General features: G+C 54.8%; 114 protein-coding genes, 2 tRNA genes, 1 other RNA gene and 1 other annotated feature (2 of these 118 running past the window's edge). Of the genes, 51 read left to right on the top strand and 66 right to left on the bottom strand.

The window, feature by feature from the left end:
• Positions 1-269, top strand: the end of a protein-coding gene (gene cfa, locus QMG44_RS05735) for a cyclopropane fatty acyl phospholipid synthase (RefSeq protein WP_281853004.1). The gene continues 880 nt to the left of window position 1, outside the view; the window shows 269 of its 1149 coding nt (coding positions 881-1149); its start codon lies beyond the left edge, outside the window; it ends in the stop codon at positions 267-269.
• Between the two features lie 28 nt (positions 270-297).
• Here the strand turns inward: cfa and QMG44_RS05730 are convergent, their stop codons facing one another.
• A complete protein-coding gene (locus QMG44_RS05730) occupies positions 298-939 on the bottom strand; it encodes a riboflavin synthase (RefSeq protein ID WP_020884345.1) in 642 nt (213 codons plus the stop codon).
• A gap of 225 nt (positions 940-1164) precedes the next feature.
• Here QMG44_RS05730 and mdtK point away from each other — a divergent pair, with 225 nt between their 5' ends.
• The 4 genes from mdtK (at position 1165) to QMG44_RS05710 (ending at position 4564) form a co-directional block, all read left to right on the top strand.
• Positions 1165-2538, top strand: a complete 1374-nt coding sequence (gene mdtK / locus QMG44_RS05725; protein WP_014169764.1) for an MdtK family multidrug efflux MATE transporter — start codon at positions 1165-1167, stop codon at positions 2536-2538.
• A gap of 153 nt (positions 2539-2691) precedes the next feature.
• Positions 2692-2768 (top strand) — tRNA-Val (locus QMG44_RS05720).
• Between the two features lie 4 nt (positions 2769-2772).
• Positions 2773-2849, top strand: a tRNA-Val gene (locus QMG44_RS05715).
• A gap of 119 nt (positions 2850-2968) precedes the next feature.
• Entirely contained in the window at positions 2969-4564 is a 1596-nt protein-coding gene (locus QMG44_RS05710) for an FAD-NAD(P)-binding protein (RefSeq protein WP_281853003.1), read from the top strand.
• Positions 4565-4592: 28 nt separating this feature from the next.
• Here QMG44_RS05710 and QMG44_RS05705 read toward each other — a convergent pair whose 3' ends face one another.
• Both QMG44_RS05705 and QMG44_RS05700 read right to left on the bottom strand, forming a co-directional pair.
• On the bottom strand, positions 4593-5228 hold the full coding sequence (locus tag QMG44_RS05705; protein WP_014169762.1) for a carbonic anhydrase: 636 nt from the start codon (positions 5226-5228) through the stop codon (positions 4593-4595).
• A 72-nt stretch (positions 5229-5300) separates the two neighbouring features.
• Positions 5301-6083: an MBL fold metallo-hydrolase gene (locus QMG44_RS05700; RefSeq protein WP_044857174.1), complete on the bottom strand. Its 783-nt coding sequence runs from the start codon at positions 6081-6083 to the stop codon at positions 5301-5303.
• A gap of 125 nt (positions 6084-6208) precedes the next feature.
• Here QMG44_RS05700 and QMG44_RS05695 point away from each other — a divergent pair, with 125 nt between their 5' ends.
• Positions 6209-6349 carry a hypothetical protein gene (locus tag QMG44_RS05695; RefSeq protein ID WP_020884349.1) on the top strand — a complete coding sequence of 47 codons (141 nt, stop codon included), beginning with the start codon at positions 6209-6211 and terminating at the stop codon, positions 6347-6349.
• A gap of 35 nt (positions 6350-6384) precedes the next feature.
• Here the strand turns inward: QMG44_RS05695 and QMG44_RS05690 are convergent, their stop codons facing one another.
• The 4 genes from QMG44_RS05690 to QMG44_RS05675 all read right to left on the bottom strand — a co-directional run bounded on the left by QMG44_RS05690 (position 6385) and on the right by QMG44_RS05675 (position 9158).
• Positions 6385-6864, bottom strand: a complete 480-nt coding sequence (locus tag QMG44_RS05690) for a heme-binding protein (protein ID WP_086532632.1) — start codon at positions 6862-6864, stop codon at positions 6385-6387.
• A gap of 89 nt (positions 6865-6953) precedes the next feature.
• Positions 6954-7565, bottom strand: a complete 612-nt coding sequence (locus QMG44_RS05685) for a response regulator transcription factor (RefSeq protein WP_086532633.1) — start codon at positions 7563-7565, stop codon at positions 6954-6956.
• Complete coding sequence (locus tag QMG44_RS05680; protein WP_086532634.1) at positions 7558-8883, bottom strand: sensor histidine kinase; 1326 nt, start codon at positions 8881-8883, stop codon at positions 7558-7560. The genes QMG44_RS05685 and QMG44_RS05680 overlap by 8 nt, the downstream gene beginning before the upstream one ends.
• Before the next feature lie 107 nt (positions 8884-8990).
• On the bottom strand, positions 8991-9158 hold the full coding sequence (locus QMG44_RS05675; protein ID WP_014169756.1) for a hypothetical protein: 168 nt from the start codon (positions 9156-9158) through the stop codon (positions 8991-8993).
• Positions 9159-9402: 244 nt separating this feature from the next.
• Between QMG44_RS05675 and QMG44_RS05670 the strand changes: the two genes are divergently transcribed.
• From QMG44_RS05670 to QMG44_RS05655, 4 genes are read left to right on the top strand one after another with little or no spacing between them, the layout of a single operon-like run.
• A complete protein-coding gene (locus QMG44_RS05670; RefSeq protein WP_020884352.1) occupies positions 9403-10233 on the top strand; it encodes an ABC transporter substrate-binding protein in 831 nt (276 codons plus the stop codon).
• Position 10234: 1 nt separating this feature from the next.
• Positions 10235-11050, top strand: a complete 816-nt coding sequence (locus QMG44_RS05665) for an amino acid ABC transporter ATP-binding protein (protein ID WP_014169754.1) — start codon at positions 10235-10237, stop codon at positions 11048-11050.
• Positions 11050-11796 (top strand): amino acid ABC transporter permease, encoded by a 747-nt coding sequence (locus QMG44_RS05660; RefSeq protein WP_086532635.1) that lies wholly within the window; start codon positions 11050-11052, stop codon positions 11794-11796. The genes QMG44_RS05665 and QMG44_RS05660 overlap by 1 nt, the downstream gene beginning before the upstream one ends.
• The gene (locus QMG44_RS05655) at positions 11780-12466 is read left to right on the top strand and encodes an amino acid ABC transporter permease (RefSeq protein ID WP_014169752.1); all 687 of its coding nucleotides are present in this window, start codon (positions 11780-11782) and stop codon (positions 12464-12466) included. Before QMG44_RS05660 ends, QMG44_RS05655 begins: the two co-directional genes overlap by 17 nt.
• Here the strand turns inward: QMG44_RS05655 and fumD are convergent.
• From fumD to QMG44_RS05635, 4 genes are all read right to left on the bottom strand, one after another.
• On the bottom strand, positions 12447-12656 hold the full coding sequence (gene fumD, locus QMG44_RS05650; RefSeq protein WP_014831602.1) for a fumarate hydratase FumD: 210 nt from the start codon (positions 12654-12656) through the stop codon (positions 12447-12449). The two genes, QMG44_RS05655 and fumD, sit on opposite strands and share 20 nt — an antisense overlap.
• Positions 12657-12764: 108 nt before the next feature.
• Positions 12765-13577, bottom strand: a complete 813-nt coding sequence (locus QMG44_RS05645; RefSeq protein WP_014169750.1) for a MetQ/NlpA family ABC transporter substrate-binding protein — start codon at positions 13575-13577, stop codon at positions 12765-12767.
• Positions 13578-13605: 28 nt separating this feature from the next.
• Positions 13606-14274, bottom strand: coding sequence for a methionine ABC transporter permease (locus QMG44_RS05640; RefSeq protein ID WP_025204366.1), 669 nt, complete (start codon positions 14272-14274; stop codon positions 13606-13608).
• A complete protein-coding gene (locus QMG44_RS05635; RefSeq protein ID WP_020884357.1) occupies positions 14267-15289 on the bottom strand; it encodes a methionine ABC transporter ATP-binding protein in 1023 nt (340 codons plus the stop codon). Before QMG44_RS05635 ends, QMG44_RS05640 begins: the two co-directional genes overlap by 8 nt.
• A 399-nt stretch (positions 15290-15688) precedes the next feature.
• Here QMG44_RS05635 and QMG44_RS05630 point away from each other — a divergent pair, with 399 nt between their 5' ends.
• From QMG44_RS05630 to lpp, 4 genes are all read left to right on the top strand, one after another.
• Complete coding sequence (locus QMG44_RS05630) at positions 15689-17059, top strand: cystathionine beta-synthase (protein WP_063214534.1); 1371 nt, start codon at positions 15689-15691, stop codon at positions 17057-17059.
• Positions 17060-17070: 11 nt separating this feature from the next.
• Entirely contained in the window at positions 17071-18216 is a 1146-nt protein-coding gene (locus QMG44_RS05625) for a PLP-dependent aspartate aminotransferase family protein (protein WP_063214535.1), read from the top strand.
• A gap of 377 nt (positions 18217-18593) precedes the next feature.
• Positions 18594-20006, top strand: coding sequence for a pyruvate kinase PykF (gene pykF, locus QMG44_RS05620; RefSeq protein ID WP_014169744.1), 1413 nt, complete (start codon positions 18594-18596; stop codon positions 20004-20006).
• A 310-nt stretch (positions 20007-20316) separates the two neighbouring features.
• The gene (lpp, locus tag QMG44_RS05615) at positions 20317-20553 is read left to right on the top strand and encodes a murein lipoprotein Lpp (protein ID WP_001082307.1); all 237 of its coding nucleotides are present in this window, start codon (positions 20317-20319) and stop codon (positions 20551-20553) included.
• 60 nt (positions 20554-20613) lie between these two features.
• On the opposite strand, the gene QMG44_RS05610 is transcribed toward lpp, so the two are convergent.
• From QMG44_RS05610 to QMG44_RS05570, 9 genes are all read right to left on the bottom strand, one after another.
• Positions 20614-21627 carry a L,D-transpeptidase family protein gene (locus tag QMG44_RS05610; protein WP_086532636.1) on the bottom strand — a complete coding sequence of 338 codons (1014 nt, stop codon included), beginning with the start codon at positions 21625-21627 and terminating at the stop codon, positions 20614-20616.
• A gap of 97 nt (positions 21628-21724) precedes the next feature.
• Complete coding sequence (gene sufE / locus QMG44_RS05605; RefSeq protein WP_025204370.1) at positions 21725-22141, bottom strand: cysteine desulfuration protein SufE; 417 nt, start codon at positions 22139-22141, stop codon at positions 21725-21727.
• Positions 22142-22155: 14 nt separating this feature from the next.
• A complete protein-coding gene (gene sufS / locus QMG44_RS05600; RefSeq protein WP_073396626.1) occupies positions 22156-23376 on the bottom strand; it encodes a cysteine desulfurase SufS in 1221 nt (406 codons plus the stop codon).
• Positions 23373-24644: a Fe-S cluster assembly protein SufD gene (sufD, locus tag QMG44_RS05595; protein WP_063925053.1), complete on the bottom strand. Its 1272-nt coding sequence runs from the start codon at positions 24642-24644 to the stop codon at positions 23373-23375. The genes sufS and sufD overlap by 4 nt, the downstream gene beginning before the upstream one ends.
• Entirely contained in the window at positions 24619-25365 is a 747-nt protein-coding gene (gene sufC, locus QMG44_RS05590) for a Fe-S cluster assembly ATPase SufC (RefSeq protein WP_020884365.1), read from the bottom strand. The genes sufD and sufC overlap by 26 nt, the downstream gene beginning before the upstream one ends.
• 9 nt (positions 25366-25374) lie before the next feature.
• Entirely contained in the window at positions 25375-26865 is a 1491-nt protein-coding gene (gene sufB / locus QMG44_RS05585; RefSeq protein WP_020884366.1) for a Fe-S cluster assembly protein SufB, read from the bottom strand.
• Between the two features lie 8 nt (positions 26866-26873).
• Positions 26874-27242, bottom strand: coding sequence for a Fe-S cluster assembly scaffold SufA (gene sufA, locus QMG44_RS05580; RefSeq protein WP_008500631.1), 369 nt, complete (start codon positions 27240-27242; stop codon positions 26874-26876).
• Between the two features lie 313 nt (positions 27243-27555).
• Positions 27556-28284 (bottom strand): MerR family transcriptional regulator, encoded by a 729-nt coding sequence (locus tag QMG44_RS05575; protein ID WP_020884367.1) that lies wholly within the window; start codon positions 28282-28284, stop codon positions 27556-27558.
• A gap of 188 nt (positions 28285-28472) precedes the next feature.
• Positions 28473-29693, bottom strand: coding sequence for a diguanylate phosphodiesterase (locus QMG44_RS05570; RefSeq protein ID WP_025204373.1), 1221 nt, complete (start codon positions 29691-29693; stop codon positions 28473-28475).
• A gap of 341 nt (positions 29694-30034) precedes the next feature.
• Here QMG44_RS05570 and ycgZ point away from each other — a divergent pair, with 341 nt between their 5' ends.
• The 4 genes from ycgZ (at position 30035) to fdhF (ending at position 33250) form a co-directional block, all read left to right on the top strand.
• Positions 30035-30274, top strand: coding sequence for a regulatory protein YcgZ (gene ycgZ, locus QMG44_RS05565; RefSeq protein WP_020884368.1), 240 nt, complete (start codon positions 30035-30037; stop codon positions 30272-30274).
• Positions 30275-30278: 4 nt separating this feature from the next.
• The gene (locus QMG44_RS05560; RefSeq protein ID WP_020884369.1) at positions 30279-30599 is read left to right on the top strand and encodes a hypothetical protein; all 321 of its coding nucleotides are present in this window, start codon (positions 30279-30281) and stop codon (positions 30597-30599) included.
• 29 nt (positions 30600-30628) lie between these two features.
• On the top strand, positions 30629-30907 hold the full coding sequence (locus QMG44_RS05555) for a biofilm development regulator YmgB/AriR family protein (RefSeq protein ID WP_014169732.1): 279 nt from the start codon (positions 30629-30631) through the stop codon (positions 30905-30907).
• Positions 30908-31099: 192 nt separating this feature from the next.
• A complete protein-coding gene (gene fdhF, locus QMG44_RS05550; RefSeq protein WP_086532637.1) occupies positions 31100-33250 on the top strand; it encodes a formate dehydrogenase subunit alpha in 2151 nt (716 codons plus the stop codon).
• Positions 33251-33287: 37 nt separating this feature from the next.
• Here fdhF and fliB read toward each other — a convergent pair whose 3' ends face one another.
• The 7 genes from fliB to QMG44_RS05515 form a co-directional block, all read right to left on the bottom strand.
• The gene (fliB, locus tag QMG44_RS05545; RefSeq protein WP_047357325.1) at positions 33288-34505 is read right to left on the bottom strand and encodes a flagellin lysine-N-methylase; all 1218 of its coding nucleotides are present in this window, start codon (positions 34503-34505) and stop codon (positions 33288-33290) included.
• Positions 34506-34615: 110 nt separating this feature from the next.
• Positions 34616-35278 (bottom strand): LuxR C-terminal-related transcriptional regulator, encoded by a 663-nt coding sequence (locus tag QMG44_RS05540; RefSeq protein WP_059305560.1) that lies wholly within the window; start codon positions 35276-35278, stop codon positions 34616-34618.
• A gap of 47 nt (positions 35279-35325) precedes the next feature.
• A complete protein-coding gene (locus QMG44_RS05535; RefSeq protein WP_086532638.1) occupies positions 35326-35841 on the bottom strand; it encodes a fimbrial protein in 516 nt (171 codons plus the stop codon).
• 8 nt (positions 35842-35849) lie between these two features.
• Positions 35850-36797 (bottom strand): fimbrial protein, encoded by a 948-nt coding sequence (locus QMG44_RS05530; RefSeq protein WP_020884374.1) that lies wholly within the window; start codon positions 36795-36797, stop codon positions 35850-35852.
• Positions 36798-36799: 2 nt separating this feature from the next.
• Positions 36800-39325, bottom strand: a complete 2526-nt coding sequence (locus QMG44_RS05525) for a fimbria/pilus outer membrane usher protein (RefSeq protein WP_086532639.1) — start codon at positions 39323-39325, stop codon at positions 36800-36802.
• A 44-nt stretch (positions 39326-39369) separates the two neighbouring features.
• Positions 39370-40047 carry a molecular chaperone gene (locus QMG44_RS05520; RefSeq protein WP_020884376.1) on the bottom strand — a complete coding sequence of 226 codons (678 nt, stop codon included), beginning with the start codon at positions 40045-40047 and terminating at the stop codon, positions 39370-39372.
• A 54-nt stretch (positions 40048-40101) separates the two neighbouring features.
• Positions 40102-40632, bottom strand: a complete 531-nt coding sequence (locus QMG44_RS05515) for a fimbrial protein (RefSeq protein ID WP_020884377.1) — start codon at positions 40630-40632, stop codon at positions 40102-40104.
• A gap of 453 nt (positions 40633-41085) precedes the next feature.
• On the opposite strand from QMG44_RS05515, the gene QMG44_RS05510 reads away from it, so the two are divergent.
• Together QMG44_RS05510 and QMG44_RS05505 are read left to right on the top strand one after the other, a co-directional pair.
• The gene (locus tag QMG44_RS05510) at positions 41086-41745 is read left to right on the top strand and encodes a winged helix-turn-helix transcriptional regulator (RefSeq protein WP_025204381.1); all 660 of its coding nucleotides are present in this window, start codon (positions 41086-41088) and stop codon (positions 41743-41745) included.
• Between the two features lie 67 nt (positions 41746-41812).
• Positions 41813-42442, top strand: coding sequence for a winged helix-turn-helix transcriptional regulator (locus QMG44_RS05505; protein WP_086532640.1), 630 nt, complete (start codon positions 41813-41815; stop codon positions 42440-42442).
• Between the two features lie 50 nt (positions 42443-42492).
• On the opposite strand, the gene QMG44_RS05500 is transcribed toward QMG44_RS05505, so the two are convergent.
• The 3 genes from QMG44_RS05500 to QMG44_RS05490 all read right to left on the bottom strand — a co-directional run bounded on the left by QMG44_RS05500 (position 42493) and on the right by QMG44_RS05490 (position 46236).
• Positions 42493-42687 carry a YdiH family protein gene (locus QMG44_RS05500; RefSeq protein WP_003857766.1) on the bottom strand — a complete coding sequence of 65 codons (195 nt, stop codon included), beginning with the start codon at positions 42685-42687 and terminating at the stop codon, positions 42493-42495.
• 85 nt (positions 42688-42772) lie between these two features.
• Positions 42773-43183: a 1,4-dihydroxy-2-naphthoyl-CoA hydrolase gene (gene menI / locus QMG44_RS05495; RefSeq protein WP_020884381.1), complete on the bottom strand. Its 411-nt coding sequence runs from the start codon at positions 43181-43183 to the stop codon at positions 42773-42775.
• The gene (locus QMG44_RS05490; RefSeq protein ID WP_032677991.1) at positions 43180-46236 is read right to left on the bottom strand and encodes an FAD-binding and (Fe-S)-binding domain-containing protein; all 3057 of its coding nucleotides are present in this window, start codon (positions 46234-46236) and stop codon (positions 43180-43182) included. Before QMG44_RS05490 ends, menI begins: the two co-directional genes overlap by 4 nt.
• Before the next feature lie 197 nt (positions 46237-46433).
• Between QMG44_RS05490 and ydiK the strand changes: the two genes are divergently transcribed.
• Both ydiK and rprA read left to right on the top strand, forming a co-directional pair.
• Positions 46434-47549 carry an AI-2E family transporter YdiK gene (ydiK, locus tag QMG44_RS05485; protein WP_020884383.1) on the top strand — a complete coding sequence of 372 codons (1116 nt, stop codon included), beginning with the start codon at positions 46434-46436 and terminating at the stop codon, positions 47547-47549.
• Between the two features lie 208 nt (positions 47550-47757).
• An RNA gene (gene rprA, locus QMG44_RS05480) (antisense sRNA RprA) lies at positions 47758-47865 on the top strand.
• 5 nt (positions 47866-47870) lie between these two features.
• Here the strand turns inward: rprA and QMG44_RS05475 are convergent.
• The 3 genes from QMG44_RS05475 to ppsA all read right to left on the bottom strand — a co-directional run bounded on the left by QMG44_RS05475 (position 47871) and on the right by ppsA (position 54261).
• Complete coding sequence (locus QMG44_RS05475) at positions 47871-50246, bottom strand: glycoside hydrolase family 3 N-terminal domain-containing protein (protein WP_086532641.1); 2376 nt, start codon at positions 50244-50246, stop codon at positions 47871-47873.
• A gap of 3 nt (positions 50247-50249) precedes the next feature.
• Positions 50250-51650 (bottom strand): MFS transporter, encoded by a 1401-nt coding sequence (locus tag QMG44_RS05470; protein ID WP_086532642.1) that lies wholly within the window; start codon positions 51648-51650, stop codon positions 50250-50252.
• A gap of 232 nt (positions 51651-51882) precedes the next feature.
• Complete coding sequence (gene ppsA, locus QMG44_RS05465) at positions 51883-54261, bottom strand: phosphoenolpyruvate synthase (RefSeq protein WP_086532643.1); 2379 nt, start codon at positions 54259-54261, stop codon at positions 51883-51885.
• A gap of 335 nt (positions 54262-54596) precedes the next feature.
• On the opposite strand from ppsA, the gene ppsR reads away from it, so the two are divergent.
• From ppsR to QMG44_RS05425, 8 genes are all read left to right on the top strand, one after another.
• On the top strand, positions 54597-55430 hold the full coding sequence (gene ppsR, locus QMG44_RS05460; RefSeq protein ID WP_020884387.1) for a posphoenolpyruvate synthetase regulatory kinase/phosphorylase PpsR: 834 nt from the start codon (positions 54597-54599) through the stop codon (positions 55428-55430).
• A 152-nt stretch (positions 55431-55582) separates the two neighbouring features.
• On the top strand, positions 55583-56629 hold the full coding sequence (gene aroH, locus QMG44_RS05455) for a 3-deoxy-7-phosphoheptulonate synthase AroH (RefSeq protein WP_025204385.1): 1047 nt from the start codon (positions 55583-55585) through the stop codon (positions 56627-56629).
• 164 nt (positions 56630-56793) lie between these two features.
• Positions 56794-56982, top strand: coding sequence for a hemin uptake protein HemP (gene hemP / locus QMG44_RS05450; protein WP_041162553.1), 189 nt, complete (start codon positions 56794-56796; stop codon positions 56980-56982).
• Between the two features lie 76 nt (positions 56983-57058).
• On the top strand, positions 57059-59044 hold the full coding sequence (locus QMG44_RS05445) for a TonB-dependent hemoglobin/transferrin/lactoferrin family receptor (RefSeq protein ID WP_086532644.1): 1986 nt from the start codon (positions 57059-57061) through the stop codon (positions 59042-59044).
• A gap of 47 nt (positions 59045-59091) precedes the next feature.
• The gene (locus QMG44_RS05440; RefSeq protein WP_059305555.1) at positions 59092-60120 is read left to right on the top strand and encodes a hemin-degrading factor; all 1029 of its coding nucleotides are present in this window, start codon (positions 59092-59094) and stop codon (positions 60118-60120) included.
• Positions 60117-60938 (top strand): hemin ABC transporter substrate-binding protein, encoded by an 822-nt coding sequence (locus QMG44_RS05435; RefSeq protein WP_086532645.1) that lies wholly within the window; start codon positions 60117-60119, stop codon positions 60936-60938. Before QMG44_RS05440 ends, QMG44_RS05435 begins: the two co-directional genes overlap by 4 nt.
• Positions 60938-61930: an iron ABC transporter permease gene (locus tag QMG44_RS05430; protein WP_086532646.1), complete on the top strand. Its 993-nt coding sequence runs from the start codon at positions 60938-60940 to the stop codon at positions 61928-61930. The genes QMG44_RS05435 and QMG44_RS05430 overlap by 1 nt, the downstream gene beginning before the upstream one ends.
• On the top strand, positions 61923-62702 hold the full coding sequence (locus QMG44_RS05425) for a heme ABC transporter ATP-binding protein (protein WP_020884394.1): 780 nt from the start codon (positions 61923-61925) through the stop codon (positions 62700-62702). Before QMG44_RS05430 ends, QMG44_RS05425 begins: the two co-directional genes overlap by 8 nt.
• Here the strand turns inward: QMG44_RS05425 and QMG44_RS05420 are convergent.
• On the bottom strand, positions 62669-63592 hold the full coding sequence (locus QMG44_RS05420) for a LysR family transcriptional regulator (protein WP_020884395.1): 924 nt from the start codon (positions 63590-63592) through the stop codon (positions 62669-62671). The two genes, QMG44_RS05425 and QMG44_RS05420, sit on opposite strands and share 34 nt — an antisense overlap.
• 140 nt (positions 63593-63732) lie before the next feature.
• On the opposite strand from QMG44_RS05420, the gene QMG44_RS05415 reads away from it, so the two are divergent.
• From QMG44_RS05415 to QMG44_RS05395, 5 genes are read left to right on the top strand one after another with little or no spacing between them, the layout of a single operon-like run.
• Positions 63733-64440 (top strand): CoA transferase subunit A, encoded by a 708-nt coding sequence (locus tag QMG44_RS05415; protein WP_032677981.1) that lies wholly within the window; start codon positions 63733-63735, stop codon positions 64438-64440.
• A 2-nt stretch (positions 64441-64442) separates the two neighbouring features.
• The gene (locus QMG44_RS05410) at positions 64443-65099 is read left to right on the top strand and encodes a CoA transferase subunit B (protein WP_079231138.1); all 657 of its coding nucleotides are present in this window, start codon (positions 64443-64445) and stop codon (positions 65097-65099) included.
• A gap of 9 nt (positions 65100-65108) precedes the next feature.
• Positions 65109-66290, top strand: a complete 1182-nt coding sequence (locus QMG44_RS05405) for an acetyl-CoA C-acetyltransferase (protein ID WP_086532647.1) — start codon at positions 65109-65111, stop codon at positions 66288-66290.
• Between the two features lie 53 nt (positions 66291-66343).
• A complete protein-coding gene (locus QMG44_RS05400; protein ID WP_207622571.1) occupies positions 66344-67738 on the top strand; it encodes a GntP family permease in 1395 nt (464 codons plus the stop codon).
• A gap of 10 nt (positions 67739-67748) precedes the next feature.
• Positions 67749-68519: a 3-hydroxybutyrate dehydrogenase gene (locus QMG44_RS05395; protein ID WP_086532649.1), complete on the top strand. Its 771-nt coding sequence runs from the start codon at positions 67749-67751 to the stop codon at positions 68517-68519.
• Positions 68520-68578: 59 nt separating this feature from the next.
• Here the strand turns inward: QMG44_RS05395 and selO are convergent, their stop codons facing one another.
• From selO to thrS, 14 genes are all read right to left on the bottom strand, one after another.
• The gene (gene selO / locus QMG44_RS05390) at positions 68579-70021 is read right to left on the bottom strand and encodes a protein adenylyltransferase SelO (RefSeq protein WP_086532650.1); all 1443 of its coding nucleotides are present in this window, start codon (positions 70019-70021) and stop codon (positions 68579-68581) included.
• Positions 70022-70085: 64 nt separating this feature from the next.
• Positions 70086-70796, bottom strand: a complete 711-nt coding sequence (locus QMG44_RS05385; protein ID WP_020884402.1) for an EAL domain-containing protein — start codon at positions 70794-70796, stop codon at positions 70086-70088.
• A 294-nt stretch (positions 70797-71090) separates the two neighbouring features.
• Complete coding sequence (locus QMG44_RS05380; RefSeq protein ID WP_020884403.1) at positions 71091-71555, bottom strand: NlpC/P60 family protein; 465 nt, start codon at positions 71553-71555, stop codon at positions 71091-71093.
• 74 nt (positions 71556-71629) lie between these two features.
• Positions 71630-72385 (bottom strand): vitamin B12 ABC transporter ATP-binding protein BtuD, encoded by a 756-nt coding sequence (gene btuD, locus QMG44_RS05375; protein WP_020884404.1) that lies wholly within the window; start codon positions 72383-72385, stop codon positions 71630-71632.
• Positions 72385-72936: a glutathione peroxidase gene (locus tag QMG44_RS05370; RefSeq protein ID WP_086532651.1), complete on the bottom strand. Its 552-nt coding sequence runs from the start codon at positions 72934-72936 to the stop codon at positions 72385-72387. The genes btuD and QMG44_RS05370 overlap by 1 nt, the downstream gene beginning before the upstream one ends.
• 33 nt (positions 72937-72969) lie before the next feature.
• On the bottom strand, positions 72970-73950 hold the full coding sequence (gene btuC, locus QMG44_RS05365; protein ID WP_025204397.1) for a vitamin B12 ABC transporter permease BtuC: 981 nt from the start codon (positions 73948-73950) through the stop codon (positions 72970-72972).
• A gap of 103 nt (positions 73951-74053) precedes the next feature.
• Positions 74054-74353: an integration host factor subunit alpha gene (gene ihfA, locus QMG44_RS05360; protein WP_003857805.1), complete on the bottom strand. Its 300-nt coding sequence runs from the start codon at positions 74351-74353 to the stop codon at positions 74054-74056.
• Positions 74354-74357: 4 nt separating this feature from the next.
• Positions 74358-76745, bottom strand: coding sequence for a phenylalanine--tRNA ligase subunit beta (gene pheT, locus QMG44_RS05355; protein ID WP_086532652.1), 2388 nt, complete (start codon positions 76743-76745; stop codon positions 74358-74360).
• A 15-nt stretch (positions 76746-76760) separates the two neighbouring features.
• Positions 76761-77744 (bottom strand): phenylalanine--tRNA ligase subunit alpha, encoded by a 984-nt coding sequence (pheS, locus tag QMG44_RS05350; protein ID WP_020884406.1) that lies wholly within the window; start codon positions 77742-77744, stop codon positions 76761-76763.
• A gap of 62 nt (positions 77745-77806) precedes the next feature.
• Positions 77807-77931: a sequence feature (Phe leader region), on the bottom strand.
• On the bottom strand, positions 77882-77926 hold the full coding sequence (gene pheM, locus QMG44_RS05345) for a pheST operon leader peptide PheM (RefSeq protein ID WP_001386830.1): 45 nt from the start codon (positions 77924-77926) through the stop codon (positions 77882-77884). It overlaps the preceding feature by 45 nt.
• 118 nt (positions 77932-78049) lie before the next feature.
• Positions 78050-78406, bottom strand: coding sequence for a 50S ribosomal protein L20 (gene rplT / locus QMG44_RS05340; RefSeq protein ID WP_000124850.1), 357 nt, complete (start codon positions 78404-78406; stop codon positions 78050-78052).
• Positions 78407-78456: 50 nt separating this feature from the next.
• Entirely contained in the window at positions 78457-78654 is a 198-nt protein-coding gene (gene rpmI, locus QMG44_RS05335; protein WP_003030583.1) for a 50S ribosomal protein L35, read from the bottom strand.
• Positions 78655-78751: 97 nt separating this feature from the next.
• Positions 78752-79294, bottom strand: a complete 543-nt coding sequence (gene infC, locus QMG44_RS05330) for a translation initiation factor IF-3 (RefSeq protein ID WP_023616141.1) — start codon at positions 79292-79294, stop codon at positions 78752-78754.
• Between the two features lie 3 nt (positions 79295-79297).
• Positions 79298-81226, bottom strand: a complete 1929-nt coding sequence (gene thrS / locus QMG44_RS05325; protein ID WP_014169692.1) for a threonine--tRNA ligase — start codon at positions 81224-81226, stop codon at positions 79298-79300.
• A gap of 143 nt (positions 81227-81369) precedes the next feature.
• Between thrS and yncL the strand changes: the two genes are divergently transcribed.
• Together yncL and yniD are read left to right on the top strand one after the other, a co-directional pair.
• Positions 81370-81642: a stress response membrane protein YncL gene (gene yncL / locus QMG44_RS24255; protein ID WP_071605471.1), complete on the top strand. Its 273-nt coding sequence runs from the start codon at positions 81370-81372 to the stop codon at positions 81640-81642.
• 99 nt (positions 81643-81741) lie between these two features.
• Complete coding sequence (yniD, locus tag QMG44_RS05315; protein ID WP_008500658.1) at positions 81742-81849, top strand: small membrane protein YniD; 108 nt, start codon at positions 81742-81744, stop codon at positions 81847-81849.
• Between the two features lie 198 nt (positions 81850-82047).
• On the opposite strand, the gene QMG44_RS05310 is transcribed toward yniD, so the two are convergent.
• Positions 82048-82281 carry a hypothetical protein gene (locus QMG44_RS05310; protein ID WP_020884407.1) on the bottom strand — a complete coding sequence of 78 codons (234 nt, stop codon included), beginning with the start codon at positions 82279-82281 and terminating at the stop codon, positions 82048-82050.
• Between the two features lie 272 nt (positions 82282-82553).
• Positions 82554-83312 carry a YdiY family protein gene (locus tag QMG44_RS05305; RefSeq protein WP_025204400.1) on the bottom strand — a complete coding sequence of 253 codons (759 nt, stop codon included), beginning with the start codon at positions 83310-83312 and terminating at the stop codon, positions 82554-82556.
• A gap of 295 nt (positions 83313-83607) precedes the next feature.
• On the opposite strand from QMG44_RS05305, the gene pfkB reads away from it, so the two are divergent.
• The 3 genes from pfkB to QMG44_RS05290 all read left to right on the top strand — a co-directional run bounded on the left by pfkB (position 83608) and on the right by QMG44_RS05290 (position 85902).
• Positions 83608-84540, top strand: coding sequence for a 6-phosphofructokinase II (gene pfkB, locus QMG44_RS05300; RefSeq protein WP_032681207.1), 933 nt, complete (start codon positions 83608-83610; stop codon positions 84538-84540).
• 105 nt (positions 84541-84645) lie between these two features.
• On the top strand, positions 84646-84936 hold the full coding sequence (gene ghoS / locus QMG44_RS05295; protein ID WP_050736661.1) for a type V toxin-antitoxin system endoribonuclease antitoxin GhoS: 291 nt from the start codon (positions 84646-84648) through the stop codon (positions 84934-84936).
• A 105-nt stretch (positions 84937-85041) separates the two neighbouring features.
• Complete coding sequence (locus QMG44_RS05290; RefSeq protein WP_014169687.1) at positions 85042-85902, top strand: fructosamine kinase family protein; 861 nt, start codon at positions 85042-85044, stop codon at positions 85900-85902.
• A 36-nt stretch (positions 85903-85938) separates the two neighbouring features.
• Here QMG44_RS05290 and QMG44_RS05285 read toward each other — a convergent pair whose 3' ends face one another.
• Positions 85939-86475 (bottom strand): YniB family protein, encoded by a 537-nt coding sequence (locus QMG44_RS05285; protein ID WP_014169686.1) that lies wholly within the window; start codon positions 86473-86475, stop codon positions 85939-85941.
• Positions 86476-86623: 148 nt separating this feature from the next.
• On the opposite strand from QMG44_RS05285, the gene hxpB reads away from it, so the two are divergent.
• From hxpB to QMG44_RS05265, 4 genes are all read left to right on the top strand, one after another.
• Positions 86624-87295, top strand: a complete 672-nt coding sequence (gene hxpB, locus QMG44_RS05280) for a hexitol phosphatase HxpB (RefSeq protein WP_086532653.1) — start codon at positions 86624-86626, stop codon at positions 87293-87295.
• 129 nt (positions 87296-87424) lie between these two features.
• Positions 87425-88186: a 2-dehydro-3-deoxy-D-gluconate 5-dehydrogenase KduD gene (gene kduD, locus QMG44_RS05275; protein WP_014169683.1), complete on the top strand. Its 762-nt coding sequence runs from the start codon at positions 87425-87427 to the stop codon at positions 88184-88186.
• A 93-nt stretch (positions 88187-88279) separates the two neighbouring features.
• Positions 88280-88870, top strand: a complete 591-nt coding sequence (locus QMG44_RS05270; protein ID WP_032681210.1) for a metal-dependent hydrolase — start codon at positions 88280-88282, stop codon at positions 88868-88870.
• A gap of 127 nt (positions 88871-88997) precedes the next feature.
• A complete protein-coding gene (locus QMG44_RS05265) occupies positions 88998-90389 on the top strand; it encodes an L-cystine transporter (RefSeq protein WP_086532654.1) in 1392 nt (463 codons plus the stop codon).
• Between the two features lie 48 nt (positions 90390-90437).
• Here the strand turns inward: QMG44_RS05265 and cedA are convergent, their stop codons facing one another.
• On the bottom strand, positions 90438-90692 hold the full coding sequence (gene cedA, locus QMG44_RS05260; RefSeq protein ID WP_071605472.1) for a cell division activator CedA: 255 nt from the start codon (positions 90690-90692) through the stop codon (positions 90438-90440).
• Between the two features lie 187 nt (positions 90693-90879).
• On the opposite strand from cedA, the gene katE reads away from it, so the two are divergent.
• Entirely contained in the window at positions 90880-93129 is a 2250-nt protein-coding gene (gene katE / locus QMG44_RS05255) for a catalase HPII (RefSeq protein ID WP_086532655.1), read from the top strand.
• Positions 93130-93216: 87 nt separating this feature from the next.
• On the opposite strand, the gene chbG is transcribed toward katE, so the two are convergent.
• The 7 genes from chbG to osmE all read right to left on the bottom strand — a co-directional run bounded on the left by chbG (position 93217) and on the right by osmE (position 99077).
• Complete coding sequence (gene chbG, locus QMG44_RS05250) at positions 93217-93975, bottom strand: chitin disaccharide deacetylase (protein ID WP_086532656.1); 759 nt, start codon at positions 93973-93975, stop codon at positions 93217-93219.
• Positions 93976-93986: 11 nt separating this feature from the next.
• A complete protein-coding gene (locus QMG44_RS05245; protein WP_025204406.1) occupies positions 93987-95342 on the bottom strand; it encodes a 6-phospho-beta-glucosidase in 1356 nt (451 codons plus the stop codon).
• 110 nt (positions 95343-95452) lie between these two features.
• Positions 95453-96292 (bottom strand): transcriptional regulator ChbR, encoded by an 840-nt coding sequence (gene chbR / locus QMG44_RS05240; RefSeq protein WP_014169676.1) that lies wholly within the window; start codon positions 96290-96292, stop codon positions 95453-95455.
• Between the two features lie 8 nt (positions 96293-96300).
• A complete protein-coding gene (gene chbA / locus QMG44_RS05235; RefSeq protein WP_047744488.1) occupies positions 96301-96648 on the bottom strand; it encodes a PTS N,N'-diacetylchitobiose transporter subunit IIA in 348 nt (115 codons plus the stop codon).
• 47 nt (positions 96649-96695) lie between these two features.
• Positions 96696-98054 (bottom strand): PTS N,N'-diacetylchitobiose transporter subunit IIC, encoded by a 1359-nt coding sequence (gene chbC / locus QMG44_RS05230; RefSeq protein WP_014169674.1) that lies wholly within the window; start codon positions 98052-98054, stop codon positions 96696-96698.
• Between the two features lie 79 nt (positions 98055-98133).
• The gene (chbB, locus tag QMG44_RS05225; protein ID WP_008500676.1) at positions 98134-98451 is read right to left on the bottom strand and encodes a PTS N,N'-diacetylchitobiose transporter subunit IIB; all 318 of its coding nucleotides are present in this window, start codon (positions 98449-98451) and stop codon (positions 98134-98136) included.
• 281 nt (positions 98452-98732) lie between these two features.
• Entirely contained in the window at positions 98733-99077 is a 345-nt protein-coding gene (gene osmE / locus QMG44_RS05220) for an osmotically-inducible lipoprotein OsmE (protein ID WP_014169673.1), read from the bottom strand.
• A 232-nt stretch (positions 99078-99309) separates the two neighbouring features.
• On the opposite strand from osmE, the gene nadE reads away from it, so the two are divergent.
• Positions 99310-100137, top strand: coding sequence for an ammonia-dependent NAD(+) synthetase (nadE, locus tag QMG44_RS05215; RefSeq protein ID WP_020884418.1), 828 nt, complete (start codon positions 99310-99312; stop codon positions 100135-100137).
• A 123-nt stretch (positions 100138-100260) separates the two neighbouring features.
• On the top strand, positions 100261-101139 hold the full coding sequence (cho, locus tag QMG44_RS05210; protein WP_014169671.1) for an excinuclease Cho: 879 nt from the start codon (positions 100261-100263) through the stop codon (positions 101137-101139).
• Here cho and ves read toward each other — a convergent pair.
• The 7 genes from ves to QMG44_RS05175 all read right to left on the bottom strand — a co-directional run bounded on the left by ves (position 101117) and on the right by QMG44_RS05175 (position 108831).
• A complete protein-coding gene (gene ves, locus QMG44_RS05205; RefSeq protein ID WP_020884419.1) occupies positions 101117-101674 on the bottom strand; it encodes an environmental stress-induced protein Ves in 558 nt (185 codons plus the stop codon). The two genes, cho and ves, sit on opposite strands and share 23 nt — an antisense overlap.
• A 297-nt stretch (positions 101675-101971) precedes the next feature.
• Positions 101972-102469: an ATP-independent periplasmic protein-refolding chaperone Spy gene (gene spy / locus QMG44_RS05200; protein ID WP_020884420.1), complete on the bottom strand. Its 498-nt coding sequence runs from the start codon at positions 102467-102469 to the stop codon at positions 101972-101974.
• Positions 102470-102807: 338 nt separating this feature from the next.
• Positions 102808-103773 (bottom strand): succinylglutamate desuccinylase, encoded by a 966-nt coding sequence (gene astE / locus QMG44_RS05195; RefSeq protein WP_086532657.1) that lies wholly within the window; start codon positions 103771-103773, stop codon positions 102808-102810.
• A gap of 10 nt (positions 103774-103783) precedes the next feature.
• The gene (astB, locus tag QMG44_RS05190; protein ID WP_281853002.1) at positions 103784-105109 is read right to left on the bottom strand and encodes an N-succinylarginine dihydrolase; all 1326 of its coding nucleotides are present in this window, start codon (positions 105107-105109) and stop codon (positions 103784-103786) included.
• Positions 105096-106583 carry a succinylglutamate-semialdehyde dehydrogenase gene (astD, locus tag QMG44_RS05185; RefSeq protein ID WP_281853001.1) on the bottom strand — a complete coding sequence of 496 codons (1488 nt, stop codon included), beginning with the start codon at positions 106581-106583 and terminating at the stop codon, positions 105096-105098. The genes astB and astD overlap by 14 nt, the downstream gene beginning before the upstream one ends.
• Positions 106580-107614, bottom strand: a complete 1035-nt coding sequence (astA, locus tag QMG44_RS05180; RefSeq protein ID WP_014169664.1) for an arginine N-succinyltransferase — start codon at positions 107612-107614, stop codon at positions 106580-106582. Before astA ends, astD begins: the two co-directional genes overlap by 4 nt.
• A complete protein-coding gene (locus QMG44_RS05175) occupies positions 107611-108831 on the bottom strand; it encodes an aspartate aminotransferase family protein (protein WP_014169663.1) in 1221 nt (406 codons plus the stop codon). The genes astA and QMG44_RS05175 overlap by 4 nt, the downstream gene beginning before the upstream one ends.
• A gap of 433 nt (positions 108832-109264) precedes the next feature.
• Here QMG44_RS05175 and xthA point away from each other — a divergent pair, with 433 nt between their 5' ends.
• The 4 genes in view from xthA to QMG44_RS05155 are tightly spaced (at most 15 nt apart) and all read left to right on the top strand, a layout consistent with a single transcriptional unit that may run on beyond the window.
• Positions 109265-110071 carry an exodeoxyribonuclease III gene (xthA, locus tag QMG44_RS05170; RefSeq protein ID WP_020884424.1) on the top strand — a complete coding sequence of 269 codons (807 nt, stop codon included), beginning with the start codon at positions 109265-109267 and terminating at the stop codon, positions 110069-110071.
• Positions 110072-110077: 6 nt separating this feature from the next.
• Positions 110078-110761 (top strand): TVP38/TMEM64 family protein, encoded by a 684-nt coding sequence (locus QMG44_RS05165; protein WP_025204411.1) that lies wholly within the window; start codon positions 110078-110080, stop codon positions 110759-110761.
• A gap of 15 nt (positions 110762-110776) precedes the next feature.
• Positions 110777-111937: an ABC transporter substrate-binding protein gene (locus tag QMG44_RS05160; RefSeq protein WP_404997236.1), complete on the top strand. Its 1161-nt coding sequence runs from the start codon at positions 110777-110779 to the stop codon at positions 111935-111937.
• Positions 111910-112735, top strand: the 5' portion of a protein-coding gene (locus QMG44_RS05155) for a thiamine ABC transporter permease (RefSeq protein WP_086532659.1). It continues 704 nt past the right edge of the window; 826 of the gene's 1530 nt are visible here — the first part of the coding sequence; the start codon lies at positions 111910-111912; its stop codon lies off the right edge, out of view. The genes QMG44_RS05160 and QMG44_RS05155 overlap by 28 nt, the downstream gene beginning before the upstream one ends.

The raw sequence follows: 112735 nt of genomic DNA, 5'->3' as shown, positions 1-112735 counted from the left end.
TTCGCCAGATTGCTAACGCCAGTGAACCTCATTTCATTATGGAAGACTGGCATAACTTTGGCGCGGATTATGACACCACGTTGATGGCATGGCATTCACGTTTCCAGGAAGCCTGGCCAGAAATTGCGGACAACTATTCTGAACGGTTTAAACGGATGTTCAGCTATTATCTCAATGCCTGCGCAGGCGCCTTTCGCGCGCGTGATATTCAACTTTGGCAGGTTGTTTTCAGCCGAGGGATAGAACACGGTTTGCGGGTCGCACGCTAAAAAAAACCCCGGATTTCCGGGGTTCATTTTATTCTTCTTCTGCGGTCTTTATTATTGCGGCTTCTTTTGCCGCCAACAGCCGCTCAACGGTATCCACAACCGCCTGAGTCTGCGGATCGATTTCGATATTAACCCGATGCCCCAGTTTTTTCGCTCCCAGGGTTGTACGCTGGAGAGTTTCAGGAATTAAATGCACGCAGAAACGGGTCGGCGTCACTTCCCCAACCGTCAGGCTAATCCCATCAATACCAATAAATCCTTTATACAGGATGTATTTCATTAATGAAGGATCCTGCACTTTAAACCAGATTTGACGGTTATTTTCCGAGGTGACAATCTTCGCCACTTCCGCGGTGGTCATAATATGGCCTGACATCAGATGGCCGCCAATCTCATCGCTAAACCTGGCCGCACGCTCTACGTTTACGGTATCCCCCACCACCAGCTCGCCCAGGTTGGTGATGCGCAGCGTCTCTTTCATTAAATCAAAGCTAATCTGGTTACCGTTAATTTCGGTTACCGTCAGGCAACAGCCGTTATGTGCAATTGAGGCGCCAGTTTCAATGCCATCAAGCATATATTCCGGAAGCTCAACCACATGAGTTCGGAAATTAGGTTTTTCATCAATGGACACCACTTTGGCGGTGCCCTGCACAATACCAGTAAACATGCTTACAACTCCTGTTTTTTCCGGACGGTGGTGACACCGTTTAATCCCACCACAATAACAGTTGGAAAAACAGGTTGCCAGCGGAGCGCATTTTGTGGCGATTTTTTCACTAGATAAATAGCTAAACCCCGCTACAATAGCTGGCACCCCCCTGCATTTTCTTCTTGCTGCCAGTTACGGCGGCCTTTTTAGTCTCTCAAATAACTAGAATATAAAGGTGTTCACGTGCAGAAGTACATGAATGAAGCGCGCCAGTTATTGGCACTGGCTATACCAGTGATCATCGCGCAAGTGGCCCAGACCGCAATGGGATTTGTGGATACGGTAATGGCGGGTGGCTACAGCGCCACCGATATGGCCGCCGTGGCAATAGGCACCTCGATCTGGCTTCCGGCCATCCTGTTTGGCCACGGCCTGCTGCTCGCCCTCACCCCGGTTATCGCTCAGCTAAATGGCTCAGGGCGACGTGAACGTATTGCCCATCAGGTTCGACAGGGGTTCTGGCTGGCAGGGTTTGTCTCCGTGCTGATAATGGTTGTGCTGTGGAATGCCGGTCATATCATCCGCGCCATGCATAATATTGACCCGGCTCTGGCTGACAAAGCCGTCGGCTACCTGCGGGCCCTGCTGTGGGGTGCGCCTGGCTATCTGTTCTTCCAGGTCGCGCGTAACCAGTGTGAAGGTCTGGCGAAAACCAAGCCCGGAATGGTGATGGGCTTTATCGGCTTGCTGGTGAATATTCCGGTGAACTACATCTTCATCTATGGTCACTTCGGTATGCCGGAGCTCGGCGGCGTCGGCTGCGGCGTGGCGACGGCTGCCGTCTATTGGGTGATGTTCTTCAGTATGATCTCTTATGTGAAACGTGCCCGTTCAATGCGCGATATCCGCAATGAACGTTCGTTCAGCACGCCGGACTGGAACATCATGACGCGTCTGGTGCAGTTAGGCCTGCCGATTGCACTGGCGCTGTTCTTTGAAGTGACGCTGTTTGCCGTGGTCGCCCTGCTGGTTTCTCCGCTCGGCATTGTGAACGTAGCCGGTCACCAGATTGCGCTGAACTTCAGTTCCCTGATGTTCGTATTGCCGATGTCGCTGGCCGCAGCGGTGACCATTCGCGTGGGCTTTCGTCTGGGGCAAGGTTCGACGCTGGATGCGCAAACGGCGGCCCGCACGGGGCTTGGCGTCGGTGTCTGTATGGCCATCTGTACGGCACTGTTTACCATCACGCTGCGTGAGCAAATTGCCCTGCTTTACAACGACAACCCGGAAGTGGTGGCCCTGGCCTCCCATCTGATGTTGCTTGCCGCGGTGTACCAGATCTCCGACTCCATACAGGTGATTGGCAGCGGCGTACTGCGTGGGTATAAAGATACGCGTTCGATCTTCTTTATCACCTTCATCGCTTACTGGGTGCTGGGTCTGCCGTGTGGTTATATCCTGGCGCTTACCGATCTGGTGGTTGACCGCATGGGGCCGGCAGGATTCTGGATGGGCTTTATCATCGGCTTAACCTCTGCGGCAATTATGATGATGCTGCGCATGCGCTTCCTGCAACGCCAGTCATCCTCGGTGATATTGCAACGCGCTGCACGTTAAATACGCAGTAGCCGCCAGCTGGCGGCTACTTTCTCTTCACTTTGCGCGGTAATAAAGCAATCGCGTGAAATCAGAGAGAAAAATGCATTTTCCCTCTTGCCTCAACGATGCTGTGCCGCTAATATTCGTCCCCGTTGTCACCGACAACACGTTGCGTTCATAGCTCAGTTGGTTAGAGCACCACCTTGACATGGTGGGGGTCGTTGGTTCGAGTCCAATTGAACGCACCATTCTGCGTCCGTAGCTCAGTTGGTTAGAGCACCACCTTGACATGGTGGGGGTCGGTGGTTCGAGTCCACTCGGACGCACCATTTCAGTCCTGAAATGGTGCAAATCCTCTTCTTAACGCCTGATTTTTCTTAATACCCCCATTTCATCATTATTCTCCTGCTACGCTTTTCTTATGGAAAAAAAAACAGGAAGACTGTCGATGAAGAAAATCGCCATTATCGGCTCCGGCCCTACAGGGATTTACACCTTTTATTCTCTTCTTAAGAACGCGTCGCCGCTCTCTGTCTCCGTTTTTGAACAGGCAGACGAAGCTGGCGTGGGAATGCCCTACAACGACGACGATAACTCTCGCCTGATGCTGGCCAACATTGCCAGCATTGAAATCCCGCCCCTTTTTATGACCTACCTCGACTGGCTTAAGCGCCAGAGTGAAGCCCATCTGGCGCGCTTTAAGGTTGATAAAGCCGCCTTACATGACAGACAGTTTTTGCCCCGTATTCTGCTGGGCGAGTATTTTCGCGACAGTTTCCAGACGATAGTCCAGGAAGCTAAGAGGCGGGGATTTCAGGTTGAGATCCACACGTCTGCCACCGTCACCGATGTTGCCCCGTCCTCCTCCGGCGTGACGCTTTCGGTCAATGACTCGCCGTTTCCGGAACGATTCGATCTCGCCGTGATCGCCACCGGGCATGTCTGGCCAGAAGAAGAGGAAGCCACGCGCGCGTATTTCCCAAGCCCGTGGTCAGGGTTGATGGATGCCCGCATCCGCCCCTGCCGCGTCGGTATTATGGGAACATCCTTAAGCGGGCTGGACGCGGCGATGGCCGTGGTCATGCAGCACGGTGAGTTTCGCGACGGCACATTCCTCCTCGATAAAGGAAGTGAAGCGTTAAAAATTGTACTCATGTCCAGGACCGGGATTCTGCCAGAGGCCGATTTTTACTGCCCTATTCCGTACGAACCGCTGTCGGTATTAACCGAATCGGTACTCGAAGCCGAAATCGCCAAAGGATCAGACGGTCTGCTTGACCGCATTTTCGCCCTGATGGTGAAAGAGCTTGAACTCGCCGACCCGGCCTGGTGTGAGAAAATATCGCTGCGCATGCAGACGGCGGACAGCCTTCGCGAAGCGTGGTTTGAGGATCGAAAACAGCACGGTCCGTTTACCTGGGCTGAAGAGAACCTGAATGAGGTCGAGCGGAACAAACGTGACCGGCGCACGGTGGCCTGGCGCTACACCGTGCTTCGGCTGCATGAAGTGGTTCAGGAGATGGTTCCTCATCTTACCGAGGAGGACGCTGAACGCTTTAAAAACGGGCTGGCGCGCGTCTTTATCGACAACTATGCCGCCATTCCCCCTCAGTCGATTCGCAGGCTTCTCGCGCTTCGTGAGGCCGGCATCATTAGTGTTGTGGCGCTGGGTGATGATTACACGCTGGATATTGGCAGCGCGCAGACGGTGATCGCCACTAAAGAGACGACCTACCGTTTCGACGTCTTTATTGATGCCCGCGGGCAAAAGCCGCTTAAAACAAAAGATCTGCCCTTCCCTACGCTGCGCAAGCAGCTACAGGCGACGGGCGATGAGATCCCGGATATTGGCGAGGATTACACGTTAAAAGTGCCGGAAATGCTTCGCGGACGCATTGCATTTGGCGCAATCCCGTGGCTGATGCACGATTACCCTTTTGTTCAGGGACTGGCGGAATGTGCAGAGATAGCAGAGGCGATGGCAAAAGCCGCAGAGAAAACCGCATCGGGTTCAAGAAGGAAATTACCGTACAGTGATGACTGACAGGGCATCCGTGCCCTGCAACGCGGGATTACTCGAAGTAAACCTGCGGGTTATCGGATAAAGAGACAAAGGTTTTCGTCTCTTTATCCAGTGCAAGAATTTTGCCGCTTTCAATGTCATACACCCAGCCGTGAAGACGGATGGCGTTGTTGCGCAGGCCCACCGCCACTGACGGGTGAGTCTTAATGTTGCTCAGCTGCGCAAACACGTTTTCCTGCACCATCGCATTCACTTTATCGATTGGCTTATCCCAGGTTTTCTTCTCAACCACCGCTTTTGCCGCATCGGAATAGCGTAACCAGTGAGAAACCGCCGGCATAGGTTCGAGGTCCGCATTGTCGGCAATGGCTTTCATCGCCCCACAGTTGGAGTGGCCGCAGATAACAATATCGGTCACGCCCAGCGCAACAACCGCGTATTCAATCGTTGCGGAGACACCGCCTGGCTCAGGGCCGAACGGTGGCACGATGTTGCCAGCATTACGAATGACAAAGAGTTGTCCTGGCTCTTGCTGAGTGACCAGTTCTGGGACCAGACGGCTGTCAGAGCATGAGATGAACAGCGCTTTGGGATTCTGGCTGGACGCTAAACTGCGGAAGAGCTCTTTACGTTGCGGGAAAATCTCTTTTTGAAAGCTGAGAAAACCTTCAATGATATGTTGCATAGCAATTTCTCTTTTATCTGTTTTAGTTTAGGTATGATCGGGATCACACAAGTAAAGTTTACCCACCGGACTTTACTTCAGACAAGCAATATATTTCTGGCCCGACCGCTGCACAATCTCATCTGCATTCGCCAGGATATTTTGCCCTTCAAAAGCGCCGTACAGGCGAGCGAATTTTTTCCCCACCAGCCGCCCGGTCACGTCTTCGACGCTGCGGGCGGGCAACGGCAGCATATTCGGATAGCTCCACATAAACGAGACAGCATCTTTGCCCGGCGTGACCTGTAGAATATCGCCTGCCAGTAAGACACCATCACCCTCCTGCCAGTGCAGCACCGTTCCGCCAGCGAAATGTCCTCCGAGGCGTAATAACGTTACCGCGGGGAAAATATCCAGCGTATCGCCCTGCCAGAAGTGGAGCATCGGGCTGTCGCGCATAACCCACTCGCGATCGTTCGCGTGCAGGTAAACCGGCGCATCGAAAGCCCCGGCCCACTCCTGCATCGTGGTGTAGTAGTGAGGATGTGAAATTGCGATCGCGCTGATGCCGCCGAGCGCCGTGATGATGGTTCTGGTTGCCGGGTCGAGATTCGCAATGCAATCCCAAAGGATATTGCCGTGGGGGGTACGCAGAAGCAGCGCGCGCTGGTTGATGGCAAAAGCGGGCACCGTTTTGATACTGAGCAGCTGCGGCTCCAGCTGCTGCCATTTATTGCTGTGTGTGGCCGTCACCGTCGCAAAATCACTCCACGCCTGGCCGCTGGCCGGAACATACTGGCGTTCATCCTCGCACACAGGGCATCGCGCCGGCGTTGCGTCATAAGAGGTACCGCAGGTTTTACACAGTATAATCATGAGCTCTCCTCAGCGATAAAGCACTGAGTATGGCAGGGATTATCGTTATGTGCTGCGCGGTACATTGCCGGCTCTTTTTGCCCTATACTGTGCCAGTATCAAAAACCGAACAAAGCAGGTGCCATATGGAAATTGATCTCGAAAACTTGGTCTTTAACGGGCTGGATGAAGCTGAAGAGCGTAACGCGGAACGTCTCGACGACGCTGATAAAAAAGCGCAGTCGATTATCGCCGATGACGACTGCGGTGATGCCTGCAAGATCTGATGATAAAGCACCGGAAAACCCGGTGCTTTTTTATATTATTTCTTCAGCCCGTCAATCGCCGCCTGCGCGCACGCTTCATCCAGATGACCACCCGGCGCACCGCCGATCCCTATTGCGCCGATCACCTCATCCCCCTCTTTCACCGGCAGACCACCGGCCAGCAGCAGGAAGCCCGGAATATCACGCATGTTTTGTGCGCCGGCATTGCTCTGCGCGGCGTCCATAACCTTGCCTGACGCATTTTTTGCACTCAGCGCGGTATAGGCTTTCATTTCGCTGGCTTTTACCGTGTGTGGCCCGGCATTGTCGGTACGCTGCACCGCTTTGACCACACCGGCGCGGTCCACCACGGTGACCGCCACCTGGTAGTTTTTCGCTACGCAGGCCTGAATGGCGGAGGTCGCCAGCGCGTTGGCCTGCGCCAGGGAGAGGTTTTTCTGGTTCAATGCGTCGGCCTGTGCCGTCAGGCTTACGCTACCGGCGACAAGCGCGGCTGCCATCATTACTTTTTTCATCGCACGTCCTCGAATGATTGAATACCGTTCGATCGTACTCAGACGCGCGATGAAGCGTAATTCGGTTGATTACGCAATTATCCTGGTAGTTATACGGATTGTAATTTGTCGTAATCGCGGATTGCCTGCACCAGGCTGGTCACGCCAAGCTTGGCGAACGCCGCGGCCCGGTGCGCTTCAACCGTTCTGGGCGAGAGGTTCAACTGCAGGGCCACCTCTTTATTGCTGCGTCCTTCCATCAGCACCGCCAGCACCTCGTGCTCACGCGCCGTCAGTTGTTCGAAACGCGCTTTAATCCGCGACGTTTCCTGCCAGCGGGTCAGTCGTCTCTGGCTCTCTTCGAAGGCGAGCCCCACCGTTTCAATGAGCTTATCGGCATCCAGCGGCTTGGTGAAAAACTCAAAGACGCCATTGCGAAAGGCGCGGCGGCAGGCATCAACGGTGCCGTGTCCGGTCATGACGATAACCGGCAGCAGCGGCCAGGGCCAGTTGCCCTCCTCCAGCCAGGTCAGCCCGCCTTTCCCCGGCATGCGCATATCCAGCAGCAGACAGCCGACGAGCGCCGCCCGCCCACCGTGCGCTGACGTAAACGCGTCCACGCTTTCAAACCCATTGACCTGCCAGCCCATTCCCGAGAGTAAGAAGGCCAGCGACTCACGGATGGATTCATCGTCATCAATCAGCCAGACTGTGTTATCCACGCGTATTTACCTCTCCACTCGCCAGTTGTAACCGGACCTGCGCCCCGCCCTGGGGCGCATTGCCCAGCGTAATTGATCCGTTCATGCGCGTCATCAACGACTCCGTTAACGTCATTCCCAGCCCTATTCCTTCCGTCCGTCCGCTGTAAAACGGCATAAAGGCGTTCTGCAAGGCCTCCGGGCTAAAGCCAGGTCCGCCATCGGTGAGGGTGATATAAATCCAGTTTTCCCGTTTCTCGCTGGTTATTTTCACCCACCCTTGCGCGCACTCTTGCTGGGCCTGAATGGCATTACTGAGCAGATTATGCAGCACCTGTTCAAGCCAGAGTCGGTCTGCCAGAACCCGCGTGGCACCTGCCGCGAACGCATGGCTCACCGCGATATGCTCAGAGCGGCGTTCATGTTCCAGGAGATCGACCACCTGCTGCCAGCACGGTTTCAGGTCGATATCGCGCAAGGTGACTTTTTCCTGAACCACATGTTCGCGAAAGCGGGTTAAGAGCGCGCTGATACGCTGGGTTTGTACCAGCGCGGCAGCCAGCGCCTGCGATACGGCCTGCGGATTCGCCTGCTGTTGCTGGCGCTGAGCACCCTGGATCCAGGTCTGAACGGCAGTCAGCGGCTGGTTAATCTCATGCACGATCCCAGCGGTGATCTCTCCCAGGGTGTTGAGCCTTGCATGCTGGTAATAGTGTGCGCGCTGTTCCGCGTGCTGGCGCTGCCGCCGTTGCCAGAGCAGCATGCTGGCCGCGGCGATAAGCACCGCCCAGCCGAAGAACAGGAACGGATATACCCACCAGGAGACGGCCAGCCAGTGCGGCTTTGCCGTGGCCATAAGGGTAAAAGGTTGTGTGGGTTGCGTGAAGGTCCGCTGCCAGTGCCAGAAAGCCCCGGCAGGGGGCGCGTTATCTGCGTCATTGAAGCGAATGGCAAGTGCATCAAAGGTATGTTGGGTGCTGAGCAGCGGCGCAAGTTCGATAAGTACGCGGATCTGACGCCAGGGATTATACAGCCAGTACTGACAATCGCGGGTCGATTCCACACGGGCAGCGTTCAGCGCACGGCCTGAGGTTTTCTCAAGGGCGAGGATGTGCGGGAATTTTTTGCGCAGAGCCGCGAGGTCTTCCTCACCGTTGAGTAACGGCAAAACAGATTCATTTTGCGTCAGCACGGCGCTAAGGGTGGAATAGCGTGTCGAAAACTCACGATCGCGTTCCCAGAACTGGCGGCGGATCTGTTCGGCATAGAGCAAAACACCGCTGATGAGGCACACCAGCAGCCAGACAATAACCGTGCGCCTGAAAAGAGTGTTATTCATTCCGTTAACGGGTCAGGAGATTCATCCTGCCGACATTAGCAGTTAACCGTTGTCAGAACAAAATTTCGCACAGCTCATTCCAGTACATTTCGCGCGTGCGGCGCAGTTCAGCGTGACGTTTTATCATGGAACCACTCCGGATCAATGTTGGCAACGTCCACGCCATACAGGCTGGCGACAGGCAGTACGGACTCAAGAACACGTTGCGCGCTGTTCTCCGCATTCGCTGGTCGGGTCGCAAAAAACCGCCGTAACGTGTTTATCCACTTTTTCATCGTCTTTCCCCCTTTCGCTTCACTTGCCCTAAGTTAAACACCCAACACCCGCACAGGGGAAATACCAAAATCCACTGTCGATGTGCAGGATTTGCAAATAGCCCTCCATTCTTTTACTCACCATTAACACCTTGTTCACTAATGCTTTTTTGCTAATAGCAAAGAACGATTTCTTATTTGGCGAGAGCTTTCGCTTATGGGAGCGTAACGGGGTAAAACAAAAACAACGGGATGAACAATCACTATGGCAGCAAACACGAAAGGGTTTAAAAAAAGGACACTGGTGCTGGGCTTACTGGCGGCAGGCGGTCTGTTCTCAATGCAGGTGCAGGCCGATCAACTGGCGGATATTAAAGCCGCAGGCGTGGTCAAAGTTGCCACCTTTGATGCCAATCCGCCGTTTGGCTCCATCGATGCAAAGACCCATGAGATTGTCGGCTACGACGTCGATTTCGCCAGAGCGCTTGCCAGTGCGCTTGGCGTGAAGCTTGAACTGGTCGCCACCAACCCGGCTAACCGCATTCCCCTCCTGCAGTCCGGTAAGGCGGATTTGATTGTGGCAGATATCACCATTACCCCGGAACGGGCGCAGGTGGTTGATTTCTCCCTTCCCTATTTCGTGACCGGCCAACAGTTCCTGGTACCGGTAAAAGCTGCCGATACGCTTGAGGCCTATAGCCGGGCGCGCATTGGCGCGGTAAAAGGCACAACGGGTGAGCAGGCGCTGCACCAACGTTTCCCGCACGCCCGCGTGCTCTCTTATGACGATATTCCGCTGGCGCTGACGGCCCTGCGCAACGGTAACGTGCAGGCTATCACTCAGGACAGTACGATTCTGGCCGGTCTGCTGGCGCAGGCGCCGGACAAGGCGAACTTCAAAATCCTGCCCGATCTGCTCAGCAAAGAAGAGATTGGCGTGGGGGTAAAAAAAGGCGAAACCGCACTGCTGAAAGCCGTCAACGACGAGCTTGTTAACCTTGAGAAGAACGGTCAGGCGGCAAAAATCTATGACGTCTGGTTCGGTCCGGATACCCCCTCCCCACAGCCTCGTGCCTTTAAAATAGAAGCTCAGTAATATGCTCTCAGCGCTTTTTTCACACTCCGCGGCCGGTGCCGCGGATTTTTCACATCTGGAACACGCCAGCGTCGAGTTTCGCGATGTGCAGAAACATTACGGAAACCATCAGGTCTTAAAGGGCATTAACCTCACCATCACGCCAGGTGAAGTGGTGGCCATTCTCGGGCCTTCGGGTTCCGGTAAATCCACCCTGATCCGGCTTATCAATCAGCTTGAAACCCTGAGCGGTGGCGAGATCCTGATCGATAACAAACCCACCGGACGGCTCTCCGGCACCGCGCTGCGTCAGTTGCGCAGCCGCGTCGGGTTTGTGTTTCAGCAGTTCAATCTTTACGCCCACCTCACCGCCAGTCAAAACATCACTCTGGCGCTGGAGCATGTTCACGGCTGGAAGGCCCAGCCAGCTCAGGCGCGGGCGCTGGCACTGCTGGAAAAAGTGGGGATGCTGGAAAAAGCACACCATTTCCCTGCCGAACTTTCCGGCGGTCAGCAACAGCGCGTGGCGATTGCCCGCGCGCTGGCCTCTTCACCGCAAATCATTTTGTTCGATGAGCCGACCTCCGCGCTTGACCCGGAGATGATTGGCGAAGTGCTGTTCGTGATGAAGGCGCTTGCGCACAGCGGGATCACCATGATTGTGGTGACGCATGAGATGCAATTTGCCCGGGAAATTGCCGACCGGATTGTGTTTATCGACGCCGGGCACGTTCTTGAAACCGCGCCACCGGAGCAATTTTTCAGGCAACCGTCGCACCCACGCGCTCAGCGATTCCTGCAAAAAGTCCTGAACCCGCTGCATCAGGAGCATCTCTAATGCCCACACTTGACTGGCAGGGCGTGCTGACCGGACAGCCCCTGCAGTGGATCGTATCCGGATTTCTCACCACCCTGTGGGTGACGCTCGCGGGGATGCTGCTGGCAACCCTGCTCGCGCTGCTTTTTCTGCTTCTTCGCCTGACGGGTGGACGTGTCGGGAACGCGGTCGTCAGTAGCTGGGTGTCGCTGTTTCGCAATACGCCGCTGCTGGTGCAACTGCTGTTCTGGTATTTCGCCGCCTGGAACGGTTTACCGCAGGCGTTCCGGGATGCCGTGAATGCGGATCACCGCTGGTCCGTTTTACCCGGTGACGTCTGGTGGTTTACCCCCGAGTTTTTATGCTCTGCATGGGGGTTAGGCGTATTCACCTCGGCTTTCTTGATTGAGGAAGTGGCATCGGGACTACGTTCAATCCCTGCCGGGCAACGGGAAGCGGCGCTCGCACAGGGATTTTCCGCGTGGCGCTTGTTTCGTTACATCCTTCTGCCGCAAGGGCTGGCCAACGCCTGGCAACCCGTTGTCGGGCAGTATCTCAATCTGATGAAACTCTCATCGCTCGCCAGCGGCATTGGCTTTGCCGAATTGACCTATCAGGTGAGACAGATTGAAAGCTACAACGCCCATGCGCTGGAGGCGTTTACCGTCGGCACCGTCCTGTACCTGCTTACCGGTATGCTGATGGGGACGGTGCTGGTGCGCCTCGGCCCAATCTCAGGGAGGGGAAACCATGCTTGCCGGACTTAATGTCATTACCGATAACCTGGATTACCTGCTCTGGGGACGTGCGGCAGTTGGTGAGCCTGGCGGGGTCTTGCTCTCGTTGCTGATGGCGCTGGGCGCGGCGGCTCTCGCCCTGCCCGGTGGAATTGCTCTCGCGTGCCTGGCCTGGCGTTTTACGGGGCTTGTGCGCAAGGCGCTCTTTGTATGGGCGGAATTAATTCGCGGGATCCCGCTAATCTTTGTGATTTTCTGGATGTGGTATCTGCTGCCGCTCATCACCGGCGGCGATCTCCCGGGGGCGCTCACCGTCACGCTGGCCCTGGCCTGGTTTACCGCGGCCTCGGTTATGCATTCAGTACTGGCCGGACTCAGCGCCTTACCGTCAGGGCAGTACGAGGCCGCCCTGTCTCAGGGTTTCAGTACCCGGCAAACGCTGTCGCGCGTGCTGCTGCCGCAGGCGCTGCGCAATATTCTGCCGTCACTGGTGGGGATTTTTATCAGCCTACTGAAGGATACGTCGCTGGCGTTTATTGTGAATGTCCCTGAGCTCACCACGGTGGCCGGCCAGGTGAACAACCGGGTGCAAATTTACCCGGCAGCCATTTTTATCTTTACGGGTGTGGTCTATTACCTGCTCTGCTGCGCCCTTGAGCAGCTTGCGAAACGCTGGCGCTTCAACCGGCCAGCGCTTTGACCACGGTTTCCATCGCCTGGGTGGTTAACTCGCTACGTTTTACGCGCTGGTTCGCCAGCGCCGTACGCAGCACCCCCGCGATGACAATATGCTTCGGCTCCTGCCCCAAATCACGCATCTCCAGAACGACCTTCCCGACCACCCGACACATCTCCTGATACAGCGCTTCGTCTTTGGTCACATTACCCATCGTCATCACTCCATTGCCCTAAACTCTCAGCTTAAATGATTCATCGCCCGGATACAAAAAAGAAGCCCGGCGAGAGTCCCGCCGGGCTTCATTCGTAAAATCAATAAATTAGTTGTTTACCGGGATCACTGCGCCTTTGTATTTGGTGCGGATCCAGTCCTGGATCGCTTTGGAGTGCAGAACGTTCACCAGCGCGACGATATCTTTCTTCTTCTCGTCACCACGATGCACGGTAATGATATTGGCATACGGGTTATTTTCACCACTCTCTACCGCAATCGGGTCATGTACAGGATCAAGGCCCGCATCAATCGCGTAGTTGGCGTTAATCACGACCGCGTCACCTTCGTCGTTGTTGTACATCTGTGGCAGCAGAGAGGCTTCCACGTTAGGCGTGAACTGCAGTTTTTTCGGGTTTTCCACGATATCGCTGATACGCGCGGTCACTTTGTCGATGCCCGGCTTCAGTTTGATCACCCCCTCTTTTTCGAAGATAGAGAGAATGCGGCCCTCTTCAGATACAGCATCACGCATGATGATTTTGCCGCCCTGCGGCAAATCTTTCAGGGATTTGTATTTTTTGGAGTAGATCCCGATTGGCTCGATGTGGATCGCGCCCGCGCTGACAAAATCATAATCCTTATCACCGGCGTGATCTTTCAGCACGCTGTTCAGGTAAGGAATATGCTGGAAATAGTTAGCGTCAATATCATGACCCGCCAGCGCGGTGTTGGGCAGAATGTAGTCCTGGAAAGGTTTGATCTCCAGATCGATACCCTGCTTCGCCAGGATAGGCTTCGCCTGCTCCAGAATTTCGGCGTGCGGCGTGTTGGATGCCCCCACGGTCAGGGTATCAGCCCAGGTGGCAAAGCTCAGGGCGCTCAGGGTTGCTGCGGCGATCAGTGTCAGTGTTTTTTTCATGATGATGGTTCCTGTGTGTTATTAGAGATTATCGTTTATCTAACAGTGAGGTCAGGACGTCGCCGCAGAACTGGATAATGAAAACGATGATCAGAATGGTCACCGTCGCCACCAGCGTGACGTCGCCATGGTTGCGCTGGAATCCTTCCAGATAAGCCAGATTTCCCAAACCGCCTGCGCCAATCACCCCCGCCATGGCGCTGTAACTCACCAGCGCAATCAGCGTTACCGTAATACCTGATACCAGTGCAGGTGATGACTCCGGCAGTAAAACCCGAAACACCAGGGTGCTCAGCCGTGCGCCCATTGAGCGCGTGGCCTCAATAACCCCCTTGTCCACTTCACGCAGGGCAATTTCGACCAGGCGAGCGTAGAACGGCGCCGCACCGACAATCAGAGCCGGCAGCGCCGCGTTGGCGCCAAGAATGGTGCCGACAAGGGTTTTCGTGAACGGGATCAACAGCACAATCAGAATGATGAACGGGATAGAACGAAACACGTTCACCACAATTGAAATCACGCTGTAGACCGCGCGGTTGTGGAACAACCCGCCGCGCGCGGTTAAAAACAGCGCCAGGCCAAGGACGATCCCAAGAACAAAGGTTGCCACGCCGGAAAGGGCAGTCATGTACAGCGTTTCCAGCGTCGCCGCCCAGAGTTGCTCCCACTTCAGATGAGGAAAAAGCGTCTCAGCCATGTTTAATTACCTCGCCTTCAATATCGCTGTGCTTCAGGTCGGCGAGGATATTGCTCAGTTGTTCATCCGATGCCACGACGTGTACCCAGAGTTGCCCAAATACGCCGTGGGCCGTTTGGGTCATTTTTCCGTGCAGAATGTTAAACGGCAGGCCGTAGCGCAGAGTCAGCTCGCCCACGATCGGCTTATGGGTGCTGTGGCCCGTAAAGGTCAACCTGATGACGCTACCTTCAAGGTCCGCTGCCAGCTCCGTATTAAACGTCTCTTCCTCGGCATACTGGCTCACCTGGCGGACAAACTGCTGAGTGATAGGCTGCTGCGGACGGGTAAAGACGCTCAGCACCTCCCCCTCCTCCACCACTTTGCCGTTCTCCATCACCGCCACGCGGTCGCAAATTTTGCGCACCACGTGCATCTCGTGCGTGATCAGCACGATGGTCAGCCTGAAGCGGCGGTTAATGTCCAGCAGCAGATCGAGGATTTGATCGGTGGTCTGCGGATCGAGGGCTGACGTGGCTTCATCGCAAAGCAATACGTCGGGGTTATTGGCCAATGCACGCGCAATCCCCACACGCTGTTTTTGCCCGCCACTCAGCTGCGAGGGATAGGCGTTCTCGCGTCCCTTCAGCCCAACGAGATCGACCAGTTCGGCCACGCGGGCCTTAATGTTGGCTTTTGGCACACCGGCGATTTGCATTGAGAACGCGATATTCTCACTCACCGTGCGCGACCAAAGCAGATTGAAGTGCTGGAAGACCATGCTGATCTTCAGACGCGCCTGGCGCAGTGCTTCGCCCTTTGCGGCAGAAATGTCCTGTCCGTTGATGGTCACGCTGCCGCGAGTGGGTTTTTCCAGTCCATTCAGCAAACGAATAAGAGTACTTTTACCCGCGCCGCTGTAACCGATAATGCCGTATATCTGCCCCTGCTCTATCGTCAAATTGACGTTATCAACGGCAGTGAGTGCAACCTTCCCGTTGTCAAAAACCTTCGAAATATTGCTGAGTACAATCATTCTTATGTGTAATCCGTCCCGCGCATGGCGGTTTAGCAGTATGGATGTCCAAATGATAGTAAACAGGCGTTATCACCTTTTAAATGAACAAAAAGGAATTTGTTATAACTTGCAGGAATAAATAGCGATTTTCGTACCGGCAGGCATTTAGACCAATTTCAGAAATGATTATCTGGCATGTGCATATCAGTGGTTCATCACCTGATGAAAACGGTTAATTTTGCAGCATTTTTGACTGATATAGCCATCCTCACATCCAGAGCACTTTACGTCTTGATATCCCTCCATCCAAAAACGGCATTTATATTCTTTTCTGTTCTAAAACGGAGTGAAGGATTCTTTAAGGGGTTAATTTCCCCGCCCTATCATCCTGTCATGACCTCCTGAAAGGAAAACACCATGACGATTTACCACTCCGTCACCGAACTGATTGGCCACACCCCGCTTATCCAGCTGCATAAGCTTGATACCGGTCTCTGCTCGTTGTTTCTGAAGCTGGAAAACCAGAACCCGGGCGGCTCGATTAAAGACCGCGTTGCACTGTCGATGATTAACGAAGCGGAGCGCAACGGTCAGCTGCAGCCAGGCGGTACCATCATTGAGGCGACGGCGGGAAATACCGGTCTTGGCCTGGCCTTGATCGCCGCGCAGAAGGGCTATTCACTGATCCTGGTGGTGCCAGACAAAATGAGCCGCGAGAAAATTTTCCACCTGCGGGCACTGGGGGCTCAGGTGGTACTGACCCGCTCCGATGTCAATAAGGGCCACCCTGCCTACTATCAGGATTACGCGCAACGTCTGGCGAATGAACTGCCGGGGGCGTATTACATCGATCAGTTTAATAACGAAGCCAACCCGCTGGCGCACCGCACTACCACCGCGCCTGAACTGTATGAACAGCTTGACGGTAAGATTGACGCCATCGTCGTCGGCGTGGGGTCTGGCGGGACGCTGGGTGGGCTACAGGCGTGGTTCGCTGAGCACTCACCGCAGACTGAATTTGTGCTGGCCGACCCGGCCGGTTCGGTCCTGGCCGATCAGGTAGAAACGGGACGCTATCAGGATGCGGGCTCGTGGCTGGTTGAGGGGATTGGTGAAGACTTTATTCCTCCGCTGGCACACATCGAAGGGGTGAATCGAGCCTGGCGCATCACCGATCGCGAGGCTTTCACCACCGCCCGCGAGCTGCTGAAAACGGAAGGCATCCTGGCAGGCTCCTCCAGCGGCACCCTGCTGGCGGCTGCGCTGAAATATTGCCAGGCACAGACCACCCCGAAACGGGTTGTGACCTTCGCCTGTGACAGTGGCAACAAATATCTCTCAAAGATGTTCAACGATGACTGGATGCGCCAGCAGGGTTTGATCTCCCGGCCGCCGGCTGGCGATCTCTCCGACTACATTGCCCTGCGCCACGATGAAGGCGCAACCGTCATCGCCGCGCCGGATGACACCCTCTCCACCGTACTGGCGCGGATGCGTTTGTATGACATCTCCCAGCTGCCGGTCCTGGAGAACGGTCAGGTCGTGGGCATCATCGACGAGTGGGATCTTCTGCGCCATATCGGTGGCGATGGCGACCGCTTCTCGCTTCCCGTGACCGCGGCAATGACCCGTCAGGTGGAGTTCCTCGATAAAAATGCCCCGGAAAGCGCCCTGAACACCATTTTCGATCGCGGTCTGGTGGCGGTCATTAATGACAATGACCGCTTCCTGGGCCTGATTACGCGCAGCGATGTTCTTACCGCCTGGCGCAACCGTCTTCAGCAATAAAGGAATACATGATGAAAAATCTGGCAACCCTGAGCGTACACAGCGGTGAGTTTAACGATCGGCATGGCGCGGTCATGCCCCCGATTTACGCCACTTCCACGTTTGCGCAACCGTCGCCCGGCGAGCACACCGGCTATGAATATTCGCGCAGCGGCAACCCGACCCGCCATGCGCTGGAAACCGCCATCGCCGAACTGGAAGGCGGGACCCGCGGCTATGCCTTCGCTTCCGGCCTCGCCGCCATCTCTACCGTGCTTGAACTGCTGGATAAAGACAGCCATATCGTCGCCATTGACGATGTCTACGGCGGGACCTGGCGCCTGATTGAAAATGTGCGTAAACGTAGCACCGGCCTGCAGGTGAGCTGGGTCAAGCCGGACGATTTGGCCGGTCTTGAAGCCGCCATTCGGCCGGATACGCGGATGGTATGGGTTGAAACGCCAACCAATCCGTTGCTTAAACTGGCGGATCTGGCGGCTATCGCCGACATCGCCCGTCGTCATCACGTCATCAGCGTGGCCGATAATACCTTCGCGTCGCCCGTCATCCATCGCCCGCTGGAAACGGGTTTCGACATCGTCGTGCACTCTGCCACCAAATATCTGAATGGTCACTCGGACGTGGTCGCCGGACTGGCGGTTGTGGGAAATAACGCCGCGCTGGCGGACAAGCTTGCCTATCTGCAGAACGCGGTCGGCGGTGTACTGGATCCGTTTAGCAGCTTCCTGACGCTGCGCGGTATTCGTACGCTGTCGCTGCGGGTAGAAAAGCACAGCACCAACGCGCTGGCCATTGCGCAATGGCTGGAGCAACAGCCGCAGGTCGAAAAGGTATTTTATCCGGGGCTGGAATCACACCCGCAATATTCGCTTGCCCGCGCGCAGATGGCGCTGCCGGGCGGCATGATTTCTCTGGTGGTGAAAGGCGATGCGCAACGGGCCACAGAGGTGATCCGCGCACTGAAATTATTCACCCTCGCCGAAAGCCTGGGTGGCGTGGAAAGTCTGGTCAGCCAGCCTTACAGCATGACTCACGCTTCGATTCCGCTTGAACAGCGGCTGGCCAACGGCATAGTACCGCAGCTGATTCGCCTGTCCGTGGGCATTGAAGATGCCAAAGATCTGATTGCCGACCTCAGCCAGGCGCTGAAAAACTAAGCAAAACGCGGCAGGTCACGCACCTGCCGCGATAAGATGTCATCTAACCTTAACGCCTTGATAACAATCTCATGTGGATCTGCACAGATTATTTTTGAAACGCTGTTTTCATTTTCCTTTTATCTTAAAATCAGCGTATAATGCGCGCCTAATCCCTGGTGAATGGTTTCAGCGCTTGGAATACAAAAAACAACGTACAACTACTCCTCTCCTTCGTTGGGCTGTCACTCAGGCACACTTTCTTCTGCACGCTCATTTGATGTCTCCTATCCTTAGTGCGTGTCATATACTCTTTTGCAACACAGGTTTGACTCCGCGGCGGTGCGCCCCCGGAGCGAGATTTCCATATCCTTCCCAACTTAAAGACTAAGACTGTCATGAAAAAGACGAAAATTGTTTGTACTATCGGCCCGAAAACCGAATCTGAAGAGATGCTGAGCAAAATGCTGGACGCCGGCATGAACGTTATGCGTCTGAACTTCTCCCACGGTGACTATGCTGAACACGGTCAGCGTATCCAAAACTTGCGCAACGTGATGAGCAAGACCGGTAAAAAAGCAGCCATCCTGCTGGATACCAAAGGTCCAGAAATCCGCACCATCAAACTGGAAGGCGGTAACGACGTCTCTCTGAAAGCGGGCCAGACCTTCACCTTCACCACTGACAAGACTGTTGTCGGTAACAACGAAATCGTTGCGGTCACCTATGAAGGTTTCACCAGCGACCTGTCCGTTGGCAACACCGTGCTGGTAGACGATGGCCTGATCGGCATGGAAGTGACCGCCATCGAAGGTAACAAGGTTATCTGTAAAGTGCTGAACAACGGCGACCTGGGTGAAAACAAAGGCGTTAACCTGCCAGGCGTTTCCATCGCGCTGCCAGCCCTGGCTGAAAAAGACAAACAAGACCTGATCTTCGGTTGCGAGCAAGGCGTCGACTTCGTTGCGGCATCCTTCATCCGTAAACGTTCCGACGTGGTTGAAATCCGTGAGCACCTGAAAGCGCACGGCGGCGAGAAGATCCAGATCATCTCCAAAATCGAAAACCAGGAAGGCCTGAACAACTTCGACGAAATCCTCGAAGCATCAGACGGCATCATGGTTGCACGTGGTGACCTGGGTGTTGAAATCCCGGTTGAAGAAGTTATCTTCGCGCAGAAGATGATGATCGAGAAGTGTGTTCGCGCGCGTAAAGTGGTTATCACCGCAACGCAGATGCTGGATTCCATGATCAAAAACCCACGCCCAACCCGCGCAGAAGCTGGTGACGTGGCTAACGCCATCCTCGACGGTACCGATGCAGTCATGCTGTCCGGCGAATCCGCGAAAGGTAAATACCCGCTGGAAGCCGTTGGCATCATGGCGACCATTTGCGAACGTACTGACCGCGTGATGACCAGCCGTCTGGACTTCAACAATGACAGCCGCAAACTGCGTATTACCGAAGCAGTCTGCCGCGGTGCGGTAGAAACCGCTGAGAAACTGGAAGCGCCTCTGATTGTGGTTGCCACCCAGGGCGGTAAATCTGCTCGCGCAGTCCGTAAATACTTCCCGGACGCGACGATCCTGGCGCTGACCACCAACGAAACCACTGCCCGTCAGCTGGTGCTGAGCAAAGGCGTGGTTGCGCATCTGGTGAAAGAAATCGCGTCTACCGACGATTTCTACATTCAGGGTAAAGCGCTGGCGCTGGAAAGCGGCCTGGCACAGAAAGGCGACGTTGTGGTCATGGTTTCTGGTGCGCTGGTACCAAGCGGAACCACCAACACAGCATCTGTTCACGTGCTGTAATAATTCCCGAACGAATTAATTTTCATAAAAAGCGTCCTCCGGGACGCTTTTTTTATTTCATGTATTAGCCAAAGTCATTCAAAAAGCAAATCGGGTTTCTCTATTTAATTGCGAATTATCTAAGATGAATCCGATGAAAAATGCCTTTTTTTACAGAGCTTTTTGCCAAAAAAGGGCCGATTCGATGCTTCTTTGAGCGAACGATCAAAAATAGGCGTATTCCCATCAAAAAAATATTCTCAACCTAAAAAACTTTGTGTAATACTTGTAACGCTACATGGAGATTAACTCAATCTAGAGGGTATTAATAATGAATCGTACTAAACTGGTACTGGGCGCGGTAATCCTGGGTTCTACTCTGCTGGCTGGTTGCTCCAGCAACGCTAAAATCGATCAGCTGTCTTCTGACGTTCAGACTCTGAACGCTAAAGTTGACCAGCTGAGCAACGACGTGAACGCAATGCGTTCCGACGTTCAGGCTGCTAAAGACGACGCAGCTCGCGCTAACCAGCGTCTGGACAACCAGGCTACTAAATACCGTAAGTAATAGTACCTGTTAATAAAATGGCGCACATTGTGCGCCATTTTTTTTGTCTGCGTCAAACCCCTACTGCGTCACCTTCTCACCGTCATTTTCCGCGACCGCAGCGGATGTCCGACTGTTCTGTACTGACAACACGTTCTGACGCGCTGACGCGCCGTTATCGGCCGACACGGCTACCGGGATCCCCGCGCGGCGTGACAAGGCTTTATCGATAAGCGCTTTATCACTTCCTGACTGCGAGACAAACGTCGCAAAGTCTGCGGAATGCGAAATGGGTGTCATCTGGGGGTTTTCACCCTCAACCTGCGCCAGCGGACGATGCACTTCAATATAGCGTTTACCGTCAGGCTCGACGGAGAACTTCACCGGCTCATTAATGATTTGCACCCGCGTGCCGACCCGCACCTGCTCAAACAGCGCTTTGATATCCGGCGCGTTCATGCGCATACAGCCGGAGCTGACCCGCAGGCCGACGCTGTCCGGTGCGCTGGTGCCGTGGATCAGGTATTCCCCGTGACCCACGCCTAAACGCAATGCAAAGCGTCCTAGCGGGTTATTTGGCCCGGCCGGGACCACGGGCGGCAATTTAATGCCCTGCTCCAGAGAGCGCGCTCTGATGCCCGGTGTTGGGGTCCAGGTAGGATTAGGGATCTTCTGGCTGACCCGGGTGGTGGTGACCGGCGTTTCAAGTCCCAGTTGCCCAATGCCGAGCGGGAAAACCTGAACGATGTTTTCGCCCGGCGGGAAGTAGTAAAGCCGCAGCTCCGCCAGGTTCACGACAATCCCCTCACGGGGCGTGTCGGGCAACAGCATCTGCGAAGGGATCGTGATCACCGTCCCCGGCGCAGGGTTTACCGGCGCAATAGTATTATTGGCTTCAAGGATAAGCTGTGCTGCAGTATTAAACCGGCGAGCGATGGTCTGAAGTTTATTATCCCCTTCCTGTATCGTGTAGGTTTGATTTTGCCCAATCAGACGGCTGCCTGCGGGCGGCAACGGGTAATCCATCGCGCGGGCCGAATTAAGAGCACCGAGCGAACCCAGGAGTAATAGAGTTATTAGAGACGCGCGCTTCATGCTGAGATTCCTTATTCACTGGCCGGATGCCAGAAAGCTGAAAAACCAGCGAGGCGGGAACCACCTCGCGAAACAGAATGAATGCTGTTCTGTAAGTCTAGCTAAGGATTGCAGCTTTGGCGCGGATGGCGCGAATCATCGCTTCCAGCCCCTGGGAACGGGACGGGGTGAGGTGTTGGGTCAGGGCCATTTTTTCAAACCACGGGCGGACATCAAAAGCGACAATATCCTGCGCTGACATCTGGTGATAAAGAATAAATACCACCGCAATAAGCCCTTTCACAATAGCGGCATCGCTGTCGCCCTGTAATTCGATCACGCCGTCGCGCGTCTGCTCCATCACAATCCAGACCTGGCTCTGACAGCCCTGAATAATATTTTCCGGGTTGTGTGCCTCTTCGCTGAGCGGCGGTAAACGCTGGCCCAGTTCAATGATATAGAGGTACTTCTCTTCCCAGTTTGCGCAACGCCCGAAGTTACGCAGTAATTTTTCTTTATCCGGCAAATCTGCCATCTTTCGCCTCTCCGTTAGCCCAGCAACTGGTGAATGCGTTTAAGCCCCGCCACCAGCCTGTCGACCTCTTCCGTTGTGTTGTACATCACCAGCGATGCGCGGCACATCGCCGGCACCTGGTAAAACGCCATCAACGGCATAGCACAGTGGTGTCCGGTACGCACGGCCACGCCGTAATTATCGAGGAAACTGCCCACATCGTATGCATGGTGTTTACCGAGATTGAACGCAATTACCCCCTGGCGGTCCGCCGGGCCATACAGGGTCAGCGCCGGTACGCTGGCAAGCTCCTGCAGCGCGTAGTGCATCAGCAGGTGTTCGTACTCCTGAATCGCGTCAAGGCCAACAGACGTGACATAGGCGATGGCCGCCCCCAGCCCGATAATCCCGCCGGTATTCGGCGTGCCAGCTTCAAAGCGCCACGGTGCGCGTGCGTAGGTGGTCCCCTCTGAGAGACTGACGGTCGCAATCATCGAGCCGCCCCCTTCCCACGGTGGCATCGCCTGCAGAATATCTTCTTTCACGTACAGCACGCCAATCCCGGTCGGCCCATAGAGCTTGTGCCCGGAGAAGACGTAGAAATCGCAGTCCAGCGCCTGGACGTCGACCGCGTGGTGCATGACCGCCTGCGCACCATCAATCAGCACCTTCGCGCCGGCCTGGTGGGCTTTCTCAATAATCGCTGCCACCGGGTTCTCGGTTCCCAGCACGTTAGAAACCTGGGTCACAGCCACCAGCCGCGTACGCGCATCCAGCAACGCGTCAAGTTGCTCAAGCTGCAGGGTGCCATCAACGTTCAATGGGATCACCCTCAGTTGCGCACCGACACGCTCACAGAGCATCTGCCACGGCACGATATTGGCATGGTGCTCCATCTGCGTGATGATGATGTTATCCCCCGCGTGGACCTGTGCGTTGCCCCAGCTGTTGGCAACAAGGTTGATCCCCTCGGTGGTACCACGCACAAACACCAGTTCCTCTGGCGAGCGTGCATTGAGGAAAGCGGCGATTTGGGTACGCACATTTTCCATACGCTGGGTCGCCTCCGCACTCAGGGTGTGGATCCCCCGGTGCACGGCAGCATAACCGTGGCGGTAGAATTCCGCTTCCGCGTCGATCACCTGATTCGGTTTCTGCGCGCTGGCCGCACTGTCCAGATACGCCAGGGGCAGACCGTTCACTTCACGGGTCAGAACCGGAAAATCTGCCCGTACTTTCTCTACGGGAAAACTCATGCTTCGCCTCCAGGCAGACGCTGCCCGATACGGGCCAACACCTGCTGTTTTAACAGGCCATCGTGCAGCGCTTCCGTCAGTTCAGCGGCAAACGCATAGATAATCATTTGCTGCGCCGCCTGCTGGTCGATACCGCGGGAGCGTAAATAGAACATCTGTTCGTCATCAATTCGCCCGACCGTCGCGCCATGGCTGCACTTCACGTCATCAGCATAGATTTCAAGCTGTGGTTTGGTGTCCACTTCCGCCAGGCGTCCTAACAGCAGGTTGTTGTTGGTCATCTGCCCGTCGGTTTTAATCGCGTGCTGCGCCACGTTAATCAGGCCGTTAAACACCGCCCGCCCTTTGTCGCTGACAATGGTTTTGTGCAGCTGGCGACTGTTACAGTAGCCTTTGTTGTGCTCAAGCCAGGTGCGTGTATCGCACACTTGCGTTTTAACCGGCATCGCCAGGCTGTTGATGCGAAGCGTTGTATTCTCGCCGTTAAGCTGCGTGCTGGTGTTGTGGCGCAGTACCGCGCCGCCCAGCAAAAAGCTGTGGCTGTATGCCGCGGCATCTTGTCCAAGCAGCATGTCGTTATGCGCAAAGTGGTGGCTCTGCGGGTTTTCAAACGCCAGTTTGATATGGTGAAGTTGGGCATTGGCGGCAACATGCATTGTCAAACGCGCCCCGGTAAAGTGCCGGGCCTCGTTGAGGCTGACGTAATGCTCAATCACCGTAGCCTCCGCCCCTTCCGCCAGCTCAAGATGGTGGCGGTAGTGAGCAGTGTTGATCTCGTCGCCGTCTGCTCCCTGAGTGATGTGCATCAGCAGCAGTGGTTTTACCGGACGCTGGTTACGCTTAACGCGAATATGCGTCACACTCCGCGCCAGGCTCTCGGTGAGATGCAGGAAGACCTCGGGCTGTACCGGGGCGCTCAGGCTCTGACGATCATCGTTAATGGCAATCTCAAATCCACAGTCCTGGGTGCTGTCACTCAGCTCAGGGCGGAACTGACCATCGACGAAGACCAGACGCACGGCATCCACGGTCAATGCCAGGGCATCGCGCTGCGCCGGGCTGATGTCTGCCAGGCGGGTGACAAACTCGCCGTTCAGCAGGCCATCAAGCGGCGTGTATTTCCAGTTCTCCTGCTTGCGTGACGGCAAACCGAGACGCAGCATCTGCTGCAGGTGCTGTTGCGCCTGTTCCGAGCGCGTATTGCCCTGCGCTTCAAACAGACGGTGCCACTGCTGGAGCGCATTACTGCTGTTCGGTAAGCCAGCCATAACCCTGCTCCTCCAGTTGTTTAACCAGCGTGAAATCACCGGATTTCACAATACGCCCCTGGTAAAGCACATGGACGTAATCCGGCTTGATGTAATCCAGAATACGCTGGTAGTGAGTGACGATGATGAACGCGCGTTTGCCGTCGCGCAGGGAGTTCACCCCGTCGGCGACAATCTTCAGGGCATCGATATCCAGACCGGAGTCGGTTTCATCCAGAATGCACAGTTCAGGCTCAAGGACCGCCATCTGCAGAATGTCGTTACGCTTTTTCTCACCGCCTGAAAAACCGACGTTGACCGAGCGGGTCAGCAGGTCTTCCGGCATTTTCAGCAGCTTAATCTTCTCTTCCATCAGGTCCTGGAAATCAAAGCGGTCCAGCGCTTCCAGTCCGCGATATTTACGTACCGCGTTCAGCGCCGTTTGCAGAAAGAACTGGTTACTCACCCCCGGGATCTCCACCGGGTACTGGAAGGCCATAAAGATACCTTCACCGGCCCGCTCTTCCACCGACATCTCCAGCAAATCTTTGCCGTTAAACTCGACCGACCCGTGGGTCACTTCGTAATCTTCGCGTCCTGCCAGCGTCGCGGAGAGCGTACTTTTCCCGGAGCCATTGGGCCCCATAATGGCGTGGACTTCACCCGGTTTGACGTCAAAATTGAGACCACGCAGGATCTCTTTGTCTTCCACGCTAACCTGTAAATCTTTAATACTTAACATGTGCTTTCCTTAACCGACGCTGTGTTCAAGACTAATGGCGAGGAGTTTCTGGGCTTCAACGGCAAATTCCAGCGGCAGTTCAGAGAACACATCCTTACAGAAGCCGTTCACAATCATTGAGATGGCATCTTCCTCACTGATCCCGCGCTGCAGGCAGTAGAAGAGCTGATCTTCCCCAATACGTGACGTCGTCGCCTCGTGCTCAAGCTGGGCGGTATTGTTACGGCATTCAACGTACGGGAAGGTGTGTGCCCCGCAGTCTGCCCCAATTAACATTGAGTCACACTGGGTAAAGTTTCGGGCATTGGTGGCCGTCGGCATGATTTTGACCAGCCCACGATAGCTGTTCTGACTGTGCCCGGCGGAGATGCCTTTGGAAATAATGGTCGACCGGGTGTTTTTACCGATGTGGATCATCTTGGTACCCGTATCTGCCTGCTGATGGCCGCTGGTCAGCGCCACGGAGTAGAACTCACCGATCGAGTTATCCCCACGCAGAATACAGCTCGGGTATTTCCAGGTGATCGCAGAGCCGGTTTCCGACTGGGTCCAGGACATTTTGCTGTTTTCGCCTTCGCACAGCGCACGCTTGGTCACGAAGTTCAGAATACCGCCGGTGTTGCCATCGCCCGGGAACCAGTTCTGCACCGTGGAGTATTTTACCTCGGCATCTTTATGGATGATGACTTCAACCACCGCAGCGTGAAGCTGGTAGCTGTCACGGACCGGTGCGGAGCACCCTTCAATGTAACTGACGTAGCTGCCTTCATCGGCCACCAGAATGGTGCGTTCGAACTGACCGGTTTTTTCCGCGTTGATGCGGAAATAGGTCGACAACTCCATCGGGCAGCGAACGCCTTTTGGCACGTAGATAAAGGTGCCATCAGATGCTACCGCCGCATTAAGCGCGGCAAAAAAGTTATCGTTACTCGGCACCACGGTGCCGATGTACTTTTTCACCAGCTCAGGGTGCTCGTGAATCGCTTCGCCGAAGGAGCAGAAAATAATCCCCTGCTCTGCCAGTTTTTCACGGTAGGTTGTCGCCACTGAGACGGAGTCAAAAATGGCGTCCACCGCCACCTCTTTCCCTTCGCGAACGGGCACACCCAGCTGGTTAAACGCCTCTTCCACTTCTTTGCTCAGGAAGCTGTTGTCCGCACCGGTTTGCTGCACCGCGCCAGGCTGTGAGGCGCAGGTGTCGTCGCAACTCCCGCAGGATGGCGCAGAGTAGTAGCTGTAATCCTGATAGTTCAGCTTGTCATAATGCGCTTTCAGCCAGTGAGGTTCTTCCATTTCCAGCCAGGCCCGGAAGGCGCTCAGACGAAACTCCAGCATCCACTCAGGTTCATTACGCTTGGCCGAGATCGCCCGGACGACATCTTCATTGATGCCTTTCGCCAGTTCATCGGTCTGCAGCTGGGTAAAGAACCCCTCTTTATAATTGAGGTGGCCGCCACTCCAGGTGTTAACATCACTCGTTGCTTCAGTATTACGAGACATAGTACCGCCTATACCCCAAAGCTTTCGCCGCACCCACATTCGTTCTGGGCTTTCGGGTTATGAAATTTGAATAACTGGTTTAAACCTTCACGTACGTAGTCCACTTCCGTGCCGTCAATAAACGGCATGGCCTGCAGGGCGACATACAATTTTGCGCCGTCAGTTTCGAATACCAGATCATCCTTCTCGGGTTCTGTGACGGTATCGAGCACGTAACCGAATCCTGCGCAGCCGGTCTGTTTCACCCCCAGGCGCACGCCGAGGATCTCTGGCTTTTTCGCCACCAGTTCGTGAATATGTGCCGCCGCCGCTGGCGTGAGCGTTAAGCCACGCCAGGCGAAGTCGGCAGGATTGAAGGTTTCTGAATGCAGTTCCATAGGTCCACCTCATCTAATAAGCCCCAGGGCATAACACCATGTTAGTGATAACGATTATCACTTCAACCCTCTGTCAGCAGGGGCATTGGGCTAAATCGCCCTTTTTGCATACTTTTATTAAGCATAGACCCTGTCAGCGGATGCGGGCGGGATGGATTTAATTGTTCAATACTTTGAAAAATAATGGGTTATCGAATCAGAAAAGCGGAGTAAAGGGGAAAAATAAAATATGCATCGGAAATGCCTATTTTTAAGATAGATTTTATCCAGGGGAACGACGAGCAAAAAAAAAGGCCTTCAAGGCCTGCGGAAATTAATGATGAAAGGAGACAACAAAACCCTGTTCACGCCAGTGGTCAAGCAGTTCCTGCTGACGCGGCGTCGGCGCTTTACCGGTCCAGACGAAAATTCTTTGCCCAGGGAAAAGCTCCGGACGAGGGGAATCAATCGGGTCGGCCAGCACGTCAATATGCCACCCCTTCTGTGCCAGACGCGCAGCCTCAAGCCACAGGTGGGTGCGGTCATCGCACTCCCAGCCAATAAGCAGAGCATCTTTACCGGCTTTCTTACGTGACTCCGCCAGGCTTGCGACAGCAAATTCTATCAGCACACCGTCAAGCAGGCTCGCCATATGACGCACCGTATTTTGATCCTGATTCATTCGCTGACGAACGGGAGAAATAATATTATCGATAAGCGCATCCATCGCGTGATCGCGGCGGAATTCGCCTATTTTGGCGCGCAGCTTTGCCGGGCTGGCATAACGCAAAACCGTCATCATCTCTTCCTGGATTGATGCCCAGTTACCCTGAGTCATCACTTCTTTGTTTTCCAGCAAGCCTTTGACTTTGCCGACCGAAACGCCGCTTTTCATCAGGCGTTTGATCTCTTCAATACGCAGGATATCTTCATCGTCAAACTGACGATGGCCCCCTTCGCTTCGCTGCGGCTTCAACAATCCATAACGGCGCTGCCAGGCACGCAGCGTAACGGGGTTGATACCGCATCGTTCGGCCACTTCGCCGATACTGTAATAGGCCATTAACTCCCTCACGCTTAGAACTTCCATACCCAACCAGACCAACCTTATCAGATTGTACAAACCATTTGTATAACTAAGGCCTCTTTTTGAGCGGGTGAAGGGTATACAAGTTCCTTCACCCGTTAATGTATTGTTGTACAAATTTTGCCGCGCGTACAGTCAAGCTTGCAGGTTTATGTACAGCTTTCTCAAAATTCAAACTTCTTCTCTGGCCACGCGATCGCCGGAATTCCCCCGTGACGCGGGCTGGCAAACAGGTGCCCCTGGAACTGGGAAATGCCTGCAGACTCCAGCCACATCCACTCTTCAGGCTTCTCAACGCCGACGGCACAGAACTGGATCTCCAGCGAGGAACAGCAGGTGATAATCGCCTGAATGATGGCCTGCCGCGGGCCGCTTTTGTGCACATTCGCGACCAGATCGCGGTTAATCTTAATTCTGTCAGGCTGGAATTGCGCCAGTAACTGCAGACCGGCAAAACCGGCACCAAAGTGATCGATGGTTACGCTGATACCGGCACTTTTTAGCTGCCTGACCGAATGGGTAAACTCTTCAAAACGGGAAATCGCTTCGCTCTCGGTGAATTCCACCACAATCTGCTCCGGCACAAAGCCATTCGCGTCAATGGCCGTCAGCAGGAAATCCACGGCGCCAGGCACGTTGACCAGCGTCATGGGCAGCAGGTTAATGGATAATGTCTGATCCTGTAATCCTAGTGCGCTCGCCATGGAGAGCGCAACCTGCTTGCTTTTCAAATCAGAGGCGTACACCTCTTCACGAGGAATTTGGGCAAAATAGGCCCCGGGCGATTCACCGGTGGGCGTGCGGATCAAGGCCTCCCAGGAGACGACCTGCTGCATAAACGGATCCACGATAGGCTGGAACGCAAAGCTGCAATCCGCGCCTTTAGCCACCACCTCCGGTTGCGCCGATAAAGGCGTCTCTTCCGGGATAAAATCCCAGGCATCTGCAGGCGGCAGTTCAAAATAGTTGGCTTTCTCCGTGGCCTCCACGAAGGTGCGGAAAAACTGCAGGGCGCGATCGCTATATGTCAGTTGATACCTGCTGGTGCCTTTGTCGAGAACCTGCTGAAGCACCTCTTCCCTGTCGAACTGACGCAAGTCAAAAAGCTCCATGCCAACCTTGCCGAAGCGTCGGGAGGGGCCGTGATCGCGCATCAGCTCCACCACGTTATGGTGGCGCGTGTCCTGGCAAATCTGCTCGTAAATGGATGAAACGTTTTCCGCTGGGCCTTCGAGCAACTGAAAAAAATGCGTGCCGTTAAACAGCAAGATCCCCGTGACATTGGATTGCCGGTTTTTACTATTTGCAGCAGCTACCATGTTTTCCAGCGCTTTCACTGGAACGTCCTCGCAGATATGACTGCGGTATATGATGGTTGTAAGCATGCTTATCCTGAAGGGGGTTAGGGGTTGGCCACAAAAACACGTCGGTAAACATCTGTTATAGCATATTAATTACGTGACAAATAATTTACATCTCAACCATTTACGTCACCTAACGCATCCGTTTCCTGCGTTGTACAACTTATCCATCACCGTGCGTATTGTACAATATATTCTGTAACGAAAACGCTTCATTTTTATGACTCAACCACCTGATAAACATAGAATTTATAAAATATATCACAATTATTTTAAAAAATTGTACATTTTCTATGTACAGATTTGGAAATTGTGTATACCTTAAATGTAACGTTAGTGATTACATTTTTTTACAGGAGCGAAACATGCAGCAGAAGGATTATGTCGCAGATTCAGCAGCAGCGATCGCGCACTACTTCGAGAAGGCCGCGCTTCCTACCCAACAGGAGACGCTCGGTCAGGTCGTGGTTGAGATTCTAAGCGACGGGCGAAATCTGAATCGCAAATCGCTCTGTACCAAACTCTTAAGCCGCCTCGAAAAGGCCGATGGGCCTGAAGAGGAACAGCATTACCACATGCTGCTTGGTCTGCTTTTCGAACGGTAATGTTATGAACAGCAGTGATGCAGACCGACTGATTGACCAGCTTATCGGTGAAGCCGTTCTTTCGCTTTTGAAAGAGCGAGGCCCCGTCACAACCGAAGCTCTGGTTCAGCGTCTGCGGGATATGAAAGCGCATGAAAAGGATCCCCAGCGGCGGGAGACACTTGCGATGGTGATTGCCGACATCGGTTCAAACAACATCGCCCTGAAACGTCGCAGAACCGCGCAAGGACGAACCGATAGAGAGGGATCTCTCAACGTTAAAAGAGACAATGTAGTGCCGTTATTTGGAAATGGAAAACCGTCCGATCCCAGAAAAATACATTGACTGCAATTTTACAGCTACGGTGAGAACAAATGAGACAAAATATTCAGCTTCAACCCGAATACCATTCCGCTTTTTTAGAAAGCGCGCTGTCGGAATATTTCCGTCACGCAGGCGATCGTTTTGCTGAAGAGTCCGCTGTTTTTTCTACTGCAGTACGCTGTGTTCTGGCTTCTGAAGGACACCTGTCCAACAAAGCGATCATTTTGTGGCTGATCCAGACGCTGGAATCCACAAACGACGTTGTGCAGGCAGATGTCATTCGTAAGACCCTGGAAATCGTTGTGGGTCACACCATGGACGATCTCTAAAAACCCTCCCCTCTGTGAATACTAACGTGTCATCGTCAAAACTGACGATCGGGCTGACGATGACACGTTCCCTCCTCGTATAACACCCTGTAAAACCTACAAAGTAAATGTGGCATGGTTCCTGCTTACTCCCGTTTACGGGACTGGGCTACCCAGTCAACTTTGCTTCATTTCTTAACAGGTCTGTTATTGATGAAAAAAATCGCCAGCGTCTGCCCCTACTGTGGTGCAGGCTGCAAATTAAACCTTGTCGTCGAAAATAACCGTATCCTCCGTGCCGAAGCGGCCGAAGGCGTAACAAACCAGGGCACCCTGTGCCTGAAAGGCTTTTATGGCTGGGACTTCCTGAACGATACGCGTCTGCTTACCCCCCGTCTGACTCAGCCCATGATCCGCTACCACAAGGGAGAGGCTTTTACCCCCGTCACCTGGGAAGAGGCTATCCGCTATACCGCCCATAAACTCAGGGGCATAAAAGAGCAGTATGGCCCACGGTCCATCATGACCACCGGTTCCTCCCGGGGAACAGGGAATGAAACGAACTATGTGATGCAAAAATTTGCCCGTGCGGTGCTGAATACCAACAACGTGGACTGCTGCGCGCGCGTCTGTCACGGCCCTTCTGTTGCCGGGTTACAGGAAACCCTCGGCAACGGTGCAATGAGCAATTCCATTAACGATATTGAAAACTCAAAATGCCTGCTGGTGTTTGGCTATAACTGCGCCGATTCGCACCCCATCGTCGCCCGCCGGGTCTTAAAAGCGCGCGAAAATGGCGCGAAAATCATCGTCTGCGATCCCCGTCGCATTGAAACCGCACGCATTGCCGACCAGCACCTGCAGCTGAAAAACGGCAGCAACATGGCGCTGGTCAATGCGTTTGGCTATGTCCTTCTGGAAGAGGAGCTGTACGACAAAAACTACGTCGCGCGCTTTACCGAAGGGCTTGACGCTTATCGGGAAACGGTCAAAGACTACGCGCCCGAAAACGTCGAACATCTCACCGGCATTCCAGCCCGGGATGTGCGTCAGGCGATGCGGACGTTCGCGGCTGCGCCTTCCGCCACCGTCATGTGGGGCATGGGCGTAACGCAGTTTGGTCAGGCTGTAGACGTGGTCAAAGGTCTCTCCAGCCTGGCACTGCTGACCGGAAATCTTGGTCGACCTGCTGTCGGCGTTGGGCCAGTACGTGGTCAAAACAACGTTCAGGGCGCGTGTGATATGGGCGTTCTGCCCAATATGTTCCCGGGGTATCAGGACGTTACGGACCCGGCGGTCCGGCAGAAATTCGCCACTGCCTGGGGAATCGATGTCGGGATTATGGACAAAGAGGTTGGAACGCGTATCACCGAAGTCCCTCACCTTGCGCTGGAAGGCAAGGTAAAAGCCTATTACATCATGGGCGAGGATCCGCTGCAGACTGAAGCCGATCTGGGGCTGGTGCGCCGCGGTTTTGAAGCACTCGATTTTGTGGTGGTTCAGGACATCTTTATGACGAAAACGGCGGAAGTGGCGGATGTTCTGTTACCTGCCACATCGTGGGGAGAACACGGGGGCGTCTTTACCTGTGCCGACCGTGGTTTCCAGCGTTTCGGTAAAGCCATTGAGGCCAGCGGCAACGTGAAACGAGACTGGGAGATCATCAGCCTGCTTGCTACCGAAATGGGCTATCCGATGCATTACACATCCAACCAGCAGATCTGGGACGAGATGCGCGAGCTCTGTCCGCTGTTCTATGGCGTGACATACGAAAAAATGGGTGAAATGGGCCATGTGCAATGGCCGTGTCCAACGCTCGATCACCCGGGGACGCCGTATCTCTATAAAGATAACCAGTTCGATACGCCGAGCGGCAAAGGCCAGCTTTTTGCGTCTGCCTGGCGCGCGCCTGCCGAGATCCCGGACGAAACGTATCCGCTGGTGCTCTGCACCGTGCGCGAGGTCGGCCACTACTCCTGCCGTTCAATGACCGGCAATTGCGCCGCGCTGCAAAGCCTTGCCGACGAGCCAGGCCGTGTACAAATGAACCCCCTTGATGCGGACAACCTGGGCATTAAAGACGGACAGCTGGTGTGGGTGCATTCCCGTCGGGGTAAAGTCATTACCCGTGCCAGCATCAGCGAGCGCATCAACGCCGGCGCGGTTTATATGACCTACCAGTGGTGGATTGGTGCCTGTAACGAACTGACGCAGGATAACCTTGACCCGGTCTCCAAAACGCCAGAAACCAAGTATTGTGCGGTTAAGCTTGAGGCAATTGAAGATCAACGCTGGGCGGAAGACTTTGCGGCGTCGTCTTATCAGACCATGAAGACGCGGTTAATCACGGCGGTGAACGTCTGAGGAAAAAGAGGCTCGCCACGGCGAGCCTCTTTATACGTTAGCCAATGAGCAGCAGGCACGAGAGGTCGTCCCCACCGTTAATCTTATCGATAGCAAAATCCATACGGGCATCAATGGTCTGATTGTGCAGGGTCTTTTCTGAGAAGCTGGCGATGGTTTTCATGACCATCTGCTGGTCCAGTTGTTCATCCATTGATTTGACGCTCAGGAAAACTTTCAGGTAGAAAAAGTCCAGAACGATGCGATAAAACTGACGCATAATGGTGGCGGTATTCTTACCCGGGAAATAACCGCTGTAGAGTTTGTACAACAGATAGTTGCGTAATACGTACGGCTCTGACAGACAGGATTCCTGGCAAAGTTTCCCCCACTGCTGGTTAATCGCGTCGAATTTCTGCGCCAGCCTGGCGGGATCGCTGTCATGGCTGAAATTCAAAAAGTCAGCAATTTGCCGATGCCCTTCGTTGATATACCCATCCCGTGCAGAATCTCGCGCCACGTTCGTGCCGAGGATCGACAACGCCAGGTATTTCATCGCATTTGATCGCCCGACATTGCTTTCAGAGAGCAGCGATTTACCGCTCTGCAACGCTTCCAGCAAGGCTTCGTAAAAGCGTTCAACCTGCTCATACTGATTGTGCAAATCGAAGTTCACATGCTGTAAGGTCAGGATCAACTGAGCCAGCGCCATCAAATTTTCTTCAACATTCCTCGCTGGCGACTGGATTATTTTCCACGCAAGGAGATGAATGACCTGGCTGCTTTGAGGCATAGACTGGCGCTGACCAATCAGATTGGTTTTATAAACGGCCAGCAGTTCATCCTGCTCCTGCAATAACATCGCATCGGGGTCGAAGAGAACCCGCCTGACCACTTCCGGACATGAAAGGGTCATGCTGTGGCGAGTTTCATCCAGATAGCGGGTTGAGCTTCGGGGATAAGTACTGCAGGTGTGCGATAAGGCACTTTCACCTAAATCACGGTGTACCATACAGAGCTTATTTTCATCGATAAACGGACACTCCCCTTTTTCATCCAGTTTAATACGGGAATAGTTTACTTTGCCTTTACGCTGCAGAATCAGATTGTCTTTGGCGATTGCAGCGATACCAGGATGCGTTGATGAAAGATATTTTTGATGTGTTTTTTTATCAATGGAAATTGTCCAGCCGCGGCAGCAGGAAATTAAACATTCCGGCCCCACACACTTGAACCTGGTCACAAAAATCGGTTTCAGGGTTTTATGAATTTGCATCGCTAATTAATCGTTATATAAAACGTAAAAATAACATGCTGCAGATGCAACTCTAAAGTTTCATAACCGAACATTTGTTTCCGTTATTCCTGTCATCAATAAAAGTGCCTTTACGCCTCCAGACAGGGGCGGTCCTGTAAACCCTGCCTCACAGAATCACGAAAAATATTGGGGGTGCCGTTTTTCTTCACCATCCTGTTGAGCAGCGCGATAAGTTCATAATCGCTTCTCAGGTTAAATTTTTGCATGATCATGTACTTGTGTGCAAAAACGGTCTTATAGCCGATCTGTAACGCGTCTGCCGTCTGCATAACGGATAAGCCTTTATACAGGTTCATGACGATGCGTATTTGCTGCGGTGATAATATCTTATGCTCGCAATCGAAACAGGACGTTTTCTGCAGCACATGCCCCTTCAACTGCGCTTTACGCCACGCGCACCCTACCGTCTCGCCAATCATGTCAAGAGAGGCCCTGCGGGAGATGAAAATAATATCCTGATAACAGGATTGCGACGCCGTAGACCGTTGCTCATCGTCAACCCAGCCGATCACAATGCCTTTTTGCCGTGACTGTAATTCCGGAAAACAGGTCAGGGTTTCCCCCTGGCATAAAGAGAGGACAATAATATCCGCCGTGCTGACGTTATGCGGCGTCATTTCATAATCAAAATGAATACAGTCATTAAAATTACGCCAAAAGAAATCCATAAAAAAATACTGCAGACCAGACTGAAATAACGAATCCGTCTCGCTAATTAAAATATTCAACATAGACCACACCGACGGGAAGCAAAAATGCGCGTGAAATCCCGCGCGACTTAATTGTATTGCAGCGTAATGACCACCACTGCGCTGAGGGTGCCGGGCGTCGCCCTGCCTCCGGTGGATATAACCGCAGCCTGCATCGCCATCTTCGCCGTCCGGTCTGAGGCGATATATTCCGTCATGCTGGAGCCGTTCCCTTTCAGTATGCCACTTCCGGCCTCGCGCATTGCTATCGCCACGTGGGTGGCCGTACCGCGGTTAATGTAATAGTCGGCGCCGGCAACAGGGTCGGGTGTACCTGTAAAGGTAGCGGTGACGCTACGCGTCCCCACCGGACATTGGGTAAATAACAGATCAAACGTAACCGGGTCTGAGGATGATCCTGGCGTCACCATATTACTCGCCTGGATATTGCCCAGATTAATATCGAGATTCGTATTGCCGTTATTAAACAGGCAGGGTGAGGCCACGATATTTCCGGTGACCCCGATATTTACGCTGTCTGCACATAGCGCTTTGCCGCACAGTAAACCCGACACAAGCAACGCCGTGGGAATTATTTTCATCATCTCACCGGTTATTGATAGGTTATCGTAAGCGTGGCTGACGCATTTGCCGAGCCTGATTCCACGGTGGTTAACGTCTGGTAATAACGCGCGGTTAACGGGAGCGTCTCCTGTCCTCCCGCAGACTGTTTTAATAACAGGCGACCGTTCATTACCAAAGGAGAGCCGTTATAAAGTAGCTGAACCCCTACCCCTTTTGCCGTACCGGCATTCCCCTGACCGGTTAATGCCATAACGCTGGTATTGGCGCTGTCCGGATTTTGCATACCGCTGAGTGACACACTGATATTGGTGCCGGCACTGCAGGTTAACCCCAGATTTTGCGTATTTTGGGCGCCGGATGGCGTGGTTCCAATAACGGAGCCAAACGATGAGGCCGGAATATCGCCTATCGGGAACGTCAACTGCGCCGTCGTTATCGTGCATGCCAGCGCATTAATTGTGCCGTCAGTTAACTGGACCGTCAGACCGTCACGATAAACACCGTCACTTCCCTGAAGCGCCACGGTTCCGATAACGCCCGGAGTTAAAGCGCCCGACGTTACCGGGCCGGTCACCACCAGCTCAACTTTTCCACCAAACCAATCCACATACGACGTCACCGCGTTATACGAAAACGTGTAAGCCGGGTTTTCAAAATAATTCCCCGAGGAAAAGCGAATACCAATACCGCTGACATTGGTGGCATAAACATGGTTACCGTAGCTGCTCAGGTTCCCATTGTTATATCGCATACTGAATCCCAGCATCAGCGGGTTAGAACATCCCGTTAAATAGGTTCCCGTTGATGAGGCGGCGCGAGAAAAAATAATGGTGCCCACGGGGGCATCACGCTGCACGTTAATCGTGCCCACAGATATCGTCGATATTTGCGGCGTGATGGTTGTACAGGTGCCGGCACGGGCGCTATTCCACCCGCTCAGTAAACAGAGCAGGATCAGAGATAAAGCAAATTTCATTTTTAACCTTCCTGGCGGCAAAGCGCGTTAACGTCGGTTATTCCGCCGTAGGTGGGTTGTGCAGGCAGGCTAAACTGTGCGCGGCACTGCTGACCGGGTTGATTTCCCCAGGTAGCCACGATTTCTCCCTGTCCGGGCAGTCCCGTTAAGTAGACCTGACCACGGTCGCCCACAATAAAGCTGCTGTTGCTGTCGCCTTTGAGCGTGACGACCGCACCAAACGGAACGGCATACTGCCCGTCGGACAGGGTCATTAGCACCCGGCGCCCGATTTTAGACACATAATCGGCTTCCACTATCGCCCCGCGGGTCGGTGTTACGGTGCGCGTATTAATCTCAAGTTCCACGTCATCCGGCATAGTTTCCGGCTCAAGAGTGATGTCGTTTTTTCGGTATACCGACAGATTGTTAACCACCGTATACCCGCGGTAATCCGTACGAACCCCGGGTTGATTGCGAATATCAACACCGTGTGTACCCGGCGCTTTCACCAGGATATTGGTTTCACCGAGCGGCTGCGAAAGCGTGATGCCGTCACGGTGAGCAATGACGCCCCCCTGCAACCCGTAATTCAGGCGCTCGCTGTGTTTGTCGTAGCTGTAGCCCGCGACAATTTCGCCATAGGTGCCTTTATAGTCGCCGTTCAGGTTGCCGGTATTTCCCGTGCCCTGTGTGCCATAACCTTGCTGCACGTTCCAGTTCAGGGCACTGTTTTCCAGAGACACGCCGTTCAGCCCGACCACGTGCGTCGTGCCGTTGTGCTTACTGGCGTTCATGCCATAGTTAGCCCAGGTACGCGGCAAGAATTTGTCCAACGGTACGCTGACGTTAAAGGCCAGCAACCGATCGTGGTCCGCGTTTTGTGCGCTCCCGCGTCCATTCTTGCTGTAGGTCCAGGTCAAACCGTAACTGACGTTGTTCCAGTCATTGTTGTAGCCCACGCTCCAGGAGGCCATCGCCTGACCAGAATTCCAGTAATCTTCGCGTGCGGCGCTGAGCGTCAGTGAACCCAGCGCGCCGCCCAGCGCCTGGCTCATGGTCAGTTCAGCACGGTTACGCCGCCGGTCCTGCAGAGCGCTGCTGTCGCCGTAGGAATCCAGCACGTCCTGCATCCCGTAATAGCCACGGGTTGAATATCGGTATCCCGCAATTGAAAAGTTTGTCCCGGTCTTCGCCATATTTTTGCTGTAACGCGCGCGCAAGGACTGACCGGATGTTTTGTCGGTGTTATTCGGCGTTGACCAGGCCTGGGTCACGTCGGCAGAGATCGCGCCGATATCCCCCATGTTTTTACCGATGCCAAACGCCACTGAACGGTATTTATCAGACCCCTGCATCCCACCGTAAAGGGTGATGCCGTGCTGAATCCCATAAATACCGGTGATTTGACCAAAAGACGTTTTCTCCACGCGGCTGTTGTAGGCGCGATACTGCCCGGCCGTCACCGCATACTTCAGTCGTCCTTCCCGCTGCAGGACCGGCAGCGAGGCATAAGGCAGCGTGAAATGCTGCTCACTCCCGTCAGCCTCTTTGATGGTCACATCCAGATCGCCTGCGCCGCCGGTGGGATACATGTCCGAGATTTCAAACGCGCCTGGCGCCACGTAGCTCTGATAAATTTGATAACCATTCTGGCGGACCACCACCTGCGCATTGGTTCGCGCGATGCCGCGGACCACGGGCGCATAACCTTTAAGAGAGTCCGGCAGCATGTCATCATCCGAGGCCAGCTGACCGCCGCGAAATGGCATACTGTCGAATACATCCGCCGGTGCGGTACTGTCCCCGATAATCAGCTGTGCTTTCAGCGGAATGACGGCGCGCTGCGCATAGGTATACACGTTGTCCCACCGATCCTCACCGGTGGAATCCCGTGACCAGGTGGTGTAATTACGTAAGCGCCACGGCCCGATATTGACCCCGGGGCGCAGGTTGGCGTACTGGCTATCATTCTGGCTGCCGCGAGTGTTCTTCGCCCACGCGTTTGCGCCGCTCAGACTGTAATTAAGCATGGCGGCATTAATCCCCTCATCCCACATCTCTGGCGGAACCGCGTCCCTGGCTGGCAGGTCGATGGCGGCCTGAGGAATGCTGATCACCAGCCGCTGTGCGCCAAACTGAAAATCGCTGCTGGCCTGCGGGATCGCCTGAAGGTTTGCGCATTCACCGTTGTTCGCCGCCAGCTGCGGGAAAAGCGTGGTTCTCACGCCCCACTGTTTTAACTGGTCAAGACTCAGGCACGGCCGGAGGACGTCATTGCCCTTTTCGTCTTTTACTGCAGTAAAGGTGATATCGCGGGTCGCCATTAGCTGGTCATCAAGAACAATATTGACGTGATAGGTGCCGGGTGCCTGCGATCCGGATTCAAATGCCGATAAATCGGTTCTCCCCCTTCCTGGATTATCAAGTTCAACCAGTTCGGCATTAAATGTCTCACCGGCAAAAAGCGCCTGCGATGAACCTGCAAGTATTAATCCGATCACTGTCGCCAGGGGTGCAGGTCGAGCCCGAAAATAGTGTATTGCCATCGCTTTTAACTCATTTATGACAGGCAATGCCCGCGTTTCACCGGTTATAAGGTTGCCTGATGCGCGCCCCCAGGGCTGCCGAAGTCATTAATCACTTTAAACGTCAATACACTGCCGCTGGCCCCCTGCGGTAACGTGAAACGGACTGAGCCACCGGGTAAGACATACGACACGTCATCGATTTTTTTACCCCCAAGGGTGATTTCATTAAAATTGATGACATACGCGGTCGGGTTATTAACCTGAAGTTCATTCCCGGTTCTGCGCCAGCGTAATTGACTGGCCTGTTCGTCAGGCGTGGACGCGTGCAGCTCAGCGGGCCGATAAATCAGTTTGATACGCGTTTTAACCGCAATTTGTAATGCGTTCATCTGCGTTGAGGCAGACGGAATCGCTTTAATATTCAGCCAAAATAAACTTTCCCGATCCTGAGGCAGTGCCCCCGTCATCACGATGCGCTCAACGTTTTTTTGCCCGCCATCCAGACGATACAAAGGCGGCGTAATAATAAAAGGCACCTTGCCTGACGCCCCTTCCTGCACGTCGATCCATGACTGAATTAAATACGGCGTACCATCAGGGTTATTCACACTGAGTGACGTTTCCTTTTTAGCGCCATCAAAAATAATGCGCGTACCACCAATAATGACGCCGGCATGAGCCGTTGACAGCATCAGAGATAACAACGCTGTTGCCAGTAAAGGGGTTCTGAAAAAATACATTCTGTTCCTCATAAAATTGGGGGCCGGGGCGGCCCCGACGTTCAGGCAAAAGAGCTAGTTATAAACCACCGAGAAGTTGGCGACAGAATTCGCCGGGCCTGCCGTGACGCTGGCCGTGGTCGAAATATACTGGGCATAGAAATTGAGCGTGTTGTCTGCGGAGCTGCTGAGCATGTAGGTGTAACCATTGCTGCCATGCAGAGGCAGGTCGGCTTTATCCGCGGTCATCAGGTTGATCGCCACGCCCGTTGCAGCCCCCGCCACGGAGGTGTCAATCGCCAGAAGATTGCTATTAGACGCATCCGGAGTACCGTCAAAGCGCACTTTGGCATTCGTGACCGAGACCGGACAGTTTTTCAAAATAATATCGAATTTCGTTGCCGCGGTTCTCGCCCCCGTCGCGGTAAACTCTGTTTTATAATAATCCCCAAGTACAACCACCTGGTTCTGCGATGCCACATCAACATCACAGGCAGAATCCAGAATATTTCCGTTAAAATTAACGGTACCTGCAGCGGCAAACGCATTGGCCATTGTCAGTACGGAACCTGCTGCGATCGTTGCCAGAAGAAGTGTTTTTTTCATCATGCTATATCCTGTATCACTTTATTTATTATTAACATTCAGACAAAAAGACGCGTCGGTTTTTTCACCCGCTTAATGTTTTGCCTTTTACAGACAGCAGCGAAAAAAAAATGAAATAACTTTATTTCATTAAACGTCTGAAGACGCATATGACTTGCTGTCGATGAAATAAAATTTATACAACTCCACTGACGTCGACAATCATTTTCGGAGTCTTTCCGTAGACCCGTAATTAACAAAAATAAAACATTGTAAATAAGGAATGCCTTATGCATATAACGGGCAGTCTATTAATAGACCGGAGTGTTAAGATCATTAAATTCAAAATGTTAGTCAGGATAATATTGAAAGTCTACTTTTAGACCTGTACTGCATATTCCCGTAGTCGCTGTTTTTTAAGATAATTCTCTACGCCGGTCACCCATGATCGCAATGAAAGCAGTGGAGCACCTTATGAACACGCGAATGACAGCGGTCCTCACCGATGTAAAATCTACCGTACTGGATTTAAAGCCGTATGCCCATATTGATAAGTTAATCAGTACTGTGCTGCCTTTTACGGAAAGGCATATTCTCGCGAAAGGCGAAATTATTCAGTATCACAATAATGATGTTCGCCTCTGTTTTTTGCTGTTACACGGCAGCGTTGCGCTGCATCGTCGTGGCGATGGTATTGTTTTAAACTCAGAGTCCTCACCTTTTATTCTGGGTGTCAGCAGCCAGTTCTCCTCTGAACATCTGTACGTCAGAGCGCTTGAAACCTCAGAAATAGCGCATGTCTCTCTGGATAATTTTAATAAGATCGTGGCGGAAAAAAACTTATGGGAACATTTTTCAAAGCTACTCATCTATACCGCCTCCCGGGTATACGAGCACTGCGCGCAAATATCGCAGATGTCAGCCTATGACATTATCCGGTTTCAGCTGGTCGAACTGATGCAGGAGCCAGATGCCGTACGGAAAAACATCACGGCAGCAGCGTATATCAAGAGTCGAACCTACCTTTCACGCAGTGGGATTATGCGTATTCTCGCGGAACTGCGTACCGGTAAGTACATCACGATGGAGCGTGGCGTGCTGCTGGAAATCCGTCATTTACCACGTAAATACTGATTGGCCTCGTGTTTACGATAAGGAGTAACGCTATAATCAGGGGGGTTATCGCTACGGGTTATAGGTTATGTCCTCTACTGAAAAAACGCATCGTGGTTCTCCTTACGCGCGAGAACTGATTTCATTCCTGCAACCCTACTGTACCACGCGCAATGTTGCTCCCGGCGAACAGCTGGATCTCCAGGTTAATGGCCAGAGCGTGTGCTATTTGATCCTCGAAGGCACCGTTGCTATCTACCGCAGAAGCGACAACATGATGCTCACCACCGCACGTAGCCCGGCGCTTTTTGGCCTCGCCAATCTGACAGACATCTACTTCAATGATTATCTTAAAACCGTGACCCCCTGCCTGACGGGTATGCTTACCACCGCTCAGGTGGAAGCCGTTATCAAAGAGAATGGGTTATGGGGGTTGTTGTCTAGGCACCTGATGTTTGTTTATAACCGGCTATACAATAATGTGATGCCTCAGGGCGCGCCCACGGCCTATGAGATGATTCGCCAGCAATTGATAAAGCTGATGGATGAAGATGAGAGTTATCGCAACGCCATCACCGCAGAGCGGTATATTCGCGAAAAAACCCAGCTGTCGCGCAGTGGGGTAATGCGTATTCTGGCGGATTTGAAAACAGGCGGGTTCATTGAGATAGAAGATGGCAGGCTCGTTAAAATCAATAAACTGCCTGCCCGGTACTGAACGTGAGAAACAAAAAAGACCGCTGACGCGGCCTTTTTTTACTGTCACGATCAATGGACGTGAACGCCCAACCGCCAGGCAAAGTAGATCTCTTCTTTAAGCTCATTTGAAGAGAGCGCCAGCAAATCTGTGAACTCCAGTTCAAGCTGTTTCAGCTTTTTCAGGTACTGCGCCGGAGACAGGTTGCTTTTATCACGACGTAAATATTCAATTGCCAGCTGTGTTGGGGTTATTTCAGTATCCATGATGTCCTCGCTTATGTACAAAACCTGACCAGTATATCATAAGAGGCTGGCTAGTTTTTGACCAAAGGCAAAACATCTGAAAACTTTACACGACCGCCGTCGTCAGTCGCGACGAGCAGCAGAGCCGATCCTGCTCGTCAAGAATGTCAATCTGCCACACCTGATGGCGGCTACCGGCGTGTAGCGCGCGACAAACGCCACGCACCCGTCCACTTCGCACCGAGCGAATATGGTTCGCGTTCACCTCCAGCCCGACGACCTTTTGCTCCCCTTCGGTGCAAAGATAACCCGCCACGGACCCCAGGGTTTCGGCCAGCACGACGGATGCGCCGCCGTGCAATAAACCAAACGGCTGATGCGTGCGATGATCGACAGGCATCGTGGCCTCCAGTTCATCCTCGCCAATACGCGTGAACTGAATGTCCAGCAGCCCTACCATATTCCCCTCGCCCATGGCATTCAGCGCCTGCAGCGTCACGGCTCGTTTCCAGATCATCCAATTATCTCCAGTAAGGCCTGTAATGGGTGTCGCACCCCGTTCCCTTCAACCCGTTTCACCTGGCTTCGGCAGGAGTAGCCCGTGGCCAGACAGCGGTTCCTCGGCAAACGCTGCATCGCCTGATGCCATGACAACTCATAGATACCGAGCGAGTTCGCGTGGTTTTTCACTTCGTGCCCGTAGGTACCTGCCATGCCGCAGCAGCCCACGTTGACGCTCTCAAGCTTCGCCCCGAAGCGGGCAAAGATAGAAGCCCACTGCGCCGGGGCGCCCGGCAGTGCCGTCACTTCCGTGCAGTGGCCGAACAGATACCACGATTCACCGCTCACATCCTTCACGGTCGCCTGTTGCAGCGCCGCCGGCAGCCACTCGTGCACCAGCATGACGTGGAAATCACCGCGTTGCTCCCCCAGCGTCTGCTTATACTCATCGCGGTAGCAGAGCACCAGCGCCGGATCGACACCGACCATCGGCATCCCTAGCTGCGCCACCCGGTTGAGGAAGTCAGCGGTTTTCCGCGCCGTTTTCGCAAAACGGGTAAGGAAACCTTTAATGTGCTGCGCTTTGCCGTTTGGTGAGAACGGCAGTACCACCGGCTGATAGCCCAGTTTTTCTACCAGACGGATAAAATCGGCTACCACCTGGGCATCGTAGTAACTGGTAAACGGATCCTGCACCACCAGCACCACATTGGCTTTCTGCTCAGGGGTCAGCGCCTCAAGCTGCTCCAGCGTCATATTCGCCGAACGGTGCCCCACGAGCTGACGCTGTAGCGAAGGGACTGACAGCAGCGGCAGGTCCACCATCCCGATATGTTTTTCGGAAAGCTTTCGCACCAGCGGCTGATTGATGAAGAAGTTAAAGGTCTTCGGCGCACGCGCCATCAGCGGGGCATAGCTCTCCACCGTCGCCACCAGATGGTCACGCATTGGACGCAGATAGCGGGTATGGTAAAGCTGCAGGAAGCGTGAGCGAAACTCCGGCACATCAATCTTGATCGGACACTGGGTTGAGCAGGCTTTACAGGCCAGGCAGCCGGACATGGCCTCCTTCACCTCGTGGGAGAAATCATACTCGCCTTTGTTCGCATGCCAGCTGTTGCGGGTACGTTCAATCAGCGAGCGCAGACTGGCGCGTTTTTCCGGTAATTCCTGTTCCAGCTTCAGCGGATCAACCCCGCGGTCGGCCAGCAGACGCAGCCATTCGCGGACCAGCGTTGCGCGGCCTTTGGGCGAGTGAATGCGGTTACTGGTAATTTTCATCGACGGACACATTGGGCTTTTCACGTCGAAGTTGAAACACAGACCGTTACCGTTACATTCCATTGCACCGCGCCAGGAGGCGCGCACCGCAATCGGGATTTGTCTGTCATAGGTGCCGCGCTTGACGGCGTCCACCTGCAGCATTGGGGCATCGACGCCCTCTGGCGGGCAAATTTTACCTGGGTTGAGACGGTTATCCGGATCGAATGCCGCTTTGACCTTACGCAGTTCAGCGTAGAGCGCTTCACCGAAGAACGCCGGGCTGTACTCCGCGCGGAACCCTTTCCCGTGTTCTCCCCAGAGCAGGCCGCCATATTTCGCGGTCAACGCCACCACATCGTCGGAGATCTGCTTCATCAGGATCTCCTGCTGCGGATCGCACATGTCCAGCGCAGGACGCACATGCAGCACCCCGGCATCCACGTGGCCGAACATGCCGTAGCTCAGACCGTGGCTGTCCAGCAGGGCGCGGAATTCAACGATGTAATCCGCCAGATGCTCAGGCGGGACGCAGGTGTCTTCAGCAAAGGGAATCGGTTTGGCCGCCCCCTTCGCGTTGCCCAGCAGCCCCACCGCTTTTTTACGCATCGCGTAAATACGCTCAATGCCGGAGAGTTCGCTGCAAAGCTGCCAGCCAATCACCCCACCTTCACCTGCTGCAATCAGTTCGTCCAGCCGCTGACAGAGCGTGGTGACCTGGCTTTCAATCAGCGCTTCGTCATCGCCGGCAAATTCAACGATGTTGAGACCCAACATCTCTTTATCAGGTACATCGGTGATAAGCTCACTCACCGAGTGCCAGACGATGTCTTCCCGAGCCAGATTAAGCACTTTAGAGTCGACGGTTTCCACCGACAGCGCCCGCGCGTCAACCATAAAGGGTGCATTTCGCAGGGCAGAATCGAAGGAGTTGTATTTGACGTTCACCAGCCGACGCACTTTCGGCAGCGGCGTAATGTCCAGCCGCGCCTCGGTAATAAATGCCAGCGTCCCTTCGGAGCCGGTCAGCACGCGGGTTAAATCAAACTGCGTCAGGTCATCGTTAAAGACATGACGCAGATCGTAGCCGGTTAAGAAGCGGTTCAGTTTAGGGAATTTGTCGAGGATCAGCTGGCGGTTATCGCGACAGCGCTCAAGCACGGTGCGGTAAATCCGCCCGTTGGCCGTGTTGTCTTTACCCAGCGTTTCCGCCAGTTCGACCGGCATCGGCTGGGTATCCAGGATATCGCCGCCCAGCAGCACCGCACGCACGCCAAGAACGTGATCGGAGGTTTTACCGTAGACCAGCGACCCCTGCCCGGAGGCATCGGTGTTAATCATCCCACCGATTGTCGCACGGTTGCTGGTTGAGAGCTCGGGGGCAAAGAAGTAACCATAAGGCTTGAGGTACTGGTTAAGCTGATCTTTGATGACGCCCGCTTCGACACGCACCCATCCTTCTTCGGGATTGATCTCAATGATGCGGTTCATATAGCGCGACATATCAATGATGATGCCCTGGTTCAGCGCCTGACCATTGGTGCCGGTGCCGCCGCCGCGTGGCGTGAACACCAGCGAGGTAAATCGCTCCTGCGTTGCCAGTCGCGCAATAAGCGCCACATCGGCCGTTGAACGTGGAAACACGACTGCATCGGGAAGAAGCTGGTAGATACTGTTGTCGGTCGCCATTGTCAGCCTGTCGGCATAATGTGTGGCGGTATCCCCTGTAAAACCCTGTTGCTCCAGTGCCTGCAAAAAATTAAGCACCAGCTGAACGACGCCAGGTGCCTGAGAAATCTGTGGGATCATTACTGTCGACCCTAATTAGAGGTGTGAAATCGTTTGCGTGTATCGTAAAAGTTTTATCACATTTTTTTCTTATACGCTCTGCAGAATTACAGGCAGAATTCGCCTGTCAAAAATCGCTGAAATCATTAATGATTAGAGAATCGCGGTTTTCCGTTCCCGCCAGCCACGCTGGTGTTCAATTAAGGAAAGTTTCATTTATGGTCAATCTTCGCCAGCCCAGGGATGTTGCGCAAATTTTGCTGTCGGTGCTGTTCCTGGCCCTCATGATTATTGCGTGTTTGTGGATCGTTCAACCCTTCATTCTCGGCTTCGCCTGGGCTGCAACCGTTGTGGTTGCCACCTGGCCTTTACTCTTACGGTTGCAGAAACTGCTCTTCGGACGTCGCGGGCTGGCGGTCCTGGTGATGACGTTGCTGTTGTTCCTGCTGTTCATTATTCCCGTTGCGCTGCTGGTCAACAGCCTTGTCGACTCCAGCGGCCCGGTGATTCGCGCCGTGACCAGTGGCGATCTGACGCCGCCGGATCTCGCCTGGCTTAACAGCATTCCGGTTGTTGGCGCAAAACTTTACAGCGGCTGGCATGGCCTGCTGGAGATGGGTGGCAGCGCGCTGATGGCGAAAGTGCGCCCGTATATTGGCACCACTACCACCTGGTTTGTGGGTCAGGCGGCGCACATTGGCCGCTTTATGATGCACTGTACGCTGATGCTGGTCTTTAGCGCCCTGCTGTACTGGCGCGGTGAGCAGGTGGCTTTAGGCGTGCGTCATTTTGCCACTCGCCTGGCGGGCAAACGGGGTGATGCCGCGGTTCTGCTGGCGGCGCAGGCCGTGCGCGCGGTTGCGCTTGGCGTCGTGGTAACGGCGCTGGTTCAGGCGGTGCTGGGCGGTATTGGTCTTGCGATTTCTGGCGTGCCGTACGCCACCGTCTTCACCGTGGTCATGCTGATGACCTGCCTTGCGCAACTGGGTCCGTTGCTGGTGCTGGTACCCAGCATTATCTGGCTGTACTGGACCGGCGATACCACGTGGGGCACCGTTCTGCTGGTCTGGAGCTGCGTGGTCGGCACCATGGATAACGTTATTCGTCCCATCCTTATTCGCATGGGCGCAGACCTGCCGCTGATCCTTATTCTCTCAGGCGTCATTGGTGGATTGATTGCCTTTGGGATGATTGGTCTGTTTATTGGCCCGGTGCTTCTGGCCGTAACCTGGCGTCTGTTCTCCGCCTGGGTGCACGAAATCCCACCACCGGGAACGGACCCGGACGTGATTTTGAGCGAACTGGAAGAGCTCGAAGATAAGAACAAGCAGTAATGGACAGGCCGGGTAACGCAGTCGCGTACCCGGCCTACATATTCCCCTTTAATACTTAAACGCTGCTAAAGTATTTATTCGTTGCGCACTGGTCAGACCCGCTATTATGGCTCTAAGTCCCCTATTAACCTCAAGAAATCTTTACGTCTCTTTAACTATTGAGACGAATCTGATCGACGCTAAAAGCTGACATGCCTACTATTAGGACACGGTTATAAATCAACACCTTGATTTATAAGCATGGAAATCCCCTGAGTGAAACAACGAATTGCTGTGTGTAGTCTTTGCCCATCTCCCACGATGGGCTTTTTTTTATCCTGATTACGCGCGGCTGACGTCACAGGTGCTGAGCATCCGCCATTCCGTTGACAATACACGGGTTTCCCCGGTCACATTGACCGTCACCACCTCGCGAATATCCGCCGACGATGCACCAATCTGCAGCTCAAATTCACCCGGCTCGACGATCCGTTTGCCGTCACGACGGGTAAAGTTGAACATCTCAACGGGCAACGTAAAGGTGAGCGTGGCGGTTTCACCCGGTGAGAGCGTGACGCGCTGGAACGCCTTCAACTCCTGCAGGGGCCGCACCTGCGTGGCGACGTTATCCCGCACATAGACCTGTACCACCTCGCTGCCGCTGCGCTCACCGCTATTGGTGATATCCAGGCTTACGACCACCTCGCCGTCGATCGGAACGCGGGGTTCAGCCACGCGCGCCGCTCCCCAGCTAAACTGCGTCCAGCCGAGACCGAAGCCAAAGGGATAGCGGGAGCCGAAATGGAAAGCGAACGGTGTGCCGCCACTTTTGAGCTTGTGGTTGTAGTAATAGGGCATTGCTCCCGCGCTTTTCGGCATGCTGACCACCAGACGTCCCTGCGGTTCAGCGCGGCCCGTTAATACATCCGCAATCGCCCAGCCGCCCTCCTGCCCTGGCGCCCAGGCCATCATCAGCGCGGCGACGTTATCTTCCAGCCCCTGAAGGTTGTAAGGCCTCCCGCCGGTCATGACCACGATAACCGGCTTGCCGGTGGCCACCAGCGCAGCCAGCAATTGTTGCTGTACGCCCGGCAGATTCAGAGAGTCGGTATCAGAGCCCTCCCCGACGGTTCCGCTCTGGAACAGCCCGGCGAGATCGCCAACGCAGGCCACCACCACGTCACTCTCCTGTGCGGCTTTCACGGCTTCAGGGATCAGGTCGGTACGCTGCGAAACCGGAGATTGCTGCATGGGTTTACCGCCGCTGTCACCCGGAAACACCGGCGCACCCGCCATCCGTTTTTCGATAATGTGACAGCCTTTGGCATAACGTACCCGCGAGGCCCCCAGATACTGCTCGAGCGCCGCGCGCGGTGTCGTGACCTGCGAGGTCTCTTCCACCATGTCGCTAATAATTAAGTGCACCGGAAAACTGTAACCGCTGAGGAGCGCCAGCGGATCGTCTGCCGTTGGCCCGACGACCGCCACGCGAGGGTTGCCGCCGAGGGGCAAAATGCCGTTATTCTCAAGCAGCGTCAGCGAACGGGTCGCCACTTCCCTTGCAACCTGACGCGTTGCCTCATTTTGCAAATCGATGCCCTGTTCATCGGCATACGGTTTTTCAAACAAGCCAAGACGGAATTTTTCGGTCAGGACGCGTGCCACTATTTCATCGACTTTCGCCATGGAAATCAGTCCGCGCTCAACGGCTTGTGCCAGATGACGCGCGCAGTCATCTTTTGGTAGTTCGACATCCAGCCCGGCATTGAAGGCCAGCGCTGCAGATTCGGCGGCATCGTGCGAGATGCCATGATGCTGGTGCAGCAGGCTCACGCCGCCGTAGTCCGCAACGATGATCCCATCGAACCCCCACTGTTCACGCAGCACGGTTGTCATCAGGAAGTGGTCGCTGTGTCCGGGCTGGTTATCGATATCGTGATAGGCAGGCATCACCGAACCGGCATTGGCCAGCTTCACCGCCATCTCAAACGGCAGCAGGAAGGTGTCGTTCAGTTCGCTAAAGCCCAGATGCACCGGCGCGTGGTTGCGTGCCCCTTCGCTGAAGGAGTGGCCCACATAATGTTTGAGCGTTGCCAGAAGATCGCGCTTATCGCCCTGCAAACCCTTTACGTATGCCGTGGCCATCACCCCCACCAGCCACGGGTCTTCTCCGAAGGTCTCTTCGGTGCGTCCCCAGCGAACGTCGCGAGAGACATCCAGCACCGGGGCCAGCCCCTGCTGGCAGCCAACAGAGCGTGCTTCTTTGCCAATCTGTTCTGCCGCACGCTGCACCAGCTGCGGATCCCAGGTCGAACCGTAGTTCAGCGACGACGGGAACAGCGTGGCATCTTTGCACAACAGCCCCACCAGGCACTCTTCATGGAACAGCGCCGGAATACCGAGGCGCGTCTCTTCCATCATCATGCGCTGCAGGCGGTTAGCGGCACGCACGCCTGTTTTCGCATCAACAATATGGGTGCCCAGTGGACGCGTAATCTGTCCCACACCCAGTTTCAGCCGTTCGCTAAGCGCAGCCTGTTCGCTCACGCCCGCGAATTCATCGCTCAGATCGCTGCGTTCGCGGTGGTTACCGTTTTCATCGAGGATCAACCAGTAGGCATGCATCTGGGCGAACTTCTCTTCCGGGGTCATGCGGGCCAGTAGGTCGGCGACGCGTTCATGCACGGGACGTCCCGCGTCCTTATAAATCGCAGTCATGTGTTACTCCTGTATTGCGGAATGGGTGGCCGGGGTGAGTTGTCCTGTCTCGTCTCGCACCTCGCGTTTGCTGGCCAGCTCGCGGGCGATGGAATTGACGAGCTTGCTGTTGAGTTTGTAAATGGTCAGCAGCGCGACCATACAGAGGAACAGCACGCAGGGGATGAGGGTGAAGAGCGCATTAATGGTAGAGAGCACGTGCGGTGCCTGGGTTGCCTGACCGGGCGCATAATCCACCATCCCGAGAACCCAACCGACCACCGCCCCGCCCAGCGCCAGACCAAATTTGATGGCAAACAGCGCGGTAGAAAAGACCAGACCATCCAGACGACGACCGCTGCGATGCTCCTCATAATCGACCACATCAGAGAACATGGTCCACTGCAGCGGCGTGGTCAGGTTCTGAATAAAGCTAAAGATAATGTTGAGGCCAAAAATCAGCCAGATCTGCGAAGGCGGCAGGAAGAAAATCAGCGCGCCGAAAATCACGAAGGAAATAATGGTCCACTGATAGGCACGGACGCGGTCAAATTTCCCCAACAGACGTTCAGATAATAATGCCCCCGTTAAGGACGCCACCATCCCGGAAACAATAAAGGCAAATACCAGCTCCGGGCGCAGAAGCACATATTTCACGTAATACATGGTGGCAGAACCACGCGTCACCACTGCGGTTAACAGCAAAATATTAAACAAGAAAACAATTCGCCACTGGCTATTTCCGGCCAGCAGTTTTAAATCGCCGATCATCGAACCCGAGGTGTCATTGCGCGGGGAATAACGCTCGCGGGTCATCAGGAAACAGCAGAAGAAGAGAATAATACCCAGCAGGCCCATCATGCTCATGGCATAGAAATAGCCTTTCTGAACGTTGCCCTGGCCTAACAGCGAGACCAGCGGTAAGGCGATCACCGTCACAATCAACCCGCCGATGAACGACAGGCCGAAGCGCCAGGACTGCAGCGAGTGACGCTCACGCGGATCCAGCGTCAGCGCCCCGGGCATGGCGCAATACGGGACGTTAATCGCGGAATAAATAAGGCTTAAGATGGCGTAAGTGACGCAGGCATACACGATTTTCGCCGTCGGCCCGACGTCCGGTACATAGAAGGTGATAAGGCAGCTTACGCCAAATGGGATGGCAAACCACAATAGCCAGGGACGAAAGCGACCGTGCCGCGTCTGGGTGCGGTCGACCAGCGCGCCAATGCAGGGGTCGACAAAAGCATCCACCACGCGCACCACTAAAAACATGGTTCCCATGATGGCCGCTGGCAAACCGAAAACATCCGTATAGAAATAGGCGAGAAATAAGGTTGCCGTTTGCCAGACCAGCGCACTGGCCATATCACCTAAGCCATAACCTATTTTATCTTTGGTACGAAATACAGAGGAGATTGTCATTGTTATTTGCCTTTTTATCAGGTTAAAACGTATTTCAACCAGTTGCGCATCAGCGAGGGAAATGCGCGCTAAGGCTCAAGTATTAGCAACGCTTTGCGCGCTAACAATTGTCTAAATTAACAGACAAATTATGATATTTGGTTTTTTACTTTATTTGTGATGGGGAGCAAATAAGGCATGAAATAAAAAAAGGCGAGGAATATATCCTCGCCTTTTTCTGGTGCTGATGGCGTTACTTGTTGAGTTCGGCCAGGCTCAGCCAGGTTTGCACCACGGTGTCCGGGTTCAGGGACAGGCTGTCAATCCCCTCTTCCATCAGCCATGCGGCAAAGTCTTCATGGTCAGACGGACCCTGACCGCAAATCCCGACATATTTACCCTGTTTCTTCGCCGCGCGGATGGACATCGACAGCAGCGCTTTCACCGCCTCGTTACGCTCATCAAACAGTTCAGAGACCACGCCGGAGTCACGGTCAAGACCGAGCGTCAGCTGCGTCATGTCGTTCGAGCCAATAGAGAAGCCGTCAAAGTGCTCCAGGAACTGCTCAGCCAGCAGGGCGTTGGACGGAATTTCACACATCATGATAATCTTCAGCCCGTTTTCGCCGCGCTTCAGACCCTGACGTGCCAGCTCCTCCACCACCGCTTTTGCCTGATCCACGGTACGCACGAACGGGATCATGATCTCAACGTTGGTCAGTCCCATGTCGTTGCGCACGCGCTTCACGGCATCACATTCCAGCGCGAAGCAGGCACGGAAGCTGTCAGAAACATAACGTCCGGCGCCACGGAAGCCGAGCATTGGGTTCTCTTCTTCTGGCTCGTAACGCTCACCCCCCACCAGATTCGCGTATTCGTTTGACTTAAAGTCGGACAGACGCACGATCACGCGCTTCGGATAAAACGCCGCGCCCAGCGTGGCGATCCCCTCGGTCAGACGACCGACGTAGAACTCTTTTGGCGAGTCGTAACCTTTCATCATCTCGCGGATTTCGTTCTGCAGCTTCGCGTCCTGGTCGTCAAATTCCAGCAGCGCGCGCGGGTGAACACCAATCATACGGTTGATGATAAATTCCAGACGCGCCAGGCCAACGCCTTCGTTCGGCAGGCAGGCAAAGTCAAACGCACGATCCGGGTTACCAACGTTCATCATGATCTTCAGCGGCAGATCCGGCATGGTATCGACGCTTGAACTCTTCACGCTGAAGTCGAGAATATCGGCATACACGTAACCGGTATCGCCTTCCGCACAGGAGACGGTCACTTTCTGATCGTCCTTCATGCGTTCGGTCGCGTCACCGCAACCGACAACGGCAGGGATCCCCAGCTCACGGGCGATGATTGCCGCGTGGCAGGTACGGCCACCGCGATTGGTGACGATGGCCGCTGCTTTCTTCATGATCGGTTCCCAGTCCGGGTCGGTCATGTCGGTCACCAGCACGTCGCCTGGCTGAATGCGGTTCATCTCGCTGATGTCATGGATCACTTTGACAGGACCGGCACCGATGCGATGACCAATCGCGCGGCCTTCCGCCACGATTTTGCCCTGTGCGTGCAGGGTATAACGCTCCATCACCTGACCGCGGGAGCGGACAGTTTCCGGACGCGCCTGCACGATAAACAGCTTGCCGGTGTTGCCATCTTTGGCCCATTCGATATCCATCGGACGGCCATAGTGTTTTTCGATCTGTACCGCCTGTTTCGCCAGCTCCTGCACTTCTGCATCGATCAGGGAGAAACGGTCACGCATTTCCTGCGGTACGTCTTCAATCTTAACCTGCTTGCCATGCTCCTGCGTCGGGGCATAGATCATGCGGATTTTTTTCGAGCCTATCGTGCGGCGAACGACCGCCGGACGGTTTGCGGCCAGCGTCGGCTTATGAACGTAGAATTCGTCAGGGTTCACTGCGCCCTGTACTACCATCTCACCCAGACCCCACGCCGAGGTGATGAACACCACCTGGTCGAAGCCGGATTCGGTGTCGATGGAGAACATCACGCCGGAAGAGCCCACGTCGGAGCGCACCATGCGCTGTACGCCAGCAGAAAGCGCCACGCCGCGATGGTCATAGCCCTGGTGCACGCGGTAAGAGATGGCGCGGTCATTGAACAGGGACGCGAAGACGTGCTTCACCGCCACCAGCACGGCGTCATAACCCTGGACGTTAAGGAAGGTTTCCTGCTGTCCGGCGAATGACGCATCGGGCATATCTTCCGCGGTGGCAGAAGAACGCACGGCAAACGACGCCTGAGCATCATCCGCAGAGAGCTGGTTGTAGGCTTCGTGAATGGCTTTTTCCAGTTCCGGCTGGAAAGGTGTGTCGATAATCCACTGGCGGATTTGGGCACCGGCTTTCGCAAGCTCGGTCACATCATCAATATCCGTTTTATCCAGCAGGTCATAAATGCGCTGGTTTACACCGCTCTGGTCTAAAAACAGGTTAAAGGCATCGGCGGTTGTGGCAAACCCGTTCGGTACGGAGACACCCATACCCGACAGATTTGTAATCATTTCACCCAGGGAGGCATTTTTGCCCCCAACTCTGTCTACATCATTCATGCCGAGTTGGTTATACCAAAGCACCAGCGGTGACGAGCCATTGTTGGACATCGAAACAATCCTTTTGTGATATTTGATCGGAGTAAGAAACACCTGACTACGTATTTATACTGGCATAATTATTTCCGCTAAAAAAACGGTGAATCGTGTAAGCAATTTAAATTTTCAACTTTTCGGATACTTTCCCACCATCCGCTAACCCGATGATTCCTATATATTCAGCCAAAAACCCTAAAAATAAAGTCGCTAATTGAAAAATGAAATCCACTTTTCAGGAAAATCAAAAACACCGTTTCATTTATAATTAGGATAAGTTCTTTGCTGTGTAATTTACTTTTTTAATTTATGCTTTCAGACAATTACGTACGATATTCAGGGTGGGTAAAATGGATAATGCTGTCGATCGCCACGTTTTTTATATTTCTGATGGTACGGCGATTACCGCCGAAGTGCTGGGACATGCGGTGATGTCGCAGTTCCCCGTTTCGATTAACAGCATCACGCTGCCGTTTGTGGAAAATGAGAGCCGTGCAAAGGCGGTGAAGGACCAGATTGACGCCATCTTCCAGCAGACGGGGGTCCGCCCGCTGGTCTTCTACTCCATCGTGATCCCTGAAATTCGCGCGATTATTTTGCAAAGTGAAGGGTTCTGTCAGGATATCGTCCAGGCGCTGGTGGCCCCGCTGCAGAGCGAACTGAAACTCGACCCGACGCCTATCGCCCACCGAACGCACGGGCTGAACCCCGGCAACCTGACCAAATACGATGCGCGTATCGCCGCCATTGATTACACCCTGGCGCACGACGACGGTATTTCGCTGCGTAACCTCGACCAGGCGCAGGTGATACTGCTGGGCGTCTCGCGTTGCGGGAAAACCCCGACCAGCCTTTACCTGGCGATGCAGTTCGGTATCCGCGCCGCCAACTACCCCTTTATTGCTGACGACATGGACAATCTGGTGCTGCCAGCCGCCCTTAAGCCGCTCCAGCACAAGCTGTTTGGCCTGACCATCAACCCGGAACGGCTGGCGGCAATACGTGAAGAACGCCGTGAGAACAGCCGCTACGCCTCAATGCGCCAGTGTCGAATGGAGGTTTCCGAGGTGGAAGCGCTGTACCGCAAAAACCAGATCCCGTGGCTAAACAGCACTAACTATTCGGTAGAAGAGATCGCCACCAAAATCCTCGATATCATGGGACTCAACCGACGCATGTACTAACATGCTAGTACAATAACTCAGAATCGGGTATCATCACCACATCCTCGGCGCGCAGACGCGCCGAACTTGAATTCAGCAGGGATTGGTTTAAGGTGATGCCCATCACTTCCCGGTAGTCTGCCGATGAAGCAAAAATTTTTCTGAGACATTTCATGAATAAAACCGATGAACTCCGCACTGCGCGCATTGACAGCCTGGTCACACCGGCTGAACTGGCACAGCGGCATCCTGTTTCCGCGGGTGTAGCGGAACATGTCACGGCATCCCGCCGTCGCATTGAAAAAATCCTAAATGGCGAAGACAAACGTCTTCTGGTGGTGATTGGCCCTTGCTCCATCCACGATCTGGATGCCGCAATGGATTACGCAAAACGGCTTCAGGGACTGCGGGACAAGTACCAGCATCGCCTTGAAATTGTCATGCGCACCTACTTTGAAAAACCGCGCACCGTCGTGGGCTGGAAAGGGCTGATTTCCGACCCGGACCTGAACGGCAGCTACCGTGTTAATTATGGTATTGAGCTGGCGCGTAAACTGCTTTTGCAGGTCAATGAGCTGGGCGTACCGACGGCCACCGAGTTTCTCGATATGGTGACCGGACAGTTTATCGCCGATCTCATCAGCTGGGGCGCTATCGGTGCGCGCACCACGGAAAGCCAGATCCACCGTGAGATGGCCTCTGCCCTCTCCTGCCCGGTTGGTTTTAAAAACGGTACCGATGGCAACACGCGAATTGCCGTTGACGCGATCCGCGCATCGCGTGCCAGCCATATGTTCCTGTCGCCGGATAAGCGCGGTCAGATGACCATTTATCAGACCAGCGGCAACCCATACGGGCATATCATCATGCGTGGCGGGAAAAAGCCTAATTACCACGCGCAAGATATTGCTGCGGCGTGTGAAACGCTGGCCGAGTTCGACCTGCCGGAACACCTGGTGGTGGATTTCAGCCACGGCAATTGCCAGAAACAGCATCGCCGCCAGCTGGATGTGTGTGATGAGATCTGCCAGCAGATCGTCAGCGGTTCAACCGCCATCGCGGGCATTATGGCCGAAAGTTTTATCCGGGAAGGCACGCAAAAAATCGTAGCCGGACAGCCAATGGTTTACGGCCAGTCGATCACCGACCCGTGCCTGAGCTGGGAAGACAGCGAACTGCTGCTGGAGAAACTGGCGGCAGCGGTCGATTCACGTTTTTAGTCCTTGCCTTACCCTCTCCTGCGGGAGAGGGTCTACGTTCGCGCACAGCCACATCCTCTTCTGTTTTGATCCCATCACAGTTTTTTCACAAAAACGCTTGCCGTGAATTTTCACTTTGTTGATAATGATTATCATTGTTACATTGATTGTTATTTATAAACATTATGTCACGTACGGATAACAACGCGGCAACGCCCGAAAACACACACACAGTACCTGCCCCAGCGCGCACCGATCGTCGGATCGACAGTAAAAGCCTGCTGGGGGACGAGGGACGCGTGATCATCGAGCATGACGGCCAGCTTTATCTGTTGCGCCAGACCCATGCCGGGAAGCTGATCCTCACCAAATAAATACCACAATACCTTCGCCAGCCACCCAGGTGATCCCCAGGCAGCCAGCGCTTTCGATTCTTTATGGAGAGTTGCTATGCCACACCTGCATTCCGCATTTTTGCGCCCGTCCTGCCTTGCGCTATCCGTTGTCAGCGCCCTGCCGGGCGTCGCGTTTGCGGCCACAGATGACATGACCGTTATCGCCACCGGCAACGCCCGCAGCGCCTTCGAAGCCCCGATGATGGTCAGCGTGATTGACACCGCGGCCCCGGAAAACCAGACCGCCAGCTCGGCCGCCGACCTGCTACGCTACGTCCCAGGCCTGATGCTTGACGGCACCGGGCGCACCAACGGTCAGGACGTCAACCTGCGCGGTTACGACCGTCGCGGCGTGCTGGTGCTGGTGGATGGCGTGCGCCAGGGGACCGACACTGGCCACCTGAACAGCACGTTCCTCGACCCGGCCCTGATTAAACGTATCGAAGTGGTTCGCGGCCCGTCAGCCTTACTGTACGGCAGCGGCGCGCTGGGGGGCGTGATCGCGTATGACACCGCCGATGCAAATGACCTGCTGGAACCGGGAAAAAACAGCGGCTACCGCGTGTTTGGTACGGGCGCGACGGGCGATCACAGTCTGGGCATGGGGGCCAGCGCTTACGGGCGTACCGAAACCCTGGACGGACTGGTTGCCTGGTCGAGCCGCGATCGCGGCGATCTGCGCCAGAGCGACGGTGGAACAGCGCCGAACGACGAATCCATCAACAACATGCTGGCAAAAGGCCGCTGGGCCATCGACCCGGCCCAGACCCTGAGCGGATCCCTGCGCTATTACAATAACTCGGCGCAGGAGCCCAAAAACCCGCAAACCCCTGCCGCGGACGCCAGCAGCAATCCCATGACCGATCGCTCCACCATTCAGCGAGACGCTCAGCTGGGCTATCACCTGGCTCCCCAGGGCAACGACTGGCTGAATGCCGATGCGAAACTCTACTGGTCTGAAGCGCGCATTAACGCCCAGAACATTGACGGCACCGGCGAGTTTCGCAAGCAGACCACCAAAGGTGGCAAAGTGGAAAACCGCACCCGTCTGTTCAGCGACACGTTTGCCTCACATCTTCTGACCTATGGCGGCGAATACTACCGTCAGGAGCAACATCCGGGGGGCACCACCACCGGCTTTCCGGAGGCTAAAATCGATTTCAGCTCCGGCTGGCTGCAGGACGAGATCACCCTGCGCGACCTGCCGGTCACGCTTCTCGGCGGTACCCGTTACGATAATTACCGCGGGAGCAGCGAAGGATACGACGATGTGAACGCGGACAGATGGTCCTCCCGTGCCGGACTGACCGTCAGCCCGACCGACTGGCTGATGCTGTTCGGCTCTTACGCACAGGCCTTCCGTGCGCCGACCATGGGTGAAATGTATAACGACGCCAAACACTTCTCCATCGGCCGCTTTTACACTAACTACTGGGTGCCGAACCCGAACCTGCGTCCGGAAACCAATGAAACGCAGGAGTTTGGCTTCGGACTGCGCTTTGACGACGTCATGCTTGCTAACGATGCGCTGGAATTCAAGGCCAGCTACTTCGACACCAAAGCCAAAGACTACATCTCCACCAGCGTCGATTTTGCGGCTGCGACCACCATGTCCATGAACGTTCCCCACGCCAAAATCTGGGGCTGGGACGTGATGGCGAAATACACGGCCGACCTGTTCAACCTCGACGTCGCCTACAACCGCACCCGGGGAAAAGATACCGATACGGGCGAGTATATCTCCAGCATCAACCCGGATACCGTCACCAGCAAGCTGGATATCCCGGTGGCGCAAAGCGGTTTCTCCGTGGGCTGGATCGGCACCTTCGTCGATCGCTCAACCCATATCAGCAGTAGCTACAGCGAACAGCCGGGCTATGCGGTTAACGATTTCTACGTAAGCTATAAAGGCCAGGAGCAGCTCAAAGGGGTAACCACGACGCTGGTGCTGGGTAACGCGTTCGACAAGGCGTACTGGTCTCCTCAGGGCATTCCTCAGGACGGACGCAACGGTAAGATTTTTGTGAGTTACCAGTGGTAATCCCCACGCCCCGGCCTGCCGGGGCCCTTATTCGAAAGGAAGAGACAATGAATCACTACACACGCTGGCTTGCGCTGAAAGAAGAAAATCCAGGTCAATACGCACGTGACATCGCAGGCTTAATGAACATCAGCGAAGCAGAGCTGACCTTCGCCCGCGTGGGCCACGACGCCTGGCGCCTGCACGGCGACATCCGCGAAATCATCGGCGCGCTGGAAGCCGTGGGCGAGACCAAATGCATCTGTCGTAACGACTATGCAGTTCACGAGCAGGTGGGCGCGTTTACGCATCAACACCTTAGCGGCCACGCCGGGCTGGTACTGAATCCGCGGGCGCTGGATCTGCGCCTGTTTCTCAACCAGTGGGCGAGCGCGTTCCACATCAGTGAAACCACCGCCCGCGGTGAGCGGCAGAGCATTCAGTTCTTCGACCTTCAGGGCGATGCCCTGCTGAAAGTTTACACGACCGATAACACCGATATTTCTGCCTGGGGCGACCTGCTTACGCGCTTTATCTTTGCCGATAATCCGCCACTGGCGCTGAAGCATGCCGATGTCCCTGCCCACAACGAAAAGGCTGATGCCGCCCTCGTTGATCAGGAGTGGCGCGCCATGACCGACGTGCATCAGTTCTTCGGCCTGCTGAAGCGCCACAATCTGAGCCGTCAGCAGGCGTTTCGTCTGGTGGGTGACGATCTGGCCTGCAGGGTAGACAACACCGCTCTGGCACAGCTGCTGGAAACGGTCCGCCTGGAGGGGAATGAAATGATGATCTTCGTCGGCAACCGCGGCTGCGTGCAGATCTTTACCGGCGTGGTGGAAAACGTCGTCCCGATGAAAGGCTGGCTCAACATCTTCAACCCAACCTTTACCCTGCATCTGCGGGATACGTCCATCGCCGAAACATGGGTGACGCGTAAACCCACCGCTGACGGGCACGTCACCAGCCTGGAGCTCTTCGCCGCCGACGGGACGCAAATCGCTCAACTGTACGGTCAACGCAGCGAAGGTGAACCAGAGCAGCGTCAGTGGCGCAGCCAGGTCGACGCCCTGACCCGAAAAGGGCTGGCCGCATGAAAAAATGGCTCGCCCTGCTCTGCGCCCTGCCGCTGGTGACGTTCGCGGCCACACCGCAGAAAATTGTCGCCCTGGGGGGTGACGTGACTGAGATTGTTTATGCCCTTGGCGCGGGATCGTCACTGGTTGCCCGTGACAGCACCAGCCAGTGGCCGCAGGCGGCGAACGCCCTGCCCGACGTCGGCTATTTGCGCCAGCTTAACGCGGAGGGGATCTTATCCATGCGCCCGACACTGGTGCTGGCCAGTGCTCAGGCACAGCCCTCGCTGGCGTTAAAACAGGTCGAGCAAAGTCAGGTCAGTGTCGTCACCGTTCCCGGCAGTCATGACCTGAGCGTGATTGACGACAAGGTGCGAGTCATTGCCGAAGCGACGCATCGCGAAGCACAGGGGGACGCATTGCGCGCTACGCTGCGCCAGGCGCTGGCAGCCCTGCCCACCTCGCCACTCGACAAACGGGTGCTGTTTATCCTCAACCACGGCGGGATGACCGCGATGGCTGCCGGACAACAGACCGCCGCGGATGCAGCCATTCGCGCAGCGGGTTTGCAAAACGCGATGCAGGGCTTTACCCGTTATCAGCCGCTGTCCCAGGAAGGCGTGATTGCCAGCCAGCCTGACCTTGTCGTGATTTCGCAAGATGGCGTAAAGGCATTGGGTGGCGAAGCGAATGTGTGGACACTTCCCGGCCTGGCGCAAACGCCGGCGGGACGGAACAGGCAGGTGCTGGCCATCGACGATATGGCGCTGCTGGGCTTTAGCGTGCGCACGCCGCAGGCCATACAGCAATTGCGCACCCGGGCGGAGCAACTGCCCTGATGTCCAGACGGATCGCGTTGTCGCTGTGGATGCTGGCCGCCATCCTGACGGTCATGACGCTGGCGGCCTCCGGGGCTGGCGCACTGCATCTGCCGGTCAGTCTGCTGTGGCGCGGCAGTGATGAAACCCTGCGTCAGATCTGGCTAACCATTCGTCTCCCCCGGGTCCTGCTGGCGCTGGTCACCGGCGGCTCGCTGGCGCTGGCAGGCTGCGTAATGCAGGGGCTTTTTCGTAATCCGCTGGCGGATCCGGGGCTGCTTGGGATCAGCAGCGGCGCGGCGCTGGCCGTGGCGCTGTGGGTGGTTATTCCCCTCTCGCTCCCCGCGCTGATGATGCTTTACGCTCCCATGATCGCGGCATTTGGGGGTGCGCTGGCGGCCACTTTCGTCATTTTCGTCCTAAGCCAGCAGCGTAACAGCACACTTTCACGGCTGTTACTGGTAGGCATTGCCCTCAATGCCCTGTGCGGTGCGGCAGTCGGCGTGCTGTCATGGCTCAGCAATGATGCCCAGCTTCGCCAGCTCTCCCTCTGGGGCATGGGCAGCCTGGGTCAGGCACAGTGGTCTACGCTGCTGGCCGTCACCTCGCTGATGGTGCCAGGCGTTCTGATTATCTGGCGTCTTGCCTGCGCGCTCAATTTACTGCAGCTGGGTGAAGAAGAAGCGCACTACCTTGGCGTGGCGGTGGCGACGGTACAGCGGATCCTGTTGCTGTGCAGCGCCTTACTGGTTGCCGCCGCGGTTGCCGTCAGCGGGGTGATTGGTTTTGTCGGTCTGGTGGTGCCGCACCTGATACGGATGTGGCTGGGATCCGATCACCGGGCCGTGATCCCCGGCTCCGTACTGGCCGGGGCGTCGCTGCTGCTGGTTGCCGATACGGTGGCGCGCACGCTGGTCGCGCCGGTTGAAATGCCGGTCGGTTTACTGACCAGTCTCTTCGGCGCGCCGTGGTTCCTGTGGCTCATTTTTCGTCGTGGAGGCGCACATGGCTGAACGCTACTGCGCGGAACGTCTTGTTTATCAGGTCGGGCAACGGACGCTTATCAACGACGTGTCGCTGGCGTTATCTCCGGGGGAAATGGTGGCGTTGATCGGGCCTAACGGTGCCGGAAAATCGACGTTACTGCGCCTGCTCACAGGCTATCTCACGCCTTCAGGCGGGCAATGCAGCCTGGCGGGTACGCCGCTTGAGGCGTGGCACCCGCAAAAGCTCTCACGCCGCCGGGCAGTGATGCGCCAGAATACGCAGCTCGGGTTCGACTGGCCGGTCGACGCAGTGGTGGGTATGGGCCGCGCGCCCTGGACGCGCTACCCGGAAGCCCCGGTTGTCGAAGCCGTAATGGCGATAACGGGCTGCCTGCCCCTCGCAGACCGACACTTTTCGGCCCTCTCCGGTGGCGAGCAACAACGGATCCAGCTCGCCCGCGCCCTGGCGCAGCTCTGGCATGACGGCGGACCGCGCGGCTGGCTGTTTCTCGATGAACCCACTTCCGCGCTGGATCTTTACCACCAGCAGCATCTGCTGCGGCTGTTGAAATCCCTGACCCGTCAGGGCGATTTTCACGTGTGCGTGGTGCTGCACGACCTCAATCTGGCAGCGCTGTGGGCGGACCGGATCCTGCTGCTGCATAACGGCACGCTGGTTTCTCAGGGCACGCCGGAAACGGTTTTACAGGCCGACGCGCTGGCCCGGTGGTATGGCGCGCAGGTATACGTTGGCCCACATCCGGTTCACGCCTCGCCGCAGGTGTTTCTCGCCCCCTGACCGGGCTGATAAAAATCTTTCAGCGTCTCAAGCAGGGCATGCGCCGCTTTTGAAAGCTGCGTGTGCCCGGGGTGGATCACGCCGATGCATTTTTCAATCGGCGGGTTATCGAGTGGAATACAGACCGCGCCTAACGAGGTCATCTGCGCCTCGCACAGTGCCGGGACCGCACTGCCGCCCAGGCCGCTGGCGACCATTCTGCCCACCGTCACCAGCTGATGGCTCTCCAGCGCCACATCCAGTTTACGACCGCTGCGGGCCAGTTCTTCTTCCATCATCAGACGAACGGCCGAAGGGCGCTGCAGGGTAATGAAATCCAGCGTCAGTAGCGCCTCCCATGACAGGCGTTTTTTGGCTGCCAGAGCGGACGATTTCGGCACAATGGCGACAAATCGATCGAGACCCAGCGGCGTAAAAAGCAGATTATGGGTCGGCGCCGGTTCAAACGCGATCCCCATCTCGACCCGCCCTTCCCGCACCATTTCAATTACCTGCTCGTTGATAACATCGTGCACGGTGACGTTGATCCCGGCGTGGCGATCGCGAAACGCCTTGAGCACCTCCGGCAGGACATTCGCCGCAAATGACGGCATCGCCGCGACTGAGATTTTGCCGCGCTGCAGCGTAAAGCACTGATGCATGGCCTCTTCGGCGTTATCCCAGTCCGCCAGCAGCTGTCGCGCCATCGGTAAAAAGGTCTCCCCCTCCTGCGTCAGCGCCACCTTGCGGGTGCTGCGCTGCAACAGCGGTCCCCCCAGCGCCTCCTCCAGACCCTTGATCGTCAGGCTAAGCGCCGGCTGGGAAAGATTCAGCCGTTCACTGGCATGCGCGAAATTCAGAGTGTGAGCTACCGCTAAAAACGCGCGTAACTGTTTGACACTCATTCTCATTTTTCACCTTGTTAACTAATTGAAAAAATTTAGTTAACAGGAAATTAATAAAAAAACCAAATGAGTGGGTCACAAATTCAAAATTAACAAATGAGTCGCCGCCCCTAATGATACCGGCACGGATAACGGGAGGGATGATTATGGCGGGACTGGATAAGCGCGTCGGCAGCTATGCGCAGGCGCTGGACGGGCTGACGGACGGAATGACATTGCTGGCAGGCGGCTTCGGCCTGTGCGGCATTCCTGAGAACCTGATTGCCGAAGTCAGACGCCGTCAGGTGCAGGGGCTGACGGTGGTTTCAAACAACTGCGGCGTCGATGGTTTTGGTCTCGGCATACTCCTTGAGACGCGCCAGGTACGAAAAGTGGTGGCGTCGTACGTGGGCGAAAACGCGCTGTTCGAGCAACAGGTGTTGAGCGGCGAGCTGGAAGTGGAACTCACCCCACAGGGAACCCTGGCAGAAAAGGTTCGCGCTGGCGGAGCGGGTATTCCGGCGTTTTACACGGCCACCGGCTATGGCACCCCCGTGGCTGCTGGCAAGGAAGTTCGCCAGTTTGCCGGCAAGCATTATGTCCTCGAAGAGGCCATCACCGGCGATTTTGCGCTGATCAAGGGCTGGAAAGCGGACTGGTACGGCAACGTTATCTATCGCCATACCGCGCAAAACTTTAACCCGCTGATGGCCACCGCGGGCCGGATAACGGTGGTGGAAGTGGAAGAGATCGTCGCCCCGGGCGAACTGCCCCCGTCGGCCATTCATACCCCGGGGATCTACGTCGACAGGCTGATTGTCGGCCAGTTCGAGAAACGCATTGAACAGCGCACGCTGCGCGCAGAGGGAGTCTGAAGATGTTAACCCGTGAACAGATGGCCATGCGCGTCGCCCGAGAACTGCGCGACGGTTACTACGTCAACCTGGGGATAGGGATCCCGACCCTTGTGGCGAACTATATTCCGGCGGGAATGGACGTGATGCTCCAGTCTGAAAACGGCCTGCTGGGGATGGGGGCCTTTCCGGATGAGCAGAGCCTTGACGCCGATATGATCAACGCCGGTAAGCAGACCGTCACCGCGAGGATCGGTGCAGCCATTTTCGACTCGGCCCAGTCGTTCGCCATGATCCGGGGTGGCCATGTTGACCTGACCGTACTCGGGGCGTTCGAAGTGGATGTCGAAGGCAACATCGCCTCGTGGATGATCCCGGGCAAGATGGTGAAAGGGATGGGAGGCGCGATGGATCTGGTCGCCGGGGCGCAGAACATCATTGTGGTGATGACCCATGCCGCAAAAAACGGCGAGTCAAAACTGCTGCCGCGCTGCACGCTGCCGTTGACCGGCGCTGGCTGTATCCGTCGGGTGTTAACCGACCTTGCGTTGCTGGAGATTGAAGACGGCGCGTTCATTCTGCGGGAATACGCCCCCGGCGTCAGTATTGACGAGATCGTCAGTAAAACAGCCGGGAAAATCATCGTGGCGGACGACGTGCGCGAGATGCGCTTCAACTGAGGAGTGAACATGAATGAGGTCATGATTGTCGGGGCCACGCGAACCCCTGTAGGCAGTTTTCGCGGATCGCTCTCCTCCCTTTCCGCGGTTGAACTGGGTGCCGTAGCGGTTCGTCGCCTGCTTGAGAACAGCCAGCTGTGCGCAGATCAGGTAGACGAACTGATTTTCGGTCAGGTGCTGACGGCAGGGTGCGGACAAAACCCCGCCCGTCAGACCGCTCTCACGGCTGGATTGCCCGTCATTACGCCCGCGACAACCGTCAATCTGGTGTGCGGTGCTGGCTTAAAAGCGGTGCAGCTCGCCGCGCAGGCTATCCGCTGCGGCGATGCCGACGTGGTTATCGCTGGCGGCCAGGAGAGCATGAGCAATGCCCCTTACCTGCTGGACGGTGCGCGGTCAGGGTTGCGTTTTGGTCATACAGGGTTGCAGGACAGCATGATAACGGACGGCCTGTGGGACGCATTTAACGATTATCACATGGGCATCACCGCGGAAAACGTTGCCCGCCAGTATGGCATCTCCCGCGAGCAGCAGGACGCTTTTGCCGCCCGGTCGCAGCAAAAAGCGGCGTCGGCCATTGAGCACGGTCTGTTTGACGCGGAGATAGCTCCGGTCACGGTGAGCGAGGGTAAAAAGCCGCCGCGCCTGATCAACAGTGATGAACAACCCCGGCCGGGAACCACCGCTGAGCAACTCGCTCAGTTGCGCCCTGCCTTTCGTCGTGAAGATGGAACGGTCACGGCGGGTAATGCCTCAACCCTGAACGATGGTGCCGCTGCGGTGCTGTTGATGAGCGGTGAAAAAGCGCGGGAAAGCGGATTACCGATCCTGGGACGGGTCGTGAGTTATGCCGTGACCGGCGTTGATCCATCGGTGATGGGCATCGGGCCGGTCAGCGCCTGCCAGACGGCTCTGGCCCGGGCAGGCTGGGCGCTGGATGAGGTGGATGTCATTGAAGCGAATGAAGCCTTTGCCGCACAGGCGCTGGCCGTTGGCAAACTGCTCGGCTGGGATGAACGTAAGGTGAACGTTAACGGTGGTGCGATTGCGCTTGGTCACCCCATCGGCGCCTCTGGCTGTCGGATCCTCGTCACGCTGCTGCATGAGATGCAACGCCGCGACGCGAAAAAAGGGCTCGTCACCCTGTGTGTGGGAGGTGGGCAAGGCATTGCATTAACCCTTGCGCGCTAACCGCGCCCGGACATCTCGTTGGTACCCGAATATAACAATGATAGTGAGGAGTCATAATGAGTGTGTTGATTGCCCTGGCGGCGCTGGCATTGCTGATGCTTGCGGCCTATCGCGGATACAGCGTTATTCTGTTTGCCCCCATCGCGGCGCTGGGTGCCGTGCTGCTGACCGATCCGGGGGCCGTCGGCCCGACGTTTACCGGTCTGTTTATGGAAAAGATGGTCGGCTTCGTCAAGCTCTACTTCCCGGTGTTCCTGCTGGGTGCCGTGTTTGGCAAGCTGATTGAACTTTCCGGTTTCTCACGCGCTATCGTCGCTGCAGCGATCCAGATCCTCGGGCGCCGCCATGCGATTCCGGTCATTGTGCTGGTGTGTGCATTGTTAACGTACGGCGGCGTTTCGCTCTTCGTGGTGGCCTTTGCCGTCTATCCTTTTGCGGCCGAACTGTTCCGCCAGAGCGGCATCCCCAAACGTCTTATCCCGGCGACCGTCGCTCTGGGTGCGTTCTCGTTTACCATGGACGCCCTGCCCGGTACGCCGCAGATCCAGAACATTATCCCCACCAGCTTCTTTGGCACTAACGCCTGGGCCGCCCCGTGGCTTGGGCTGATTGGCTCGCTGTTTATCCTCTGTTTTGGCCTGATCTGGCTGGAGCGTCAGCGGCGAAAGGCGCTCAACAGCAATGAGGGCTACGGTTCCGATCTGAAAAATGAACCTGAAACGCCGGACAACATTAACCTGCCCCATCCGCTGATCGCCATTTCCCCTCTGCTGCTGGTGGGGATCCTCAACCTGCTGTTTACCCGCTGGATCCCCGGCTGGTACGGGACGCAACATGAGCTTATCCTGCCCGGACTGGCGAAGCCGATTGTCACCGAGGTCAGCAAAATCACCGCCATCTGGGCCGTGGAAGCGGCGCTGATCGCGGGTATTGTCATGGTACTGCTTTTTGGATTTCGCAATATCAGGGGACGGCTGGCAGAAGGCAGCCGGACGGCGGTCAGCGGCGCCATTCTGGCGGCAATGAATACCGCGTCTGAATACGGTTTCGGGGCGGTGATCGCTGCGCTGCCCGGTTTTCTGGTCTTATCCAAAGCGCTCGCCGCTATCCCGAACCCGTTGCTCAACGAAGCCATCAGCGTGACCGTGCTTGCCGGGATCACCGGTTCGGCGTCGGGCGGGATGAGCATCGCCCTTGCGGCCATGGCCGATACGTTTGTCGCGGCCGCCCACGCAGCCAATATCCCTCTGGAGGTTCTCCACCGCGTGGCCTCGATGGCCAGCGGCGGCATGGATACGCTTCCCCATAACGGGGCCGTGATTACGTTGCTTGCCATTACGGGTCTGAGCCATCGTCAGGCGTATGGCGGCATTTTCGCTATCACCCTCATCAAAAGTCTGGCGGTGCTTTTTGTCATTGCCGTGTTCTATCTCACCGGCATTGTGTAAGGAGAATAAAATGAATCTGAACGGTAAAACCGCACTGGTGACCGGCTCGACCAGCGGTATTGGACTTGGGATCGCTGGCGTGCTGGCGAAGGCTGGCGCGCAGTTGATTCTTAACGGTTTCGGCGACAGTGAATCGGCAAGAGACGAAATCGCGAAACGGGGTAAAACGCCGGGCTATCACGATGCGGACCTGCGTGACGTCCAGCAGATTGAAGCCATGATGCACTACGCCGAAACCCGGTATGGCGGAGTCGATATTCTGATCAACAACGCCGGTATACAGCACGTCGCACCTGTTGATGCGTTCCCGGTGGAGAAATGGAACGACATTATCGCCATCAACCTCTCTTCTGTCTTTCACACCAGCCGGCTGGCGCTGCCTGCGATGCAGGCGAAAAACTGGGGGCGCATCATTAATATCGCCTCCGTGCATGGGTTGGTCGCGTCGAAAGAGAAATCCGCCTATGTTGCCGCCAAGCATGGCGTGGTGGGCTTTACCAAATCCCTGGCGCTGGAGACCGCCCGCACCGGTATTACCGCCAATGCCATCTGCCCGGGCTGGGTGCTGACCCCGCTGGTGCAGCAGCAAATCGACAGACGTATTGCCGATGGCGTCGCACCGGATGTCGCTCGTGAGCAACTGCTGGCAGAGAAACAGCCCGCCGGTGAGTTTGTTACGCCGGAACAGCTAGGCGAGCTGGCGTTGTTTTTGTGCAGTGACAGCGCCGTACAGGTCCGCGGCGCCGTCTGGAATATGGATGGCGGATGGGTCGCACAGTGACCGCGGTATCGGCATAAAAAAACCTGGCACCGCAAGGTGTCAGGTTTTGTCGGCCCGGGCTAGCTCGAACAGCTCACTTCCAGGCGTTTTCCCCAGTCCGGCGGACGGCTGACATAGTCGTCATCACGGTCAGCAAACGGCGTACGCAGAGCCACATGCAGGCGATGTAATTCGTCATACTCCCCCTGCTCTGCCTGTTCAATGGCCCGCTGCGCCAGCCAGTTGCGCAACACCATCGCCGGGTTCGCCGCGTTCATTTGCGCCTGCCGGGTTGCGTCGTCGACCGGCTCTTGCTGCAACCGCGCACGGTAAAGCGCAAACCAGTCGTCAAAGCCCTGCCTGTCAATGAACTCGTCGCGCAGCGGTGAGGCACTACTGTGTTGCTCAGTCTGGCTCAGCATCCGGAAGGTGCGGGTGTAATCGCTGCCTTCACGTTCCATGAGTGCAAACAGAGCGTTCAGGATGTCGTTATCGCCCCTCTCCTGCGTCACCAGCCCCAGCTTGTTGCGCATCAACGCGCCGTATTCGCGCAGTAAAATGTCCTGGTAGCTGTCGAGCGCATCATTCAGGGCATCAACGTCGATAAACGGCGACAGAGTTTGCGCAAGGCGCTGCAGGTTCCACAGGCCAACAGCCGGCTGATTGTCGAAACTGTAACGTCCCTGATAGTCAGAATGGTTGCAGATGTACCCCGGCTGATAGTCATCAAGGAAGCCAAACGGACCGTAATCAAAGGTCAACCCGAGAAGCGACATGTTGTCCGTGTTCATCACCCCATGGGCAAACCCGACCGTCTGCCAGCGGGCAATCATGGTTGCGGTACGGGCTACCACATCGCGGAACCAGAGAATGTACTTATCGGCCTCGTCCTGGAAATGAGACCAGTGATGACGAATGGCATAATCCGCAAGCTGGCGGACTTTTTCCGGCTCACGACGATAATAAAAGTGTTCAAAGTGGCCAAAACGCAGATGGCTTTGCGCAACGCGCATGAGCATCGCCCCTTTTTCCATCGTTTCACGCGCCACCGGGGTGTCACTGGTTACAATCGACAGTGCGCGGGTGGTGGGGATCCCCAGCGCATGCATCGCTTCGGATGCCAGACATTCGCGAATAGTCGAACGCAATACCGCGCGCCCGTCGCCCATTCGCGAGTAAGGGGTCAGACCGGCCCCCTTCAGGTGCCAGTCCACCGTCTCCCCGTTGGGCAGCCGTTGTTCGCCCAGCAGGATCCCCCGGCCATCGCCCAGTTGTCCTGCCCAGACGCCAAACTGATGTCCGCTATAGACCTGAGCCAGAGGCTGCATACCGGCAAGCAGCGCTTCGCCTCCCCAGACGCCAGCGCCGTCGGAGGGCTGAAACATCTCAGGTGGAACAGCCAGCTCATCTGCCAGCCGATCGTTATGCCAGATAAGACGGGAATTTTGTAACGGTGTGGGTTTGAGTGCGGTATAAAAACCCGGCAACTCGTCATGCCAGTGTGCAGTAAAAGACAGGGTCATAGGTCCTCCTGCTTTTAGTGTAGAGGGTTTACCCGGACTTAAACACGGGCGAAAGAGAGGGTTATCACTGAACGAGCGTGGTGACGTGCTCTGCAGAGACGGCTGGCCAGAGCGCCCCCTGCATTGCGCCAAAGTTAAAGGACAAGACGCGCTGCAATAAACCGTGGTCATCAATGCCGCCGACGAGCACGGACTGACAGTGAGGCGTTATTTGCCAGAGGATTGCGCGCATAAAAGGCTCAAAAGAGAGTTCAGAAGCACGCTGCTGGATAAATCCCTTGTCGAGAATGACCCGTTTAAACAATCCATCATAAACGGCTTTCAACGACGCTGCGCCTGCGCCAAAGTTTGCCAGCACCAGCGGAAAATGGATTGCCATTCTCGCCAGTTGCAGATCGTCCTTCCCGTTATTTAAACCTGGATAATTCTCATTAACAGTAAACTCAAGAAACGGATAACGCTCAAGTATTGAAACAGCGTTCCCATTACTTAATAAAAATTCAACAATTACAGGTGTAATATTGATCCATGCAATTAACTGATGCTGAATAAAAAACAGTTTACAGGTATCAAGCAATTGCAATTTCTCGTTAAACAACGCTAACTCTTCTTCAGCCGAAAGCCGCGGGATAACGAGTTCGGTGGGGATCCGAACGTGGGTACCGACGCCAGTAAAGTTAACCAGAACCTCTAAACCTTTAAGCTCGCCGGCGCTATTACGGGCAGGCAGAAGCATCAGTTCAGACTGGTAAGCATTATCTAGCGTAATAATCATTGCACTCGCCCCGCATTAAAGATGAGAGAGGACATCCTGGAGCAATTGCCGACACAATTCCACTGTCTTGATTTTAATAAGATTAATTTCATTAGTTCCGTATTATTTTTCAGATTTATCCCTGAATCTAAAATAATCTTATCCTGGTTGCTCAGTAATAGCCAGTTTTAGATAAAACAGACACCTGAGGAGATAAGTCATTTTTCGTAAATTTAACTTTAAACCTCTTATTTGAGAAAAAATGGCATGATTTATTAGTTATCATGCCATCATAAGAGACTGCTCTTTGACAGACTAAATACGTCGTGCCTGCCAGAAGTTTTTACGCCAGTAAACATTATCGAGCGACGAGCGCATCACCCCACGACTGGTCGAGGCGTGAATAAACTGATTATCGGTATCATAAATACCGACGTGAAGCCCACTGTCACCCGAGCCGGTTTTGAAAAAAACCAGGTCGCCGGGCAGCAAATCATCTTTATCGATTTCCGTGCCAATTTCCGCCTGTTTGCGCGTTTCGCGCGGAAGCTGTAAATCAAACTTATCGCGAAACGTCATCAGAACAAAGCCAGAACAATCTACGCCCCCACGGCTCATGCCGCCATAACGATAGGGCGTGCCGCGCCAGTTGCTCAGCTGATCGTTAAGGCTGGCAATGACGGTAATAGAATCTGAAAGCCGCGGGTTAGGCGGCGGCGCACGATGGCTACTGCATCCCGCAAGAAATAACGCGGCCATCAGGAGAAACCAGAATCGCATTTTCAGACGAATCCTCTGCTTTTTTTGTTCTTTTCGTAATTTAGCGTGCAACGGCGTTAACAGGCAAGAAACGGTTACGCCTGCGCGGTAGAAATCAGCATCTTATGCCCTTCTATATCCAGCCTGCGGAAAGACATATTGTACGCGCGGGCAAGATTTGGCGGCGTCAATACCGCATCGCGCGTGCCGCTGGCAATCATCTTTCCTCGCGCCAACAGCCACACCCGGTGGGCATGACGCAGCGTATGGTTCAGGTCATGACTGCTCATGACCACACCGATCCCTTTTCTGCTCAGGGAGCTTAACAGGGTGTCCAGCGCGGCCTGCTGTGCCACATCCAGACCGCTCATCGGTTCATCCAGAAGCAGCAGTCTGCCATGTGGATTGCCGGCCGGGTGAATCTGCAAAATGACGGCCGCCAGACGCACGCGCTGCCACTCGCCCCCCGAAAGCTGGCTGGCATGCCGGGACAGTTTATCTTCTAGCCCTAATCCCGCCGCCACCTCAGTGAGCAGCGACGTATGCTGTTTATCGTGCAGATGCAGCATCAGGTAGTGCCAGACGGGCATCGCAAAGGGCGGGACCTGCTGCTGCACCAGATAGCTGCGCCTGTGCGCCAGTGAGACTGGCGACCAGTCAGCAAGGTTATGCTCCAGCAGGGTTATCTCCCCCGCGCCGGCGGTCAGCCCCGCCATGCGCGCCAGTAAGGTGCTCTTTCCTGCGCCGTTCGGCCCGACAAGATGCAGGATTTCGCCTGCATTGATGGCACCGGTTATCGGCTCCAGACGCCCCGTATCGGCGACGTCCGTGAGCTGCATCAGCAACGTCATTATTTCGCCAGCGCCAGCTTGATAGACTCCATCACAATCGGATCTTCAGGCGTCATGTCCGGTGAAAAACGCTGCACCACCTGTCCGTCACGACCAATAAGGAATTTTTCAAAATTCCACAGGATATCGTCCGGATAGAGCGGCGCGCGTCCTTTACTGGCCATGCGCTCATAAAAACCGCTGCCTTCCGGCGCAACGGCGGTCGGCGCGGCCGCCACCAGCTTCACATACAGGGGATGGCGATGTTCACCGTTAACGTCGATTTTGCTGAACATCGGGAACGTCACACCGTAGGTGGTGCTGCAAAACGTTTTGATTTCGTCTTCGCTGCCCGGCTCCTGGCCCAGGAACTGGTTGCACGGGAAGCCCAGTACGGTGAAACCGTCTTTCTCCCAGGCTTTTTGAATGTTTTCCAGCTGCTCGTACTGCGGCGTCAGGCCACATTTGGAGGCCACATTCACGATGAGCAGCACGTTGCCTTTATAGCTTTCCAGCGTGGTTTTCTCACCCTCAATGGTGGTCACTTCGGTATTCAAAATATCAGACTGCATAGCATTCCCTCAGGTTATCTTACGGGTAGTGATTTAACGTCCGGATTTTAATAGTAGCCAGATAAATACCGGCGCGCCCAGCGTGGCGGTCACCACGCCTATTGGCAGCTCAGCGGCTGTCAGGGCGAGCCGGGCGATGATATCCGCCACCAGCAGCGTTACCGCCCCGGCAACCGCCGAGGCCGGCAGTAAGGTTCGATGGTCGGTGATACCGCACAGACGCAGCATGTGCGGGATAACCAGCCCAATAAAGCCAATCGCCCCGGCCAGTGCCACGCTCACACCAACCAGCCAGCCAATGGCAATGACCAGCACGTTACGCCAGAAGCCTATTGGCATGCCAAGCTGGCGGGCCGAGGTTTCCCCCAGCGCGAGAATATTCAGCGGCTGTGCCTGCAGGCCTGCCCACAGCAAGACCGGTATCAGCAGTGCCATCAGCCAGCCCTGGCGCCAGTCTACGCCCCCGAAGCCGCCCATCATCCAGTACATCAACTGACGCAAGTCAAAGGACGTGGAGAAATACACCGCCCAGGTCATCAGCGCGCTACAGATGATCCCCAGAGCCACCCCGGCAAGCAGCAGCCGACTGGTTGATAAGTGCCGTCTGGCAAAGCGCAAAAGGATTACCGTTATCAGCAACGCGCCGATAATGGCGCTGAGGCTAATCCCCCATGAGGAGAGTTCCCCCCCGCCCAACATCACCGCCGCCACCAGCCCTACGCCCGCGCCATTCGACACGCCGAGCAGCCCGGGCTCCGCCAGCGGGTTATCAAATAATGCCTGCATAATGGTGCCGCACAATGCCAGCGCGGCGCCCACCAGGATCACCGCCAGCGTGCGCGGCAGACGGATTTGCCAGACGAAAAGCTGCCCCTCAGGCTCAAACCAGTGTTCAGGCCCTATCCACTGTTCTCCGGCGCACAGGCTGACGCCTGCGGTAACAATGAGCAGCAGCACGAGCAAAAGCAGGTGTCGTTGATCTAAACGGTGCTGGCGATGGGCATAATCAAGCATGGACATGGTTTTAGTAGCGTGTGATGTAATTGATTTTACGGCGGGTTTGCCAGAGAGCGCAAAGAAAAAAGGCCGCGTGAGCGGCCTTTTTAGTTAGTTCATATTACTCTGCTTTGGGCGTTGCGTTTTCGACACGGCTTTTTAACTTCTGGCCGGGTCTGAAGGTCACCACGCGGCGGGCTGTAATCGGAATATCTTCCCCCGTCTTCGGGTTACGGCCCGGACGTTGGTTTTTGTCACGCAAATCAAAATTGCCAAAACCGGAGAGTTTTACCTGCTCACCATTTTCCAGAGCACGACGGATCTCTTCGAAAAACAGCTCTACCAGCTCTTTGGCATCTCGTTTGCTAAGCCCAAGCTTATCAAACAGATATTCTGACATTTCAGCTTTTGTAAGCGCCATAGGTTCAATCCCTCAATGATGCCTGGAATCGCTCTTTTAATGCCTCTACACATTTGGCGACGGTAGCGGCAATCTCCTCTTCTTCGAGTGTACGGCTGGTATCCTGAAGGATAAGGCTAATAGCGAGGCTCTTGAAACCTTCTGCTACGCCCTTGCCGCGGTACACGTCAAATAAGTTTACGCCAACTACCTGATTTACGCCAACTTTCTTACATTCGGCCAAAATATCTGCTGCGGGCACATTTTCCGCGACCACAACCGCGATATCACGGCGGTTTGCCGGGAAGCGTGAGACGTCGCGGGCCTGAGGAATGACGCGGTCTGCAACCGGGCTCCATTCCAGCTCGAACACGATGGTACGGCCGTTCAGGTCCAGCTTGCGCTCCAGCTCAGGATGAACAACGCCAATGAAACCAATGCGTTTGCCGTCTAAATAGATAGCCGCGCTCTGGCCTGGATGCAGCGCAGGGATCGCTTCTGCACGGAATTCAATTTCAGATAATTTACCGGTCAGATCGAGAATTGCTTCCAGATCTCCCTTCATATCGTAGAAATCAACCGTGCCTTTTGCCAGGTCCCAGTGCTCTTCGTAACGGTTACCGCTGATGGCACCAGCCAGCATGAGATCCTGACGGATGCCTAAATTTGCCTGATTATCCGGTACAAAGCGTAAACCACTTTCGAAAATTCGCACGCGGTTTTGCTGACGATTCTGGTTGTAAACGATAGTCCCCAGCAGACCGGTCCACAGGGACAGGCGCATCGCGGACATTTCGCTGGAGATTGGGCTTGGCAGGATCAGCGCTTCCTGGCCCGGATGGATCATCTGCTGCAGTTTTGGATCAACAAAGCTGTAGGTGATCACTTCCTGATAGCCTTTGTCGTTCAGCATGGTTTTCACACGCTTAAGAGACAAATCTGCTTCACGGTGGCTTCCCATCACCAGACCCGCCTGAACAGGCTCATCCGGGATGTTGTTGTAGCCGTATACGCGAGCCACTTCTTCCACCAGATCTTCTTCGATCTCCATGTCGAAACGCCAGGATGGCGCAACGGCTTTCCACTCGTCCTGCCCTTCGGTCACGTCACAACCCAGGCGGCGAAGGATATCGCTGACCTGTGCGTCAGCAACATGGTGACCAATCAGACGATCCAGCTTGCTACGACGCAGGGTAATGGTCGCACGCTTCGGCAACGTCGCTTCGTGGGTGACGTCGATAACCGGGCCCGCTTCACCGCCGCAGATGTCGATCAGCAGACGCGTCGCACGCTCCATCGCTTTGTGCTGCAGTGCCGGATCGACGCCACGCTCATAACGGTGAGAGGCATCGGTATGCAGGCCGTGACGACGTGCGCGACCGGTGATAGAGAGCGGGCTGAAAAACGCACACTCCAGCAGAACGTTTTGCGTTTCATCATTTACACCGGAGTGTTCGCCACCGAAGATACCGCCCATCGCCAGCGCTTTAACGTGGTCCGCGATCACCAGCGTATCAGCATTCAGTTTTGCTTCGCTACCGTCGAGCAGAACCAGGGTTTCGCCCTCTTTCGCCATACGCACCACAATACCGCCTTCGATACGATCTTTATCGAACGCGTGCATCGGCTGACCCAGCTCCAGCAGAACATAGTTGGTCACGTCAACGACGGCGTCGATAGAACGAATACCGCAGCGACGCAGCTTCTCTTTCATCCACAGCGGGGTTGGCGCTTTTACGTTGATGCCTTTCACCACACGACCAAGGTAGCGTGGGCACGCCTCAGCGGCTTCAACCTGAATCGGCAGTGTGTCACTGATGGTAGCGTCAACCGGTACGATTTCCGGTACGTTCAGTTCAGTCTGGTTCAGCACGGCCACATCGCGGGCCACGCCGATAATGCTTAAGCAGTCCGCACGGTTTGGCGTCACGCTGATTTCAATGGTGTTGTCATCAAGTTTCAGGTATTCGCGGATGTCGGTACCAATAGGCGCATCAACCGGCAGCTCAATGATGCCATTGTGATCGTCGGAAATACCCAGCTCAGAGAACGAACACAGCATGCCTTCAGACGGCTCACCGCGCAGTTTCGCTGCTTTAATTTTAAAATCGCCCGGCAGTACAGCCCCCACGGTCGCCACGGCCACTTTCAGGCCCTGACGGCAGTTTGGCGCGCCGCAGACGATATCCAGCAGGCGATCGCCGCCTACGTTAACTTTTGTCACACGCAGCTTGTCAGCGTTAGGGTGCTGACCGCACTCAACCACTTCGCCCACAACGACGCCATTGAAAGCGCCAGAAACCGGCTCAACACCGTCAACTTCCAGACCCGCCATGGTGATCTGGTTGGAAAGCGCTTCGCTATCAAGCGTGGTGTTCACCCATTCGCGTAACCACAGTTCACTGAATTTCATTGTTCTGTCCTGCCCTTATTTAAACTGTTTGAGGAAACGCAGATCGTTTTCGAAGAATGCACGCAAATCGGTCACGCCATAGCGCAGCATTGTCAGACGCTCCATGCCCATACCGAACGCAAAGCCGGAGTAGACTTCTGGATCGATACCCACGTTGCGCAGAACGTTTGGATGCACCATGCCGCAGCCCAGCACTTCCAGCCATTTGCCGTTTTTACCCATCACGTCAACTTCCGCAGACGGTTCAGTGAACGGGAAGTAGGACGGACGGAAACGAACCTGCAGGTCTTCCTCAAAGAAGTTGTTCAGGAAATCGTGCAGCGTACCTTTCAGGTTGGTAAAGCTGATGTTCTTATCAACAATCAGGCCTTCCATCTGATGGAACATCGGGGTATGGGTCTGATCGTAGTCGTTACGGTACACGCGGCCCGGTGCGATGATGCGGATCGGGGGTTCCTGTTCCTTCATGGTACGGATCTGAACGCCCGAGGTCTGAGTACGCAGCAGACGGGTGGCGTCGAACCAGAAAGTGTCGTGGTCAGCACGTGCCGGATGATGGCCTGGAATGTTGAGGGCGTCGAAGTTGTGGTAATCATCTTCGATTTCCGGGCCAGTCGCCACGGTAAAGCCGAGCTCACCGAAGAAACTTTCAATGCGATCAATGGTGCGGGTAACCGGATGCAGGCCACCATTTTCAATACGGCGACCCGGCAGGGAGACATCGATAGTCTCTGCCGCCAGACGCGCATTCAGCACCGCGCTTTCCAGCTCAGCTTTGCGCGCGTTCAGTGCCTGTTGCACCTGCTCTTTGGCTTCGTTAATGACCGCACCCGCTGCCGGGCGTTCCTCTGGCGGCAGTTCACGCAGGGTTGTCATTTGAAGGGTCAAATGCCCTTTCTTACCGAGATATTCGACGCGGACATTGTCTAACGCGGCAACATCTGAGGCCTGATTAATGGCGGCTGTTGCACTGGCAACCAGCTCTGCGAGATGTGACATGATTTTCCTCATTATGTCGGTGCAGACACCGATTTGGTGGAGTTATTCTCTCGAATTTAGACACAAAAAAAGCCTCCATCAGGAGGCTTATCTGGCGCTGTTTTTCGTTTCATCTTTCACGCGCTAGCCTCCTGAATTCAGGTGCTAAAGTAAAAGAAGAAGCGGAAAATAGCAGCATTCATGCTTGCGTTACCTTGTGTGGTAAAAAACCGTTAAGACCTTATTGAAAAGGTTGCACGGGTAAAAGTCAATGTTCTGATGGTGTTAAATGAAAAGAGGGAGCGAAGCCCCCTCTTTCAACTGGCTTATGCCAGTGCTGCTTTCGCTTTTTCGACCAGAGCGGTGAACGCTACTTTGTCGAATACTGCGATGTCAGCCAGGATCTTACGGTCGATTTCAACAGAGGCTTTTTTCAGGCCGTTGATGAATTTGCTGTAAGAAATACCGTTCTGACGTGCTGCTGCGTTGATACGCGCAATCCACAGTTGACGGAACTGACGCTTACGTTGACGACGGTCACGGTAAGCGTACTGACCTGCTTTGATAACAGCCTGGAAGGCAACGCGGTATACGCGTGAACGCGCACCGTAGTAGCCTTTAGCTTGTTTCAAAATTTTCTTGTGACGTGCACGTGCAATTACACCACGTTTTACGCGAGCCATATGTGCTCTCCTGTATCTATATTCTTAGTAAAAAATTAAACGTTAACGGCTTATGCGTACGGCAGGCACGCGATAACCAGACCCAGATCGCCTTTAGAAACAAGGCCTTTTGGACGCAGGTGACGTTTACGCTTAGTAGATTTTTTGGTCAGAATATGACGCAGGTTTGCGTGCTTACGCTTAAATCCACCACCACCGGTTTTTTTGAAGCGCTTAGCAGCACCGCGTACGGTCTTAATTTTTGGCATCTTAATTACTTCCACTTCGCATTGTTAAATAAACGAAACATAGGCGAACAAAACCTATGAGACCCGAAGGCTCCACAGGTTTTGCTGCTTGAAGGCCTTACTGTTTCTTCTTAGGAGCGAGCACCATGATCATCTGGCGGCCTTCAATCTTCGTAGGGAAGGATTCGACTACTGCCAGTTCACTCAGATCGTCACGGACGCGGTTAAGCACTTCCATACCAATCTGTTGGTGGGCCATCTCACGACCGCGGAAACGCAGTGTGATCTTGGCCTTATCGCCATCTTCCAGAAAGCGAATCAGGCTGCGGAGTTTTACCTGATAATCGCCATCGTCGGTACCAGGACGGAATTTAATTTCCTTAACCTGGATAACTTTTTGCTTTTTCTTCTGTTCCTTAGAAGACTTACTCTTTTCATAAAGGAACTTGCCGTAGTCCATGATACGACAAACTGGCGGTTCGGCGTTAGGGCTGATTTCAACTAAATCTACTCCAGCTTCTTCAGCCTTTTCGATCGCTTCTCTCAGACTCACAATCCCCAGCTGCTCGCCTTCCAGACCTGTTAAGCGAACTTCCTGGGCGCGAATCTCGCCATTGATACGATTCGGACGTGCCGTTTGAACTCGTTTTCCGCCTTTAATACCTTATTCCTCCAGTTGTTGAAGACTGCGGCTGCGAATCTCTTGTTGCAGCTTCTCAATCACTTCACTTACGTCCAGGCTCCCCAGGTCTTTACCACGGCGGGTGCGAACGGCAACTTTGCCTGCTTCCACCTCTTTATCACCACAGACCAACATATACGGGACACGACGTAAAGTGTGCTCGCGGATTTTAAAGCCAATCTTCTCATTTCTCAAGTCTGCTTTTACGCGAATGCCCGCATTTTGTAGTTTCTGCGTCAATTCTTTAACGTATTCAGCCTGAGAATCGGTAATGTTCATCACCACGACCTGCACTGGCGCAAGCCAGGTTGGGAAGAAGCCGGCAAACTCTTCAGTCAGGATGCCGATGAAGCGCTCCAGAGAACCGAGGATTGCACGGTGAATCATAACCGGTACCTGACGTTCGTTATCTTCGCCAACATAAGAGGCGCTTAAACGCTGCGGCAGGGAGAAGTCCAGCTGTACAGTACCGCACTGCCATGCGCGATCGAGGCAGTCATACAGGGTAAATTCAATTTTCGGACCGTAGAATGCGCCCTCGCCCAGCTGGTATTCGAACGGAATGCCGTTCTCTTCCAGCGCCACGGCGAGATCCGCTTCTGCGCGATCCCAGGTCTCATCGCTACCGATACGTTTTTCCGGACGCGTTGAGAGTTTGACAACGATCTTCTCGAAGCCAAAGGTGCTGTACATATCGTAGACCATACGAATACAGGCGTTAACTTCATCACGAACCTGATCTTCAGTACAGAAGATATGCGCATCATCCTGAGTAAAGCCACGAACACGCATCAGACCGTGCAGTGCACCTGATGGCTCGTTACGGTGGCAGCTACCGAACTCTGCCATACGCAGCGGCAGATCGCGGTAGGATTTCAGACCCTGGTTGAAGATCTGAACGTGGCCAGGGCAGTTCATTGGCTTAATGCAGTATTCACGGTTCTCAGAAGAGGTGGTGAACATTGCATCTTTGTAGTTGTCCCAGTGGCCGGTTTTTTCCCACAGCACACGGTCCATCATGAACGGGCCTTTCACTTCCTGATACTGGTACTCTTTCAGCTTAGAGCGTACGAACGTTTCCAGCTCACGGAAGATAGTCCAGCCGTCATTGTGCCAGAACACCATACCCGGCGCTTCTTCCTGCATGTGGTACAGGTCAAGCTGCTTACCAATTTTACGGTGGTCACGTTTAGCCGCCTCTTCCAGGCGCTGCAGGTAGGCGTTAAGGGCTTTTTTATCGGCCCACGCGGTACCATAGATACGCTGCAACATCTTGTTGTTGCTATCGCCACGCCAGTAGGCGCCCGCGATTTTCATCAGCTTAAAGTGATGACAGAAGCGCATGTTCGGCACGTGCGGTCCACGGCACATGTCGACGTATTCTTCGTGATGGTACAAGCCAGGCTTGTCATCATGAGAGATGTTTTCATCAAGAATAGAGACTTTATAGCTCTCGCCACGCTTCACGAAGGTTTCACGCGCTTCGTGCCAGCTGACTTTCTTCTTAATGACGTCATAGTTAGTTTCAGCGAGCTCGTGCATACGTTTTTCGAGCGCGTCGATATCTTCCTGAGTCAGGGTATGGTCAAGATCAACGTCATAGTAGAAACCGTTGTCGATAACCGGACCGATCGCCATTTTGGTGTTCGGCCACAGCTGTTTGATCGCATGACCTAACAGGTGCGCGCAGGAGTGACGAATGATCTCCAGACCTTCTTCGTCTTTCGCTGTGATGATAGACAGCTGCGCATCGCTTTCAATCAGGTCAGATGCATCAACCAGCTCACCATTAACACGGCCAGCGATGGTTGCTTTCGCGAGTCCAGGACCAATGTCCAGGGCAACATCCATTGGGCTTACAGCGTGGTCGTAATGGCGTTGGCTGCCATCAGGAAGAGTAATTACAGGCATTTTATATCCTTATTTGCAGTGATGCCCCACACATAAGAGCATATACAAAGAAAATAATCGTGATTTGACAATAGATTACGACACCATCTGACCAACAATCGTCAAATTGGCTCGCGATCATTCACCCACCGAAAATCAGATAAATGCGGATTTACGGTAAGCCCTGCAATGGTAACACTAACAAAAGAGAGATTGCACCCTTTGCTGGCAGATTGCTGCGCTGGCACTTTCGCATGAATTTGCAGGGCGCATATCTCCGGTGCTCGCATTCCAGAGATGCTGGGCTACTCTTGAACAAGTCTTTAAACCCAAAGGTGCATACCATGAACGTATCAAGTAGAACGGTTGTGATATTGAACATCCTTTCAGCCACCGGTTTATTGTTGATTCTTGCAGAACGATTCCACTGGTTCTAACCGAACCGGAAGCAGGCATAACCTGATTCACCACTGGAGAAGGGGCATTTCCCCGCCCTGTTTGGTAGACTGTTCGCATCAACTTACAAGGATCAGGTTATGCCAACAAAACGATTTGCCGTAAAACACTGGAAAATGGTACTGGTGCTGATTGCCATCTGCGGCGCGATGCTGCTTCTGCGTTGGGCGGCAATGATTTGGGGCTGAACGTGAATATAAATAACTGCGCAGGGAATAACATCGTTATCCGTAATACCCTTTTGCGGGTATTCACCGCCAGGACGAAATACGGACGATAGGTTTACGTCAAATAGGTTTACCGCGAAAAAACCGGTACCACAAAATCCGGTTTTTTTGGCGCGTTGAATTAGCGTTTAAACGTCAATAACAACTCGGCAAAACCCATCAGGACCATTCACCTGCAACCAGTTTATGGACGTCAAAAGCATCATTCATAGACTGACCGGTGGACTGAGAGGCTGGCGCGATGTTAGATCCGGCTTCAACATCAGCGGCTTTCGCAATGCCGATTTGGCTGTGGGTGTCACTGGCTGTCGGGGTGGTTTCATCAGCAGCAAATACGCCAAAAGACAGTGCGGAAAGCACCATCGCTGCTGCGGCAGTTTTGATTTTTTTCATAATGTTTTTTCTCTTTCTACATTTAATACTAATAATGCTAAATACCTTAAGGCCGAATTCTGCCCGTGCTAAGAGTGTAGATCCAGATCACACTTTTGCCTAGCCTGTTACGTTATCAATTCGTGTCAAATAAGCCGCAAATTAATGAAAGCGCATTATGAAGAAATTATGGAGATATCAGCAGACCAGATATTTCAAAACAGTGTTTAATATAAAATAGCACAGTTTCAAAAAATAAAAAACGGGCCGATAGCGTAATCGGCCCGAGAATATTACATTTTATAACCCAGTGAAACCGTGGTTCTGCGGTCGGTATGATCCGGAGCAGAATCAGGAGGAGAAGAGTTCCAGGTGACGTTGTAGGCCACTTTCAGGCCAAAGTGTTCGTTGATGGCCACGTTCAGCGCTGTTTCTGAGTTCAGCGTCGTATCGTCGGCACCAAACACAGACACCCCCTGGGTAAATTTGGTGTTGTCAGTCATCTGCCAGGCATAGGTGCCAGAAGCGTAACCGAGCGGTTGAGTTTTGGTTTCGCCGTCGGTGTACTCGTCGTAGCGCACGCCTGGACCGAATTCAAAACGTAAACTGTGTACCGGTCCGTTCAGGAACTGACGACCGTAACCGGCAGTGAACACATCACGCTGGCGATAGCCGTTGTAACGGTCAGTTAACCAGCTGGCCTGACCAAACAGGTAGTCAAAGTCGGTCATGTTGTAACGGCTACGTCCGCCAACCGCATATTTCTCGGAAGAGCGTTCGTCATTCGCGGAGGTGTTACTGGCATTTCCCCACAGAGACCAGGCGGTGGTATTACCGTACCAGGTCAGCGTACTGTCCGCCGTGAGAGAGGAGCTTTTCGTGTTACCGGATTGTGCAAGATAGCCAGCGTTCAGGTTACCTTCAAACGGTTTTTGCGCGGTGGCTGGATCGTCCATGACAGTAAAAACGGAATCATCTGCGGTCGCGTTCATTGCAGCAAACACGCCACCCGCCAGCATCAGTGCAGCGGGTACTGTCTTCAAAAGCTTCATTTTATTAAGGAGTCCGTACAACAAAAAAAGAGACCACACGGTCCCGGAAACTTTCTTGAGGATCAATGACAAGGCGTCCAGAGAAAGGTAACAAATTATAAAAAGCCGCAAATAACATAGCAATGATTTCTTATTTCATTTTTTGAATAAGAACGATCTCAAAAAGCGTTTTATTTTATATAAGCCGCAGCAGACTTTATGTCAGTATTCATATTTAAAATCATACTGTTATTTACATTGCCTTCCTGACAAATGGTGCCAGACTAAAAGGAACCCACGCTAAAAGGAGGTAATGATGGTTTCTATCTACACCCTGACGCTCTCCCCTTCCCTCGACTCCGCCACCCTGACGCCCCAGATTTACCCGGAAGGTAAATTGCGCTGCAGCGCCCCGGTGTTTGAGCCCGGCGGCGGCGGCATTAATGTGGCGCGAGCCATAACGCACCTCGGTGGAAAGGCGACAGCAATTTTCCCCGCAGGCGGCGCGACCGGTGAGCACCTGGTCTCTCTGCTGGCCGATGAACAGGTGGCCTCGCAGACCGTCGAGGCCAAAGACTGGACGCGGCAAAACCTGCATGTGCACGTGGAGTCCAGCGGCGAGCAATACCGTTTCGTCATGCCGGGTGCAAAACTCAGTGAAGATGAGTTTCGTCAGCTTGAAGAGAAGGTGCTGGCCATTGAGAGCGGTGCTCTGCTGGTGATAAGCGGCAGCCTGCCGCCCGGTGTCAGCACGGAAAAACTGACGGCGCTGATTCGGGCCGCGCAGCAACGCGGTATCCGCTGCATTGTCGACAGTAGCGGCGAGGCGCTGCAGGCAGCCCTGACGCCGGGCAATCTTGAGCTGGTTAAACCCAACCAGAAAGAGTTAAGCGCGCTGGTGAACCGCGAGCTGAACCAGCCGGACGATGTCCTCACCGCCGCGCAGGAGCTGGTTCACAGCGGCAAAGCGCGACGGGTTGTGGTCTCCCTTGGCCCGCAGGGTGCCCTGGCCGTGGACGAAACCGGGTCCGTTCAGGTTGTCCCGCCGCCGATGAAAAGCCAGAGTACCGTGGGCGCAGGTGATAGCATGGTTGGAGCGATGACCCTGAAACTGGCCCAGGGTGCTTCATTACTGGAGATGACACGCTACGGCGTCGCAGCGGGTAGCGCTGCCACCATCAACCAGGGCACACGTCTCTGTTCGCTTAGCGACACGCAAAAAATTGTCGATTACCTGTCCCGAAATTAATCCCCCTTTTCCCCTTCTCTGTGAAGGGGAAATACGCGCCATAGTCGCCAAACGCAGCCTATCGACTATGCTAAGAAAACTTCCAAGATAACAATGAGGTGAATTATGAGCAGTGGTGACATCACCCGCTACGTCGTTACCATCAACATTCATCAAGCGTCGCTGACCGAGCTTAATGAGCTCAACAACGCCTTTACCCGGGCTAATTTCCTGCTCACACTCACGGATGACGAGGGCAATATCCATGATTTAGGCACCCTGACGTTTGGCCTGATCAGCGCCCTGAGTAAAGAAGAGGTTCACGCTCTGGCGGCCAGTCTGGTCGAAAGCGTGACCGACAAAGCGGCAGAAATTGATCTTGATACCTGGGAAAACTGGCAGAAAAAAGAACAATAAGTGCCCTGCATGAATTTAAACCGCTCAGGTGTGCGTTAGTTCGTATTTTTTTACCGCAATTATGCGCTAACTTTATGATCTGGCAGACAACATGGGAGAGACAACATGTGGCAGGCTATCAGTCATCTTTTAAGTGAGCAACTGGGTGAAGGTGAAATTGAACTGCGGAACGAACTGCCAGGCGGAGAAATCCACGCCGCATGGCACTTACGCTACGCCGGGCGCGATCTCTTTGTTAAATGCGATGAGCGAGAGCTGCTTCCGATTTTCACCGCCGAAGCCGACCAGCTGGAACTGTTGTCGCGCAGTAAAACGGTGACGGTCCCGCAGGTCTGGGCCGTGGGCAGCGACCGCGACTACAGTTTTCTGGTCATGGAATTTCTTCCTGCCCGCCCGTTAGACGCCCATAACGCCTTCATTCTCGGCCAACAGTTAGCGCGACTGCATCAATGGAGCGACCAGCCGCAGTTTGGTCTCGATTTTGACAACGACCTCTCCACCACCCCACAACCCAATGCCTGGCAACGCCGCTGGTCGACATTCTTTGCTGAGCAACGCATTGGCTGGCAGCTGGAACTGGCTGCGGAGAAAGGTCTGGAGTTTGGCAATATCGATGCCATCGTCGAACACATTCAGCAGCGTCTGGCATCCCACCAGCCTCAGCCGTCTCTGCTGCACGGCGATCTGTGGTCAGATAACTGCGCGCTGGGTCCTGACGGCCCCTATATCTTCGACCCGGCCTGTTACTGGGGCGACAGGGAGTGTGACCTGGCGATGCTGCCACTGCACCCTGAGCAACCGCCGCAAATTTACGACGGGTACCAGTCCGTGCTGCCTCTGCCGCAGGGTTTTCTTGAGCGCCAGCCGGTGTATCAGCTCTACACACTGATGAACCGCGCCATTCTGTTTGGCGGAGAGCATCTGGTCAATGCCCAGAGGGCACTTGAACGTGTGCTTGCCGCGTAATGGCGGGACGGGTGGCTATGTCGCCACCCTTATCGGTTACAGGAATCCCAACAGCGAAAAGAAGAAATAACCCGCCACGATGATAATGACTGGCAGGATATACAGCGGGAAAATTTGCAGGAAAATGGTGTGACGCGGCACAACAATGCGGGACTCAATCTGCTCGCGGCTCATCCCTTCCGGGCCTTTCGCCTGTTCGAGAATCATCTGGTCTTCCACACCTTCGCGTAAAAAGCGCGTCTGACGGCTCATGCGTGCGCCAGAGGCCTGCAACGCCATACCAATAAAAATCAGCGCGTAGATCACCCAAAACCCGAGATTCAACTGCTGATGAAAATTCGGCGTCGGCGAATTGAACCAAAAGACATTCAGAAACGGCGTGTTAAAACGCATCATTTCAATCATGACATGAGCAAAATCAAGCATTACCGCATTAATACCTGGCTGTTTTTCACTGTGATCGTACATAAATTTGAGCACAGAGATCAGCGTCGAAATGACGGCTGGAATAAAAATTACCCAGCCAGCAATACGTTTTAAGACAGCAATGCGTCCAGCTTGTTGATACGTCATCAGTTCCCCTTCATAAAGACGCGTTATTTCTGCCTAAGTCTACCTGCTGACCATCATTTTCGCCCGCTCTTTAAAGGCAATATGCTAAATTGCAGAGTGCACTTAGCATTTATCGTCTGTCGTACACCCTGGATAAGGAGACGTTGTGATGTCGACACCGCGCCAGATTCTTGCCGCAATTTTTGACATGGATGGATTACTGATCGATTCCGAACCGTTGTGGGATCGCGCCGAACTGGACGTTATCGCCAGCCTGGGCGTTGATATCAGCCGCCGTAATGAACTTCCGGATACGCTTGGTCTGCGCATCGATATGGTGGTGGACCTGTGGTATGCCCAGCAGCCGTGGGTGGGACCCGATCGCGACGAAGTGACCGCGCGCATTATCAGCCGCGCCATCTCACTGGTGGAAGAGAGCAAGCCCCTGCTGCCCGGCGTGCGTGAAGCCGTCGCGCTGTGTAAAGCGCAGGGGTTGAGAGTTGGCCTGGCGTCAGCTTCACCGCTGCATATGCTGGAAAAAGTACTGACCATGTTTGAGCTGCGCGACAGCTTCGACGCGCTGGCCTCAGCGGAAACGTTGCCATACAGCAAGCCGCACCCGCAGGTCTACCTCGACTGCGCCGCTAAACTCGGTCTTGATCCTCTCTGCTGCGTCGCGCTGGAAGATTCCGTTAACGGAATGGTGGCCTCGAAGGCCGCGCGCATGCGCTCGATTGTTGTTCCCGCGGAGGAAGGCCGACACGATCCCCGTTTTGCCCTTGCCGACGTGAAGCTGAACTCACTGGTTGAGCTGACGGCGCAGCACCTGCGCGGCGAGTAACCCCCCCTTTCAGGCAGCGTCAGGCTGCCTGCTTTAAAAACAAAACATCGTTTCATTTTGTTTGCTTTTCTTATCCCCCGCTTCTATCCTTAGCGTCAGAATGACAATAACCTTACTTCTGAGGCGCGTATGATACTGGATAACTTCACTCTGTCAGGAAAAGTGGCCATCGTCACCGGATGCGATACCGGTCTGGGACAAGCCATGGCCATTGCGCTGGCGCAGGCGGGATGCGACATCGTGGGTGTTAACCGCAAAGCGCCGGAGGAAACGGCTGCCTGCATTAGCGCACTCGGAAGGCGGTTCAGGGCGATTCGGGCCGACCTCAGTCAGCAGGAGAGTCTTCAGAACGTTGTTGACAGCGCGGTTGCTGAGATGGGGCGAGTCGATATTCTGGTGAACAATGCCGGGACCATACGCCGTGAAGATGCTCTCGCGTTCAGCGAAAAGGACTGGGACGACGTCATCAACCTGAATCTGAAATCGCTTTTTTTCCTCTCCCAGGCCGTGGCTAAACAGTTTATTGCGCAGGGCCAGGGCGGGAAAATCATTAATATCGCCTCGATGCTCTCATTCCAGGGCGGCATCCGCGTGCCCTCTTACACCGCGTCCAAAAGCGGCGTGTTGGGGATCACGCGTCTGCTGGCCAATGAATGGGCGACACACGGCATCAATGTTAATGCCATCGCGCCGGGCTATATGGCGACCAACAACACTCAGCAACTGCGAGATGATCAGCAGCGCAGCCAGGAGATCCTCGACCGGATACCTGCCGGGCGCTGGGGAGTTCCGGAAGACCTGCAGGGACCGGTGGTCTTTTTAGCCTCCGCCGCCTCGGATTACGTGAACGGTCATACGTTAGCCGTCGACGGGGGCTGGCTGGCGCGCTAGGCGCGTTTGTGACATACAGTTACACCGTCACCTCTTTCGTCTACTGTATAAAAACCCTATACTGTATGAATTGACAGTTTTGTGGGTTTTATCATGACGGCGGAAGGCCATCTGCTTTTTTCCATTGCGTGCGCAGTTTTTGCCAAAAACGCTGAACTTACCCCTGTGCTCGCACAGGGGGACTGGTGGCATATTGTCCCGTCCGCCGTGCTGACCTGTCTGCTGCCCGATATCGACCATCCAAAGTCATTCCTGGGACAGCGGCTAAAGTGGATATCAAAACCCATCGCCCGCGCGTTTGGTCACCGTGGGTTTACCCACAGCCTGCTGGCCGTATTCGGCCTGCTCACCCTTTTCTATTTAAAAGTCCCTGATAGCTGGATAGTGCCCGCCGATGCTATCCAGGGAATGGTGCTGGGTTATTTAAGCCATATCCTTGCCGATATGCTGACGCCTGCGGGCGTGCCGCTGCTCTGGCCATGCCGCTGGCGTTTCCGTTTGCCCATTCTTGCGCCGCAGAAAGGTAATCAGCTTGAGCGTGTGTTGTGTATGGCGCTCTTTGCCTACGCCGTCTGGATGCCGCAAACCTTGCCCGAAAACAGTGCAGTGCGCTGGTCATCCCAGATGATCAATTCGCTGCAATTTCAGTTTAATCGGTTCATTAATCACCAGATTGAACACTAAGCACACAAATTATTTCCATTTGTCATAACCCATTCCATTTGGATATAAGCGCCACATCACACTTCTGATAACCTTGCGCCAACAGGATCGGTAAAAACCGACCGTATAATAAATCAGGAGAACGGGGATGAATTTTCCACTCATCGCGAACATTGTGGTGTTCGTTGTATTGCTATTGCTTCTCGCGCAGGCGCGCCACAAACAGTGGAGCCTCGCGAAGAAAGTGCTGGTTGGTCTGGCCATGGGTGTCGTGTTTGGTCTGGCGTTGCAGGCTATTTACGGCTCCGATAATCCAGTTTTGAAAGATTCTATTCAGTGGTTCAACATCGTCGGTAACGGCTATGTCCAGCTGCTGCAGATGATCGTTATGCCGCTGGTGTTTGCCTCTATTCTGAGCGCCGTTGCCCGTCTGCATAACGCCACCCAGTTGGGTAAAATCAGCTTCCTGACCATCGGTACACTGCTGTTTACCACGCTGATTGCAGCTCTGGTCGGTGTGCTGGTCACCAACCTGTTCGGGCTGACCGCAGAAGGTCTGGTCCAGGGTACGGCTGAAACGGCGCGTCTTACCGCGATTCAGACCAACTACGTGGGTAAAGTCGCTGACCTGACGGTGCCACAGATGGTGCTTTCTTTCGTGCCGAAGAACCCGTTTGCTGACCTGACCGGTGCCAACCCAACCTCCATTATCAGCGTGGTGATCTTTGCGGCCTTCCTCGGTGTGGCGGCGCTGAAGCTGCTGAAAGACGATGCGCCGAAAGGCGAGCGCGTGCTGGTGGCTATCGATACCCTGCAAAGCTGGGTAATGAAGCTGGTCCGTCTGGTGATGCAGTTGACCCCTTACGGTGTTCTGGCGCTGATGACCAAAGTGGTTGCCGGCTCTAACCTGCAGGACATCATTAAGCTGGGTAGCTTCGTCGTCGCCTCTTATCTGGGCCTGGGCATTATGTTCGTGGTGCACGGTATCCTGCTGGGCGTCAATGGCGTTAGCCCGCTGAAATACTTCCGTAAAGTGTGGCCGGTACTGACCTTTGCGTTCACCAGCCGTTCCAGCGCCGCGTCTATTCCGCTGAACGTTGAAGCGCAGACCCGTCGTCTGGGCGTACCGGAATCTATTGCCAGCTTCTCTGCCTCCTTTGGTGCCACCATTGGTCAGAACGGTTGCGCAGGTCTCTACCCTGCAATGCTGGCGGTAATGGTTGCTCCGACCGTGGGTATTAACCCACTGGATCCCGTTTGGATTGCCACGCTGGTCGGGATTGTTACCATCAGCTCCGCAGGCGTTGCGGGTGTTGGCGGTGGCGCAACCTTCGCCGCGCTGATTGTCCTGCCGGCCCTGGGTCTGCCGGTGACGCTGGTTGCCCTGCTGATCTCCGTTGAGCCGCTGATCGACATGGGTCGTACTGCGCTGAACGTGAGCGGTTCCATGACCGCCGGTACGTTGACCAGCCAGTGGCTGAAGCAGACCGATAAAACCATTCTGGAAAGTGAAGACGACGCTGAACTGGCGCACCGTTAATCACGGATGAATAAAAAAAACCGCCTGATGGCGGTTTTTTTTTGGCTGTTATTCTTCAATCTCTTCATCCTGGCGGACCTGGTTCGCCCATCGCTGGGCCGACTCCGGCCCCGAAAACGCGGGCGAACGGCGGAAGTGTTCTCCCATCAGAACAAACGCTACGTATTTACCGCGCAGTTGCCAGACATCACGAAAACCATCCACCTTCAGGGCGTGTTCGGGCGGCGCGGGTTCGACGCGGGGCACGTAGCTAATGACAGGGCGGTTTTGTTGACGAAAAGGTTTCATAAGCGACGGGTTCACTAAAGCACATTCTGGAAGCAGGAAAATTCTATGATAGCCGATCCTCCCCCCACGCGTCGCGCCCTGCATCGCTCTGATAGCGCATTCCTTAACCAGGTCATCTGAAAACTCTTAGTTCGCCCGCCCTTTCGCCACATTGTTCTATAGTTAACAAGGTTTTTAGCAATGGATAAAGGAGAAGCGTGCAATGTCGAACAAAGATAAAACACATCAATCACCCATTCATGGCACTGAAGAATCTCAACCAGGCATGGACTCTCTGGCCCCAGCGGATGGCTCTCACCGCCCATCCCCCGGCCCTTCCGCACCTGGCGAACAGCCTACCGCGCCGGGAAGTATGAAATCCCCGGATACCGGAAACGAGAAGCTGAAATCCCTTGAGTCCCACCGTAAAGGCGGCGAAGGTTTTGCACTTACCACCAACCAGGGCGTGCGCATTGCTGACGATCAGAACTCGCTGCGTGCGGGAACGCGCGGACCGACCCTGCTGGAAGACTTTATTCTGCGGGAAAAAATCACCCATTTTGACCATGAACGTATACCTGAGCGCATCGTTCACGCGCGTGGCTCCGCGGCACACGGCTACTTCCAGCCCTACAAAAGCCTCAAAGAGATAACCAAAGCGGATTTCCTTTCCGATCCGGACAAAATCACACCGGTCTTTGTCCGCTTTTCAACCGTACAGGGCGGCGCGGGTTCGGCAGATACCGTGCGTGATATCCGCGGCTTCGCCACCAAGTTTTATACCGAAGAGGGTATTTTCGATCTCGTCGGTAATAACACCCCGGTGTTCTTCATTCAGGATGCGCATAAATTTCCTGACTTTGTCCATGCGGTAAAACCGGAGCCCCACTGGGCCATACCGCAGGGACAAAGTGCGCATGACACCTTCTGGGATTATGTCTCACTGCAACCAGAAACGTTACACAACGTGATGTGGGCGATGTCAGACCGGGGCATTCCGCGCAGCTACCGCACGATGGAAGGGTTTGGTATTCATACCTTCAGGATGATCAACGCGGACGGGAAAGCCACATTCGTACGCTTCCACTGGAAGCCTGTGGCGGGCAAAGCCTCGCTGGTGTGGGATGAAGCCCAGAAGCTGACCGGGCGCGATCCGGACTTCCACCGTCGTGAGCTGTGGGAGTCGATTGAAGCCGGTGACTTCCCGGAATATGAACTGGGGTTACAGCTGATCCCGGAAGAGGATGAGTTTAACTTCGATTTCGACCTTCTCGACCCGACAAAGCTGATCCCAGAGGAACTGGTGCCGGTTCAGCTGGTGGGTAAAATGGTGCTCAACCGTAACCCGGACAATTTCTTTGCCGAAAATGAGCAGGTCGCGTTCCACCCGGGGCATATCGTTCCGGGGCTGGATTTCACGAACGATCCCCTCCTGCAGGGGCGGTTGTTCTCCTATACCGATACGCAGATCAGTCGCCTTGGCGGGCCCAACTTCCACGAAATTCCGATTAACCGTCCAACCTGCCCGTACCACAATTTCCAGCGCGACGGGATGCATCGCCAGGATATCGATACCAATCCGGCTAACTATGAGCCGAACTCCATCAACGATAACTGGCCGCGCGAAACGCCGCCGGGACCGAAACGCGGTGGTTTTGAGTCATACCAGGAGCGCATCGATGGCAATAAAATCCGCGAGCGTAGCCCGTCATTCGGCGAATATTATGCCCAACCTCGCCTGTTCTGGAACAGCCAGACGCCGATCGAGCAACAGCACATTATCGGCGGCTTTAGCTTTGAACTGAGCAAAGTGGTGCGGACTTACATCCGCGAGCGCGTGGTCGATCAGCTCGCCCATATCGATATTCAGCTTGCCCAGAGCGTGGCGGATAACCTTGGCATTACGCTGACGGACGAGCAACGCAATGCGGCCCCACCGAAAGACGTTAACGGACTGAAGAAAGATCCGTCCCTGAGTCTGTATGCGGTGCCGGGTGGCTCGATAAAAGGCCGGGTAGTGGCCATTCTGCTGAATGACAAAACCCGTGCCAGCGACGTGCTGGGGATTATGCAGGCGCTGAAAACCAAAGGCGTTAACGCCAAACTGCTCTATTCCCGCATGGGGGAAGTGACCGCCGACGACGGTTCAGTGCTGCCGGTTGCGGCCACCTTTGCCGGAGCACCATCGCTCACCGTTGATGCGGTGATTGTGCCGTGCGGCGACATCGACAGTCTGCTGAACAATGGCGATGCGATTTATTATCTGCTGGAAGCCTATAAACACCTGAAGCCGATCGCCCTGTCCGGCGATGCGCGACAGTTTAAAGCGCACCTGAAGGTGGCTGAGCAAGGTGAAGATGGTATTGTCGAAGGCGATAGCGTCGATGATGCGTTTATGACGAAGCTGTTCGATCTGCTCGCAGCGCACCGTGTGTGGTCACGCAGCAGTAAGATTGATCGTATACCGGCATAAAAGAAAAGCCGGGTCTGGCTTTGCCCGACCCGGCGCTGATTGACATCGTTTACTCAGCCCGGCAGGCACCGCGCCTCCGGGCTATTTTCATACATCCTCAAAGGTGCCCAGACGGTACCCACGCTCGGCAATGGCGTATTTCAGCGATGCCGACGTCAGCACATCCAGTTCCGCCAGTCGCGGCCAGCAGTAGGCACTTTTACGCACAATGTTATCGACAAACGCAGGGTGTGCCATCACTTCCAGCGACCGTTCCCCGCGCGCGGCGGACTCATCCAGCACCTGCAGAAACAGCGCTTCGCTAATCTCGTCGCCGTAGAACGCGCTACTGAACCCGTCCGTTGTGGGCACAGAAGACAATGACAGCCCGTGCAGCGCCTGCACCTCACGATCCACGCGCATTGCCACGCCTTTGCGCTGTGCAAATTCCGCCACTGACGGGAAAAGTGCCGGGATCATATGCACGTGATGATGGCTGTCAATATGCGTGGGTTCACGGCCAAAGAGATCGACGAAACGGTTGAACTGACAGTCCAGCTCGCGGGTAATCTCCTCGAGCGGCAGCGTGCCCTGCTCTGCCTGCTCCCAAATCCATTTGCCCAGCTGTCCGTCCCGCGTCAATCCTGGCATCGGTGAAAGCGGCATCCCGAGCGTCAATACAAAGTGCATGCCGACGCCCAGCGCTGGCACCTCGCGGCTGAGATGCGCCGCGTGTTCAACCGCGTCACCATTAACCAGTGCCGTTGTTGAGGTCACCACACCCCGGCGGCAGGCTTCAATAATGCCGTAGTTTTGACCTTTTGAGAGACCAAAATCATCAGCATTGACGATCAGCAGGTTTTCCATCACACATCCTCTCAGTGCTGTTTGAATTTCAGCTTCTCAATCGTGGCGGCAAAATTAGGCAACCATTTTTCATGCGCCAGAATCATTTCGCTGGCCAGTTGCTCGGCATCGCGATCGGAATGGACCAGCGGGCTGAGATTGAGCGCCAGAAGAACGTCATTGAGTTCACCGCTCAGCGCCGCGTTGCTGGCTGCCACTTCAAACCCTTTGATGGTGTGGATCAACCCCATCACTTTGTCGTCAAAGTGGGTAATCCGTGGATGCGGCCTGGCGCCATCACGTCCCAGAATGCAGGTCATCTCAACGGCCCAGTCAGCCGGGATGTTGTCGATATGGCCGTGATGCGGCACATTGACGTAGTGCTCAGCCTGCTTGTCGTTGTAAATGGCGTTGATCACTTCACACGCCGCATCGGAATAATACGCTCCGCCGCGCAGCTCAAGCTCTTTCGGTTTCACGTTCAGGTTCGGATCTTTATACAAATCAAACAGCTGCTTTTCAACTTTCTGCACCACCTGAGCGCGTGCGCCACCCTTATAGTACTCACCCATCTCGATGGCCAGCATCTCTTTCTGTTTGAAGTAGTAAAGCAGGTATGAGCAAGGCAGCAGATTAAGCGAGCGGATCAGCCCTTCGCTGAACGGCAGGTCAAAGATGTTTTTCACTGACGCAGCGGTCAGGCGTCCGGAGGCTACGCCGTCAAGCAGTTCGCTAAAGCGAGACTGACCATTCACGATGACATCTTTGATAAACACCATGTGGTTCAGGCCAAAGAGATCGATAGAAAGATCGTCGGTATCGGTCAACTCCAGCACATCGCTGATGAACATCTTCATGCCAATCGGAATATTACAGACGCCGATAAAGCGTTTGAAACCGGTGTGGCGATAGACCGCCTCGGTCACCATCCCGGCCGGGTTGGTGAAGTTAATCACCCACGCGTTGGGGCAGATCGCTTCCACATCGTTGATGATGTCAAAAATGACCGGAATGGTACGCAGCCCCTTGAACAGGCCGCCCGCGCCGTTGGTCTCCTGCCCCAGATAGCCGTGGCTCAGTGGAATACGTTCATCCATTTCACGCGCTTTGAGCTGGCCGACGCGCAGCTGAGTCGTCACGAAGTCGGCATCCTGCAGCGCCAGGCGACGGTCGAGGGTTTTATGCACGGTCAATGGCACACCGGCTTTCGCGACCATCCGCTTGCAGAGCTCAAAAATGATATTCAGTTTCTCCTGACCTTCCTCAACGTCCACCAGCCATAATTCGCTGACCGGTAATTCATGATAACGTTTCAGGAAACCTTCGAGTAATTCCGGGGTATAACTGCTGCCGCCGCCAATGGTTACGACTTTTAATTTCTTCTGCATAATATCTCCCTTAGCATATCAGGTTAATCGCCTGCAAGGTGTAGCGTACTCTTCCCGCTCTGTGGGCAAGCAATCAAGGCAATATTTGTGGCGGGTAAATCCGCCGAAATTTAATTAATTACCGTCAGGTTCTTCCGGTAACTGTTCGGTGTGAACGAAGTTAATTTCTTAAAGGTCTTAATAAACAAGCTGGGGCTACTGTAGCCTGACTCATAAGCAATATCGGTAACCGAGTAGTTGGTTATTTCCAGCTGTTTTTTAGCAAAATTAATGCGGATTTCATTAATAATTTGCACTGGCGTTTTACGATAATAACGCTGAGTTGCTCGGGTCAGATATTCCTGTGATTTACCGGACAAAGCGACCATATTTTCCAGCGCATTTTCGCTGAATTGCCCTTTATCGTGCATCAGTTCAACCGTACTGCGCAGCCACTGCGGAATATCATCGCTTACCTGCTGCTCTTCACGATGATGGCGCAGACGGTTCATCACATAAAACGTCACCGTTTCAATAAACTCATCAAATTCATTCTCGCGAAAGTTAAGCGAGGCGATAACCGTTTCAATCCAGGTCATGAATTCGTTTTTGATGCGATAGACCTGCGAGGCCACAAAGCAGAACGGCACCAGCGGCAGATAGTGTTTCTCAAAGAAGCGTCTGCTGACACCTACGTTAAGAATGCGGGTTGCACCAAATTCATAAAAGCTCTGGTGATGGGACCCCATCGGCAGGAAGACGAAATCTCCCCGCTCAAGCAGGACGCGCTTGCCGTTGATTTCCTGGTAGTAGCGACCGGTCAGAACAATCGTGAACTCATAGTAGTCATGCTGATGCAGACCGCTCGCGCTCTCCGTCTTGTTGTAAATAATCACGTGAAAATTTTTGCCATTAAACAGTTGCTGTTCAAGTGCGGTTTTTATTTCCATCGCGCTGACCTCCTGCTGCAAATTCTGCCTTACTGCATCTTCTCGTGAAGCTCAATTAACTCGGCCACCAGTTCACGTGCCAGCATCGACGTCATCAGATGATCCTGCGCATGCACCAGCACCAGACTGACCTTCATCTTGCCTTCACCCTGGTCGCTTTCGATAAGCTTTGTCTGCACCAGGTGCGCTTCGTTCAGCGCCGAACGGGACTGTTCCATCATGGTCTTTGCGGCTGCGAAATCACCCTGCTTGGCCTGTTTGAGCGCGGCATACGCCAGGCTACGCGCCTGCCCGGAATTGATGATAAGCCCCATCACCACCTCTTCCAGATCGTTCTCTGCGGTTTCTTCTGCGACAATACTGTCCAAATCTAACATTTTTAAGCTCCTTTTGGCTGGCGCGGGTTGCCCCGCGCCGTGCAATTTTAGAATTTCAGTGCGAGGGCGATATCCTCTTCGCTCTCTTCTTCATCGATAACGGTTGCAGCTTTGTTTGCTATCGCCACGAATGGCATATAGAGCAGTGTTGCAATCCCGAGGTTGAATATCGCCAGCAGGAAGGCAGCCACGCTACCGTTGGTGTTGAAGAACGCCCCCAGACCCGCCGGCATGGTCCACGGCGCAATGTTGGTGACGGGCGGGATAATGCCCAAGTAATAGGCCGTCAGGGTAATGGCCGCCAGCAGTGGCTGAACCAGAATGAACGGAATGAACATCACCGGGTTCATGATGATTGGCAGACCAAACAGAATCGGCTCGTTAATCTGGAAGATGCCTGACGGCAGCGCCAGCTTCGCAACCTGACGATGGTCAGCGCGACGAGAAACAATAAAGACCGCGATGATCAGACCCAGCGTCGCCCCGGTACCCCCCAGGAAGATATAAGAGTCAAGCATCGGCTTCGCCCACACATGGAAGGTTTTACCGGCTGCCAGCGCCGCGTCAACGGAGCCGTACTGCTGGTAAAGTGCAACGTTTTCCAGTGCCCATGGGGTCATGATACCGCTGTCGAGCGCCGCCAGTGCCAGTGAACCATGCACGCCAAAGAACCACAGCAGGGAGGTGAAAATCACATACGCCCAACCGACCACGCTACCCATTGACGCCAGCGGCGTTGAGATAGAGTCCATGATGATCTGGTGGAAGTTAGTGCCCCAATGAGAGAGCGCCCAGGCGATAATCCCCATGATGGAGAGAATAATGAAGCCTGGAATCAACGCGGAAAATGAACGAGAAACGGACGCCGGCACGCTATCCGGTAAACGGATAACCCAGTTGCGACGAATAATAAAGGTGAACATCTCCGCAACCACCAGACCGATAACGATACCGGAGATGATATTAGCGCCCCCCAGCCAGTTGGCCCCTACGGCATAGGCCTCACCGACGCTGTATGGCGTCACGGTCATAAAGGCGGCAATGGATAATAAACCTGCGGCCAGCGGATCCACTTTCCGCTCTTCCGCCAGTGCCATGCCAATAAAGAAAGGTGCCATCAGCGACATAATACCTAACGTACCGTTATATACATTGCCGCCGATGGCTTTTAAACCATTAAGGGTTTCAATTGTGGAAGCGTCTAATCGAATTCCTAATGAATAAAAAAAGGAACCTTCACCAAAGCTCAGAAAAACGTTGTTAATTAAAACGAACATTGCCCCAGCCAGCGTCAACGGCATTAATCTAATAAAACCGTTTTTGATGGCATTAACGTGAGGCTGCTTTCCTATTTTAACAGCAAAAGGAAGGAGTACCTTTTCAAGTGAAGCGATGACTTTACTCATAGGAAAATACCCTTAAATGCCGCAACGCAGGTTACGGCGTATTGTGTGTGAAATAACTCTTTGACGGGAAAAATAAAAATTAATTAGCAGCTTTTTTAATTGCTGCAACAGCAGCTTTCAATACACCTAAACCATCAATCTTGCCGTACAATCCCGAATCGATCACTTCGACCGGTTTATTGGGTAACAGACGTTGAATTTCGGGCAACATATAGGCAATTTGCGGCCCCAGTAAAACGACGTCGGCTGTCTGGCCCTTTTCGCCCGCCAGCGTCTCCGGAAACGCTTCGATTACCACCGGGACTTCATACTTCTCAGCCTGAGCACGCATCTTTGACACCAGAAGCGAGGTTGACATGCCTGCTGAGCAGAACAGATAGATATGTTTCTTTTCCATAGTAACTTCCCTCTCGTATGACTACCTGCCATCGCGCTATCACTCGACTCGCTATCCTGGCAGACAGGTAGTTTGCTTACTGTTGTTTGTCGTTGGAGTGAGTATACGCAATGGTACAGACAGGAGATAATTCTGCACAGGGGCAAATTGTCTCTCATTGACCTGGCGTGTTGACTACCTTCACATTTCAGGCAAATAATTCGCGAGAAGAAATAAGATTTACGTATGTATAAAAAAACCGGCCCAACGGCCGGTTTGTTAACATACTCAGGCAAGAAGGGTTACTGCGCCTTAGGTGCCTGCGGATCGGTATCGTATTCAGTACAGGTCTGGTAACCGGAGTTGATCACATGACCGGTCTCATCCAACGCAACGAAGTAGGTCTCTGCCTTACCATCACGTTGACCCAGGATATAGGTCTGGCAGGTACCGCGTGCATGAATCATTGTCACTTCAGAAGAAGGCTTGCCGGCAATCGCAGCCACCTGCGAACGGGTCATGCCTTTTTTGACATCTTTCACTACGGGCTGTGTAAACTGATCTTTGGTGCGGTCGTAGGCCGTACACCCTGCCAGCATAGTCAGTACCGCCGCTGCGCTAAGAATTCCTGCTACGTTCTTGTTCATATTCCGTCCTCTTGTTTATCAGCGTGTTATCTAAGCATGGAATAAAAAGTACTATTGTTCAACTTTGTGAATTCCGCCAGACGAATTTCGGAAAATTCTAATAAAACAACGATAACCTGCTAAATCGCCGCAATTTAGCGCACTCGAAACTGTGATCCTTGTCGTTTCTCGTTCAAAGGGTTAGTTTTAACAGCTAACACAATCTGTTTATGTTCTGCATATGGAGGGCGTGATGGCTCTGCAACAAGAGATTATTCAGGCGCTGGGCGCGAAGCCCGCGGTAGACGCACAAGAAGAGATCCGCCGCAGCGTGGATTTTTTAAAGTCTTATTTAAAAACTCACTCGTTCCTGAAATCCCTGGTGCTGGGCATCAGCGGCGGTCAGGACTCTACCCTGGCCGGTAAACTCTGCCAGATGGCAATTTCAGAGCTCCGCGAAGAGACGGGTGATGACGCGCTGCAGTTTATTGCCGTGCGTCTTCCCTATGGCGTGCAGGCCGATGAACAGGATTGCCAGGATGCCATCGCCTTCATCCAGCCCGATCGCGTACTCACCGTCAATATCAAAGGATCGGTGCTGGCCAGCGAGCAGGCGCTTCGCGAAGCAGGCATTGAGTTGAGCGATTTTGTCCGCGGCAATGAAAAAGCCCGTGAACGTATGAAAGCGCAATACAGCATTGCCGGTATGACCAAAGGCGTTGTGGTCGGTACCGATCATGCGGCAGAAGCCATCACGGGTTTCTTCACCAAGTATGGCGACGGCGGTACCGATATTAACCCGCTCTTCCGTCTGAACAAACGTCAGGGTAAGCAGCTGCTTGCCGCGCTGGGTTGCCCGGAGCACCTTTACAAGAAAGCGCCAACGGCAGATCTGGAAGACGATCGCCCCTCCCTGCCGGATGAAGCGGCCCTGGGTGTCACCTATGACAATATTGATGATTATCTGGAAGGCAAAAAACTGGATGAAGGTACCGCGAAGATCATTGAAAGCTGGTATCTGAAAACCGAGCACAAGCGTCGCCCACCGATCACCGTGTTCGATGATTTCTGGAAAAAGTGACACTCTGGCACCCTCTCTCTGGGGAGGGGGTGTTCGCCCGCACCGTCCGTTGCGCCATCCGGCTCTTTTTTAACCAAACCGGCTCTGCTACACTGTATGCCTGAACAGTATATGGAGTAGTATGTGAGCAGGCGTCAATCCGCCCCGCGTCTTGAGTTTGAAGCGGCGGCTATCTACGAATATCCCGAACATCTTCGCCCCTGGCTTGAGGAACTGCCTAAACAGCCGGGCGTGTATATCTTTCACGGTGAGAGTGACACCCTTCCGCTCTACATTGGCAAAAGCGTAAATATTCGCAGCCGGGTCATGTCTCATCTGCGCACGCCAGACGAGGCGGCAATGCTGCGCCAGTCGCGACGCATCACCTGGTTTCGTACCGCCGGAGAGATGGGCGCGCTCTTACTGGAAGCCCGTCTGATCAAAGAGCAACAGCCGCTGTTCAATAAGCGTCTGCGCCGCAACCGGCAGCTCTGCTCCCTGCAGATAAACGCCGGTAAGCCGCAGGTTGTCTACGCACGCGAAGTCGATTTTTCTCACGCCCCCAATCTCTACGGGCTGTTCGCTAACAAACGGGCGGCTCTGCAGGCTCTGCAAACGCTGGCCGATGAATTACAGCTGTGCTACAGCCTGCTAGGCCTCGAAGCAACCACCCGCGGGCGTGCCTGTTTCCGCTCAGCGTTAAAGCGCTGCGCAGGGGCCTGCTGCGGGAAAGAAAGCATTGAGGAACACCACGCCCGGCTCCTCGCAGGGCTGGCGGCGCTTAGCGTTAACTGCTGGCCGTGGGAGGGTGCCGTTGCGCTAAAAGAAGTCGGTGACGCGATGACCCAGTATCACATCATCAACAACTGGCTCTGGCTGGGTGCTGTTGACGATGTAAACGATGCGGCAACCTTGCTGCGCACACCCGCCGGTTTCGACCACGATGGCTACAAAATTCTCTGCAAGCCCGTGTTAACCGGCAAGTATGAGGTCATTGAGCTTAGTGCCCCGGCAGCCAGTTAATTTCGCTGAATAATAAGGTGCCCTGAGCCTCCAGCAGGCGGAGAGTATGGACGCCCTCCTCCCAGCTGGCGCCCTGATCGGCCGTCAGCAACTTATCGCCAAGCTGCCACGCCCCGCTTAACACGAACGCGACGCCCCCGCGGGAGCCGAACGTGGTAAAGGTGCGGTCAGCGACACGCACTTTCGCCTGACAACGGTCACGTCGGGTCATGATGTTGAAATCCATCGACATCCGTCCTTCGGAAAGCAGCGCTTTCACCGGCTGATCGCCGGAAAAATGGTATGGCTGATGATGTTTCAGGGTATGGCAGAACGCCTGACCGGCATCCAGCGTTACCTCACCCCCTTCAAGCAAGGTAATCACCCGATCGACACCGGGAAAAGAGGAGAATTCGCCATTGCTGGCGATGGTCGCGATACTGGCACGCCAGTAAAAATCGCGCGTTGCGGGCGGAAAACAACAAATTTCCCGCGTTTCGCCTGCGCCATTGCGCCAGAGGCTGACCGGCATCTTACGGATATCAAAGAACTCCATCACCACTCCTGAAAGGCACAACCTGTGCCAGGGCAAGGATATCGCTATCGTTGCTGTCTTGTTTGTTATCGTTGGGTTTTCACAGACACAGTATCGGCAGCAGAGCGGGCAGGCCTTAGCGGAACGTTAATAAAAATTATAACGCCATGACTCTGCAAACATTCTCTGAAGCGACTACAGGAGAATACCGCTCTGGCGGCGGCAGACAAGAGGGCAGGAAAGAAAAACCGCCGGTCCTGTCCACAGCGTTAGCGCTTTTGTGGACAGGATCCCGGCGGTCTTAAGATGTTGAACCGATTATTCGGTTGGTGCTGGCATTTTACCTTCCATTGCTGGACGTTCTGTCAGACGCTTCTCAAAATTGGCATTAAATTGTTTTTTCTGTTCCGGCGTCAGAATGTTGTAGATCTTGTTCTGGGTTTCCATATGCGCCAGCATGCGGGCTTTATGCTGCTCAGCCATTTTGTCGATCTGCGCTTCGGCTTTTGCTTTATCGAAGCTGTCGCTGGCGATGATGTCATGCATCGCGCGGCGTTCGTCCAGTGACGGACGTTTCATCTGGTCGCGCTGGCTTTTCATGATGTCGCGGACCTGCTGTTTCTGTGCATCCGTCAGGTTCAGATCTTTAAACATCATCATCTCGTGGTGCATACCCGGCTTGCCTTTATGATGCATCATCATTTTGCCTTCGACAGGCGCGGCAGTGGTGGTGGTCGCGGTATCTGCAGCGAACGCCATGCTGGTAGCGCCCAGAGCCAGGGTAGAAGCAACAAACAGTGCAGTAAACTTACGCATAATTTATTTCCTTACTTTCAGTTATTCTTCGGCGCTATGCCGTGTTGACGAGATTAACTTTACGGGGTTTATCGTCAATTAATCAGAGCAACAGTAAAACAATGAAAGTGTAAAAAACAAATTATCGCCAAATGTGGAGGAATTAAGGATAAAGGATGGAGAGTTGCAACGAAAATATTCAAGATGATGATTTTCAAAGCAATTTAAAAAAGTATAGCGAAGTGAAGACCAATAATAAAGCAATTCACCAGGAATATTCTGCAATAGTTGTCATTGCGCTTTAATCGCTAAGAAAAATATTTTGACGTTCCCCTCTCAGGCAATGAGAGGGGAGATGTTCAGGACACTTTTTCCAGCATCAGTCCGGCGCGCAGGCCAAACGCTACCGATGGATTAGGGAACAGAACATATTCAGTGGTTTTCTGCACCTCGTAGCGCTCGTCGCCATCTTCCGCCAGCAGAACGCCTTTGCGAAAGGGGGTGAAGTTCAGCGTGTGGGCGGCCATATGCAGCCGGAAGGCCTCGCTGCGGCGAGTGATCTGCTGTACGACCCGATAGCGCACGACAGTCTGTTGCGTTGGCTCGGGTGCCAATCCTCCAAGCAGCGCGCGAAGCGCAAGATGCGTTGGCGCGAAGCGCGTGAGATCGTTCTGGCCAAACGGTAGCGCTTTTCCCAGCTCCAGCGTGCAGGCCAGCGCGCCGAAATGCTCACAGGTGAAATGGGTAAATGTGCCCCCCGGCGACTGATGAAACACCAGAGCCTCCAGCCCGGCGTCGCCCAGCCAGCTCAGAAACGCCTCATCCCATGGCTGGTTACGCTGGGGCAGAACACCAAAGCGCACATGATAAGAGGCGCGAATTGCCGTATGCAGGTCGAGATGCCAGCGCACGGGACCGGCCACGGCGAAAAATGTGGCAACCACGTGCTCAAGCCACTGCGCCCGCGACGTTTCATCGCCCGGCACAAATTGTGACCAGCGGCCGCCAAACATGCGGTTAAGGTCGCTCTCAAGATAACGTTTGTTTTGCGCCAGCGCAGGCGGGTTGCCAAGCACCACCAGCAGACGGCACTGCAGGGTGATATCTCCCCGATACAACGCGCGCAGCAGCAGGTCGACAATTTCAACCGGCGCGGTTTCATTGCCATGGATGCCGGTTGAAAGCAGCAGCGATAACTCACTCTTCGCGGCCGGTGTCAGTTCAAGGACGCCGCGACCCAACCACCGCCAGTGAAATGAGGGGCCCTCCCCCTCACGCTCTTCGGGGGTTTCATCGGCCAGTGTCAACGCCAGTAAATTTTCCATAGCCACTCCTTTAGCGCTGGAACGGATAAACCGATCCCAACTGCAGGATTGTTGTTAACGCGTCCAGTGCCTCACGCCCTTCACGCAGTAGCTGAGGGTCGACCAGATCGGCCTGCGTTAATCTGTCACGATAGTAGCGGTCCACCCAGTCATTCAGGGAGTTAAAAAGCGTCTCATTCATCATCACGGCTGGATTAACAGCCTGCATTTCGTTCTGCGTCAGCACTACGCGCAGGCGTAAACAGGCCGGACCGCCACCGTTGGCCATGCTTTCGCGCAGGTCAAAGACGCGCAGTTCATCGATCGGGTTATCGGCTTTCACCAGTTCAGACAGATAACGCCACACCCCTTTATGGTCCTGCGACTCTTGCGGCAGCACCAGCATCATGCTGCCGTCCTCACGGCTCAACAGCTGGCTATTAAAGAGGTAAGTTTCAACCGCGTCCTGCACGCTGACCGCCTGGGTCGGCACCTGAATCGGCATAAACCCCGGCACCCGCTCATGCAGCGTAGCGAGCAGCTTCTCCTGATGGGCAAACGCCTGCTCATGGCAGAACAGCACCTGGCGGTTAGAGACGGCAATGACGTCATTGTGGAAAACCCCCTGGTCAATCACCTGCGGGTTCTGCTGAGCAAAAATCACCTGTGAGGGATTCACCTGGTTCAGCCGCGCGACGGCCTGGCTTGCCGCCAGCGTCTGGCGGGCGGGATAACGGACAGGCGCCGAATGGCCGCCCTCTTCTCGCCCGTAAATGAACAGCTGTACGCCGGGATCGCCATAATCCCCCCCAAGACGGTTATGGTTTGCCGCTCCTTCATCCCCGAACATGGCCACCTGTGGCAACGCCTGATGGACCTCAAAGTGAGCCTCATCACGGAAAATCGCACGCAGAACGCGCTCGGTCGTCTCCGCTTCGGTAGCACGATGGAATTTGTTATTCAGGTTCGCCACCGTTAAATGTACTTTGCCATCCAGCGTATCGGCCGACGGTGCAACGGTAGCAGCGTTTGCCACCCACATCGACGAGGCAGAGCTCGCCGCTGAAAGCAGGTGCGGCGTCTGCGTACCCGCTTTTTCGATAACCTGCTCATCGCTGCCGCTAAAGCCGAGCTGACGTAACACCGCCACGTTCGGACGCTCCTGCGGCGGGATCACCGCCTGCGGGAAACCGGCATCCGACAAGGCTTTCATTTTCAGCAGCCCCTGCTTCGCTGCCAGTTTCGGGTTAGAGACATGAAAACGGTGCTTCGTCGAGGCTTCATTACCAAATGAGAGGCCGGCATAGTGGTGCGTTAGCCCCACCAGCCCGTCAAAGTTGACTTCACGCGCTTTCATGACGATCCCCCTGAGTAAAATCCAGCCCCGGACTCAGCGTTTCCGGCAGCGTCAGCGCAGGCGTTTCCAGGCTCGCCATCGGCCACGCGCAGTAATCTGCGGCATACCATGCGCTGGCGCGGTGGTTACCCGAAGCGCCTACCCCGCCAAACGGTGCCGTACTCGCCGCACCGGTAAGCGGTTTATTCCAGTTCACAATCCCGGCGCGTGCTTCGAGCAGCAGCTGATCAAATTTCTCACGATGCGGGGAAATCAGACCGCTCGACAGTCCATAGCGGGTGTGATTGGCCATCTCAATGGCGCTGTCAAAATCGTCATAACGCCAGACGCAGAGCAGCGGGCCAAAGACCTCTTCATCCGGCACGTTGCGTGCGCCACTCATCTCAACAATGCCCGGCGTCAGGAGCGATGTTCCGGGCTTGATTTGCTTTGGTTCAAGCAGGGTTTTCGCCCCGCGCGCCACGTGATCCTGCCAGGCTTTCAGCACGTTCAGCGCGGCCTGCTCGGAAATCAGCCCCCCAATAAACGGCTGTGGGTCGGCATCCCACTGCGCAGGTACCAGACGTGCGCTGATTTCCACCAGCCGCGCGAGGAAGGCATCGCCCTGTGCACCCCGTTTCACCAGCAGACGACGCGCGCAGGTGCAGCGCTGTCCGGCGGTAATAAACGCTGACTGGAGGGTCAAATGCACCGCCGCGTCGATATCATCAGGATCTTCAACGATCAGCGGGTTGTTACCGCCCATCTCCAGCGCGAGAATTTTTTCCGGCTGCCCCGCCAGCTGGCGATGCAGTTGGTAGCCTGTTCCGGCGCTGCCGGTAAACAGCAGGCCGTCGATATCACTCAACGCACTCAGCGCCTGGCCGGTTTCACGTCCCCCCTGCACCAGGTTGAGCACCCCGTGCGGCAGACCAGCCTGTTCCCAGAGCTTCACCACCGCTTCACCGGTCAGTGGCGTTAACTCACTCGGCTTGAAAATCACGCTATTGCCCGCCAGCAGCGCGGGCACGATATGCCCGTTCGGCAGATGCCCCGGGAAGTTATAGGGGCCAAATACCGCCAGCACGCCGTGCGGACGGTGGCGCAGCGTGGCCGCGCCGTCAGGCATATCGGTATGTTGCTCGCCGGTACGGGTATGGTACGCCTTCACCGAAATGGCGATTTTATTGATCATCGCCGTCACTTCCGTGGCCGCCTCCCAGCGCGGCTTGCTGGTTTCCTGAGCGATAACGCGCGTCAATTCGGCTTTATTGGCCTCCAGCAGTGATGCAAATTTCTCGACTATTCCCTGACGTACGGAGAACGGTTGTTTCGCCCATCCCGGGAAAGCGCGACGGGCAGCGTGACAGGCCTGTTCGACCTGTCCGGCGCTGGCGTCATTTCCCTTCCAGAGCACTTCTTGTCCGACCGGATTGGTCTTTATGCGCGGCTCGCCTTCGCCCGTGACCCAGTCACCGTTGATCCATAAAGTCATGCTGTTTTCTCCTCAGGGCAGAGACGCACCAGGCGAACCGTGTCGCCGGCGTTACATTTCAGGGCATCCAGTTGCGCGGCCGTCAGCACCAGACGTTCACTTTTCGGGTTGGTTCGCACCAGCATGGCGCGGAAATTGTTGTACTGCTCGTTAGCCACCAGACATGCCGGCCACTCACCCGGTGCAGGCTGGCCTTCGGAAACCTCAACCAGCCGGCTTTTACGGATCGCACGCACGCGGTCGATATCGCACTCCAGGGTGGGTCCGCCGTCAAAGATGTCCACATAGTTACGGTAGCGGAAACCCTCTTTTTCCAGCACCGCCCGGGCCGGCGCGGTTTGCGGGTGCACTTCGCCAATCACCGCCTGCGCCTGTGGGCTTAAGAAATGGGTATAGATGGGATGTTTCGGCATCAGTTCGGCGATAAACGCTTTCTGCCCGGTGCCGCACAGATAGTCCGCCCGGCTGAACTCCATCGAGAAGAAGCGCTCGCCGAGGCTCTCCCAGAAAGGTGAATAGCCGGTGTCGTCGATCACGCCGCGCATCTCGGCGACGACCTTTTCGTTAAAACGATCGCGGAACGCGGCCATAAACATGAAGCGCGACTTGGAGAGCAGATAACCGTTGCCCTCTTTCCGCCACGCAGGATCGAGGAACAGCGTGCAAAGCTCGCTGGCTCCCGTGTGGTCATTACAGAGAAAAAGCGTGGGCAGCGCGTTATAGACGTTCAGCTCTTTTGAGGCGTGAACCATCGTACCGACACGGTAGTTGTACCACGGGTCGTTAAGCCCGACGGCCACTTCGATTGCGCAAATGCCGGCCACGGTACCGGTGTCGGTATCTTCGAGAACGAACACATAACCCTGTTCGCTTTTTGGCAACGTCCCCTGCCAGGTTTGCAGGGCGCGCTCAATGCGCGCCGACAGCGTTTTTTCATCGGCAGGAAGCGAGGTCAGCCCGCCTCCCGTCTTACCGGCAAGCTGCATGAGCCCGGCAATATCGCCGCGCTCAACGGGACGGATGACCATCATGATGACACCCCGGACTTCACATGTTCACAGGCCAGTGCAAAACGGTCTAAACCGGTTCTCACCTCTTCCTCGCTGACAATCAGCGCAGGGGCAAAACGCACCACGTTGGCACCGGCAATCAGTACCATCACGCCCATTTTTGCCGCTTCCTGTGAAATAAGTTTAGCTTTTCCGGCAAACTCAGGTGTGAGTTCGCAGCCAATTAACAGACCCAGACCGCGGATCTCTTTAAACAGTCCCGTCTTGCTGTTGATGGCGTTCAGGCGCTCAACAAACCAGTCATGACGTTGTTTAACGCCCTTGAGCACTTCCGGCGTGTTAATGATGTCGAGAACCTGTCCGGCCACGGCGGTAGCCAGCGGGTTACCCCCGTATGTTGTACCATGCGTACCCACGGTCATTACGCTGGCGAATTTATCGGTGGTCAGCATGGCGCCAATCGGGAAGCCGCCGCCCAGCGCTTTCGCCGTAGAGAGCACGTCCGGCGTTACGCCGTAGTGCATATAGGCATACAGCTCACCGGTACGCCCCACACCCGTCTGGACTTCATCGAAAATCAGCACCGCGTGATGACGATCGCACAGCTCACGCAGCCCCTGCAGGAACGCTTTTTGCGCCGGAAGGACCCCGCCCTCACCCTGCATAGGTTCGACGATCACCGCACAGGTGGTGTCGTTGATAAGCTCACTGGCGGACTGCAGATCGTTATACACGCCGTGACGAATATCCGGCGGCAGTGGCGCAAAATCCTGCGAGTATGACGGCTGACCGCCAGCGCTGACGGTAAAGAGCGTGCGGCCGTGGAACGCGTTTTTAAACGCCACAATGCCGCTCTTATGAACGCCGAATTTATCGTGTGCATATTTGCGCGCCAGCTTCAGGGCAGCTTCGTTTGCTTCCGCACCTGAGTTACAGAAAAAGACTTTTTCGGCAAACGTTGCGTCGATCAGTTTTTTCGCCAGTCGCAGAGCGGGCTCGTTGGTAAAACCGTTACCGGTATGCCAGAACTTCGCCGCCTGGTCGTTTAACGCCTGACGCAGTGCCGGGTGCGCGTGACCCAGCGCGTTTACCGCAATCCCGCCTGCAAAGTCGATATACTCTTTGCCCTGTTGATCCCACAGGCGTGAGCCTTCCCCCCGTACCGGAATAAAAGCCGCCGGAGCGTAAACCGGCATCATCCATTCATCGAAATTTTCACGCGTAATTGACAGAGACATAGCGACCTCATCCGGTAAATAAAAGGTTATTTAGATGTTAAATAATTGAGTGTTTGCACTGTGAATGTAGATTGCAGCCTTCGTGCCAGCCAGCGATAAAAATGCATAAACGGGTTAGGGTTACAGAATATCAATAAGTTACGATATGGAGTTATTCACTGTTATTGCATAAAAAGTGAATATTTTTACGACAAGCGGCGCTTTGCCGCACGAAAATAAGAAAGAGTATGCAGAAGCCAAATATAATTCTGGAATTGTGATCGCTCGCGAAATTTATCGGTTCTTTACGCCCTGTTGGGGGGCAATGCGCGTCAGAATGGTGCAAATATTGCACCGTTGGCATGATCTGTCGCAGTTATTGGTCGAACCCCGTAACAGTTGACGCAAATTCTGCTACCATCCATGCACTATTCACCTTGCATTGGCAGCGACTATGAAATTTGTCTCTTTTAATATCAACGGCCTGCGTGCCCGCCCTCACCAGCTTGAAGCAATTGTTGAGCAACATCAGCCAGATGTGATCGGCCTGCAGGAGACAAAAGTTCACGACGATATGTTCCCCCTCGAAGAGGTGGCGAAGCTCGGTTACAACGTCTTCTATCACGGACAGAAAGGTCACTATGGCGTGGCGCTGCTGACCAAAGAGACGCCGGTTTCCGTACGTCGTGGCTTCCCGGGCGATGATGGCGAAGCGCAGCGTCGCATCATCATGGCGGAAATTCCTTCACCACTGGGCAATATCACGGTGATTAACGGGTATTTCCCGCAGGGTGAGAGCCGCGACCATGAGACAAAATTCCCGGCCAAAGCAAAGTTTTATCAGGATCTGCAGGATTACCTGACCACCGAACTGAAAAAAGAGAATCCGGTGCTGATCATGGGCGACATGAATATCAGCCCGACCGATCTCGATATCGGCATTGGAGAAGAGAACCGCAAACGCTGGTTGCGTACCGGTAAATGTTCTTTCCTGCCGGAAGAACGCGAGTGGATGGAACGCCTGCTCGGCTGGGGTCTGGTTGATACTTTCCGCACCGCCAACCCGGAAACGCAGGATCGCTTCTCGTGGTTTGACTACCGCTCAAAAGGCTTTGATGACAACCGCGGTCTGCGTATTGACCTGCTGCTGGCCAGCCCGCCGCTGGCGGAACGCTGCATCGAAACCGGCATCGACTACGATATCCGCAGCATGGAAAAACCGTCTGACCATGCGCCGGTCTGGGCGAAATTCAAACTGTAACCTCGTGTGAACACGCAAAAAATACTCCTGATGTGCGCCCTTCTGGGCGCATTTGTTCTGACCTTCGTCTTTCTTCCGCCGGGGACGCTCTCCCTGGAAACCATCAAAACGCACCAGCAGTCGCTCCTCTCGCACGTGGAACAGGCGCCGTGGCAAAGCGCGTTTTTCTTTTTCGCCCTCTACGTGTTGGTCTCCGCCCTGTCGATACCCGGTGCGGCGATACTGACGCTGCTGGCGGGAGCGCTGTTTACGCTGTGGGAAGGCACCCTGCTGGTCTCGTTTGCTTCTACCCTCGGCGCCACGCTGGCGATGCTTGCCAGCCGTTATCTGCTGCGCGACTGGGTACAGCGGCGATTCACATCGCAGATGAATACGGTGAACGCCGGTATGGCGCGGGACGGTGCAGGGTATCTTTTTGCCCTGCGTCTGATGCCCTTGTTCCCGTTTTTTCTGGTGAATCTGCTCATGGGGCTGACACGTATTGCGGTCAGTCGCTACTGGTGGGTGAGCCAGGTCGCCATGCTGCCTGCAACCATTATCTTTCTGAACGCCGGACGCGCGCTGGGGAAAGTGAATTCGCTTCGCGATATTTTATCGCCGGGACTGATATTCGCCTTTACACTACTGGGGTTATTGCCGCTGGCGACGCGCTGGCTGTTTTCCCGTTTTACCCCTTCATCAAAAAAGTGAGGCATTATGCGCCGTGTGCGTTTTTGCACGTTTCTGAGCGGTCTGCTGCTGGCAGCCCCGCTGTTTGCAGCGGACAACTGGCAGGCTATCCAACAACAAGCCAAAGGCCAGACCGTCTGGTTTAACGCCTGGGGCGGCGATCGGGCGGTAAACCGCTACCTCGAGTGGGTAAGCGGTGAGATGAAAACGCATTACGACATAACCCTTAAAATCGTCCCACTGGCGGATGCCGCCGATGCGGTCAAACGTATTCAAACAGAAGCCGCCGCAGGCCGGAAAACGAACGGTTCAGTCGACCTCTTATGGGTCAACGGTGAGAACTTCCGGACCCTGAAAGCCGCTAACCTGCTGCAAACCGGATGGGCGCAGACCTTGCCCAACTGGCGCTATGTCGATACCCGCAAACCGGTTATGGAGGATTTTGCTGTCCCCACCGATGGCGCGGAATCCCCGTGGGGCGGTGCGCAGCTCACCTTTATTGCCCGCCACGCAAGCCTGCCTGCGCCCCCAAACGATCCTCAGGCGTTACTGGCGTATGCGCAGCAGCATCCGGGCAAAGTCAGCTACCCACGCCCGCCCGATTTTACCGGCACGGCATTTCTGGAACAGTTGCTCCTGAACCTCACCGCTCACCCGGAGGCGTTGCAAAAAGCCCCTGATAACACCTTTGCCCAAGTGACGGCTCCGCTGTGGCACTACCTGGACAAATTACACCCGCTGCTGTGGCGAAAGGGAGAGGACTTTCCTCCCTCGCCCGCCAGAATGGATACCTTGCTTGCCAGCGGTAGCCTCAATCTCTCCCTGACCTTTAACCCGGCACATGCGCAGCAAAAAGTGGCCAGCGGTGAACTGCCTGCCGACAGCTACAGCGTTGGTTTTGACAACGGAATGATAGGCAACGTCCATTTTGTGGCCATTCCGTCGAATGCCAGTGCAAGCGCAGGCGCGAAGGTGGTCGCCAATTTCCTCCTTTCACCGCAGGCGCAAATCCGCAAGGCCGACCCGGCCATCTGGGGAGACCCGAGCGTACTGGATGCGAAAACACTGCCCGAAAAAGAAGCGAAGCAGCTCACTGCCCATACGCCGGCAGGGCTGCCAAAAATGCTTCCCGAGCCGCACGCTGCCTGGGTTAACGCGCTGGAGCAGGAATGGCTGCGTCGTTACGGCACCCGCTGAGCTGGCTCGTCTGGCTGGCGATGGCGGTCATCTATCTGCCGTTGCTTCCCGCCGCCGCCATACTGTTTGCCCCGGCATTCTCGCTGAACAACTGGCAGTTGCTGTTTAACGACCCGCAGCTGCCACAGGCTACGGTCGCCACGCTGGTCTCAACGCTTATCGCGACGCTGGGGTCGATGTTTATCGCTCTGGTGATCGTGGCCCTCCTGTGGCCGGGCGAGCGCTGGCGACGGCTCAGCAGCCGGCTGACGTGGCTGCTCGCCGTTCCTCATGTGGCCTTTGCCACCAGCGCTTTACTGCTGTTTGCCGAAGGGGGCCTGTTGTATCAGGTGTGTAGCGTCTGTACGCCGCCGCTTGACCGATACGGTGCAGGGCTGGGGCTGACGCTTGCGGTAAAAGAGAGCGCGTTTGTGCTGTGGGCCCTTTACGCCGTCCTGCCGGAAAAACGCCTTGCGCAGCAAAAGGTCGTGCTGCATACCTTCGGCTACGGGCGTTTTCAGGCGCTGAACTGGCTCATCCTTCCAACGATCGCGCCGGCTCTTGGCGCGGTGATGCTGGCGGTGCTGGCCTGGTCCCTGTCGGTTGTGGACGTGGCGATGGTGCTCGGGCCTGGCAATCCCCCGACGCTTGCCGTACTGGCGTGGCAGTGGCTCAGTCAGGGCGATGCGCAGCAGCAGACAAAGGGAACGCTGCTGTGCCTGCTTCTCCTTCTGCTGCTGGCCGCGCTTTCTGTACTGGGTTACGGCGCATGGAGACTCTGGCGTCGCACGCTGCCGGATCTGAGCGGACGCCGTCGAA

Source organism: Enterobacter sp. 200527-13, assembly GCF_027924865.1.
Lineage (GTDB): Bacteria > Pseudomonadota > Gammaproteobacteria > Enterobacterales > Enterobacteriaceae > Enterobacter > Enterobacter ludwigii.
This window is presented reverse-complemented; position numbering and strand designations above follow the sequence as displayed.

Excerpts from the sequence above, each read along its gene's own strand:
- QMG44_RS05730 (WP_020884345.1), bottom strand. The coding sequence starts at position 939 with ATGTTTACTGGTATTGTGCAGGGCACCGCCAAAGTGGTGTCCATTGAT.
- QMG44_RS05710 (WP_281853003.1), top strand. The coding sequence starts at position 2,969 with ATGAAGAAAATCGCCATTATCGGCTCCGGCCCTACAGGGATTTACACC.
- QMG44_RS05705 (WP_014169762.1), bottom strand. The coding sequence starts at position 5,228 with ATGCAACATATCATTGAAGGTTTTCTCAGCTTTCAAAAAGAGATTTTC.
- QMG44_RS05700 (WP_044857174.1), bottom strand. The coding sequence starts at position 6,083 with ATGATTATACTGTGTAAAACCTGCGGTACCTCTTATGACGCAACGCCG.
- QMG44_RS05695 (WP_020884349.1), top strand. The coding sequence starts at position 6,209 with ATGGAAATTGATCTCGAAAACTTGGTCTTTAACGGGCTGGATGAAGCT.
- QMG44_RS05690 (WP_086532632.1), bottom strand. The coding sequence starts at position 6,864 with ATGAAAAAAGTAATGATGGCAGCCGCGCTTGTCGCCGGTAGCGTAAGC.
- QMG44_RS05680 (WP_086532634.1), bottom strand. The coding sequence starts at position 8,883 with ATGAATAACACTCTTTTCAGGCGCACGGTTATTGTCTGGCTGCTGGTG.
- QMG44_RS05675 (WP_014169756.1), bottom strand. The coding sequence starts at position 9,158 with ATGAAAAAGTGGATAAACACGTTACGGCGGTTTTTTGCGACCCGACCA.
- QMG44_RS05670 (WP_020884352.1), top strand. The coding sequence starts at position 9,403 with ATGGCAGCAAACACGAAAGGGTTTAAAAAAAGGACACTGGTGCTGGGC.
- QMG44_RS05665 (WP_014169754.1), top strand. The coding sequence starts at position 10,235 with ATGCTCTCAGCGCTTTTTTCACACTCCGCGGCCGGTGCCGCGGATTTT.
- QMG44_RS05660 (WP_086532635.1), top strand. The coding sequence starts at position 11,050 with ATGCCCACACTTGACTGGCAGGGCGTGCTGACCGGACAGCCCCTGCAG.
- QMG44_RS05655 (WP_014169752.1), top strand. The coding sequence starts at position 11,780 with ATGCTTGCCGGACTTAATGTCATTACCGATAACCTGGATTACCTGCTC.
- fumD (WP_014831602.1), bottom strand. The coding sequence starts at position 12,656 with ATGGGTAATGTGACCAAAGACGAAGCGCTGTATCAGGAGATGTGTCGG.
- QMG44_RS05645 (WP_014169750.1), bottom strand. The coding sequence starts at position 13,577 with ATGAAAAAAACACTGACACTGATCGCCGCAGCAACCCTGAGCGCCCTG.
- QMG44_RS05640 (WP_025204366.1), bottom strand. The coding sequence starts at position 14,274 with ATGGCTGAGACGCTTTTTCCTCATCTGAAGTGGGAGCAACTCTGGGCG.
- QMG44_RS05635 (WP_020884357.1), bottom strand. The coding sequence starts at position 15,289 with ATGATTGTACTCAGCAATATTTCGAAGGTTTTTGACAACGGGAAGGTT.
- QMG44_RS05630 (WP_063214534.1), top strand. The coding sequence starts at position 15,689 with ATGACGATTTACCACTCCGTCACCGAACTGATTGGCCACACCCCGCTT.
- QMG44_RS05625 (WP_063214535.1), top strand. The coding sequence starts at position 17,071 with ATGAAAAATCTGGCAACCCTGAGCGTACACAGCGGTGAGTTTAACGAT.
- pykF (WP_014169744.1), top strand. The coding sequence starts at position 18,594 with ATGAAAAAGACGAAAATTGTTTGTACTATCGGCCCGAAAACCGAATCT.
- lpp (WP_001082307.1), top strand. The coding sequence starts at position 20,317 with ATGAATCGTACTAAACTGGTACTGGGCGCGGTAATCCTGGGTTCTACT.
- QMG44_RS05610 (WP_086532636.1), bottom strand. The coding sequence starts at position 21,627 with ATGAAGCGCGCGTCTCTAATAACTCTATTACTCCTGGGTTCGCTCGGT.
- sufE (WP_025204370.1), bottom strand. The coding sequence starts at position 22,141 with ATGGCAGATTTGCCGGATAAAGAAAAATTACTGCGTAACTTCGGGCGT.
- sufS (WP_073396626.1), bottom strand. The coding sequence starts at position 23,376 with ATGAGTTTTCCCGTAGAGAAAGTACGGGCAGATTTTCCGGTTCTGACC.
- sufD (WP_063925053.1), bottom strand. The coding sequence starts at position 24,644 with ATGGCTGGCTTACCGAACAGCAGTAATGCGCTCCAGCAGTGGCACCGT.
- sufC (WP_020884365.1), bottom strand. The coding sequence starts at position 25,365 with ATGTTAAGTATTAAAGATTTACAGGTTAGCGTGGAAGACAAAGAGATC.
- sufB (WP_020884366.1), bottom strand. The coding sequence starts at position 26,865 with ATGTCTCGTAATACTGAAGCAACGAGTGATGTTAACACCTGGAGTGGC.
- sufA (WP_008500631.1), bottom strand. The coding sequence starts at position 27,242 with ATGGAACTGCATTCAGAAACCTTCAATCCTGCCGACTTCGCCTGGCGT.
- QMG44_RS05575 (WP_020884367.1), bottom strand. The coding sequence starts at position 28,284 with ATGGCCTATTACAGTATCGGCGAAGTGGCCGAACGATGCGGTATCAAC.
- QMG44_RS05570 (WP_025204373.1), bottom strand. The coding sequence starts at position 29,693 with ATGCTTACAACCATCATATACCGCAGTCATATCTGCGAGGACGTTCCA.
- ycgZ (WP_020884368.1), top strand. The coding sequence starts at position 30,035 with ATGCAGCAGAAGGATTATGTCGCAGATTCAGCAGCAGCGATCGCGCAC.
- QMG44_RS05560 (WP_020884369.1), top strand. The coding sequence starts at position 30,279 with ATGAACAGCAGTGATGCAGACCGACTGATTGACCAGCTTATCGGTGAA.
- QMG44_RS05555 (WP_014169732.1), top strand. The coding sequence starts at position 30,629 with ATGAGACAAAATATTCAGCTTCAACCCGAATACCATTCCGCTTTTTTA.
- fdhF (WP_086532637.1), top strand. The coding sequence starts at position 31,100 with ATGAAAAAAATCGCCAGCGTCTGCCCCTACTGTGGTGCAGGCTGCAAA.
- fliB (WP_047357325.1), bottom strand. The coding sequence starts at position 34,505 with ATGCAAATTCATAAAACCCTGAAACCGATTTTTGTGACCAGGTTCAAG.
- QMG44_RS05540 (WP_059305560.1), bottom strand. The coding sequence starts at position 35,278 with ATGTTGAATATTTTAATTAGCGAGACGGATTCGTTATTTCAGTCTGGT.
- QMG44_RS05535 (WP_086532638.1), bottom strand. The coding sequence starts at position 35,841 with ATGATGAAAATAATTCCCACGGCGTTGCTTGTGTCGGGTTTACTGTGC.
- QMG44_RS05530 (WP_020884374.1), bottom strand. The coding sequence starts at position 36,797 with ATGAAATTTGCTTTATCTCTGATCCTGCTCTGTTTACTGAGCGGGTGG.
- QMG44_RS05525 (WP_086532639.1), bottom strand. The coding sequence starts at position 39,325 with ATGGCAATACACTATTTTCGGGCTCGACCTGCACCCCTGGCGACAGTG.
- QMG44_RS05520 (WP_020884376.1), bottom strand. The coding sequence starts at position 40,047 with ATGTATTTTTTCAGAACCCCTTTACTGGCAACAGCGTTGTTATCTCTG.
- QMG44_RS05515 (WP_020884377.1), bottom strand. The coding sequence starts at position 40,632 with ATGAAAAAAACACTTCTTCTGGCAACGATCGCAGCAGGTTCCGTACTG.
- QMG44_RS05510 (WP_025204381.1), top strand. The coding sequence starts at position 41,086 with ATGAACACGCGAATGACAGCGGTCCTCACCGATGTAAAATCTACCGTA.
- QMG44_RS05505 (WP_086532640.1), top strand. The coding sequence starts at position 41,813 with ATGTCCTCTACTGAAAAAACGCATCGTGGTTCTCCTTACGCGCGAGAA.
- QMG44_RS05500 (WP_003857766.1), bottom strand. The coding sequence starts at position 42,687 with ATGGATACTGAAATAACCCCAACACAGCTGGCAATTGAATATTTACGT.
- menI (WP_020884381.1), bottom strand. The coding sequence starts at position 43,183 with ATGATCTGGAAACGAGCCGTGACGCTGCAGGCGCTGAATGCCATGGGC.
- QMG44_RS05490 (WP_032677991.1), bottom strand. The coding sequence starts at position 46,236 with ATGATCCCACAGATTTCTCAGGCACCTGGCGTCGTTCAGCTGGTGCTT.
- ydiK (WP_020884383.1), top strand. The coding sequence starts at position 46,434 with ATGGTCAATCTTCGCCAGCCCAGGGATGTTGCGCAAATTTTGCTGTCG.
- QMG44_RS05475 (WP_086532641.1), bottom strand. The coding sequence starts at position 50,246 with ATGACTGCGATTTATAAGGACGCGGGACGTCCCGTGCATGAACGCGTC.
- QMG44_RS05470 (WP_086532642.1), bottom strand. The coding sequence starts at position 51,650 with ATGACAATCTCCTCTGTATTTCGTACCAAAGATAAAATAGGTTATGGC.
- ppsA (WP_086532643.1), bottom strand. The coding sequence starts at position 54,261 with ATGTCCAACAATGGCTCGTCACCGCTGGTGCTTTGGTATAACCAACTC.
- ppsR (WP_020884387.1), top strand. The coding sequence starts at position 54,597 with ATGGATAATGCTGTCGATCGCCACGTTTTTTATATTTCTGATGGTACG.
- aroH (WP_025204385.1), top strand. The coding sequence starts at position 55,583 with ATGAATAAAACCGATGAACTCCGCACTGCGCGCATTGACAGCCTGGTC.
- hemP (WP_041162553.1), top strand. The coding sequence starts at position 56,794 with ATGTCACGTACGGATAACAACGCGGCAACGCCCGAAAACACACACACA.
- QMG44_RS05445 (WP_086532644.1), top strand. The coding sequence starts at position 57,059 with ATGCCACACCTGCATTCCGCATTTTTGCGCCCGTCCTGCCTTGCGCTA.
- QMG44_RS05440 (WP_059305555.1), top strand. The coding sequence starts at position 59,092 with ATGAATCACTACACACGCTGGCTTGCGCTGAAAGAAGAAAATCCAGGT.
- QMG44_RS05435 (WP_086532645.1), top strand. The coding sequence starts at position 60,117 with ATGAAAAAATGGCTCGCCCTGCTCTGCGCCCTGCCGCTGGTGACGTTC.
- QMG44_RS05430 (WP_086532646.1), top strand. The coding sequence starts at position 60,938 with ATGTCCAGACGGATCGCGTTGTCGCTGTGGATGCTGGCCGCCATCCTG.
- QMG44_RS05425 (WP_020884394.1), top strand. The coding sequence starts at position 61,923 with ATGGCTGAACGCTACTGCGCGGAACGTCTTGTTTATCAGGTCGGGCAA.
- QMG44_RS05420 (WP_020884395.1), bottom strand. The coding sequence starts at position 63,592 with ATGAGAATGAGTGTCAAACAGTTACGCGCGTTTTTAGCGGTAGCTCAC.
- QMG44_RS05415 (WP_032677981.1), top strand. The coding sequence starts at position 63,733 with ATGGCGGGACTGGATAAGCGCGTCGGCAGCTATGCGCAGGCGCTGGAC.
- QMG44_RS05410 (WP_079231138.1), top strand. The coding sequence starts at position 64,443 with ATGTTAACCCGTGAACAGATGGCCATGCGCGTCGCCCGAGAACTGCGC.
- QMG44_RS05405 (WP_086532647.1), top strand. The coding sequence starts at position 65,109 with ATGAATGAGGTCATGATTGTCGGGGCCACGCGAACCCCTGTAGGCAGT.
- QMG44_RS05395 (WP_086532649.1), top strand. The coding sequence starts at position 67,749 with ATGAATCTGAACGGTAAAACCGCACTGGTGACCGGCTCGACCAGCGGT.
- selO (WP_086532650.1), bottom strand. The coding sequence starts at position 70,021 with ATGACCCTGTCTTTTACTGCACACTGGCATGACGAGTTGCCGGGTTTT.
- QMG44_RS05385 (WP_020884402.1), bottom strand. The coding sequence starts at position 70,796 with ATGATTATTACGCTAGATAATGCTTACCAGTCTGAACTGATGCTTCTG.
- QMG44_RS05380 (WP_020884403.1), bottom strand. The coding sequence starts at position 71,555 with ATGCGATTCTGGTTTCTCCTGATGGCCGCGTTATTTCTTGCGGGATGC.
- btuD (WP_020884404.1), bottom strand. The coding sequence starts at position 72,385 with ATGACGTTGCTGATGCAGCTCACGGACGTCGCCGATACGGGGCGTCTG.
- QMG44_RS05370 (WP_086532651.1), bottom strand. The coding sequence starts at position 72,936 with ATGCAGTCTGATATTTTGAATACCGAAGTGACCACCATTGAGGGTGAG.
- btuC (WP_025204397.1), bottom strand. The coding sequence starts at position 73,950 with ATGCTTGATTATGCCCATCGCCAGCACCGTTTAGATCAACGACACCTG.
- ihfA (WP_003857805.1), bottom strand. The coding sequence starts at position 74,353 with ATGGCGCTTACAAAAGCTGAAATGTCAGAATATCTGTTTGATAAGCTT.
- pheT (WP_086532652.1), bottom strand. The coding sequence starts at position 76,745 with ATGAAATTCAGTGAACTGTGGTTACGCGAATGGGTGAACACCACGCTT.
- pheS (WP_020884406.1), bottom strand. The coding sequence starts at position 77,744 with ATGTCACATCTCGCAGAGCTGGTTGCCAGTGCAACAGCCGCCATTAAT.
- rplT (WP_000124850.1), bottom strand. The coding sequence starts at position 78,406 with ATGGCTCGCGTAAAACGTGGTGTAATTGCACGTGCACGTCACAAGAAA.
- rpmI (WP_003030583.1), bottom strand. The coding sequence starts at position 78,654 with ATGCCAAAAATTAAGACCGTACGCGGTGCTGCTAAGCGCTTCAAAAAA.
- thrS (WP_014169692.1), bottom strand. The coding sequence starts at position 81,226 with ATGCCTGTAATTACTCTTCCTGATGGCAGCCAACGCCATTACGACCAC.
- yncL (WP_071605471.1), top strand. The coding sequence starts at position 81,370 with ATGCGGATTTACGGTAAGCCCTGCAATGGTAACACTAACAAAAGAGAG.
- yniD (WP_008500658.1), top strand. The coding sequence starts at position 81,742 with ATGCCAACAAAACGATTTGCCGTAAAACACTGGAAAATGGTACTGGTG.
- QMG44_RS05310 (WP_020884407.1), bottom strand. The coding sequence starts at position 82,281 with ATGAAAAAAATCAAAACTGCCGCAGCAGCGATGGTGCTTTCCGCACTG.
- QMG44_RS05305 (WP_025204400.1), bottom strand. The coding sequence starts at position 83,312 with ATGAAGCTTTTGAAGACAGTACCCGCTGCACTGATGCTGGCGGGTGGC.
- pfkB (WP_032681207.1), top strand. The coding sequence starts at position 83,608 with ATGGTTTCTATCTACACCCTGACGCTCTCCCCTTCCCTCGACTCCGCC.
- ghoS (WP_050736661.1), top strand. The coding sequence starts at position 84,646 with ATGAGCAGTGGTGACATCACCCGCTACGTCGTTACCATCAACATTCAT.
- QMG44_RS05290 (WP_014169687.1), top strand. The coding sequence starts at position 85,042 with ATGTGGCAGGCTATCAGTCATCTTTTAAGTGAGCAACTGGGTGAAGGT.
- QMG44_RS05285 (WP_014169686.1), bottom strand. The coding sequence starts at position 86,475 with ATGACGTATCAACAAGCTGGACGCATTGCTGTCTTAAAACGTATTGCT.
- hxpB (WP_086532653.1), top strand. The coding sequence starts at position 86,624 with ATGTCGACACCGCGCCAGATTCTTGCCGCAATTTTTGACATGGATGGA.
- kduD (WP_014169683.1), top strand. The coding sequence starts at position 87,425 with ATGATACTGGATAACTTCACTCTGTCAGGAAAAGTGGCCATCGTCACC.
- QMG44_RS05270 (WP_032681210.1), top strand. The coding sequence starts at position 88,280 with ATGACGGCGGAAGGCCATCTGCTTTTTTCCATTGCGTGCGCAGTTTTT.
- QMG44_RS05265 (WP_086532654.1), top strand. The coding sequence starts at position 88,998 with ATGAATTTTCCACTCATCGCGAACATTGTGGTGTTCGTTGTATTGCTA.
- katE (WP_086532655.1), top strand. The coding sequence starts at position 90,880 with ATGTCGAACAAAGATAAAACACATCAATCACCCATTCATGGCACTGAA.
- chbG (WP_086532656.1), bottom strand. The coding sequence starts at position 93,975 with ATGGAAAACCTGCTGATCGTCAATGCTGATGATTTTGGTCTCTCAAAA.
- QMG44_RS05245 (WP_025204406.1), bottom strand. The coding sequence starts at position 95,342 with ATGCAGAAGAAATTAAAAGTCGTAACCATTGGCGGCGGCAGCAGTTAT.
- chbA (WP_047744488.1), bottom strand. The coding sequence starts at position 96,648 with ATGTTAGATTTGGACAGTATTGTCGCAGAAGAAACCGCAGAGAACGAT.
- chbC (WP_014169674.1), bottom strand. The coding sequence starts at position 98,054 with ATGAGTAAAGTCATCGCTTCACTTGAAAAGGTACTCCTTCCTTTTGCT.
- chbB (WP_008500676.1), bottom strand. The coding sequence starts at position 98,451 with ATGGAAAAGAAACATATCTATCTGTTCTGCTCAGCAGGCATGTCAACC.
- osmE (WP_014169673.1), bottom strand. The coding sequence starts at position 99,077 with ATGAACAAGAACGTAGCAGGAATTCTTAGCGCAGCGGCGGTACTGACT.
- nadE (WP_020884418.1), top strand. The coding sequence starts at position 99,310 with ATGGCTCTGCAACAAGAGATTATTCAGGCGCTGGGCGCGAAGCCCGCG.
- ves (WP_020884419.1), bottom strand. The coding sequence starts at position 101,674 with ATGGAGTTCTTTGATATCCGTAAGATGCCGGTCAGCCTCTGGCGCAAT.
- spy (WP_020884420.1), bottom strand. The coding sequence starts at position 102,469 with ATGCGTAAGTTTACTGCACTGTTTGTTGCTTCTACCCTGGCTCTGGGC.
- astE (WP_086532657.1), bottom strand. The coding sequence starts at position 103,773 with ATGGAAAATTTACTGGCGTTGACACTGGCCGATGAAACCCCCGAAGAG.
- astB (WP_281853002.1), bottom strand. The coding sequence starts at position 105,109 with ATGAAAGCGCGTGAAGTCAACTTTGACGGGCTGGTGGGGCTAACGCAC.
- astD (WP_281853001.1), bottom strand. The coding sequence starts at position 106,583 with ATGACTTTATGGATCAACGGTGACTGGGTCACGGGCGAAGGCGAGCCG.
- astA (WP_014169664.1), bottom strand. The coding sequence starts at position 107,614 with ATGATGGTCATCCGTCCCGTTGAGCGCGGCGATATTGCCGGGCTCATG.
- QMG44_RS05175 (WP_014169663.1), bottom strand. The coding sequence starts at position 108,831 with ATGTCTCTGTCAATTACGCGTGAAAATTTCGATGAATGGATGATGCCG.
- xthA (WP_020884424.1), top strand. The coding sequence starts at position 109,265 with ATGAAATTTGTCTCTTTTAATATCAACGGCCTGCGTGCCCGCCCTCAC.